Here is a 115,343-nt window from a genome sequence, read left to right on the forward strand (position 1 = left end):
CCCACATGTAGGCGAAGGTCAGGTGCCCCACCACCCGCAGGTAGTCCACGGCCGCAGCGCCGACTTCGTCCGGATTCTGGAAGGCCTTCATGCCGATTTCGGTGGTCAGCTTGGTGACCTTGTCGCCGATGTCGGCCAGCGGGTTGATGAACTCCTGCATTGCTTCGCTGGTGCCTTCTTCCTCGACGAACTCGGCAATCTTCTTGCCGAACTTCTTCAGGACAGCCCCGTTGTTGGCCAGGATCTTGCGGCCCAGCAGGTCCAGCGCCTGGATGGTGTTGGTGCCTTCATAGATCATGTTGATGCGGGCATCCCGCACAAACTGCTCCATGCCCCATTCGTGGATGTAGCCATGGCCGCCAAACACCTGCTGGCAGTGCGAGGTGGCAATCCAGCCGTTGTCGGTGATGAAGGCCTTGATGATGGGCGTCAGCAGCGCGACTTCGTCTTCGCAGGCCTTGCGCTCGTCCGCGTCGTCGCTGGAGAGGGCCTTGTCCAGTTGAAGGGCCACGTAACCGGTCAGCGCACGGCCGCCTTCGGCGTAAGCACGGGCGGTCAGCAGCATCTTGCGCACGTCGGGGTGCACGATGATGGGGTCTGCAGGCTTGTCCGGGGCCTTCGGGCCGGACAGGGCTCGCATCTGGATGCGGTCCTTGGCATAGGCCACAGCGTTCTGGTAAGCCACTTCGGTCAGGCCCAGCGACTGGTTGCCCACGCCCAGGCGAGCGGCATTCATCATCACGAACATGGCCTGCAGGCCCTTGTTGGGCTGGCCCACCAGGGTACCGACGGCGCCGTCCAGCACCATCTGCGCGGTGGCATTGCCGTGGATGCCCATCTTGTGCTCCAGGCCGCCGCAATAGATGGCGTTGCGCTCACCGATGGAGCCATCGGCATTCACCTTGAACTTGGGCACGATGAACAGCGAGATGCCCTTGGAGCCGGCGGGGGCGTCCGGCAGACGGGCCAGCACCAGGTGGATGATGTTCTCGGCCAGGTCGTGCTCACCGGCGGAGATGAAGATCTTCTGGCCGGTGATCTTGTAGGTGCCGTCGGCTTGCGGCTCGGCCTTGGAGCGCAGCAGACCCAGGTCGGTGCCGCAATGCGGTTCGGTCAGGCACATCGTGCCGGTCCACACACCGGAGGTGAGCTTGGGCAGGTAGAGCTTCTTCTGCTCGGGCGTGCCGTGGGCATGCAGTGCCTCATAGGCGCCATGGCTCAGGCCGGGGTACATCGTCCAGGCCTGGTTGGCCGAGTTCAGCATCTCGTAGAACGAGTTGTTGATGACCACCGGCAGGCCCTGGCCGCCGTATTCCGGGTCGCAGGACAGAGCCGGCCAGCCGCCTTCCACATACTGGGCATAGGCTTCCTTGAAACCCTTGGGTGCCTTCACCTCATGGGTGGTCTTGTCCAGCACGCAACCTTCGGCATCACCGGAGAGGTTCAGCGGGGCAATGACTTCGGCCGCGAACTTGCCGCCCTCTTCCAGCACGGCATTGATGGTGTCTTCATCCACCTCGGCATGGGCCGGCAGCAGCTTGAGCTCATCGGCGACGTGCAGCAGCTCGTGCAGCACGAACTGCATGTCGCGCAGGGGCGGGTTGTACTGAGGCATGAAGGACTCCTGATGTCGAGGTGATGTGGGTGGAGGTCGAAGCGGGAAGGCCGCTGTCTGCGGTCAGGCCCGTCGGCGCGCACCAGGCGCATCGACGGTGGCGGGAGGGGCATTGGAGGCAGCACTCTTGGCGGCAGCGGCTGCCTGGGCCGGCTTGGCGGGATCACCAAGCTGCTGCCGCGCCTGCACATCGGCTGCGCGGCCGGCGGGGGTGGCAAAGCTGTCCACGATGCGCGCCAGGCCCACGCTGGCACGCGCCAGCGCACCGGGGCTACGCAGAAAGCGGGCATCGTGGTGCAGGGACAGAATCAAGCCATGCATTTCAAACAGGATCTGGTCGGCATCGGCGTCCGGCACCAGGTGGCCGGCGTCCTGGGCCAGCAGAATGGCCTTGCGCAGCGCGTCGTGCCAGGCCTTGACCATGCTGACCAGCGCATCACGCACCGGGCCGGGCCGGTCATCGAATTCAACGGCGCCACTGATATAGATACAGCCGGAGTCCACTTCGATGGACACCCGGTGGACCCAGCGCTCAAACAAGGCGCGCAGGCGCGGCAGGCCGCGGGGCTCACGGATGGCGGTGAAGAAGACTTCTTCCTCGAACTTGGCGTGATATTCACGCACCACCGCAATCTGCAGTTCTTCCCGGGAGCCGAAGTGGGCAAACACCCCGGACTTGCTCATCTTGGTCACGTCGGCAAGAGCGCCGATGGACAAACCCTCCAGCCCCATGTGGGACGCCAGGCCCAGCGCCGCGTCCAGAATGGTGGCACGGGTCTGCTGGCCCTTTTGCAACGAGCGCGCCCCACGGCGGGGCGGCACGCTGCCGGCGGCTGGCTTCTGGCGGGTGAGTGAGGTGGAGGACACGGTTGCCCAAATAATAAAACGAACGGTCGTTCTATTTTGCAGACTTCCGGGCCACCTGCGCAATCCTTCCCCCCGCTTTTTTAGTGGCGCGGACCTAAAAACCGGCCCGCCGCTTGCCCTTTGGACCCCAAGTCCTCCGTTCGGGGGGCTTCCGCCCGGCTGATCCGGGTTGGCGAATGCTGACATAGACTTGGGCACAAGCACCTCTGCCCCGTTGCCGGGGGGCCCGCCACGGGCCACCGTCCGGACACGATGCAGAGCGTTCTTCACAGGGAGCCAGAAGAATGCCAAAGCCATGGACACCATGGGATGGCCACCCACGTGGCCCTGCAGTTTCGATGGAGTCATCCCGGAGGCCTGCCGTCGGAGCCCCCTTCCCCTGCCCCTTCCCCTTTGCCGCTGGTGGTGGTTGACCGGAGCGCCCCATGGAGGCACGACGGGAGGACAACGAGGCGGTGCTGGTCTGCTGGGTCGGCCCGCGCCTGTGCGCGTGGCCACTGGACGGCGTGCATGAAATCCTGAGGCCCCGGCCGCTACGCACCCTCACAGCCCCGGTGGCGCATGTGCCCGGGCTGGCCCGCATTCGAGGCCGCTGGCTGCCGGTGGTGGACGTCGCAAGCGCCTTGCACATGCCGCCGCAAGCCATCAACCGGCTGGTGGTGGTCCACCACGACGGCCAGACGGCGGCGCTGGGGGTCTCCAGGGTCGCGGGCATCCAGCGGATGCCGCTTGCGGCGATCGAGCGGCTGCCGCTGCTGCTGCAGGATGAGCGGCACGGCGGCGTGGAGGGCGTGGCCACGCTGAATGCGTTGCTGGTGGCGCTGCTGGATCCGGCGCGGCTGATGCCGACCGACCTCGCAGATCGGACAGACCTGACAGGCTTGGTGGACACGGAGGACGCGGAGGACGCGGCCAGCGCAATGGCCCCGACGGATGGGGCGCGGCCGAAGGCCCCCGTCTCCCCTGACAGCTCGCAGGAGGCCTCTGCATGACCGAAGCGGCGGTCCCGGCCCTGCTGGCACGCCTTCGCGGCCTGGTGGCCCGGCATCTCGGCCTGCTCATCGACTCCAGCCAGAACGACCGGCTGCAAGAGACCCTGCGACGCCTCCCCATCAACGAAACACCCGCCGCCTGGCTGGCCCGGCTGGAGCACGACGCCACCCCGGCCGATGTGGACGCGCTGGCGGCGGAACTCACCGTGGGGGAGACCTATTTCTTCCGCCACGCCGAGCAGTTCGACGCCTTGCGGACGACCGTGCTGCCGCAATGGCTGCGCCGCCACCCGTCCGCCCGACGGCTGCGAGCCCTGTGCGCCGGCTGCGCCAGTGGCGAAGAGGCCTACACGCTGGCGGTGACCTTGATGCGATCCGTGCTCGGGCATGCGAATGTGGACTGGGACATCACCGCCTTCGACCTGAATGCCTGCGCCATCCGCCGTGCCATCACCGCGCATTACAACGCATGGAGCCTGCGCGCAACGCCCGCCGCCTGGCGGGAGCTGTGGTTTCGACAGGACGAGGCGGGCTGGACACCCCTGCCGCCGCTGCGCAGCCGCGTGCATTTCCAGCAGCGCCAGATCGCGGCACCAGACCCGACCTTCTGGGCTCCGGAAAGCTTTGACGTCATCTTCTGCCGCAACATGCTGATGTATCTGGACCCGCCTTCGCTGCGACGGGCGGTTCAGCATCTGGCGATGTCGTTGGCGCCCGGCGGCGCACTGTTTCTGGGGCATGCGGAAACCCTGCACAGCCTGACCGACCACCTGGTGCTGCAACAGGGGGCGGGCTGCTTCTTCTATCAGCGCCGCGCGGATGCGGCGGAGGCCGTGCCGTGGCCCTTCCCTGCGGCGGACCGCCGGGTGAGGGTGCCCATGGCAACGCCGTTGGGCGCCATGGTGCCACCGCCGCCATGTGTCAAAACGGGATCGCCGCCCCCATCGGCGTTCCCAGAGCCCGCCGGCTCGCCATGCGCTCCGTTCGAGGCCCCCCAGGAGGCCGACACCCGACCGCAGTCGCCACTCCGCTCCGATCAAACCGCGTTGCTGGAGGAAGCCCTTCATTTGGTCGAAGCCGGCCATCTGGACGAAGGCCTGCGCGCCTGCACCCGCCTGATGGGCCGCCCGCATCCGCCCGCGCTGCAGGCCGAAGCCTTGTTCATCCAGGCCCTGGCCCTGGAAGAACGCGGGGAGCTGCCGGCCGCCGAATGGCACCACCAGCGCGCGGTCGCCAAGGATGCGGGCTTTGCGATGCCCCATCTGCGCCTGGGCCTGCTGGCGCGTCGTCGCGGGGAGCCGGTGGCGGCGCGTCGGGAACTCCGGCGCGCGCTGGAGTTGCTGGATGGAGAGTCCGTCGACCGCATGCGCCGATTCGGCGGCGGTTTTGAACGCGACGCCTTGCGCCATCTCTGCGAAGCTGATCTGGGAGACCACCGATGACACCGTCCTCCGCGACCGCCACCACCCCCCATGCCGCCCTCCAGGACCAGCTGCAGCAGTGGCGCGACGCCTTCGACCGGTCCTTCGACGAACCGCGCGGGCTGGACGTTTGGGGAGACGCCTGGCGTGTGCTGGGCATCCGGATTGCCGGGGAGCCCTTCGCGCTGTTGCTGGACGAACTTTCCGGACTGCTGCCCGCCCAGACCGCCGCCCCGTATCCCGCCGACCTGCCTGCGCTGAAAGGCTTGGTGGGGCACAGAGGCCAGGTGATGCCCTTGTATGACCTGCGCGCGCTCCTGGGCAAGGGCAACAGCTCAGGCACCCGGTGGTGGGCCTTCCTGCGCTGCGCGCCCCTGGCCCTGGGACTGGAGGATTTCGACGGCCAGTGGCGCGTGGGGCCGTCGGACCGACTGCAACACCGCGAGGCCCAGGACGAAACTGGACATTGGACGCTGCGATGCAACGGCGAACTGCGTCCGCTGATTGCATTGGAACCGCTCATTGAGCGCCTGACGGCAAGCCTGGCTGCCCGCAGGGACGCCGAACCGGTGGCTTCACCACTGGCCTGAATCAAGGAGGAGACCGACATGTGGACATTCGGCCGAAAACTGACTCTGGGGTTCACCCTGTCATTTGCCTTGCTGCTGATGATCGGGGTGTTGTCCTACCGGGGCATCACCATCCTGACGGCAACCAGCTACCAGGTCAGCCGCACCCATTGGGTCCAGACCCACATTGAAGACCTGCTCAGCGCCATGAAAGATGCCGAAACCGGGCAGCGCGGTTTCATGCTCACCGGTGACGACAGCTACCTGGAGCCCTACCGGTCCGCGGTGGCGGCACTCCCGCGCGACCTGGCGGAACTGCGCGCGCTGGTGCGTGACAAGCCGACCCAGCAGGCCCGCCTGAATCAGGTGGCCACCCTCGTGGAGGGTCTGATGTCCCTCCACAAAGATCGGATTGAACTGCGTCGGACGGCAGGTGCGGAGACCGTGCTCAAGAAGATCCATACCGGTGAAGGCAAGCGCCTCATGGATGAATTGCGCGCGCTCATCAACCAGATGAAACATGAAGAAGATGAGGAGTTGCGCCTGCGGGCGGCCGATGTCGAGGCGACTGCCAGCGCGGTTCGCAGTGTCATCGTCGGCGGCACGATCGCCGGCCTGCTGCTGGTGCTGGGCGCGGGCTTCGTCCTCAACCGCGCCCTGACAGGCCAGGTGGTCGGTGCCGTGCGCCATGTGCAGCGCTCGGCCGCCGAGCTGCTGGCTGCAGCCACGCAGCAGGTCGCCGGTGCCCGCGAGACCGCCACGTCCATGACCGAAATCTCCACCACGATTTCGGAGCTGCTGGCCACCTCGCGCCAGATTGCCGACAGCGCCCAACGCGTGGTGCAGATTGCCGAGCAGACCGCCAGCTACGCACGTGGCGGCGAGGGCACGCTGCAGGCCGCACGCGACACCATTGCCGCCATGCGCCGGCAGATCGACCAGGTGGTGAACCACATGCTGGACCTGGGCCAGAAATCCCAGCGTATCGGCGTGGTGCTGGACCTGGTCAGCGAGCTGGCGGAGCAGACCAACATCCTGGCCATCAATGCCACCATCGAGGCCACCGTGGCCGGTGATGCCGGCCGACGCTTCGGCGTGGTGGCCGACGAGATCCGCAAGCTGGCGGACCGGATGACCGCCTCCACCAAGGAGATCCGGCTTCAGATCGATGACGTGCGGGGTGCCGTGAACACCACGGTGATGGCCACCGAAGCCGGCTCCAAGGCGGTGGATGCAGGGGCGCGCCAGTTTGACGAGGTGGCGGCCACCTTGGCCCGCATCGCCGGCCAGGTGGTGACCACAACCGAAGCGGCACGTGAAATTGAGCTTTCCACCCAGCAGCAGGCCACGGCCGTGGAACAGCTCAACATCGCGCTGCGCAACACGGCACAGGCCTCGCGCGAGACCGAGACCAGTTCCGGCCAGACCTCGCAGACCGCCACCGAGCTGGCGCAGACCTCGCGCCAGCTGCTGAGCCTGGTGCAGGCCCAGCCCGCCTGAGGCCAAGGCTTCCTTCGGAGACCTGCAGCGTGGCCAAGGACCCCTACCGTTATTTCCGCGTCGAGGCGCGGGATCTGCTCACGCAGATGAGCCAGGCCGTGCTGGCCGCCGAGCAGGCCGCCGCCGCGCAACGCCTGGAATTGCCGGCGAAACTGCTGCGACTGGCCCATACGCTCAAGGGCGCGGCGAGCGTGGTGAGGCTGCCGGAGATTGCCGGGCTGGCGCATGCGATTGAAGACCTGCTGACGCCGCTGCGCGACAGCGCCAGTGCGCCGTCGAAGGACGACCTGGATGCGCTGCTGGTGGTGATCGATGAGGCGTCGCAGGCGGTGGCTGAATTGGCCTCACCGCCTGGACCGCCTGCACCGCCATCAGCGGCAGCACCGGGAGCACCGCCTGCCCCCCATCAGCCGGGGCGGGATCCGGCCGCGCCGCGCCCACCGCCGGCCCGGTGCCTCCTGTGGCGGGCGCGGAGATCCGCACGACGGCGGGCCGCAGCGCCCTCGGCAGCAACGGGAGTGAAGTGGACGACCTGCCCCTGCCGCTGATGGAGATTCCGCAAATCAACGACCAGGAGCTGAACACCCTGAACGACAGCCTGGCCGAAACCCTGGCCCAGGTGAACAGTCTGCAGCAGCTTGCCGGCCAGCTCACCGCCCTGCGCGACGCCCTCCCCCTGTCGCCCGAAGATCTCGGCCTGCGCCTGCTGCGCCTGGAGGAGCAGTTGGAACGCGGCAGCCGTCAGTTGGAGCGGGAACTTCTGCAGGCCCGGGACAACGCGGAACAACTTCGCCTGGCGCCCGCTTCCTTGCTGTTCGGCCCGCTGCAGCGCGCCGCGCGTGATGCGGCCCGCGCGGTCAACAAGCAGGTTCATTTCGAGGGCAGTGGTGGCGATGTCAAGCTGGAAGGCGGCGTCCTGAATGCCGCGCTGGGGGCGCTGGTGCAGATGATCCGTAATGCGGTGGCCCACGGCATCGAGGCGCCGGAGGCTCGGCTGGCGGCCGGCAAGCCGGCGCAGGGCCGCATCGAGCTGCAGGTGCTGCGCGATGGTCACCAGGTGCGTCTGCGCTGTAGCGATGACGGCGCTGGCATCGACATGCCCGCCCTGCGACGCACCGCTGTGGCCCGTGGCGTGCCCGGTGCGGGTCAGTGGGACGAAGCCACCCTGATCGACCATTTGCTTCGCGGCGGCCTCAGCACCGCGCAGCAGGTCAATGCACTGGCCGGGCGAGGCGTGGGCATGGACCTGGTGCGTGACACGGCCGAACGACTGGGCGGCCAATTGACGCTGCAGAGCCGCCCGGGCGCTGGAACCACGGTGGAACTGCGTGTGCCCCTGCAGTTGGGTGCCGTGCGGGCCTTGTATGTGATGGCTGAGGGCCTGGCGGCCTGGGTGCCGCTGGAAGCGGTGGAACAGGTGGTGCAGCGGCCGCTGATCCAGGGCCAGCAACTGGTGTGGGGACAGGACCTGCTGCCGCACGTGCGCTTGTCCGAGCTGCTGGCACCGGAACGCCTGGCCGCCGCCAGCGCGCCCGGTGCGGCACTGCTGCTGCGCTGCGGCAACCGGCGTGGGGCCATTGGCGTGGACAGCGTCGATGGCGTGGCCACCGTCGTCTGGCGGCCACCACCGGCCCTGCTGCCGCCCAGCCCCTTGGTGACCGGGCTGACGCTGGATGCCGGCCAGCAACCGCTGCCGGTGCTGAATCCTGACGGGCTGATCACCGCCGCCGGCCGCGCACGCCCGCCCCTGGTGCCGCCGGAGCGGCGCACCGACACCATCCTGGTCATCGACGATTCGCTCACCACGCGCATGCTGGAACAGAGCATCCTGGAGGCGGCGGGTTACCGCGTCCACATGGCCTCCTCCGCAGAAGATGGGCTGGAGGCCTTGCGGCGCCACGCCTACGCCGTGGTCCTGGTGGATGTGGAAATGCCGCCGGGCATGGACGGATTCCGCTTTGTGGAACGCCTGCGCGCCGATGAAGCGCTGCGCCACATTCCGGCAGTGCTGGTGAGCTCTCGCAGCGCCCCGGAGGACCTGGCCCGCGGGGCGGTCGTGGGTGCCGACGGCTACATCATCAAGGGCGAGTTCTCGCAGAACCGTTTTCTGGACCAGGTGGCGGCGCTGGTGGCGCGCTCCCATCTCAACGCGCAGGTGCACCGAAGCGCCCAGCCCGAAAGGGTCGGGCCATGAGCAGCCCCGTCGATTCGCGCAAGCCCCTGCGAGTGCTGCTGGTGGAGGACTCCCCCACAGTGCTGGCGCATATCCGCGACGTGTTGCTGGATCAGAGTGACATCGAGATCGTCGGGGAGGCGTCCGACGGCCAGCAAGCCGTTGCCTTGTGCACCCAGTTGCGGCCGGAAGTGATTTCGATGGACATGATGCTGCCGGGCATGGATGGCCAAGCCGCCACCGAAGCCATCATGGCGCATTGCCCGACTCCGATCCTGATCGTCTCGTCCTCCACCAACCGGGGTGAACTGCTGCGCACCTATGAAGCGCTGGCCGCCGGCGCGGTGGAGGTGCTGGAGAAACCCAATGGACGGCAGCCGCCCGGTGAATGGGAACAACGTTACCTGCGGCTGCTTCGCCTGGTCGCCCGCATCCGTGTCATCACCCATGTCCGCGCGCAGCATCTCACGCCGACACCGACACCGACGCCGGCCCCCCTGCCCGCCCCTCGCGCCGTGCTGGCCCTGGGCGCCTCCACCGGTGGACCGGGCGCGCTGATGCAGGTGCTGCAGTCGCTGCCACGGCCGGTGCCTTTGCCGGTGCTGATCGTCATGCACATCAACGCGGTGTTCAGCCGCGGTTTTGCCGAATGGCTGGACGGGCAGACGCCTCACCGGGTGCGGTATGCCCAAGAAGGTGAATCGCTGCAGGACATCCCCGGTGACGTCATCCTCGCGCCCCCGGATGTGCATCTGGTGGTCCGCCAGGGACGCCTGGGCTTCAGCCATGCATCGCCCCGCTTCTCCTGCCGGCCTTCGGTGGATGTGCTGTTTGAATCACTCGCCACCGAAGTGGGGCCGGGCGTGGTGGCGGCGCTGCTCACCGGCATGGGCCGGGATGGCGCGGCCGGCCTGCTGGCCATCCGACGCGCGGGTGGCAGCACGATTGCCCAGGACGAGCAGACCTCGATGGTGTACGGGATGCCGCGCGAAGCCGCCCAGCTGGGCGCTGCGGAACGCATCCTGCCACTGAATGAAATCGGCCCCGCCATGAAGTCACTGAGCGGTGTGCCATGGGGAGCAGGACCAACATGACTCAGAACAAGGACAGCGTCTTCATCGTGGAGGACAGCCTGACGGTCCGCATGGACCTGCGGGAAGCGATGGAAGACGCCGGTTTCGCCTGTGTGGAATGCGCCACCCTGGCCCAGGCCCGCGAGGCCCTGGCCCAAGGGGTGCCACGCATCGTGCTGCTGGACACACAGTTGCCCGACGGCGATGGAGACGTCTGGCTGCAGGAACTGCGGGCCACACCGGGGGGCGAGCGCAGCGTGGTGCTGATCCTGTCCAACACGGCCCAGGCCGGGGACCGGCTGCGCGGGCTGGCCTACGGTGCCGACGAGTTCGTGGGCAAGCCCTATGACCGCAGTTATGTGGTGGACCGTGCGCGCGAACTGCTGCGTCAGCGCCAGATGCATCTGCAGGCCAGCCTGCCATCGCCGCAGCAGGCCTCGGTGCTGCTGGTGGATGACAGCGAGACGTTCCGCCAGGCGCTGCGGGAGGCGCTGGAGCCGATCGGCTATGAGGTGCATCTCGCCGTGCAGGGCGAGGATGGCTTGCGTCAGGCGGCGGCCCTGCGTCCCAACGCCATCGTGGTGGACCAGCACATGCCCGGCCTGGATGGCGCCTCGATGATCCGCCGCCTGCGGCTGGACCCGGCCCTGCGCCACACGCCCTGCCTGCTGCTGACGGCCGACGAAGGTCCCGAGGCCGAGTTGCGGGCGCTGGAAGCCGGTGCGGATGCCTTTGCGCGCAAGCACGACGATGCCGACCTGATCCTGGCCCGGCTGGCCGCGATGCTGCGCAGCGCCACCGCCTCGCTGCCGGAACAGGGCGCCAGCCTGCTGGGCCCCAAGCGTCTGCTGCTGGTGGATGACAGCCCCAACGTGCTGGCCGAACTGGGCGCCACGCTGCGGGACGATGGATTTGATGTTGTACCCGCCCACAGCGGTGAACAGGCGCTGGAGCTGTTGACGGTGCAGACGGTGGACGCCGTGCTGCTGGATGTGCAGATGCCGGGCATCGGAGGGCTGGAGACCTGCCGCCGCATCAAGTCCGCGCCCGCGATGCGAGACATCCCGGTGGTGCTGCTGACCGCTTTCGACGGCCGCGACGGGCTGCTGGCCGGGCTGGAAGCCGGAGCCGACGATTACGTCGTCAAGGCCAGCGGCGAACTGGAGCTGCTGAAAGCCCGGGTGCGGGCGCAACTGCGGCGCAAGCAGTTTGAAGACGAGGCGCGACGCATCCATGCTGAACTGCACAACACCGCCATGGAAGCCGCCTCGGCCCGGGCGGCGCGCGAGCTGGCCGACAGCCGCGCGGAGCTGCTCGCCGCCCTGCAGCAGCGCAATGACGCGCTGGAGCAGCTGAATGCGGAGCTCAGCCGCGCCAGCAGTGCCAAGACGGCGTTTCTTTCCACCATGTCGCATGAACTGCGCACCCCGTTGAATGCGGTGATCGGCTTTGCGCAGCTCATCGGTGATGGTGCGGCGGGCCCGGTGAACGAGCGCCAGGCCGAGTTCTGCCAGCACATCCACAACGCCGGCCAGCATCTGCTGTCCCTGGTGAACGACCTGCTGGACATGGCCAAGATCGAAGCCGGGCGGGTGGATCTGGACTATGAGGTGGTGGACCTGGATGAACTGCTGCGCGACGCCATGGCCATCGTGCAGGAGCGGGTGCGGCTGAGCAGCATCGAGCTCAAGCTGTTTGGGGTGGGGGTGGACCAACAGGTGCTGGTGGACCGCCGCCGGCTGCGGCAGATTCTCTACAACCTTCTCTCCAACGCCGCCAAGTTCACGCCCAAGGGCGGGCTGATCCAGCTGGAGGCGCGCCGCGTGAACCGGATGCGGGCCGAGGAATCGCTGCCCGGCTTTGCGGCGGGCCGGCGCTCCGAGCTACCGGCCAGCGAGTTCAAGGAGTTTGTGCAGATCAGCGTGACGGACAACGGCATCGGCATTCCGCCCGAGGGGCTGGAGCGGCTGTTCCAGCCCTTTAACCAGATCAAGAATGTGTTGACGCAGAAGGTGGAAGGCACCGGCCTGGGCCTGGCCACCGTGGCGCGGCTGGTGCAACTGCATGGCGGCGCGGTGGCGGTGACCAGCCAGTTGGACAAGGGGAGTTGCTTCAGTTTCTGGCTGCCCTGGCGGGAGCCGGCGACCGCCGACGCCGTGCTGCATCCAGACCCAGCCAACCGTCCGTTGGCGCTGGTGATCGAGCACAACCTGCAGGCCGCGGCGTTGATCCAGACGCAGCTCAATGGTGCAGGGTTCCGGGTGCAGCATGTCGAATCTGCGGAAGAGGCGCTGGAACTCGCACAGCATCTGCGGCCCGATCTGATCACCCTGGAAGTACAGCTACCGGGCCATCTGGACGGCTGGGAACTGCTGTCCCGACTGAAGAACCTCAACGGCTGGGCCCACATCCCGGTGGTGGTGGTGTCGGTGGATGCCGGGCAGGAGGTGGCTCTGTCGCTGGGGGCGGCTGCTGTGCTGCACAAGCCGGTGAGCCGGGCCGCGCTGATGCAGGAGCTGGAAGTGCTGGGCTTCCGGCCCACAGCCACCCGCAACTTTCTGGTGCTGGCCATCAGCGAAGCAGCAGGCGACCTGCAATCGCTGAGTGCCCATCTCTCGCAACCGGGGTTTTCGGTGCTGCGCGCCACGCGCGGGCAGGAAGGCATCACACTCGCCCGTCGGCATGTGCCCGACCTGATCGTGTTGGACCTGCTGATGGCGGAGGTCGACGGCATCGGCGTGGTGGAAGCCCTGCAGCGCGACCCGCTGACGGCGGCCATTCCGGTGATCGTGGTGGCCGCTTCCCAGCTGACGGCGCGGGACAAGGAGCTGCTGAACCGGCATGTGCAGCGGGCGCAGGCACCGGTGTCCGCCGCGGCCGGGCCTCGGCCCGATGCGGCCACGGCGGCGCCGCAGAAACGATTCATGGATGAAGTGAAGCGGGCCATCAGCCGCACAAACTGGGGCGACCTCGACCCGCTTGCATGAACCAAGGCGCCTGGGGATCTGGTTGGGTTGTGGGACGAGGCCGAGCGAGGCACGGGGCGTGTCACGCAACGGTCATGGGGCGATGGATGGACTGCCCTACTGGGGCGCATGTTTAGGTAGAGAGAGGCAAAACCGGGCACCAGAGCCGATGAAGTGTCAGTTTTGACGCGACTGGCGGTGCGCTGGGCACTTGAGTTGCCCCACCGGAGTGGATTACCCTCCGTGATGGAGGTCATCGACCGTGGATGTTCTGCAATTGGATATCTCGGGCCGCCCTCAGGCCTGGATCTCGACCAAGGAAGCCGCCGTGCTCTACGCCAGCGACGCAGTCGCCTGGACACTGGGCGTGCCTTGCCATGTGCTGCGCGGCGGCTATCAGCGGATTACCGGGCTGCAGTCCCGCATCGAGCTGCACCCCATCATCGCGGTCCGCGGCGCGATTCCCAGCCGCGCCTGGCGACAGGCGCCGGCACTCTCCAATCCCAAGCTCTTCACCCGCGACCGGCATGTCTGCGCGTATTGCGGGCATCGGTTTCATCCGGAGCAGCTGACGCGGGAACACATTCAGCCGGTGTCCCGCAAGGGGAAAGACAGCTGGATGAACTGCATCACGGCCTGCCGCGCCTGCAACGGGCGCAAGGGGAACCGGACGCCGGAAGAGGCGGGGATGTCGCTGATGTACCTGCCGTATGTGCCCAGCTTGCATGAGGACATGATTCTCCGCGGGCGCAGGATCCTGGCGGATCAGATGGAGTTTCTGCTGGCGAGTGTGCCGAAGTCGTCGCGGTTGTATGTGGGGTGAGCGCCGGGTCAGCTCGGCGTGAACCCGAGGCGGGGCCCGGGCCCGAGCTGGGGCCAGAGGCCGCGGTGAGACTGGGTCCAGCGAGCGTGCGGGTGGGTGGGATGCCCGGCCAGTGCGGTGGCCTAGGCGGTGGCCTGGGCTGAGTCTGCCTGGAGCGGCCGTCCGGCTTGCTGAACGGCCCCGGGGCGCGCCGTGTGCCCCTGGAGGGATGTCCGGCCATCCTGGCCGCCATCAAGGTGCACGCCATGAACTGCAACGTCTCCCCTTCTATCTCCCTCTCTGGAAGTTCTCAGCCGTCAAAACCAGAAGATGAAAACGCTGATCCGGTGGGGGATCCGTCGACCAATCAGGAGCCGGAAGACGAGGATGAGGATGGGCCTGTGGATGGAGATTCCAATGCGGGCGCCGAAAGGACAGGGAATGGTGGGAAGGTCCAGAAGGATGTGAAGGCGGACGAGGGCTGGAACGCCAAAGAGGAACCGGGTGTGCCAAGAACACCGCGCAGAGTACGACGCTGTTTGCCTTGAGCAATCTGTGGATGGCGCGGCGCAAATTGCCTGCGGGCATTGCGGTCTTCGCGGTCCTGACCGAAACAAACTTGCTGTCCACCTATCTGCCAGAAAGGATCAAAGCTAGGCAGATTCCCAGGAACTGGAAGTTCCCTGTCGAGCCTGTGACCAACTACATCCATGACCTAGAACTGCTGAGGGACGGTCTCATCGCTGCGCGAGACCAGTTCATCCACATGCGCCAGGGACTTGTCAACAACGCCGGACTCGGAGGTATCCCAGAGGGGGTCGCAATCGTTAAGGCGGTATCCAAACACTACGTCGGAGACGAGTACGCCGCGCGCGCCGATGGTTACGGCGAAGGTAGCGACTACCTGGGTGACATGGGCCACTATCCGGCAAATGCCCCCGATCGGATCGAACAGGCCGTGAACCACTTGATGGCTTTGATAGAGGCGTGGGTGGCCGAGGGGAATCGTCTGCGCGGCAACCTGACCGACTGGCCCCGCTCGGTGCTCCCCCTTCCCTCCTAAGCGTCGCGGCCCACCCAAGCTAGCCTGCAGGGCGATTCCTCGTTCGAAGGTGATCCGATGTTGTCAGACGGTCGCATCAGCGAGGAGGGGCAAGCTCAGCAAGATTGCTGATGACACGCCTCGTTTTGGTTGACCGTCTTCGTTGTCAACGGGCGCGGCGAGGCAGGGCAGATTCGCAGCAGGCGCTGTCGAAGCCGCGCCAGAACGCTGCAACCTGCAGCCACAAAGCAAGCTGATTGAGCGGCTGCCGCCGCTTCTCCAAACAGGGGTCCGCTGGTATGCAGCGCTGTTTCTTGCGCTGTTCCTGGTCTCTGGTGCGATTGTCTGGCCCGTGCTATCGGTGGCTTGGCTATGAAGCCACTCAACACTTTGCTGCAGCGGACACGTTGAACGGCAGCTTTCTGGCATGTCATTCCGGCTAGGCCGATTTCCGCTTCGGGCACGCTGCTGACGCTTGCTTCGCTTGGGCACGCGGCTGCAACGGGGCGACAGCGCCATGCCACCGCTTCGAGCAGCAGACAATCCGGCGCGAGTTGACGGCGAAAGCCGCGGGCTGCAGGTCGGACGACCGCAGCGCCCTCAACACCAGTCGTTGAAGCTGTCAACCGGCCGGGTGCGCCGGCGACTGCTTCATGCCAGGCAGCCTGAACTCGGCGGCCGACCGCCGAAGACGGCAACCGCTGCGGAACCGCCCTCCAGCCCTGATCTCGAACTTCGGCTTTGGGCACTGACCTGCCTCCAAACCGCGGACCGGCAGGCCGTCTTCAGCTTGGTGCCCGCAGCGGTCGCTCGTGTGCTGCGGCTTCGGGTACGCCAAGGCCATCTTTCCGCCGCGTGTTCCGATCGAGACAATGCCGATTCTCGTCCTCGGCGTAGTGCATGCGCGTACCAAGACGGTCGGCCGGGATTCATGTGATCTCACGCCAAATGGGAGTTAACTCGTTGTCGGCGTTCGGGAAACCTGAAATTCCCAACTTCTCTAAGCGTTGACGCTGCAACTCATTTGCAACACAATCAAGGCATGAAGACAGCAATCATCCCGCAGGTGCGCATCGAGCCTCAGCTCCGCGCCGACCTCGACGCCGTCCTGCGCGACGGCGAGACCCTGTCCGAATTCGTCGAATCGACGGTACGCGGCGCGGTGGAGCACCGCCTTGTTCAGCGCGCGTTCGCCTCGCGCGCTGACGAGGCTTGGGCGCGCTTTCAGCGCACCGGCGCCGGCCGGCCGGCTGAAGACGTCATCGCCGACATGCGGACGAGCCTGGAGGTCAGGCGCAAGGAACTTCAAGGCAAGCACCGTCCGGCCGATGCATGACCTACCAGGTCATCTTCGAGACCCAGGCGGATGAAGACCTACTGCGACTGCACGAGCACCTCCTCGAGCGTGCCGAGTACGTCGAAGACCTAGAAATCGCCAATCGCGCCATCGACGCCATCCAGACGGCAGTCCTCGCGTTGGCTGTATCGCCGATGCTATTTCGCAAGCGAAGTGGCGGCGGTCCGCTACGACGCGAGCTCGTCGTTCCGTTCGGGACGACCGGCTACGTCATCGAGTACGAGGTTGCTGGGCCCGACCTGGTCGTCGTGCTGGCCATCCGTCACCAGCGCGAGCAGGACCTTCACTGAGAGAGCCCGGCCGGGAAAGCATCTCCAGGGTCGGCCGGGATTCGTGTGCGTGCCCGCTATGCTCACCGGTCTGAGCCACAGTTGGCGGACCGCTCTGCAGCTGTCGCTGACGGTCGCGGTCGGCGTCCGTACGGCCGCAATGTGTAGAGTCGAGGTGTGGCGCGGTGACTGTAGGTCTGAGCATCGCTGTTGCCGTCCCTTTCGGTTGACGGTGCCCTAAGAGCACTTCTCATAACCCCGTTCTCGCCGCACCTGAAGGCGCGAGCATGTCCGCAGCCTCGGATTGAGGCCGCACAAGCCCGTTTCAGCCATCGAAGCTGGCCGCCAGGCCCCTCATCTCCCGCTTTGCGGGCTCAGCGGGCGCACCTCGCCCTTGGCGGCGCTCAATGCGCCGGCTCATGGGCGGCCAGCCACACCAGCCGCTTGACGTTGTAGGCCACGCACTGGAGCGTGTTCGCCAGTTCATTGCGAGCCAGCGTCGTGGCCCGCACCACCTTGCCACCCAACTGCTGCAGGCCCGCGAACACGTGCTCGCCTCTGGCCCGGATGCGGTTGATGGCCGTGTTGTGTGCATCCAGCCGCTGACGCTTCTGCTGCCCAGGCCGGGCTCTTCTGCCGATGCCGTCTCGCAGTTGCTGCTCTCGCAGCAGGTCCCGGTTGGCCTGGCTGTCATAGCCCCGGTCGGCCAGCACGCGTTTGCCGGTGTTGCTGGGGTCCAGCCCGTCCTTCAAGGTCTGGCCGTCGTCCACATTGGCCGGCGTGACCTTGATCTTGCGGATGAGCTTGTAGCGCGCGTCGCTGTTGGCATGCACCTTGTCGCCGTAGTGGCTCTTGCCGTGCTTCTTCGTCCAGCGGGCGGCGCGGTCGGTGTGGCGCAGCTTCTTGGAGGACCAGCCCTCAGGGGCCTGCCCTTCATTGAGCGCTTCGCGCTCCTCGCTCTTGGTGTGCGTGACCGGCGCCTGCACGATGCTGGCGTCCACGATCTGCCCGCCTCGCGGGATGTAGCCGTGAGCCTGCAGTTGCTGGCTCACGGCCTCGAAGATGGCCCTCCCGCCCAGGCCACCCTGGGCCAGTTGCTGCTTGAAGCGCCACAGCGTGCGTGCGTCCGGGATGTGCAGCTCGCCTGCAAGCCGGCAAAAGTGCTGGAAGCTCATGCGGTCCAGCACCTGGTACTCGCACTCCTCGTCGCTCAAGTTGTACAGCGACTGGATGAACACCAGCCGCACCATGATCTCGGTGGAGTACGGCGGGCGACCACCCTTGCTGCGGTCGGGCCGTGGGCAGGCTGCCTCCACCTGAGCTGCAACTGCTGCGAAGTCCACCAGTTCGTCCATCGCCGCGAGGTTGGCGATGAAGCTGCCCATCTTCTCCTGACGTCGGTCCTGAACGAATAGGTCAGATGAAGCCTGGCGGCGCCAGAAGGCCGAGGGCTTGATGCGGGGTGTGATCATGGCCTGTATGGTGACCGATTCCGGTGTCAGGTGTGAGAGAGGTTTTGAGAAGTGCCCAGAAGGGAGCGTTGGGGGTGAGCGGCAAGGGATACCGTCCCGTCCGGTCGATTCACTGCCGCTGTCGTCAAGTGACATCTTCCAGCGCCACTGCCGCCCGCCATGGTCGCTGACCGCCAGGTCGCTCCAGCCTGGAGGTGCCCTCGCGCAGTCGGATGCGGTGGACACGACCTGGCTTTTGCCCTGGGGGCCCGAGTCGTCGCCCAGTGACCGGCCACTGTGGGCTCAATGTATCCAGACGTATCCAATCCGTGAGGCAGCCCCCAGGGGTTGATGGAGGGGGGCGCGACCGGGCCTTGGCAATTTCGCAGTTGCGCCTCTGAGTCGCAGCCCGCTGAGAGGTGCGCAGGCGACAGGACATCGCCCACTGGGTGCGATGAGAGAACAAGGCCTCGATACGATGCCGATTTGGCGCAGGAGTAGAGTAGAGCGATGGAGTCCCGCTCGGGTCCTGGGCCCGCCAATGGGGGGCTCGGTAAAGTCTTGTTGCCCGGTCAACGGCGCAGCGGCGCCCGGCGTTGGCCCCCTACCGACATGGAGTGTTGAAGATGAAAAAGCTGCTGATTGCCTCTTTGGTGGCAGTGCTGACCGCCTGCCAGACCACCAGCCCCGATGTGATTCAGCGCGGTGATGCGCAGCGCCTGTCCCAGGTGCAGGACGCCACCCTGCTGTCCGTGCGCCCCGTCACGGTGGACGGCAGCCAGAGTGGTGCCGGTGCCGTCACCGGCGGTGTGGTGGGCGCCATTGCCGGCGGCAGCGTCGGCGGCCACCGTGATGGCATGGTGGTGGGCGTGCTGGGCGCCGTCGCCGGTGCCGCGCTGGGCAATGCGGTGGAACGCAGTGCCACGAAGGAAGAAGCGGTTGAGCTGCTGCTGCAGATGCGCAACGGCGAACGTCGGGCCATCGTGCAGGCCAAGGGCAATGAAGCCTGGCAACCCGGCGAGCCGGTGATCCTGGTCACCACGGGCGGCCGCACCCGCGTGATGCGCGCACCGGCCACCACGGGCGCCGCACCGCAGCAGTCCCCGCAGCCCCAATATCAGCAGCCGCAATACAAGCAGTAAACCCGGGTGGACGTGGCGCAACCACGTCCCCACTGCGCTGACCCAAGCCACCGCCCAGCGGTGGCTTTTTCATTTCACGCGCTGCTTTTCCAGCTTGCGGGCCAGGGTTCTGCGGTGCATGCCCAACCGGCGCGCTGTTTCCGAGATGTTGAAGTCGGTGGCGGCCAGGGTTTCGTGGATGCGCTCCCACTCCAGCGTCTTGATCGAGGTGGTGGCACGCTCGGTGACTTCCACCTCGGCATCCCCCTGCGCCCGGGAGAAGGCCGCTTCGATGTCGTCGGTGTTGGCCGGTTTGGCCAGATAGTGACGGGCCCCCAGCTTGATGGCTTCCACCGCCGTCGCAATGCTGGCGTAGCCGGTCAGCACCACGATGACCATCGCGGCATCATGCTCATGCAGCGTCTGCACGCAGGAGAGCCCGGAGCCGCCCGAAGCGAGCTTCAAGTCCACCACCGCATATTCGGGCGTGTCGTCCGGGCCGCGTTCGGACAGCAACTGCTGCACCTGGTCGTGGGTGGACGCCCGCAGCACCGTATATCCCCGCCGTTCGAAGGAACGGGTCAGGGTGCGGGCGAAGGCATCGTCATCCTCAACGATCAGCAGCAGGCGGTCTTCGTCATCAGCCATCATGGGCTGCATTGTCGGCGAGGCCCTGAGGCACCAGTGCGGACAGTGGTAATCGGATCTCGACCTCCGCGCCGCCCCCTTCCTCATTCATGAGGTTTCGGGCCTGCAGATGGCCGCCGAGCGAGCGGATGACATTCAGCGCCAGGAACAGCCCCAGCCCGCCGCCCGGACGCCCCTTGCTGGACTGGTAGGGCTTGCCCAGCCGCTCCAGCATCTCGGGCAGGAAACCAGGGCCGCGGTCACGCACGCACAGCACCAGCTGGTCTTCCTCCGCGAAGGCACGCAGCAGCATCGGCTGGCCGGGCGCGGCCTCCTGGGCGTTGTCCAGGATGTTGTCGATCATCTGCTTCAGGCCCACATCCGAGATGATGTGCAGATCCGGCAGGTCCTGATCCGCCCGGTATTCCAGCCGGCCGGCATGGCGGGTCCGCCGCCAATGCGCGACCAGATCACCCAGGAAGGCATGCAGCGTGGTCAGCGCCGGGGCTTCCCCGCGCATCTCCCCCGCCGACATGAGGATGCCGCTGACGATGGCCTTGCAGCGCTGCAGCTGCACCTGCATTTCTTCGATCTCCTGCCGCAATTCCGGGTCACCGGCGAAAGGCGCCATATGGGCCCAGTCCCCCAGAATCACCGACAGTGTGGACAGCGGCGTGCCCAGTTCATGCGCAGCACCAGACGCCAGCAGGCCCATTCGCACGATGTGTTCTTCTTCCGCCGCCCGCTGCCGCAGGTCGGCCAGGCGCGCATCACGCTGGCGCAGGTTGCCGCTGATGCGATGGATGAAGGTGACCAACAGCGACGCATTGATCGCAAAGCAGATCAGCAGGCCGCCCACATAGTGCGGCGGCAGCGACAGCCCGGCCAGGTCCGGCAGCCGCAACGGCTGATGCCACTGGGTCAGCGCCAGGAAGCAGGCGGCTGTCAGCCAGACCATCGGCCAGATGTAGCGCGCCGGCAGCAGCACGGCGCCCACCGCAATCTGCAGCAGGTAGAGAAACACAAAGGGATTGGTGACGCCGCCGCTGTAGAACAGCTGCCCGCTGAGCACCGCCACATCCACCAGCAGACCGGCAAACAGCTCGGCGTTGCCGACGCTGGGCACCCAGCGGGTGCGGATCCAGCAGGCCAGGTTGAACAGCAGCAGCACCAGCAGCAACGTGAGCATCTCCGCCACCGGCAGATGGATGCCCAGCGTGTAGTGCACCGCCACCACGGTGGCGAACTGGCCGGCCACGGCCAGCCAGCGCAGTTGCACCATCTGCATCAGGTTGGATCGGCCGGCCTGGCTGTCCGGCGCCAGCGCGCCCGACAAGCTGGCCAGGCCCGGCAGGCCGGACAAGCCCATCCAGCGGCTGGACCAGCGGCTGTCCCCAGGCTCCCGGTCAGGACGACGCAGGGGCACGGGGGGCCTTGTCATCCGCATCACCGTCGTCGTCGTCCAGCCGCCCCTCGCGCAAACGGCGGCGCCGCTCGCGCCACAGGTAGATGCTGATGCCCGCCGTCATCGCCGCCATGGCGTACCAGGTCAAGGCATAGGACAGATGGCTGTTGGGAAACTGGACCACGGTGAGCCCGCCGCGGGGCCAGGACTCGGTGGCGGGACTGGGCCGCGTGTCCGCTTCGTCGATGAAATAAGGCGCCAGCGGCCCTTCAAGGGTCTGGGCCCGGCCGATGGCCTCGACATCCCGCGAATACCAGCGTCCCGCCGCCGGATCGTTCTTGCGCAGCAGACTGCCGCCCGGCTCGGTGAGCCGCAGCAGCCCGGTGACCTCGACCTCGCCCTGCGCTTCCGTCGCCGTGCGCGACACCCGGGTCTTGTATTGCGGCGGCACGAAGCCCCGGTTCACCATCACCCAGTTGCCGTCACGGCTGCGCAGCGGCGTGAGCACCCAGTAGCCGGTGCCCAGCACCGTGCTGGCGCCCACCAGCACTTCGCGCGAGTGATCGAATGCGCCGCGCACCACCACGCGGCGGTATTCATCGTCCGCCTTGGAGATGCCCGCCCAGCGGTCCGCCGACGGCGCCAGCACCGGAGGCGCCGACAGCCGCTTCTCGACCCGGGCCATCAGGTCCTGCTTCCAGCCCAGCCGCTGCACCTGCCAGGTCCCCAGCGCGATGAACGCCACAAACAAAAGGGCCGCGCCCAGCTGCAACGCCCAGCGGGCGATGCGGCGGCGCGGCCGTTCTTCCTGAGGCAGGTCAGCCATCAGGGCATGTTGCGCATGTCGTGGACCGGCATCATGTTGCTGTTCAGGTGGAACATGACCCACACCGAGCCAGCCAGCATGATCACCACGATGGCGACGGTGAAGATCAGCGCCAGCATGGACCAGCCGCCTTCCACCTTCGAGTTCATGTGCAGGAAGTAGACCATGTGGACCACGATCTGCACCGCCGCGAAGCCCAGCAGCACCAGCGCCATGGTGCTGGAGGAGGCAATGCCCTTGCCCATCACCAGGGCGAAGGGAATGGCGGTCAGGATGACGGAAAGGATGAACCCGACGACATACCCCTTGACGGTGGCGTGGTAGCCAACGTCGTGGTCATCGTGGTGATCGCCGTGATGATCGTTGTTGTGCTCGCTCATGGCAGCACTCCCATCAGATAAACAAAGGTGAAGACACCGATCCAGACCACGTCCAGGAAGTGCCAGAACATCGACAGGCAGATCAGGCGGCGCTTGTTTTCCTTGGTCAGGCCCAGCTTGGCCACCTGGACCATCAGCACCACCAGCCAGATCGCACCAAAGGTGACGTGCAGGCCGTGGGTGCCCACCAGGGCGAAGAAGGACGACAGGAAAGCGCTGCGCTGCGGGCCGGCCCCTTCATGGATCAGATGCGCGAACTCATACAGTTCCACGCCCAGGAAGCACAGGCCCAGAATGCCGGTGATGGCCAGCCAGCCCAGCACACCGGCCTTCTTGCCCTTGAGCATCGCGATCATCGCGAAGCCGTAGGTGATCGACGACAGCAGCAGGAAGCCGGTGTTGACGGCAACGAGCTTCAGGTCGAAGAGGTCCGCGCCCGACGGGCCGGCCGCATAGCTGCGGCCCAGCACGGCGTAGGTGGCGAAGAGCACCGCGAAGATCAGGCAGTCACTCATCAGGTACAGCCAGAACCCCAGGAGGGTGCCGTGCTGCGGATGGTGATCACCGTTGTCGTAGAACACCGGCGTGCCGGTGTTGTTCGTCATGGTCGTTGCTTGCATGTTGGATTGCTCGCTCGGGTTCAGGCCTGTGCGGCCAGCACCTGGGTGCGGGCTTCTTCCGTGCGGGCCACTTCATCCGCAGGGATGTAGTAGTCGCGCTTGTAGTTGAAGGTGTGGACGATGGCCGTGGCCACCACGGCGAACATGGCAATGCCCGCCACCAGCCACATGTGCCAGATCAGCGCAAAGCCCAGCAGGGTGGACAGCGCGGCGATGATGACACCGGCGCCGGTGTTCTTCGGCATGTGGATCGGCTTGAAGCCGGACACCGGACGCTGGTGGCCGCGGGTCTTCATGTCGAACCAGGCGTCATGGTCGTGCACCACCGGGGTGAAGGCGAAGTTGTACTGCGGCGGGGGCGACGAGGTCGACCACTCCAGCGTACGGCCATTCCACGGGTCACCGGTCACGTCACGCAGCTGGTCGCGCTTGAGGTAGCTCACCACCAGCTGGATCAGGAAGCATCCAATGCCGGCAGCGATCAGCAGCGCACCCAGGGCAGCGACCTGGAACCAGATCTGCAGCGACGGATCGTCGAAGTGGCTCATGCGGCGGGTGACGCCCATCAGGCCCAGCACATACAGCGGCATGAAGGCCACGAAGAAGCCGATCTGCCAGAACCAGAACGAGCACTTGCCCCAGAACGGATCCAGCTTGTAGCCGAAGGCCTTCGGGAACCAGAAGGTGATGCCCGCCAGCAGGCCGAACAGCACGCCGCCGATGATCACGTTGTGGAAGTGGGCGATCAGGAACAGGCTGTTGTGCAGCACGAAGTCGGCCGGCGGAACCGCCAGCAGCACACCGGTCATACCACCGATCACGAAGGTGACCATGAAGCCCACGGTCCAGTACATCGGCACATCGAACTTGATGCGGCCGCGGTACATGGTGAACAGCCAGTTGAAGATCTTCGCACCGGTCGGGATCGAGATGATCATCGTGGTGATGCCGAAGAATGAGTTCACGCTGGCGCCCGAGCCCATGGTGAAGAAGTGGTGCAGCCACACCAGGTACGACAGGATCGTGATCACGACCGTGGCGTAGACCATGGAGGCATAACCGAACAGCTTCTTCTGGCTGAAGGTGGAGGTGATTTCCGAGAAGATGCCAAACGCCGGCAGCACCAGGATGTAGACCTCAGGGTGACCCCAGATCCAGATCAGGTTCACGTACATCATGGCGTTGCCGCCCAGATCGGTCGTGAAGAAGTTGGTGCCGACGTAACGGTCCAGCGACAGCAGCGCCAGGGCGGCCGTCAGGATCGGGAACGAGGCCACGATCAGGATGTTGGAGCACAGGGACGTCCAGGTGAAGACCGGCATCTTCATCATGGTCATGCCCGGCGCGCGCATCTTGATGATGGTGGCGATCAGGTTGATGCCCGAGAGCGTGGTGCCCACACCGGCCACCTGCAGCGACCAGAGGTAGTAATCCACCCCCACGCCCGGACTCGCCAGGATGCCGGACAGCGGCGGATACGCCAGCCAGCCGGTACGTGCGAATTCACCCATGAACAGCGACAGCATCACCAGGACGGCGCCACCGGCGGTCATCCAGAAGCTGAAGTTGTTCAGGAAGGGGAAAGCCACGTCACGGGCGCCGATCTGCAGCGGCACCACGTAGTTCATGAAGCCGGTGATCAGCGGCATCGCCACGAAGAAGATCATGATCACGCCGTGGGCGGTGAAGACCTGGTCGTAGTGGTGCGGCGGCAGGAAACCGACGTTGTCGCCGAAGGACAGGGCCTGCTGGGCGCGCATCATCAATGCGTCGGCAAAGCCGCGCAGCAGCATGACGATGCCCAGCACGATGTACATGATGCCGATGCGCTTGTGGTCGATGCTGGTCACCCAGTCGCGCCAGAAGGGGCCCCACAGCTTGAATTTGGTCATCAGCGCCAGCACGAACAGGCCGCCCAGGGCGACTGCCGCGAAGGTACCGATCAGGATCGGCTCATGGTATGGAATCGCCTCAATGCTGAGGCGTCCGAAGATGAGCTTTTGTAGGTCAATCATCTTGGATCTCGATATAACTTGCGGTCCCGGCGCGGCCCATCAGGCCTGGTGCGCCGGGCGCCGGTCAGTTCTGGCTACGGGTGGAAGACCACTGCGCGGCGTACTGGCCGGCGTTGTCGGGCGTGCAGAGGGCGGCCACGAAAATCCGCTTCTGGTCGTTGCTCCAGGGCTTGCTGGCCAGGCCGTTGATCGCGCCCTTGCCACCGCCACCGGCTGCATCAATGGCCATCATCTGGCCCATGCACATCTTGCTGCCGTCCACACAACGGTTGACGATCGCATCGAACAGGCCCGGGGCCACGGTGGCGAATCGGCGCACAGGCTCCTTCTCGCTGGGCTTTTCCAGGGTCTGGTACAGGTCGCGGGAGAGTTCCACGCCGTCGGCCTTGTTGCGCTCGACCCAGGCACCAAACTCGTCGTTGCTCAGGCCGTGGAACTTGAAGCGCATGTGCGAGAAGCCGTCACCGCTGAAGTTGGCCGAGAAGCCGTCATAGGTGCCCGGCTTGTTGATCACGGCATTCAGCTGGCTCTGCATGCCCGGCATCGCGTAGATCATGCCCGACATGGCCGGCACGTAGAACGCGTTCATCACGGTGGACGAGGTGATCTTGAAGAGGATGGGGCGGTCCACCGGTGCGGCCAGCTCGTTGACGGTGGCAATGCCTTGTTCCGGATAGAGGAACAGCCACTTCCAGTCCAGGGCTACCACTTCCACCACCAGCGGCTGCACACCGGCCGGCACCGGGCGCTGGGCGTCCAGACGCTCCAGCGGACGGTAGGGGTCCAGCTTGTGGGTGCTGATCCAGGTCATGGCGCCCAGCGCGATGATGATCAGCAGCGGCGCGCCCCAGATGATCAGTTCCAGGCGGGTGGAGTGATCCCATTCGGGGGAGTAGGTCGCTTCCTTGTTGGAGGAGCGATAGCGCCAGGCAAACGTCAGCGTGAGGATGATCACCGGGACGATGATCAGCATCATGAGCAACGTGGAAGCCACGATGAGTTGCGCCTGCTGGTTGGCGATGTCACCCGAGGGTTTCATCACGACCATGTTGCAGGCGGTCAGTGGCAGCGCCAACGACAGCAGCCCGAGACGGGCCAGACTTGTTTTTAGTGATGCTTTGAGGTACATGAGATACAGCCAGCAGGCGGTTGACCCTCGCCAAGGCTCGTTTTCACGGGCCTGGGCGCCGGACATCCGGTTGTGGGCAACAGGAACTGGATCAGCCAGGGCCTGAGCCAAGGAAGGAACCAGGAGAAAACGACAGGGGTTTACGACTAACGGGTAAACGACACTTGTCGACAGTTGCACGCCGGGCGCAGATTTTGCCTCATTGACTCAAACCAACTATTGGACATTTTGTCCCAGGTAGGAGACTCATGAATAGCAACACACTTTCTACGGTGGGGCAGCCCCTGCCGCGAGGGACAGGGGTCGCCACACAAGCCGAGCAGGACGCGGTGGCTCCAGGCGATATTGCGGTGGGGGTGGTCATAGGCCGCGCCTCCGAGTATTTCGACTTTTTTGTCTACGGAATCGCCTCCGTTCTGGTGTTTCCGGCCATCTTCTTCCCCCATCTGGAGCGGTTGGAAGGCACGTTGTGGTCGTTTGCGCTGCTGGCGCTGGCCTTTGTGGTGCGGCCCATCGGCACCCTGATCGGGATGTCGCTGCAGCGGCGTTTCGGCCGTGGCGTGAAGCTGACAGTGGCCCTGTTCCTGTTGGGTATATCCACTTGCGTCATCGCGGTCTTGCCGGGCTACAACGCCTGGGGCCCGGCCGCCATCCTGGCGCTGGCGCTGTGCCGCGTTGGGCAGGGGCTGGCCTTGGGGGGCTCCTGGGACGGTCTGCCTTCGCTGCTGGCGATCAATGCGCCGGAAGGCCGCAGGGGCTGGTACGCCATGCTGGGGCAGTTGGGCGCGCCGGTGGGGTTCCTGATCGCGGCTTCGCTGTTTGCGTATCTGTGGGGCAGCCTGAATGTCATTGACTTCCTGAGTTGGGGCTGGCGGTTCCCGTTCTTTGCGGCGTTCGCCCTGAACGTGGTGGCGCTGTTCGCACGCTTGCGGCTGGTGATGACGCATGAGTACGAGAAAAACCTGGAAGAGCATGAGCTGGACCCCTGCGACACGATTGAGCTGTTCCGCGAGCAGGGCTACAACATCTTCATCGGTGCGTTTGCCGCCCTGGCCAGCTATGCGCTGTTCCACCTGGTGACGGTGTTCCCGTTGTCCTGGGTGATCCTGCATTCGGACAATTCCGTCGGGCAGTTCCTGTCGGTGCAGATCATCGGCGCGCTGCTGGCGGGGGCGGCCATGCCGATCTCGGGGCTGATCGCGGACCGGATTGGCCGGCGCAGCACGCTGGGGACCCTGGCCACGGCCATCGGGATCTTCAGCCTGTTTACGCCGCTGCTGCTGGACAGCGGCAGCATGGGCCAGAACATCTTCATTCTGGTGGGCTTTGTGCTGCTGGGGCTGTCTTATGGCCAGTCGGCGGGGGCGGTGACGTCCAATTTCCTGCCGCGCTTCCGGTATACCGGCGCGGCGCTGACGGCGGACTTGGCCTGGCTGTTTGGGGCGGCATTCGCCCCACTGGTGGCGCTGGGGCTGTCCATCCAGTTCGGCCTGTGGGCGGTGACGGCGTATCTGCTGTCCGGCGCCGTGGTCACCCTGGTGGCGCTGCGGACGAATCGGATGTTGCAGATGAAAGATAATTAGGCCCCCGGTTTGGCTGGCCTAAGGCCAGCCAAACACGCCCCCCGAGGGGGCTGGGGCCGCCTTGGGGCGGCCCGGCGGCAGCCCCCTTCGCTCACCAAGAGCCCCGCTTGGACGGCGCTGCGCGCGTCCGGCGCGACTAGATGCCACCTGGAGCGGTGAATGAGGGCTCTGGATCGGGGCTGGGGCCGCCTTGGGGCGGCCCGGCGGCGGCCCCCTTCGCAAACCAAGAGCCCCGCTTGGACGGCGCTGCGCGCGTCCTGCGCGACTAGATGCCACCTGGAGCGGTGAATGAGGGCTCTGGATCGGGGCTGGGGCGCCTTGGGGCGGCCCGGCGGCAGCCCCCCTTCGCAAACCAAGAGCCCCGCTGGGACGGCGCTGCGCGCGTCCTGCGCGACTAGATGCCACCTGGAGCGGTGAATGAGGGCTCTGGGTTGGGGCGGCCCGCTCGCTCGCGACGAGCACCACTTGGGCGGCGCTGCGCGCTCCGAAGCGACTCCGCTTTTCATGCATTTGTTGGCAGAGATTTTGAGTGGAATATCCCCACAACTTAGTTAGCAAGCTAACTATCTACAATGCGGGCCATGAGCACCGCAAAGTCCCCTCGTCCGATGACCCGCAATGCGCGGGAGCTGGCCTTGCTGCAGTTGGGCGCCAGCCTGCCCATCCTGGAACGGGCCTATCGGGCCACCGCCAATCAGGCCATGGCCGGCCTCGGCGTTTCCCAGGCCATGGCCTGGCCCCTGGTGATGATCGGCCGTCAGGGCGATGGCCTGCGCCAAGGAGTGTTGGCCGACCTGGTGGGCATCGAAGGGCCGTCACTGACCCGGACCCTGGACCAGTTGGTCGAAGCAGGTTTTGTGGAACGGCGTGAAGACCCGGAAGACCGCCGCGCCAAAACGCTCTACCTCACGGACGCCGGTAGCGCCGCCTGCGAGCAGATCGAGACCATCCTGCGGGACCTGCGCAATGAGGTCTACGCGGGCGTGACCGATGCCGATATCGAAGCCACGCTGCGGGTGTTCACCGCCCTTCAGCAACGCCTGGGTTGCCCCTCCCCCATCGTGCCGCCGCGTGCCGCCAAACGGATGCCGCAACGTCCATGAAGCCACCTGCCCTGCCCGCCCTCATCCGCTTCAGCCAGGCCGAGTGGCTGTTCTCCATCAAGGCCTTTGCCGCCGCCATGCTGGCCGTCTTCCTGGCCAACTGGGCCGGCCAGCCACGCCCGTTCTGGGCCATGATGACCGCCTATATCGTGGCGCATCCGCTGGCTGGCGCAGTGCGGTCCAAGGCAATGTACCGCTTTGTCGGCACACTGGTGGGGAGCAGCGCAGCCGTGCTGCTGGTGCCACGATTTGCCAATGCGCCAGAACTGCTGAGCCTGGCCCTGGCACTGTGGGTCGGCACCTGCCTGTGCCTGTCACTGCGTGACCGCACTCCGCGCGCCTACGCTTTCATGCTGGCCGGCTATACCGCCGCGCTGATCGGTTTCCCGTCAGTAGACACCCCCCTGAATATGTTCGACTCCGGCGTGGCTCGCGTCGAAGAAATCGCACTGGGCATTCTGTCAGCAACACTGGTGCACAGCCTCGTGCTGCCCAACGGGCTGGCCGCCAGCGTGCTGGGCCTGCTGGACCGCACCCTGGGCGACACCCGCGCCTGGCTATCCGATCTCACCGCGCGGCGTGATGGTGGCGCGGACCGCCGCCGTGTCGCGGGCGACATCACCCAGTTGCGCCTGCTCAGCACCCACATCCCCTTTGACACAAGCCATCTGCGCTGGACCGCCGATGCGGTGCACGACATGCAAGACCAAGTGGCTGCACTGACGCCGCAACTGTCGGCCGTGGAAGACCGGCTGAAAGCCCTGGAGCAAGCGGAGGGCGGTCTCTCTCCCGACATCACCACGCTGCTGGCCCAGGTGGCCGATTGGATCGCCCTGTCGCCCGCCGAAGCACAGACCCGGTGGCCGGACCTGCAGTCGGCGCTGGACCTGTTGGGGCAGGACCCGTTGGGGCAGGACAGCCACCCCAGCGCCGCCAGCGCCGCCAACCCCACGGGCCCCTGGAATCACCTGCTCCGCCTCGCCCTGGCCGAACGCCTGGAGCGTCTGCTGAGCAGCTGGCTGGAATGCGTGCAGCTGCGCGCCGACATCGACCACGGTCTCAGTGGCGCCCCCATGCCCAGCCGCGCCCGCCCGGCGCTCTCCGGCCCGCGGCTGCACATCGACCTCGGCATGGCCGCGCTGTCGGGCGCGGCGGCGGTGGTGGCCATCCTTGTCTGCTGTGCCTTCTGGATCCTGACCGGCTGGCCGATGGGCTCCGCCGCCGCCATGATGGCGGCCATCTTCTGCTGCTTCTTCGCCGGCATGGACGATCCGGTACCAGCCATCAACGGCTTCCTGAAGTGGACCGTGTTGTCGATGCCGGTGAGCGCCTTGTATGTGCTGGTGCTGCTGCCACTGGTGCAGGACATCTGGACGCTGGTGCTGGTGTGCGCCCCCGTCTTCCTGGTGGCCGGCTGCTTTGTCGCCCGGCCCGCCACCATGGGCGCGGCACTGCCCTTTGTGTTGGGTGTGGCCGGCACGCTGGCAATGCATGACACGTCCCAGGCGGACCTGCCCGCGTTCCTGAATTCCATGCTGGGCCAACTGGCCGGTGTGTTTGTCGCCTCCCGCGTGACCCGATTGATGCGGTCGGTGGGGGCGGACTGGAGCGCCCGCCGCATCCAGCGCGCCACCTGGCGAGAGCTGGAAGACCTGGCTCGTTTGCCTCGCTCGGTCAACCGCAGCCAGGCCTACCTGCTGCGCATGCTGGACCGCATCGCCCTGCTGGCCCCTCGTGTCGCCCAGGCGGGTGGCACCGTGCCAGGTGTGCCCACCGACGATGCCTTGCGGGACCTGCGCCTGGGGGCCGACCTCGTCCTGTTGCAGGCGCTGCGCGACCAATGGCCATCGCTGGCCATCAAGCCCTTGCTGACAGGGCTGGCGGATTGGCAGGCCCAGCGCAGCGCCGGGGTGTTTGAAGCGCCTCCTGTGGCGCTGCTGACGTGCATCGATGACGCGCTTCGCCGCCTGCTGGCGGTCTGCCCGGCCGGCACACGCTGGCCGTCGTCGGCGCGGGCCTCGGCAAGTGCCCTGCTGGGCCTTCGCCGCAATCTGTTCCCGGACGCTCCCGCTGCCCACCTCATGGTCGAGCCGCCGCCTGCCGATCGTCCCGCCATCAACCCTCTGGAGGAGGCCCCGGCATGACCGGCGCTGTAGACGTATTCGGGCTCTATCTGCCCTGGCTGATGCCGCTGGCCTTCGCTGCGCTGCTGATGCTGTGGGGCGTTCGCCGCCTGCTGGCGCTGTGTGGCGCCTATCGCTGGATCTGGCATCCGGCGCTGTTCGATATGGCCCTGTACGTGCTGTTGCTGTGGGCCCTGAGCGGCATCTCTCAGCGGGCCGCACCTGCCGTGCTGCATTTCTTCTCGAATTTGAATTGATCTGGATGATTGGTCGTCATGACATCACTGCCCTCCTTCCTTCGTCCCCGTCGCCTGGCGCCGTTTGTGGTCACCGTCCTGGTGGTGGGGGCTGCTGCCTGGGCCGCGATGCGCCTGTGGGACCGTTATGAACTCTCGCCCTGGACCCGTGATGGCCGGGTGCGCGCCAACGTCGTGCAGATTGCGCCGGATGTTTCCGGCCTGGTCACCGCCGTGCCAGTGGGCGACAACCAGACCGTGGCGGCCGGCACGCTGCTGTTCGAAGTGGACCGCGCCCGTTATGAACTGGCCCTGCGGCAGGCCCAGGCCCAGCTGTCCGCACAGAAGGTGGTGCTGGCGCAGGCCCGTCGCGAGTCCGACCGCAATACCGGCCTGGGCAACCTGATCTCCCAGGAAGTGCGCGAGCAGACACGCAGCCGCGCCGAACAGGCACGGGCGGCTGTGGCGCAGGCCGAGGTGGCGGTGGAAGCGGCCCGGCTGAATCTGGAACGGGCACTGGTGCGGGCCCCCTCCTCCGGCACCATCACCAATTTCGACCTGCGCCAGGGCGCTTATGCGTCGGCCGGACATCCGGTGCTGGCGCTGGTGGACGAGCAGTCGCTCTACGTGGAGGGCTACTTCGAGGAAACCAAGCTGGCGCGTATCCATGTGGGCGACCCGGTGCACGTGCTGCCGATGGGTGCAGCCCGTCCGCTGAGTGGGCATGTGGAAAGCTTTGCCGCCGGCATTGCGGACCGCGACCGCAGCACCAGCACCAATCTGCTGCCCAGCGTGAACCCCAGCTTCAACTGGGTGCGTCTGCCGCAGCGAGTACCGGTGCGGGTGAAGCTGGACCCGCTGCCCGCCGGTGAGCGCCTGGTGGCGGGACAAACGGTCACGGTGCAGGTGATGCCCGCTCAGGCTGGGTCTGGTGCGCGCACAGCAACGGCGAATGCTTCGGCAAAGGCAACGGCAACGGCACCCGCTACAGCGGGTACAGCGGGTACAGCGGGTACAGGGGGTACAGGGGGTACAGGGGGTACAGGGGGTACAGGGGGTACAGGGGGTACAGGGGGTACAGGGGGTACAGGGGGTACAGCGGGTACAGGGGGTACAGCGGCTACAGCGGGGACAGCGGCTACGGATAAGGACACCGCCAGGGCGGGGCCGGTCCACACGACGGCACAGGCGGGGCAGAAGTCATGAAGCAACGCCCGTCCGCCCTCGCCCGGCTCGCCACGGGTGCGTCCGTCCTGGCGTTGGCCGCGCTGCTGGCCGCCTGCGCCAGCGCACCCAAAGGCCCCAACTATCAAGTGCCGGCCAATGCCGTCATCCAGAACCCGCATGCCGCCGAGCCCTTCCGCGAGCAGACACGGGCCGCTGCCGAACCCGGGCCTGCGCCCTTTGCAGCAGAGCCGCTACCTCCGCATTGGTGGCGCCTGTTCAACGACAGCCGCCTGGATGCGCTGGTGCAAAAGGCACTGGCCCGCAACACCGATCTCCTTCAGGCGGCCGCCCATCTCGAACAGGTCCAGGCCCTGGAGACGGAAGTGTCCGGCGCGGAGAAGCCCAGCATCAACGTGAATGCGGCGCCCTACTACGGCCACCCGTCCGGCACGTCGATGATCAAGAAGGACTACGTGCCCCCAGACAGCTTCCGTTATTCCGGCAGTGTCGGCGTCTCCTATCAGCTGGACCTGTTTGGACAGATCCGCCGCGCGGTGGAATCTTCCCAGGCCAGCACCGAAGCCGCTGTGGCCGCGCTGGATCTGGTCAAGGTGAATGTGGCCGCCAGTACCACACGGGCCTATGCAGAGGCCTGTGCCACCGGTCAGCGGCTGGAGACCGCGCAGCATTCGGTGGAGCTGCAGCGCCAGGCCCTGGATCTCACCGAACGGCTGCAGCACGCCGGCCGGGTCGGTGAGATGGATGCCGCGCGGGCGCGCAGCCAACTGGAGCAGTTGCAGGCCGCCCTGCCTCCCCTGCTGGCGCAGCGGCAGTCGGCACTTTATCGGCTGGCCACGCTGACCGGCGACCTGCCGGAGCAGTTCCCGCAGGAGTTGGCGCAATGCCATGAGCCGCCCCGCATCACGGGCACCATCCCGGTGGGCGATGGCGCGGCCCTGCTGCGCCGCCGTCCGGACATTCGTCAGGCTGAGCGCGAACTGCATGCCGCCACTGCACATATTGGGATGGCCATCGCAGACCGTTATCCCAAGATCAGCCTGGGCCTGTCCGCCGGCTCCGGGCCCAGCACCTTCTCCCGCTTCGGGCGCTCGGAGTCGCTCAGCTTCAGCCTGGGCCCATTGATTTCCTGGTCCCTGCCCAACAATGGCGTGGCGGATGCTCGCATTGCACAAGCCGAGGCCTCGACCCGGCAAAGTGCCGCGCGCTTTGATGGGGTGGTGCTGAATGCGCTGCGGGAAACCGAGACGGCCCTGAACCAGTACGCCCGGGAACTGGACCGCCGCGCGGCCCTGCAACGCTCCCGCGATGCCGCCGCCGTGGTGGCGGATCAGGCGCGGCGGCTGTACAAGGCCGGCAAGGTGGGTTATCTCGATGCGCTCGATGCCGAGCGGGCCCTGGCGGGCAGCGATGCGACGCTGGCGGCCTCGGAGGCCACCTTGATCGATGAGCAGGTGCAGCTGTTCCTGGCGCTGGGCGGTGGATGGGAAGCGCCCCCACCCACCACCGCAGCGGCGCAGGCCCATTGATCAGGGATAACTGATCGTCAGCTTGTAGGGCACCGTGGCGCTGGAACCCGCGTAGGCCTGCACCTTGATGTAGACCGTCTGCGCGGCGCTGCCATTCTGATAGGTCAGGGACTCCGCACTGGTGCCGCCTTCCGAGCGGGCCAGACCCGCGCCGGTGCTGCTCACCACATAGAGGTCGTAGTCCACGCCCGTCGTGGTGGGGCCGGTCATGTCCACCCGCAGACGCTGATTGGCCGCCAGGGTGAGCTTGAAGTAGTCCTTGTCCGACGCCGTGCTGATGTAGCCGGACATCGACGTGCGGCTGCCCACCACATTGGCCGTCGCAATGGTGCCGTTGGGCTCCACTTCGTCACCCGCATTGACCGCATTGCTGACGTTGAAGCTCACCGCCGCCGAGGTGGTGGTGTTGCCTGCGGCGTCATAGGCCTTGGCCACCAGGTTGTGGCTGCCATTGGCCAGTAGCGTCGAGTTCACGGCCAGGGTGTAGGGGGACGCGGTGACCGTGTCCTTCAACACGCCATCCAGCCAGAACTCCACCTTGCTCACACCCACGTTGTCCGCAGCGGACGCGTTGAAAGTGATGGTGCCGGAGCTGCCCGAGACGGTGGCGCTGACCGTCGGCGGGGTGGTGTCGCCGCCCTGCACGCCCTGGTTGACCCAGATCGGCGCGGACCACAGCACCTTGCCATCGTCCTGCGTGACCTTGGCGTAGTAGAAGTGCTTGCCGGTGGCCGGGGTGATGGTGGCCGTGGCCGTGTTGGCCAGCTGCGTCACCGTGCCATTGCGGCCCGGCACACCTTCCCAGATTTCGGTGGACACGACGGTGCGGCCATTGGGGTTGTAGAAGCCCACGTTCAGGCTGACCGATCCGCTGTTGTCAAAGCGTTCGCCCATGATCTTGCCATTCGCGCTGAAGATCAGCTGCGAGTACTTGTCCATGGTGGCAAACACACGGCGGGCCTTCAGGGCCTCCACCAGGCTGGCCTTGCTCAGCGCCGTGCCGGTGGGGATCAATACGGCCGTCCGGTTGGTGTAGCTGGCCCCCCAGTTGGCGCAGTGGTTGTCCTGGTTGGTGGCCGGTGCCACATGGAAGCCACGCTCCAGCAGCTTCTTCCAGGCCGTTTCGTAGGAGCTGCGGGACGTTTCCGTCTCGGTGGTGTTGGACGAGAACGCCGAGGTGTTCATCACCTCCGACATCACCATCACTTCGTCACCATCGGCGCTGTAGGCCATGTCGGTGCCGTTGATGATGAACTGGCCGGTGTCGTCCGGATGGTTGAACTGGCCGATCAGGCCCTGGGCGCGCATCACGGAATAAAGCGTGGCGTAATCGCTCTTGGCAATGTAGCGGTCACCAAACAGCTCATTGCTGGCGTTGTATTCCCACGAGAACAGCTCATTGCTGTTGAAGATGTTCAGGTGGCCGCCATTGCTGATAACGCCCCATTCCATGCCGTAGAGCGCCAGGAAGCCCGGGTTCGCCGACGTGTAGTCGGCCGCGATGCTCAGGCCACGCTGATAGCGGGCCTTGGCCGCCGTTGCGCTGCCGGCGGTGTTGGTGCTGGACGAGCCGTCGAAGTAGTGGTTGTGGTCGGTGTTGGCAAAGAAGTCCAGGCCCACGTTCTTCGCGTACGGGAATGCGGCGTCCGGACCATACGCGCCGGTCTGCGCCGGCTGCGACGAACTGCAACTGCCGATGGCGCCGCCGCCGTCAGAGTCGTTGGTCTGGCCGTGGAAGCTGCCGTAGTACACGGTGTAAGGCCAGTTGCCGGCGCTCACCGACGCGGCCAGACCCCGCACGCGCTGGTTGGCTTCACCGTTGGCACCCACGGCCAGCGGGCGCAGCGTGCCCATGGCGACGGCGGCGGGTTTGCCGACCGCAAAGTTCCAGCTCTGGGTCACCGGGCCGTGGCCGCTGGTCCCGATGCTGGTGAGGATTTCATTGAACCGGGCCTCGCCGCCCTCGGCCTTCAGCACCGTGCTGGCTGGCGCGCTCACCGCCACCAGGGTGGCGCTGTAGATGCCGCTGGTGGACGTGTCCCCCGGGCCGGACCAGTCCAGCTTGAGAGACTGCACATCGCCGGTGTAGGCCTCCACACCGGCCCAGGTCTTGACCACCGTGCCGGCCGGATTGCGCAGTTCCACGCGCCAGCCCAGCCAGGTGCCCGATGGGGCGCCGACATAGTCCAGGCTCACGGTGAAGCTGCGTGCGCCAGTGCCTTCCGCGCCGGTGAACGGCACATTCAGTGCGGCATCGAACTCGTGGTGATCCGGATATTTGGCGGTGGCGTCGGCCGACAGTGCAGACGCGCGCTCTTCGCTGGCGGATGCAATGGTCACGGTCGTTTCAGCGTTGCGGCCGCCGCCGCAGGCCACCAGGGAGAGCGCCAGCAGGCTCAGGCCGCCGACCTGGGCCGCGCGTGCGGCGTGTTGGGACAAACGATGCAGGAATTCCATGTTGATCTCCTTATTCCGGGCGACGGCGACGTGCCACCAGACCCACAGCCCCCAAGCCCGCCAGCATCAGCGCATAGGAGCCCGGCTCCGGCACGGCGGGTGTGGGCACGTCGGCGACGATTTCGGTGCCGGTGAATCGGACCATGTCGTAGCGGATGGTGCCGCCCGTGCCGTAGGTGCTGGTGGTGCCGGCATAACTGCTGGTGCCGGGCGCAAAGATGCTGACCAGTCGCACCGCAAAGCTTTCGTTGTTGGCCACACCCAGCACCGACGAGAAGTCGAAGCTGATGCCGTTCACGAAGCTGCCCTGGCGGGTCATCTGATACGTTGTGGCCTCCAGCCAGCTTTCGCCATCCACCGTGTAGAGCAATTCGGTCCAGGCCGATGCGGTGGCGCTATTGCGCTGGTCGAAGCTGAACACGATGTTGTCGTAGCCGGTCGTGTCCACGCCGAACTGCACCCCATACACCCCGCTCTGCTTGCCTTGCGCCGCATAGTTGGCGGTGTTGAGCGCCTTGCCGTTGGTGATGTCGTCGCTGCTGCCGGTGGACGAGACGAACTGTGTCGTCAGCGTGGTGCTGCCGCTCAGGAAGGCGATGCTGGCGCCGTTCTGACTCAGGTCGTGTTTGGTGGTGCCTGGGTAGCCGCCATTGGCCGCATCAAAGGCGCCGTTGAAGTCCCATTCGGCCACCGTGGTCTGCGCCTGGACGCCGGTGGCAATGAAGGCGGCCAGTGCCAGCCATGCGGGTTTAAACACCATCTGAATCTCCTACCCTTGACGAATTTGCAGTGAATTCATTTGCGCAAACGTTTCCGGCTCGACGTTTCTACAAAACGAATTCCACTGCAATGAATGTGTGTGAATGGCAAAGCGCCGGTGAAGCGGCCGGAGCGTATGCGGGCTTCATGACAAGACGGTTGCGGGGAAGCCCGAAGTGGGGCATGCCCATCCCCCATGAATGAGGGAAAGGGTTTACACGCGATAAGCACAAACGCGGTGCGCCGCCGCATGCATTGCGCCGACGCAGTGCGGACTGCACCGCGCCGGGCCTCCCTGCACGCACGCCGATGGGCACGGGCAGGCCCATGGCCCTCCGAATACGGACGCACCATTCATCCCTGCCAAGGCAGCGTGTCCACCGCCCTGCCCCTGTGTCATTTCCCGTTCAATCGCTACCCCAACTCTGCGCTGGGGCAGGCGCAGCTCCACCCATGGCAAGAAGGTGGCCGAAGCCAAGGCCATTGCGGCGAAGGGTTGGCACCACCCCAAACAATCGCCATGAGACGCTGGACCGGGATGAGGCGGTGCAGCGGGAGGCCCGCCAGGTGGCCATGGCCAGCGAGTTGCGGGAATGGCTGGCCCCTGTTGAGCCACCGACATCGACGTATCTATTCGTAACCTCACCACACGCCAAGGCCCGGCCCGGCAGGCGCCGCAGCGGCCAGCCATGCCCATGCCACGTGTGGCAAATCTCACATACGGATCGGCACCAATGGCGATAGTCGCCCCACTGGCCGTTTAATCGCACAGATGGGCGGTCATGGGGTGGATCGCCATACCTGCGGTAAATACATTTTGTTATGGTTGCCGCCGGCCTGCGCAAGACAGGTTTTCAGCGCCCATCAAAACATTCCATGGCGCTGATGATGAGGGAGAGAGCGTGGACGCGAAGATTCAACAGCGCAGGCGGGGTCCTGGCGCGGCCGTTGCTGCCGTGCCCACGGCGCTTTCCGTAGCGCCACGGGGAGAAGGGGCATGAGCCTGCTGCCCTTGCCACTGACCCAGTGCGAAGCCCCGAATCTCGATGATGCCCGGTCGCTGCTGCTGATCCACCTCCCACGCTTTGCTGACCGCGACGCCCTGGCCCGTGCGCTGGGGACGGTCGACAGCAGCGAGCTTGTTCCCCGCGTGCTGGCCGCCTGGTTCCTGCGCCAGTACGACAGCCAGCACACCGCCCGAATTGCTGAACAGCTGCTCGGCGACCCGTCCATCGCCCAAGGCGACACGCCCTTGCTCCGCCATGCGCGTGCCCGGCTGCAACTGGCACTGGCCGATGCCTACAACCTGCGTGGCGAGCATGAATCCGCGCTCAGCCTGGCCGATGAAGCACGGGACGGCTTCCAGACGCTCCGCCACCTGGCCGGGCAGTCGGATGCGGACTGGGTGGCCGCCAACATCGTGCACGACCTGGGCGACTCCCGCCTGCGCAACCAGTTCATGCGCAGTGCCGCCACCCTGGCTCAGGAGGCGGAGGATGCGGAACGGATGCAGACCGCCGAAATGGCGCTGGCCTGCTTTGCCGCCTTTGAAGATGCGATCGCGGCGGCAGTGGCCTGGGGCTCTTCGGTGCGGGCCCATGAGGACACCCCCGTCCCGGCACTGCGAGCACTGGCCCAGTTCTTTCTCTTCATCACCGAATGGGCCAAGGGCGCTTGTGATGCCGCGCTGGCCCATGCGTTGCTGTCCATCCAGGCCTCCGAAGAATGCGGACAGATGCGGCGAGCGCTACTGGACAACGCCAACGTCGCCTCGCTCTTGATGGAACTGGGGGACCTGGACGCCGCTGCGGCGCGCCTGCGCTATCGACTGGACATTGCCCGTCACTGCGCCTGGCCGCATCCGCTGGGCTGCACGCTGTCAGTGTTCTCCGAGGTGCTGGTGCGCCAGAACCGCGCCGACGAAGCCCGCGTGTACGCGCAGCAAGCCGTGTCGGTGCTGTCCCGCGTGCCCCGCACCACCCATTTCCTGAATGCGCAACTGGCGCTCGCCGATGCCCAGCTGGAATGCGGGGATGTGGACGCGGCCGAGCGGGGCTTTGTGCTGGTCAACCTGCATGGCCGCCATGTGGAGCTGGTGGAGGACCGCGCCTACGCGTTGTTCGGCCTTGCTCGCGTCGCCCATGCGCGCGGTGATCTGCCACAGGCCCGCTCCTTGCTGGACAAGGCGCTGCATCAGCCCCATCTGGATCCGGACCAGGCCCTGCGTACGCTCATCTGCCTGTCCCGGGTGGCACAGGCCCAGGTGGAGGCGGGGGTGCCGGATGTGGCGGAGGACGAACCGATCACCCTGCTGCAACGGGCCCTGCGCATTTCCAACGATCAACTGGAAGGCGCACAGCGCCATGAACTGTTGCTGGAGCTGGCGGACCGGCTGCAGTCGCGGGGTCGGGAGTCGGAGTCCATCGTGGCCCTGCGCGGCGCGCTGGAGGCGCTGGCTGCGGACAAACGGCGCGCCACCGAGCGGCAGGGCATGGCCATGGAGGCCCGCCATCGCAGCGAGACCGTGCTGGCAGAAGCCCAGCACAACCGTGAACTGGCCCGCAAGGAGGCCGCTCGCGCGCGGGAGCTGCAGGCCACCAACCGGGAACTGAGCCGCGCCGTGGCGGCCCTGGAAGCCGCACAGCGCGAACTGATCGAGCGCCATCACGAGCTGCAGAAGGCCAATGAACGCATTCAGGAACTGAGCCTGACCGATCCGCTGACGGGGCTGCGAAATCGCCGCTTCCTCACCCAGGTGATCGACAAGGCCGTGGCGGAGACCCTGCGGGCCCATGCACGCCCGGCCGCTGTGGCGGAGCACGAGTCCAGCCCGGCCGATGCGCCCGGCCCTGGACGCGATCTCTTGTTCTTCCTGCTGGACGTGGACCACTTCAAGCAGATCAACGACGGTTATGGGCATGCGGTGGGTGACGCCGTGCTGGTGGAAGTGGCGGCGCGCCTGCGCGAGGCCACCCGGGGCGAGGATCTGCTGGTGCGCTGGGGCGGGGAGGAATTCCTGATCGTGGCCCGGCATGCCCGTCGGGAAGAGGCCCCCATCATTGCCGAGCGGCTGCTCGGCAGCCTGCGGGAAGCGCCGATCCGTCTGCCCGGCGGTGCGCTGCTGAGTTGCACGGCCTCCCTGGGCGTGGCGAGTTTCCCGAATGAGCCCGGCCCGGACACAGGCGGGGCCGACGGCAGTTGGGAGCGCGCACTGGAGCGCGCCGACGCGGCCCTGTATGACGCCAAGCGGTTGGGCAGGAACCGCTGGGCGGAATAACCGTCGTTGCGGCGGCCCGGCGGGCACTAGACTCTCCCGTGACACTTCACCAGGAGTCGCCCATGTCCACGCCGTCCACGCCGTCCACGCCGCCACCGCTGCTGCTCCCGCCCCCGTCGTTTGAAGGCGTTCACGAGGTCGTGGCCGAGCCCTTGAAGTTCAAGGCCCGGCTGGCGATTGGTGAAGATGCCTACGTCTCTCTGCGCATGATCAACCGCACCCGCGAGGTCTGGGATGTGCTGGGGGCGGCGGGTGCAGGCGCGGCCGTGGCCAAGTCCGGCATGGTCGCGTCGGTGCTGGGCGCCTCCGCCACACCGCTGGGCTGGGTGGCATTTGCGGCGCTCGCCTCCGGTGGGGCCTGCTACGGGCTTTACCGGCTGCTGGGCAACACCAAGGGCCAGCGGGTCATCGAGATTCCCAAGTACCTCAACACGCCGCTGGACACGCTGGGCCTGGCCCTGTTCGACCTGATCGCCCCGCTGTCGCTGCGGCTGGCGGCGCGGGACGGCACGGTGGCACCTCAGCAACGGGACTTCCTCATCCACCATCTGGTGCGCGACTGGGGCCTGGGGCAGCCCTTTGTGGAGCAGGCCGTCCAGGCGGTGGAACTGCGCCTGGCGGATGCCTCGCTGGAGGCCATGGCCATCGAAGGCGCGGAATTCCTGCGGATGAATCCGGACTGCAACCACCAGGCCATCGTGGACGATCTTGCGGTTTTTTTGCGGTCCATGCTGGAAGCGGCCGGCCCCCTGACCCCGCAGGACACCGAAGCGCTGGAGCGCACGGTGCAGTTGCTGCGCACCACGCCCCCCGGCGAACTGACCAAGGCCTGGACCCAGGCCCTGGCGCTGGCTGGCGGCGCGGCTGGCCAGATGCGCACGGCGGTCTCCGGTGCAGCCAGTTGGACCCAGGAGCGCCTGCCGAGTGCAGAGGCGGTGAAGACCACCACCGGAGAAGCCGTGCAGCAGACGCTGGAGGCTGCTCGCCGAGCCGCCGAATGGACCCAGGAGCGCCTGCCCAGCGCAGACACCGTGCGCCGCTCTGCCACAGAAGCCGCCCAGCAAACCCTTCAGGCCGCACGCAAGGCGGCGGACTGGGCCCAAGAGCGCCTGCCAGATGCAGAACAGGTGCGACTCCAGGGCGGGCAGGTGCTGGACCAGGCCTCCCGAGCAGCGCTTGAAAGCGCCAGAACCGCCGCCCGCGTGGCCGACCGACTGTTGCGAAAGCGCCCACCTTCGGACTCCTGAGCCCCGTCCAGGCCCGTTGGCTGCTGGCTTCTAACCGCTGGCAATAAATAAATCAGAAACGATTCCTTCACCTTGAGGACATGACTTCCTAGAGTGCGGCGCTCCTGGCACGGGGCCCACAAGACCCGGTGCCCCACCGGCGGCACCCGCGTGGCGCTGCCCACCCGCACAAAGAAGGAATGCCCTTGAATCCGACCGTTGCATGTGCGCTCCGCACAAGCGCACTCGCTGCCGCCTTGTCCGCTGCATGGGCGCAGTCCGCCCTGGCACAGGACACCACCACCACGGCCAGCCCTCCGGCCCGCGCTGCCTCCGGCCCCGCCACGAGCTCGACCACCGCCCCGGCGGCTAGCCCGGCCGCTCCGTCCGCTCAGACCGAAGCCCAGGGCGCCAACAACGCCCTGCCGCAGGTGGTCGTCACCGGCTCGCGCATCTCCCGCATCAGCAAGGAGGGTCCCAGCCCGGTGACCGTGCTCAAGGGGGATGACCTGGACCGTCTCGGTTACCGCAATGTCTCCGATGCGCTGAGCAGCCTCACCGAAAACACCGGCTTCACCCAGGGCGAGGACTTCGGCAACACCTTCACCCCGGCGGCCAATGCCATCAGCCTGCGGGGCCTGGGCCCCAACCACACCCTGGTGCTGGTCAATGGCCGACGTGTGGCGGACTACCCCAGCCCCTACAACGGCTCGGTCAACTTCGTGAACATCGCCAACATCCCTTCGGCGCTGATCGACCGCATCGAGGTGCTGAGCGGCGGGGCCTCGGCCGTCTACGGCTCCGATGCCATCGCGGGTGTGGTCAACATCGTGCTGAAGAAGCAGGTGGAAGGCGTTACCGTGAACCTGCGCGCCGGGGCGACCGAACGCGGCGGCGGTGAGAACGCTCGCGCCCAGGTCACCGGCGGTTTCCAGTCCGGCCGGCTGAGCGGCGTCCTGGGTGTGGAATTGAGCGGACGCCAACCCATCTGGAGCCGCCAGCGCGACTTCATGTCCGACACCACCACACAAGGGGCGGCCCCCGGTGTGGTGATCGGCCGGCGCAATGCCAGCACCGGCCGCTATCTGGCCCCGGAGGACGGTTGTGACAGCAGCAGCGGGCTCTTTGAGGGTTCCACCTCGGCCTACACCTCCCGCACCGGTGTGTATTGCGGCAGCGGCCGCACCTCTCCCAGCTTCTGGACCACCCAGACCGGCAACCGCAGCGTGCAGGCGGCCGGTGGCCTGACCTATGCGCTGGAGAACGGCCTGGAGCTGTTTGCCGAAGGCCAGTTCGGCTGGGCCCACACCGAAAACAACACCCGCGGCCCGAGCTGGACCTCGCAGGCGGCCGGGCTGGGCTATTTCCGCAATGCCACCACCGGCCTGCTGGAGACCTGGAGTCGCCGCATCTCGCCGGAGGAAATCGGCGACATCGACCGCTACAACCGCATCTGGCAGGACTCCACCCACAACGTGGTGGTGGGCGTGCGCGGCGACCTGAGCAAGACCTGGACCTTTGAGCTCTCCGCTGCCAGTGCGTATTACCTCAACAAGACCACCACCCCGCGCCTGCTGGCCAGCGTGGAGACCCTCTTCCTCGGGCCGCAACTGGGCACTGAGGCGGACGGCACGCCGATCTTCGCGGCGGACCCTGCACGTCTGTATCGTCCGCTGACCGAAGCGGAGTTCAACAGCGTGCTGGGCAAGAGCAAGGGCCGCAACAACAGCTGGAACCAACAGGTCAGCGCCAGCGCCAGCGGTGAATGGCTGCAACTGCCGGCCGGGCCGCTGCGCGCCGCCGTGGTGGCTGAAGCGGGCACCCAGGGCTTCACCAACATCACCGATCCGCGCCTGGGGACCGGTGTGTTCTACAACACCTCCGAATCGCCCAACATCCGCGGCACACGGGACCGCTTTGCGGTGGGTGCGGAGCTGAATGCGCCCATCACACGCCAGCTCACCGCCACACTGGCCGGGCGGTACGACCGCTACCACTTCGCCGGACGCAACGACGGCAGCACCACCTACAACGCGGGCCTGGAGTTCCGCCCCATCGACACCCTGCTGCTGCGGGCCCAGCAGTCCACCAGCTTCCGTGCGCCGGACATGAACTACGTGTTTGCGGCGCAGACGCGGGGCTACTACTCGTCGTCCACCGACTACTACCGCTGCGCCCAGGCCGGTCAACCACTGGCCCAGTGCGACTACGCGGATGTCTCGCCCGGCTTCAACTTCGTGCGCACCGGCTCGTCGGATCTCAAGTCGGAACGGGGCCGTTCGTGGGGATTGGGCGCAGTGTGGCAGCCCACCAGCAGCTTTGATGCGTCGGTGGACCTGTGGAAGATCCGCATCAATGATCTGGTCACCGACCTCGACGCCAACCAGGTGCTGCGCAACGAGGCGGATTGCCGCACGGGTCAACTCGATCCCCAATCGCCGCTGTGCGTGGACGCCATCAGCCGCGTGACCCGCAACCCGGCCGATGCGCTGGTGCGGCCGGGCGAGGTCACCCTCATCCGCGTCAATCCGATCAATGCGGCCAAGGAATCCACCTGGGGCTTTGACCTGGGCGCGCGCTACAGCTGGACCACGCAGGACTGGGGCCGCTGGACGCTCACCAGCAAATACACGGAGGTGCGGGACTATCGCTATCAGCAATCCGCCGATGACCGCGACTACAACCAGGTGGGCACCACCGACTTCACCGACTGGCGCAACAAGTTCGACGCCAGCCTCACCTGGAAGATCGGCGCCTGGACCCACACGCTGGCGGCGCAGCGCAACAGCAAGATCGTGCGCGAGGATCAGGAAGGCTATCTGCCCGCCTACTGGAACTTCAACGCCAGCACGACGTGGCAGGTGACGCCCAAGACCACGGTCAGCGTGACGGTGAACAACCTGTTCGACAAGATTCGGAAGGACCCCAGCGCCACCTGGCCGTTCTATCCGGTGGGCTACTACTTCCCGTATGGGCGGCAGGGCTGGGTGGAGCTGGAGCACCGGTTCTGAGCCCGCAGCGGGAGTGATCGGGAAGCGGGACGGCGCTGGATGGGCGTCCCGCTATCATGCGCCGAGCTGATCACTGGGAAGCCGTTCTCTGCTGCCCCCACCATGCCCTTCCCCTCCCGCACGCTCCGCCTGACCGTCCTCGCCCAGAACAACGCCGGCATCAAGGACTTCCGGCCCTACGTGCCTTCCATCAATGATGCCGGCGTGGTGGCGTTCCAGGCCACCCTGGAGGATGGCCACACCGCCGTGCTGACCCATGACGGCAGCGGCGTCACCACCGTGGCCACCACGGTGAGCGCCAACAGCCCGGTCCAGTGCTTTTCCAGCCACCCGGACATCAACAGCGCCGGCCAGATCTGCATCTACGCCCACATGACCCGCGGGCACGATGCCGTGGTGATGCTGGAGCCGGACGGCCGCCTGCTGCATACACCGGTGGACGGCCCGCTCACCGGCATCGGGCCGCTGGGGCCCACCATGAATGAATCCGGCGGAGTGGCGTTTCGATTCACTTCTGCGCAGGGCCTGGCCAGCATCGGCGTCTGGCAGGACGGACACTGGCGCAGCACTGCTCAGATCGGCACCCAGGCCGTCCCCCTGACCAGCACCCCGACTGCCAACACCAGCGACGCGGCCACTCGCCCCTCTCAGCCCATCGATGGCGATGCCGGGCCTGACGCTTCCAATGCCGGCGCCAGCAACGTGCGCTTCTCCGCCTTCGACGGCCTTCCCGTGGTGAATGCTGCGGGCGATGTCGCTTTCCGCGCCGACCGGTCCGACGGGCTTCAGGGCGTCTTCCTCGCGCGGGGGGGCCAAACGCCGGTCCCGATCATCACCACCGGCGGTGAGATCAGCGCACTGGCCCGCTTCACGATCCTCAATGACCTTGGCCAGATCGCCTTTGCCGCCACCACGGCGGACGGAGAGCCAGCACTGTTTTTCGGCGATGCCCGCGGGGGATCGGGCACAGCCGGCATCACGCCCCTGCTGGGCGGCCACCGGAGCAGCCGTGACAACAGCGGTCGCAGCGGTGATGGCGGTGACTGCGATGGCGGTGGCTTCGAAAGCTTTCGCGGCATCCTGATCAACAAGCAGGGGCCGGTGGTGTTCTACGGCACACCGCACGGCGGCCAACTGGGCATCTACACCGGGCCCGATCCACGGCGGGACCGTCTGCTGGGGCTGGGCGACCCGCTTCTGGGCGGCACCGTCAGTGACTTCGCACTGAACCCCGTCTCGGTGAACGAGGCCGGCCAGATCACCGTGCGTGTGGCGCTGGAAGATGGACGCCAGTTCATCCTCCGGGGTGACCCAGAGCGCTGAGCCCTCCGGCTCAAGGTCGGCTCAACTGCGGCTCAACTTCGGTTCAAGGTCGGCGCCCCGCGCGGCCCCGTCTGGCACCGCTGTGGCACGATGTCCTACCCGCAACGGACGCGTCCTCTTTTAGCCTCGCGGGATGAATCCAGTTGCGCTCCCCCCCTCCCCGAAGGCCCCCTCCCGCAAGGCCTCCAACATCGAGCCCGGACCCGAGCCCGCGCCTGCACTGCTGCGCAGCTTTTCCGTCATCCACGCCCTGCTGGCGCTGCTGTTCGTCTGCATGGCCTTGCTGCTGCTCTACATCGCCGCCAAAGGCATATGGGAGCTGCTGAGCGCCGACCTCAACGATCACGCAGCGCGCAGGGTGATCGAAGCGATGGGCGTGCTGGCGGCGGCCGTGGTGGCGCTCCAGATTGCCCAGACCATCACCGAGGAAGAGGTCATCCGAAGCGCCCACATCAGCGCGCCGACGCGGGTGCGGCGGTTCCTGTCCCGATTCATGGTGGTGATTGTGGTGGCCCTGGCCATCGAAGGCCTGGTGGCCACCTTCCGTGCCTCCCATGAGGGGGCCACGATGCTGCTGCATGCGGCCGCCATGGTGACGGCCGTGGGCATCCTGCTGGCCGGGTGGGGCCTCTTCATTCGCCTGAATCGTTATGCCGAAGAGCTGGAGCCGGAGGCGATGCAGGATGCAAAGCAGGAGGATCAGAAGCTGGAGTAGAACCACAGCGCGTCGCCACCCAGCACAGCAGGGAACCGGCGCAGACCATGCCGGCGCCCTGCCAGAACGTCCAGGGCAGCGGCGCGTTGAGCAGGGCCGCCGCCAGGGCGGCCGACATCACCGGAATGAAATACGAAGCGCCGGCCAGCACCGTCACATGACCGCGCAGAAGGCCCACATTCCAGGCCGAATAACCAAACGCCATGGCCGACGATGCCAGCACCAGGAACCCGACCGAGCGCAGGTTCACCGCCATGGTGGGCTGTTCGCCCCACAAGAACTTGATCCACAGGGCTGCGGCCGACAGCATGAAGAACAGCGTCACGCCGTTCTGACCCTTGGCAATCCGGGGCGTGACAGTGCAGTAGGCCGCCCACAGCAGCGCCCCGACCAAGGCCAGGCCGTAGGTGAGCGGATGGCCCTGGACGTTGGCCACCATCTGGTGCACATCCAACCCTTGATCACCGCCGAGCACCCGGCACACGCCCAGCACACCGAGCAAAAAGCCAGGCACGATCCAGGCATTGGACCGTTGGCCATTGAACAGGATGGCAGCGGTCATGGTGAAGGTGGGCCAGAGGTAGTTCACCATGCCCACCTCGATGGCCTGGCGCCCCGAACTGGCCAGGCCCAGCGACAGCGAGAGGCACAGCTCATAGGCCACAAACAGCGTCCCGCCCACCCACAGGTAGGCCCGCGGCAACTGGGAGATGCGGGTTGGCCCCAACGTGAACAGCAGGATGACCGATGCCACGGTGTAGATCAGCGCCGCACCGCCAGTGGCCCCGAAGCTTTCACTGACGCTTCGGATCAGCCCCACCGAGGCGCTCCACAGCAGGACGGCGATCAGGCCGATGAAGGTGGCGGTCTTTTTGCTGGGCATGGAGCGGCCGATACGGCGGAGTGAATGCGAGCGGGGTGAATGCGAGCGGGGTGATGGCGAGCGGGGTGATTGCCGGCGGGGTGGACGCAGGACGAGCGCTGCAGTGTAGGGGGGCCGCCGGGAAACGCTGGACTCGCCCTTGTATTTGCTGGATCATCAATCCGGCTGCACTTGGCCAGCAGTAGCTTCGCCATATCTGTGACCCGACTCACGCTTCGAAGCCGTGTCATCGGCCTGACGCTGATTGCTTTCTCCGTGCTGGGGGGAATGCTGGCCTGGCATTTGTATGTGGACGGGCGGGCGCGGGTGCGTGCGTCCGAAGAAAGCCACCTGGTGCGGGTCAGTCTGATGGCCGCCCGCCAGGACATCCTGGTGGAACGCGCCGATGCACTGCTGGACGCACTCATGGCCAGCCCCTTGCCCAGCAGCGGTCCGTCGATAGAGGCCTGCAACAAGCAGCTCGCCGCGCTGCTGGCCAATGAATCCGATTACGACCAGTTCGGCATCACCGACGCGCAGGGCAACCGCCTGTGTTCGGCGGTGGATCCCGGCCGCGCGCTGAACTTTTCGGACCGCGCCTGGTTCCAGAGGGCCTTGACCACCCGGGACATTGCGGTGGGAGACATCACCGTCAGCCGCACCATCGGAAAACCCACGGTCACCCTCAGCAAGTCCCGCCGGGCGGCGGACGGCTCGGTCGTGGCTGTCTACTATGGCGGCCTGAACATGAAATGGCTGACCCGCACCGTCTCGGCGGCCGACCGCCTGCCGGACGAGGTGCTCTCCGTCCTCGACGGCCGCGGCGTGATCGTGGCGCGACACCCGGATGTGGAAGGCTGGACAGGCACGCCGATCCCGGGGAGTGTCCTCTCCGTCATCAACAAAGCCAGCAGCGGCGCGTTTGAGGCCGTCAACCGGGCGGGGCAACGCCGCCTGCTTGCGTCGGTGCCGCTGCTGCGCAGCAGCTCAGGCAGCCACTACCGGCTGCTGCTGGCCGCCCCGATGGAACAGATCGAAGCACCGGCCCGCCGCGAAGCCCTGGCGGCCTTCGGTGTGTTGCTCTCGGTGCTGCTGGCCACCGGAGCAGCCCTGCTGATCGGATTGGAGCGCTGGATGGTCCGTCCGCTGCAGCATCTGGCGGCCGTGGTGCAGCGCCAGCGATCCGGCGAGCGGGGCGCGCGAACCGGCATGCAGCATTCGGGTGACGAGATCGGCAGCCTGGCCCAGGCCATTGATGAATCCTCGGTGAGGATCGAAGAGCGCGAAGTGCGGCTTGAATCCTCCAATCGTGCCCTGCGTGTCCTGTCCGCCGGCAACCGCACCCTGCTGCAGCGACATGACGAAGCCGCCCTGCTGAACCAGATGTGCAAGGCCATCATCGAAGCCGGCAACTTCCGTCTCGCCTGGGTGGGTTATGCCACCGACGGCGGCCAGGTCGAGCTGATGGCCATGTATGCCCTGGAACCGGAGCTGCTGCAAGCCCTGTATGCCACCTGGGATCTGGCCAAGGACGGCACCGGGCCGGTGGGCCGCGCGCTGCGGGACAACGAAGTGCAGGTCTGGACCCGCAGCAGCAGCCACCCGGCGGACAAGATCTGGCGCACCGGCGCCCTGCGCCGTGGATGCCTCGCCACCTTGTCGCTGCCGCTGGCGGTGGATGGCCAGGTGATTGGCGTGCTGAACATCTGTTCCGGGGAAGAACATGTGTTTGACCGCAGCACGCTGGAGGTGCTGCAAGAGGCTTCCCACGATCTGTCGCTGGGCATCAGCGTCGCCCGGGCGGAGGTGCAACGCCGGCACTTTGAGGAACAGCTGCGTCAGCACACCGATGAGCTGGAGCATCTGGTCTCCAAACGCACTGCGGACCTGATCGACGCCCGCGAGACCGCCGAAGTGGCCAATCGGGCGAAAAGCGCCTTCCTGGCCAACATGAGCCATGAAATCCGAACCCCGATGAATGCCATCATCGGCCTCACCCACCTGATGCGTCGGGACAGCGTCGATCTGCTGCAGCAGGAGCGGCTGGCCAAGATCGAGCGTGCGGCCCAACACCTGCTGCAGGTCATCAACGACATCCTCGACCTGTCCAAAATCGAAGCCGGCAAGATGCTGCTGGAGGACATCGAGTTCTCGCGCGATGAACTGCTGGCCAATGTCCTGGACCTGGTGGGCAACGACGCCGCCACCAAGCAGCTGGAGCTGGTGCTGGACACCGACCATCTGCCCGAGCACATGCGGGGCGATCCCAAACGCCTGGCGCAGGCGCTGATCAACCTGCTGGCCAATGCGGTGAAGTTCACCGAACACGGCTGGGTGCGCCTCAAGGGTCATCTGCTTCAGGAACAGGGCGACCGGCTGCAACTTCGCTTTGAAGTGACGGATTCCGGCATCGGCATTGCACCGGAGCGGCAAGGGGCCCTGTTCAGCGCCTTTGAACAGGCGGATGTGTCCACCACACGCCGCTATGGGGGCACCGGCCTGGGCCTGGCGCTGACCCGACGCATTACCGAGCTGATGGAGGGCAGCGTCGGCCTGGAAAGCCAGCCGGGACGGGGCAGCACCTTCTGGTTCACCGTCTGGACCGGCCGCGCGGACCGGTCCGACCTGCAGCGGATGCGCGGACGCCTGGAAGGCCGCCATGCGCTCGTGGTGGACGACCTGCCCGAGGCGCTGGACGCCATCGGCGATGCGCTCAAGGTGCTGGGCATGACGGTGGATGCCCACCTCTCCGGCCCCAGCGTCGTCAGCCATGCCGGCGTGGATGTGGATGCGGGCCGGGCAGCCGATGTGCTGATCGTGGATTGGCGCATGGTGCCGTGGGATGGACTGGTCACGCTCACGCGGCTGAGCGAGGTGCTGGGCCCCCACCTGCCGCCCAGCATCCTGGTCACCGCCTACGATGGGGACGCCATCCGGGATCAGGCACTGCAGGTCGGCTTCGGCGCCGTCCTGTCCAAGCCGGTCACGCCCACCCTGCTGTTCGACACCATCGGCCGGCTGCTGGCACCAGCGCCCGACGCTTTACAGCGACCGCCGCATCCTTTGCCCATGGGGGATCTTCCGGAGAACACCCCCTCGGTGGCAGCTTCGGTCGCTGCCGAAGCCGTCACTGCTGCCGCTGCCACATCGTCCTCCCGTCCCGCCGCCGGGCCGGCCACCGGCGATACCGCCGATACCGCCGATACCGGTGCGTCCGCCCCCTCTGCTGCACAGCCATACGCGGCACGGCCCGCCCCTGCCGAAGCGGGCACCTCGCTGCACCTGCCGGAAGACGATGCCCTCCAGGTCCTGCGCAGCCGCCACACCGGACGACGCATCCTGCTCGCCGAGGACAACCCGATCAATCAGGAGGTGGCCCAGGAGCTGCTCACCTCGGCCGGGCTTCAGGTGGATGTCGTCAGCGACGGCGCCAGTGCCGTGGACCGAGCCCGACAGGTCGACTTCGACCTGATCCTGATGGATGTCCAGATGCCCATCATGGATGGGCTGACTGCCACACGACAGATCCGCGCGGCCGGTGGCACCGGCGTGCCGATCATTGCCATGACGGCCAACGCCTTTGGTGAAGAACGACAGGCCTGCCTGGATGCCGGCATGAATGACCATATCGCCAAGCCGGTGGACCCGCAGCGGCTCTACGAGGTGCTGCAACGCCAGCTGAGCGCAGCCGCAGCCGCAGCCGCAGCCGCAGCGGCACGAGCCGTGGCCACTGCCACGCCGCCCACAGGCGCCTCTGGCCCCTCCACCTCGTCCGCCACCGAAGAGATTCCTCCCATTCCCGGCGTGGATGTACCCACAGCCCTGCAGGGAGTGGGGGGCCATCGGGATGTTCTGGAACGCGTCTTGCACCGGTTTGCCGCCACTTATGCCCATGGCGTGCCGGATCTGGCCGACGCCTCCGAACTTCAGCGCCAGGAGCGCTGGCGCATGGCCGCCCATTCGCTGCGGGGCTCCTGCGCCGCCATTGGCGCCAGTGAACTGGCGCGTCGCCTACAGGAATTCGAAGTTGCACTCAAGCAGCCCGGTGGAGACGCCACTGACTTTCAGGACACCGCCCTGTCGCTGAATGAAGCCGTGCAAAAGTTGTCGAATGACATCGCAAAAGTGCTGAATCCCGGTAGGGAATAGCGACAAAAACAGAAATCAGGATCAGGATACGCATCCAACAGATCAGGATCCGCCCCGGCATCGGCGTTTAAACGCCGTGCCCTGCAAGGTTCAATGGCTCAGGGGACTGAAGACGACGGCCGCCATCCCCTCCGGAACTTCTCCGGCGCTTTGCCGTCGATGACAGGGAGAATGACATGCAGGTATTGAAGGATCGGTCCATTGCGACCCGGATGCGCCTTGGTTTTGCGTTGTTGATCGTGATGAGCATGGCGGTGGCTGGATTCGGCCGCGTGGCGCTCAAGCAAGTGGGCGAGGAGATGAATGAGCTCACCACCAAGCATCTGGTGATCGTGACACTCCTCACCAATTTGAAGGATAACGTCAACACCACGGCGCGCGTGGCCCGCAACATCGCCATGCTCACCGATCCAGCCGCCAAGCAGCGCGAAAAGGCCTTGATTGACGCCAATCGAAGCTCCACGCAGGATTTGCTCAAGCAATTGCAGGCGCAATTGGCGGAACAGGCGGGCAGCGAAGTGCTGGAACGCGTCACCGCCACCCGGGAAGCCTATGTCAAGGCCATCAATCCGGCCATCAAGCTGGGCATGGAAGGCAACAATGAAGCCGCCCGTGACCTGCTGGTGGGGGAAGTGAGCCAGACACAAGGGGCGTATTTCGGCGCCCTGGATGAATTGATTGACATACAGCGTTCCGCCATGGAAAAGGCCCGCGCCAATGCGGACCAGACCATCGAACGCGCCGCATGGTCGATGATCGCGCTGCTGTCGCTCTCTGCGGTGCTGGGGGGCAGCATTGCGGGATGGATGGCCCGCAGTGTCACCCGGCCATTACTGGCCGCCATGCACATCACCCAACGCATTGCCAAGGGCGACTTGAGCAGCCACATCCAGGCGGAGTCCCGGGATGAGGTGGGTCAGTTGATGCTCTCGCTGCAGCAAATGCAGGACGCCCTGCGCCGGCTGGTAGGGGTGGTGCGCAGCAGCAGTGACTCGGTGGCCACCGGGGCCGGCCAGATTGCCGTGGGCAACGGAGATCTCTCCCAGCGCACCGAACGCCAGGCCACCAGCCTGCAGCAGACCGCCGCTTCGATGGAGCAGCTCTCCGGCACCGTGACTCACAGTGCCGAAACCGCCCGAGAAGCCACGGACTTTGCCAGCGCGGCCAACCGGGCGGCCGAGCGCGGCGCAGAAGTCATGGGCAATGTGATTCACACCATGACAAATATCAACCAGGCCAGCCAGCGAATTAGCGACATTGTGACTGTCATCGACGGCATTGCATTCCAGACCAACATTCTGGCCTTGAATGCTGCTGTGGAGGCAGCACGCGCTGGTGAAGCCGGCCGCGGTTTTGCAGTCGTCGCCAGTGAAGTCCGCAGTCTGGCGCAACGCTCAGCCACAGCCGCGCGAGAAATCAAGCAATTGATCACCAGTAATGTGGAAACGGTGGAAGCGGGGTCCCGCCTGGTGGACAGCGCCGGCACCAGCATGCAGGAGATTCGGGACCAGGTGGCACGGGTGGTGGGGCTGATCAGCGAGTTGGGACAGACATCCCAGGCACAGAGCCGGGACATCATCCAGATCAACAGCTCGGTGGCGCAACTCGACGAGACGACACAACAGAACGCTGCATTGGTCGAGGAATCGGCCGCTGCGGCGGACAGTCTCAGCCAGCAGGCAAGATTGCTGGTGGATGCGGTGAGCGCATTCAAGCTGGACGCGGAACCGGCTTGATGTGTGGAACGCCTTGTGAACGTCCATGAAAGTCTATGAACGCGCTCTGAACAACTTCTGAACGACTTCTGAATGCCTGTTGGACTCGTTCTGGACGCTATGGATGCTTGGGACGCTTTGGACGCTTTGGACGCTTTCCGGGCGTTCAAATGAGCCCGCAGGCCTACCAGCGCCATCAGTCACCAGCAGGCGCCATTCAGCGTCACACCCGTCAGCATTTAACGTTAGCATGAGCACCAGTGGGCGGGGCATTCCGAGTCCATGAAATCGGAAGTCTCCGTCCCACACGAGGGTGCCGTCGGGGGGGGCTATGGCGAAACAGAGGTCTCTGTTGCTGGTGGACGATGACGCAGCCACGCTGCGCGTCTTGAGCAAGGTCCTGGGCACGTATCCCGACCAGCGACTGGCGATTTCCGGTGAACAGGCGCTGTCACTGGCCCACACCCGCTGCCCGGACCTGATGCTGATCGACATGGAAATGCCGGGCATGTCCGGCACCCAGTTGTGTTCGCTGGTCAAGAATGATTCCTTGCTGGCCCATGTGCCAGTGCTCTTTGTCACCAGTGACGAGTCGGAAGCCACCCGCCTGGAAGCCCTGCAATTGGGCGCCGCCGATTTCGTCACCAAGCCCATCGTTGCGGAGCAACTGCAGGCGCGTGTAGCCGCCGTGCTACGGACCGTGGCGGAGGTGGAACGCGCCAAGGCCGAGGCCACTCACGCCGCGATGCATGAACCGGAGGTGCTGCGTGCCGGGCCCGCCCGCCTGCTGGTGGTGGGCAGCGACCCGCAGGAGGTGGCGGCCCTGCATGAGACGCTGGAAGGCATCGGAGAGGTCCGCACCGCCGATCCGCGCGACCTGGTCATGATCATGGTGCTGGTGCGCTCCTGGCGTCCGGACCTCGTGCTGGTGGACAGCTCACCGACCGGCAAGGACGAACAGGGTTTCGACCTGTGCCGCCTGCTCAAGGCAGCCCCCGGCCTGAACCACGTCCCCATCGTGTTCGTGAGCCGCCAGGCCGACAGCTTCGACGAATCACGCGCCCTGGCCCTGGGCGCCGCCGACATCATCGCCCGCCCGTTCTCCAGCGCGGTACTCAAGGCGCGGGTGCGCAACCTGCTGGAGCTGAAACGACGCACCGACATCGAACTGGCCATGGCGGCTTCCCAGGGCCAGCGGCTGCAGGCCGACCGGCTGGCCGCTGTGGTGGAAGGGGCCTCGGACGGCATCATCACCATCAATGCGGCCGGCGACATTGCGCTGATGAACGCGGCCGCCGGTCGCCTGCTGGACATGGATCCGCTGACCGCCACGGGCCGGCCGGCCAGCGATGTGCTGACCGAGCGCCTGCATGGTCTGGACCTGACGCTGCCGACGTCCGGGCAGCGGGTGCTGATCACCCGTCCAGATCTCACCCGGATCCCTGCCGAGGTCTCCATCTCCACGGTGGGCGACGGCAGCCTGAGGCTGACCACGCTGATGTGCCGCGACCTGACCGACCGGGAGCGTCTGACCGCCGAATCCAGCGCCCGCACTGCGGCCGAGGCGGCCAACAAGACCAAGGCGCTGATGATTTCCTACGTGGCCCATGAGATTGGGAACCCGCTCAATTGCATTCTGGGCTTCGCCCAATTGTTGGCCAGTGATCGGTCATCGCCGCTGACACCGGGGCAGGCGCAGCGGGTGGCGATGATCGAAGCCGGATGCACCCAGCTCTCCACGCTGATGAACGACCTGAGCGCGCTGGGGCATTTCGAACTGGGCCAGCTCTCGGTGCAGCGTGGCCCGGTCGATGTGAAGGGCACGCTCGACAGCGCTCTGCAGACCACCGCCGGACTGGCCGAGCAGATGGGCATCAGCCTGACCCACGACGATCAGATGCCGCCCGGTCTGCTGGCCCTGGGCGATGGCAACCGGCTCCGCCAGTGCCTGGTCAATCTGCTGAGCAACGGCATCAAATACAACAAACGCAGAGGACGGGTGTCCGTCACGCTCAGGGTCCTCAACGATCACCTGGAAATCTCGATCGCCGACACCGGCATCGGCATGACCGAGGAACAGATCTCCCACTTGTTCGAGCCCTTCAACCGCTTGGGGCTGCAGGGCAGCCACCTGCCTGGCACCGGGCTGGGCCTGGTGGTGACCCGCCAACTGATCGATGCGATGGGCGGCCGCCTGATCGTGACCAGCACCCCCAACGAAGGCAGCTGCTTCACGCTGGAGCTGCAACTGTCCGAGGCAGTCCAGCCGCTCTGACACCATGCCCAAGGCCCTCTGGAAAGACCGGAAGTCTCTGGCGGCCCGAGATGCCCTGCGGGCGCTGCTCGTGGGCATCGGCCTGGCAGCGACGGCCTTGGTGTGGCAGTACCGCGAGAACCAGGACACCATCGCCAGCCGCAGCCATGCGCTCGCCCAGGAGGTGGCCCAACAGGTGAAACTCCGCATGCGCACCTATGAATACGGCTTGCGCGGCGCTCGGGGTGCCATCGTTGCGGCCGGGACGCATCGAATCACCCGCGAAGACTTCCGGCGATATGCGCTCACCCGCGACATCAACAAGGAATTTCAGGGCGCTCGGGGATTTGGCTTCATCCGCCGTGTGCAACGCAGCCAGCTCAACGACTTCGCCCTCAGCGCACGGCGGGACGGCGCGCCTGCTTTTGAAGTGCGACAGCTGAGCCCCAACGCGGGCGAGCTGTTTGTCATCCAGTACATCGAGCCGCAGGAATACAACGCGGCCGCCGTGGGTCTGGACATCGCCTCTGAAGAGCGGCGGCGCCAGGCGGCCATGCAGTCCATGGCCGAAGCCCGGGCCATCCTCACCCGCCCCATCACACTGGTGCAGGCGTTGGGCAAGCGGCGGCAGTCGTTCCTGCTGCTGCTGCCCATCTACAGCACCGACCAGCCGCCGCTCACGTTGGAAGAGCGCATTCGGGCCACCGTGGGCTGGTCCTATGCGCCCATCAGCGTGGACGATGTCCTGAGCAATCTGGACAGCCGGCCGGAGTTTTACGACCTGGCACTGCGCGATCTGGATGACGTGCTGGCCGAGGAAGATTCCGACCCATTTTTTTCGACCCGGGCAGACGGCAAGGGCCTCACCGGCAAACCCGCCGCTCGCCTGATGCTGGATGTCTACGGTCGCCGCTGGCAGGCGGAAATCGAGCCCACCGCCGCCTTTGTGAATTCGCTGGGCCTGCGCTCCCTGGCCGAGGTGACCCTGGAGTCAACGCTGGGCATCTTGCTGATCACCGCCATCGCCTGGTTCTACGGACAGGCGCGCATGCGGCAGAGGGAGTTGCGCGCCGAGCAGGCCCGCCGCGCTGCGATGGTGGAGGCCTCAGCGGATGCACTGATCGGCGTCTCACTGGACGGCCACGTCACCTCCTGGAACCCGGCCGCCACCGGCATGTTCGGCTACACCTTGCAGGAAGCCGTTGGCCAGCCGCTGGACGCGCTGATTGTGCCGCCCTCGCGGGAAGCCGACACGGCGGCCATCCTCACCCACCTGAAGGAAGCGCGCCCGGTGCCGACCTACGACACCGTTCGCCGCGACCGGGCGGGCCGCGAGTTTGATGTCGCCATTTCCATGACCCCGCTGCGCAACGATGCTGGCGTCGTGGCAGGCATGTTGAAAACAGTGCGTGACATCAGCGATACCAAGGAAGCCGAACGCCAGCTCCAGCGCCTGACACGGCAGCTGGAAGACAAGGTCAGCGAACGCACGGCCAGCCTGCAGGCCGCGCAGCGCGACTTGCGCAATATCCTGGATGCCCTGCCCTCAATGGTGGGCTATTGGGACCGGAACCTGCGCAACCGCTTTGCCAATCGGGCATACCGCAACTGGTTCGACCTGCGCGCCGAGGACATGGTCGGCAAGACCATGTCCGAATTGCTCGGATCCCTCTACCAGCTCAACCGCGGCCATGTCGAAGCCGCCCTGCGCGGGGAACCCCAAACCTTCGAACGCAGCATCCCCCGCCCCGACGGAACGGGCGTGCGCCATTCCCTGGCGCACTATCTGCCGGATGTGGTGGATGGAGAAGTCCAGGGGTTCTATGTCCTGGTGCACGACATCACCGAGCTGCGGGAAAGCCGCTTGCACGCTGCGGCCAGCCATGCACGGCTGACGCTGGCCACCGGTGCAGCGGGCATCGGCGTGTGGGAATACGACCTGGTTGATGGCTCTTCCACCTGGGATGAGCGCATGTACCGCCTCTACCACCTGGACCCTGCCCTCGGGCTGCAAGGGGGTGCCTTCTGGCGCAACAGCATCCATCCCGAGGACATCGACCGTCTGGAGGCCGGGCTGCAGGACTGCCTGCATGGTCGCCAGGACTTCAACATGGAGTTCCGCATCCGCTGGCCGGAAGGACAGGTGCGCTACATCCGTGCCGTCGCCCGGGTAGAGCCCAGTGCGGAGGGAGCATCACGGCGCATGATCGGTGTGAACTGGGATGTCACCGACCAGAAGCGGGCGGAGCTGGAGCTGATGGAGGCCACCTCGCTGCTGCGCACGGTGCTGGAATCTGCGTCCGAGGTGTCCATCGTCGCCACCGACCGCGATTTCATCATCCGTGTGTTCAATTCCGGCGCCGAAAAGCTGCTGGGCTACCAGGCCGCAGAAATCATCGGCCTGGCCACGCCCGGCCTACTGCATGTGCCCGCGGAAATCAAGGCCCGTGCCCGTGAACTGGGCCTGGCGCAAGGGCGCCGTATCGGCGGCGAACAATACTTCCGCGAGCCGGGTGCCCACGGCATTGCGCAGGTCTGGACCTATCGGCGCAAGGACGGCGCCCAGGTGCCGGTGTCCTTGGTCATCACCGCCATGCACGACAAGAACGGGGAGCTGCTTGGCTACCTGGGCATCGCCCACGACATCAGTGAACAGCAACGCCATGAACGCGCCCTGCTGGAGGCCAAGACGGCGGCCGAGCAGGCCAGCCGCGCCAAGAGCCAGTTCCTGGCCAACATGAGCCATGAAATCCGCACGCCGATGAATGCACTGATCGGCCTCGGCTTCCTGCTGGAGCAGACCCGGCTGAACGGGCAGCAGCAGGAGCTGCTGACCAAGATGGTCCGCGCCAGCCAGCATCTGCTGGGCATCATCAACGATGTGCTGGACCTCTCCAAGATCGAAGCCGGTGAGTTGGGGATTTCGACCCAGCCCTTTGCGCTGGCCGAGCTGGTGGACTACCTCGTCGACGTGATGAAGGTGCAGGCCCAGCAAAAAGGCATCTTGCTGATGCAGCATGTCCCGGAGCCCTTGCCAGCGCTGGTGATCGGCGATTCCCTGCGCGTCAATCAGATCCTGACCAACCTGCTGGGCAACGCCATCAAGTTCACCGATGCCGGCCATGTGCGGCTCTCCACCCTGCTGCTGCCCGCACCCGAAGGGCAGGTTCGAATTCGCTTCGAAGTGGAGGACACCGGCATTGGCGTGGCCCCCGAGGCAGCGAGCGTGCTGTTCCAGCCATTTGCGCAGGGCGACAACTCCATCACCCGCCGCTTCGGCGGGACCGGCCTGGGGCTGTCCATCGTCAAGCAACTGGCGGAGCTGATGGGCGGCCTGGTGGGCTTCTCCAGCCAAACGGGCCAGGGCAGCCGCTTTTGGGTGGAGCTGCCGTTTGAACTGGCCGATGAAGCACTGATCACCGCGCCAGTCCTTCCCAGCACCACCGCACGGGATGCGCTGGCCGGCATTTCGGTACTGGTGGTGGACGACAGCGAAATCAATCTGGAAGTGGCCAAGCGCATCCTCGAATCCTGCGGGGCCTCGGTTGCACTGGCCACCGATGGGCGTGAAGCGGTGGACTACCTGCGCCAGCATGCGCAGCAGTGCCACCTGGTGTTGATGGACATCCACATGCCGGTGCTGGACGGCATGGCCGCCACCCGCATGATCCGGCAGGACCTGGGGCTGGAGGCCCTGCCCATCGTGGCGCTCACCGCTGGCGCCCTGGCCAGCCAGCGGCAGGAGGCCCGCTTTGCAGGCATGAACGACTTCATCGTCAAACCCTTCCAGCCCGGGGAAGTCATCGACTGCATCTGCCGACATGTGAAGCGGGTGCGAAGTGCCACGCCGACCAGCGATGCCGATGCCGCCGAGGCACTGGACCCGATGGGGGATTGGCCGACGATCACCGGCATCGACACCGCCGATGTGCGGCAGCGCCTGGACGGCGACCACACCTTGTTCCTCTCGCTGCTGGGCATGCTGCTGAAGGACAACCCGTCCGTGCCTCTGCCCAGCATGGCGGGTGAGGGCATGCCCGCCCTGGCCGCCCGTCTGCACAAACTGCGCGGCAGTGCCGGCAATGTCGGTGCGGTGGCGATTGCGGCCACGGCAACGCTCGCAGAGACCGCCTGCCGCCACGGCGACCTGCAGACCACCCTGGGCCATGTGATCCGGCTGAACGAGCAACTGGCCGCCCTGAAGGCTGCTGCCGCGCCCTGGCTGGCGGATGACGCCAGCCCCACCGTGACATCGGTGGACGCCTCACCGGATGTGCCCACGCTACTGCGGCTGCTGCGCGACCAGCAGTCCGAGGCGCTGGCCATGTTCGACCACCTGTCGCAGACGCTGCGCCAGCAACTGGGGCAGGAACGTTATGACCAGGCGCGCGAGCGGGTCGATGAACTGCGTCTGGCCGACGCTGGCGAGCTGCTGAGTGGATGGCTGACGACCTCTGCCAGCAGTTCGCCCGCTGCCTCGGACTGAACACCCGGCGGACCATCGGAGGGGGCTTTTGGCCGACGGATGAAGGGATGGCGCTATCCCGTGAGGAAATGGCGGGGATGTTGGACTTCGTTCCACCGCATCCGTCCGAATCGAGGCATACACTGGGCGACAGAAGTCCCTTCGGGAGAGTCCCATGGATACGGATGCCCAGCCGCCCGTTGTCCTCTTTGTGGATGATGAACCCTCCATCCTGAGCGCCTTGCGCCGACTGGTGCGGCCGCAGGGATATCGGGTCCTTCTGGCGTCCGGTGGCGCCGAAGGCCTGGCGCTTCTGGCCCAGGAGCCGGTGGATGTGGTGGTCTCCGACATGCGCATGCCGGAGATGGATGGCGCCGCCTTCCTGGAGAAGGTCCATCAGTCGTTTCCCCAGGTCGGCCGTATCCTGCTGACCGGCTATGCCGACATCCAGACGACAGTGGCGGCGGTCAATCTCGGCCAGATCCAACGCTACATCGCCAAGCCGTGGGATGACCGCGAACTGCTGGGCGCCATCGAGGATTCCATCTCGCGGCGCCGGCTGGCACTGCAGAATCAGGCGCTGCTGGCCCTGACCGCGCGCCAGAACGAAGAGCTGGCGGCCCTGAACGAAGATCTCACCAAACGGGTGCGGGCACGCACACAGGAACTGGAGCAGGTCAATGCAATGCTGGAGCGCTCCTTCAGCGAGGCCCAGGAGAATTTCCTGTTGTCCATCCAGGTGTTCTCCGGCCTGATGGAATTGCGCGAAGGAGGCCTGGTCGGCTATTCACGCCAGGTGGCCGACCTGGCACGGCGATCGGCCCGGCATCTGGGCCTGTCCCAGCGCCAGCAGGAGGACCTGCATATCGCGGGCTTGCTGCATGAGATTGGCAAGATCGGCCTTCCGGACAGTCTGCTGCACAAGCCGGTCTCGGTGATGAATGCGGACGATCTGGCGCGCTACCGCCGCCATCCGCTCAATGGCGAAGCCGCGCTGCTGCCGCTGGCCGAGCTGCAGCACGTGGCTCGACTGGTGCGCTGGCAACATGAGCGCATTGACGGCCACGGGTTCCCCGATGGGCTCTCCGCCGAAGCGCTGCCCTTGGACGCTCAGGTCCTGAGCGCCGTGAGCGACTATTGCTCCGCCCTCAGCGGCCGTCTCGCAGAGCAGCGCTACTCACCCGCGCAGGCGGTGCAGTTGATCCGCGGTGGGGCCGGCACCCGCTATGAGCATGATGTGGTGGAGGCGCTGCAGAAGGCGTTGGCCGAAGCACCGCAGGATCAAGCACATGAACGGCACCTGGGCGCGCATGAGATTCAGCCCGGCATGGTGCTGTCGCGGGACCTGATCACCCCCAAGGGCACCTTGCTGCTGGCCGCAGGCCACGTGTTTGATGCGCGGATGGTCCGCCAGATCAGGGAGTTTGCCAACCGGGAGGGCGCGAAGCTGACGTTCTCCGTCCGGATCGACGAGGAGGCTGCCAAGGCCAGCGCACCCGTTGGTCCCGAGACTTCCACGCCGCAGGCGGCGTGACAGGAGCCCTGTATGGATGAGCGCGTTCTGATCGTGGATGACGAGCCCGGAATTCTTCATGCGCTGAACCGGCTGCTCCGTCATGGCCTGACGACAGCGTCCGGCGGCCGGTATGTGGTGGATGAATGTGCCCATGGCGCCGCAGCCTTGGAACGAGCCCGGCGCCATGTGTATGTGTTGGCCATCTCAGACTACCGGATGCCGGAGATGAATGGGGTGGAATTCCTCACGGCCCTGAAAGACCTGCAACCCGACTGCCAGCGCATGATCGTCTCCGGGTATACGGACATGAACGCCCTGGTGCGGGCCGTGAATGACGCCGGGATCGTGCGCTTCGTTGGCAAGCCCTGGGTGGACCTGGATCTGCTGTGTGTCGTCCGCCAGGTGCTGCAGATGCGCCACCTGATGATGGAGAACCAGCGCCTGGCCGACCAGGTGCGGGTGCAGCAGGGGCGGCTGACGGCGCAGGAGGCCGAGTTGAAGCGGCTGGAACTGCTGGAGCCCGGCCTCACCCAGGTCACCTGGGCGGACGACGGCTCCTTCATTCTGGAAGACCCCAGCGAAGTCAGACAATGAACACCCTTCTGTTCGCTGATGACGCCGGCACCGATGACGTCGCGGGTGCGCCTGAAGCGGCCGCCGGTGGCTCCGTCTGGCCGGATGCGCTGCCGGCCGCGCTCTATGCCGCCTGGGAAGCCGTGACCACGCCGGTGCTGGTGCATGACGACACCCGCGTGGTCTATGCCAACGGCGCGGGCCTGCGGCTGCTGGGTTATTCAGATGTCCAGCTGGCGACCATGCGTTTTGATGGTTGGGCCACGCCGGAGCACCAGCCGCTGCTGCGCGACTACGCCCACGCGGCGTTGGGCCAAACCGATCAACTGGCGCCCGCCATGGAAATCGAGGCCTTGACCGGCAGCGGTGTGGTGCGGGTGCTGGAATTGACGGCACGGTCATTTGTGCACGAATCGCGCCCCTTCAACGTGATGACGCTGCAGGACTTGAGCGACATGCGCTTTGTGCAGACCAGCCTGCTGAATGTGGGGCGGGTGCTGCACCAGATCATCGAGAACAGTCCGGTGGCCAGCTTCGTCCTGGATGCGGAGCACCGCGTCACCCACTGGAATGCGGCCTGCGCCAAACTGACGGGGCGGGACGGCACGGACATGCTCGGCAGCGACGAAGCCTGGACCGCGTTCTATCAGGAACGCCGCCCGCTTCTGTCGGACATGATCATCCATAGCGCCTCGCATGAGGATTACGAGCGGGCCTACGGCGGTGCCTGCCGGCGCTCAGCCATTGTTGACAACGCCTACGAGGTGGAGTCTTACTTCCCCGACATGCAGGACGGCGGTCGCTGGCTCTTCTTCACTGCAGCACCGCTGCTTGACGCACAGGGCAAGGTGGTGGGTGCCATCGAAACCCTGCAGGATGTGACCCAGCGCCGTCGTTCGGATGAAGAGCTGCGCCGGCATCGCGCCGAGTTGGAAGACCTGGTGGCGGAGCGCACGGCCGAGCTGCTGCTGACCCACCATGAACTGGAGGCCTTTCTGGAGAATGCCTCGGTGGGCATCATCACCACCCAGGGGGCCCGCATTCAGCGAGGCAACCGCAAATTTGCCGAGATGTTTGAACTGGGTGATGAGCTGGCCGGCGGGCAACCCACGCGACGTTTTTTCCCGAACGAGGAATCGCTGCGTTCGCTGCTGGCGGTGGCGGGGCCCGTGCTGAAGCGCGGAGATTCCCTGCGCCATGAAATGGAGCTGGTGTCGCTCAAGGGCAAGCGGCTGTGGGTGCAGTTGATTGCCTACGTGGCCAATCCACAGGCGGAGACCACCCACACCTGGTGGTTGCTCCAGGACCGCACGGAAGAGCGCCGTGTACAGATGGCGCTGGAAGAGAACTTCGAGCGCATCAAGTCCACCAACACCCGGCTGGAAGAGGCCCAGAACCAGCTGCTGCAGGCGGAGAAGATGGCCTCCATCGGCCAGCTCGCTGCCGGTGTGGCGCACGAGATCAACAATCCCATCGGCTTTGTGAGCTCCAACCTGCACACGCTGCGCGGTTATGTGGAGCCGGTGTTTGCGCTGCTGGATGAATTGCGCCAGCTGCCGCCCCAGAGCCTGCCCGACCCCGCCGCGCGCGACCTGAAAGACCTGGACAAGCGCATCGACCTGGACTTTGTGAAAGAGGACCTGCCGCAACTGCTGGACGAAAGCGAGGACGGCCTGATCCGCGTGAAGAAAATCGTGCAGGATCTGAAAGACTTCTCTCGTGTGGACCATGCGGAGTGGCAGGACGCCAATCTCAACGCGGGTCTGGATTCCACCCTCAATGTGGTGATGAACGAGGTGAAGTACAAAGCCGAGGTCAAGCGAGACTATGAGGATTTGCCTCCTGTGCGCTGCATTGCAGCCCAGTTGAATCAGGTGTTCATGAACCTGATCGTGAATGCCGCCCATGCGATTCCGCAGCGGGGGGAAATCCGCTTGCGCACTGCCGTGGAAGGCGAATGGGTGCGGATCGAGGTGGAGGACACCGGCAGCGGGATGACGGAAGACGTGCGCCGCCGCATTTTCGAGCCCTTCTTCACCACCAAGCCGGTCGGCAAAGGCACCGGCCTGGGCTTGTCCCTGTCTTACTCCATCATCCAGAAGCATGCGGGCCGCGTTGAAGTGGAAAGCACCCCGGGCGTGGGGACCACCTTCAAGGTCTGGATTCCGATCCGGCCGCCGAGCGGCGCGGGGGAGGTGGCGGCGGTGCAGGCCACGCCGGCTTCTGCGGCACTGGCGTGGGCGGCTGGACGGGCGTGAGCGGCGATGAGGGGCGCGACCGGCCATGGCGGGCGGTGGCGGGCGGTGGCGGGCGGTGACGGGCGGTGACGGGCGTAATGGCATCGAATCCTGCACCCGGGATGTGAGCGCCATGCGCCCTACTGGGCGCCAGATGGATGGCCCGCATGGGTATCCATGCCGATTCATGAATCGGTTTCATGAGCCCATTCAAGGTACGCCGTCTAGTCAGAAGGCGGCCCAGCGCGTAGGGTGCGGGACCGCCGTTCACTGCCTCCTGGCCCACCATGACGACACTCAAGATCAACGACCAGCCGCTCAGCACGAGCGTGCCGGACGAAACCCCGCTGCTGTGGGTGCTACGCGATGAGTTCCGGCTCACCGGCACCAAATTCGGATGCGGCATGGCGCTGTGTGGTGCCTGCACCGTTCACATCAACGGCCAGGCCACACGCGCCTGCCTGACGCCGGTGGGGTCCACCGTCGGCCAGACGGTGCACACCATCGAGCACATGGACAACGACAAGGTCGGCCGCGTGGTGCAGCAGGCCTGGGTGGACCTGAATGTGGCGCAATGCGGCTACTGCCAGGCCGGCCAGATCATGAGCGCGGTGGCGCTCCTGAAGGAGCGCCCCAAACCGACGGACCGCCAGATCGACGACGCCATGAGCGGCAACATCTGCCGCTGCGGTACCTACCCGCGCATCCGCGCGGCCATCCAGCTGGCCTCGCGCCGTCTTGCAGGAGAGAAGGCATGACGACCTTCGACAAGGATCTGGCCGACACCGGCCTGCGCCGCCGCCAACTGCTGCAACTGTCCGCCACCCCCTTTTTACTGGGCATCGGCCTGGACGCCGGGGCGCAAGCCGCCGCCCCGCAGAAATTCGGCGCGGACTCCATGCCGGGCGGCACGGTGGACCAGCCGTCGGTCTTTGTGAGCATTGCAGCCGACGGCACCGTGACCCTCATCGCCCACCGCGCTGAAATGGGCACCGGCGTTCGCACCAGCCTGCCGATGGTGGTGGCCGACGAGATGGAAGCCCGCTGGGACCGCGTCACCGTGGTCCAGGCCCCGGCGGATGAAGCCCGTTATGGCAACCAGAATGTAGACGGCTCCCGTAGCGTGCGCCACTTCTTTGCGCCCATGCGCCGCGTGGGCGCCGCCGCCCGCCAGATGCTGGAAGCGGCGGCTGCCGCCCAGTGGGCGGTACCGGTGAGCGAAGTGAAGGCCGTGCAGCATGAAGTGCTGCATGTGCCCAGCGGCCGTCGGCTCGGTTTTGGTGAACTGGCCGCAACGGCAGCACAGCAGCCGGTGCCCGTCAGCGAGCAGCTGAAGCTCAAGCGCCCGCAGGATTGGCGCTACATCGGCAAGGGCAAGACGACCGGCATCGATCAGGCCGCCATTGCCCGTGGGCAGGCCCAGTACGGCATGGATGCGGTCCTGCCCGGCATGGTCTTCGCGGTGGTGGCGCGCCCGCCGGTGGTGGGGGGACGGCTCAAGAGCGCCGATACGGAAGCGGCCCTCAAGGTACCGGGTGTCCTCAAGGTGGTGGAGATTCCGGGGTTCCAGGGGGCGCCGATGTTCCAGCCGCTGGGGGGTCTGGCCGTGGTGGCCCGGAACACCTGGGCCGCCACCCAAGGGCGCGCCGCATTGAATCCGCAATGGGACGACGGCCCCAACGGCAGTTATGACTCCGTGGCGTTCCGCCGCTTGCAGGAGAAGGCCGTGCAATCCCCGGGCACGGTCTATCGCAACAATGGCGATGCCGTGCAGGTGCTGGCGGCGGCACCGGCCACACGCCGCTTCAGTGCCGACTACTTCGTGCCCCACCTCGCCCATGCCACCATGGAGCCCCCCGTGGCGACGGCGCTGGTGAACACCACGGGCTGCGAAATCTGGACCTCGGTGCAAAACCCGCAGGCCGCGCTGGATGGCGTGGCGGGCGCACTCAAGCTGAAGCCGCAACAGGTGAAGGTGAACGTGCTGCTGCTGGGCGGTGGTTTCGGCCGCAAGTCCAAGCCGGACTATGTGACCGAAGCGGCGCTGGTGGCGCAGGCCATGGCCGGGACGCCGGTCAAACTGGTCTGGACTCGCGAGGACGACATCCATCACGGCTATTACCACGCGGTCTCGCTGGACCATCTGGAAGCCGCTGTCCAAGCGAACGGCCTGACGGAAGCCTGGCTGCATCGCACTGCGGCACCCACCATCACGTCGCTGTTTGCGCCGGGTGCCAAAGCGGCAGCACCGTTTGAAACCGGCATGTCCGCCACCAACATGCCCTTTGCGGTGCCGAATGTGCGCATCGAACGGGCCGAGGTGCCCGCCCATGCCCGCATCGGCTGGTTCCGCTCGGTGGCCAACATTCCGCATGTGTTTGCCACGCAGAGCTTTGTGAATGAGCTGGCCCATGCGGCGAAGCAGGATCCCCTGCAGTACGCCCTGGCACTGCTGGGGCCGGATCGCAAGATCGATCCCACCACGCTGAACGACAGCTTCAACTACAGCGAATCGCCGCTCGACTATCCGATCGACATTGCCCGTATGCGGGCGGTCATCCAGGCCGCTGCCCGGGGGGCACGCTGGGGCCGCAAGCTGCCCAAGGGCCATGGGCTGGGGCTGGCCTTTGCCTACAGCTTTGTCACCTACACCGCAACCGTGGTGGAAGTGGCCGTGGACGCCAAGGGCGAGCTGACGGTGGTGTCGGTGGACATGGCGCTGGACTGCGGCCCGCAGGTCAATCCGGAACGCATCCGTGCGCAGATGGAGGGGGGTGCCATCATGGGCCTCTCATTGGCGATGACCGGTGAGATCACCTTTGAGAAGGGCCGGGTGCAGCAGAGCAACTATCACGACTATGAAGTGCTCCGCCACGCCCAGGCCCCCAAGATCATCCGCACCCACCTGGTGGGTGGTGATCCCAGCCTGCCGCCCGGCGGCGTGGGTGAGCCGCCGGTGCCCCCGGTGGCGCCAGCGCTGACCAATGCCATCTTCGCGGCCACCGGCAAGCGCATCCGCTCGCTGCCGCTGCGCGATCAGTTGAGCCGCCAGCCGGCTTGATCCGGCAGACCGGGCGGCTGTGGTTTCGGGCCGCTGCAGTTAAGGACCGCTAACTCCGATACCGCAGCGCGTCCACCACCACGGTCATCGCCCGGGACGATGCACGTCGGCTGGGATAGTAGGCGTGCAGGCCCGGAAAGGTGGGGCACCAGTGCTCCATCACGCTCACCAGTGTCCCGTTGTCCACATGGTGCTGCACCAGTTCCAGCGGCACAAAAGCGAGTCCGGCGCCGCCGAGGGCGGCGTTGATCATCTGGTAGACGCCGTTGAAGACGCATCGGCCCTCCACCCGCGCCTGGAGATCCCGCTGGCCATCACTCAGTTCCCAGGCGTAGATGCCACCGCTGGAGGTGAGCCGCAGCGTGATGCAGTCATGCGTCAGCAGGTCCTGCGGGGTACGCGGGACCTCGCGGCCCTGGAAATAGTCTGGACGGGCGACGATGCACATGCGGATGTCCGGACTGATGCGCACGGCCACCATGTCCTTCTCCACCTGGTCACCGTGGCGCACCCCGATGTCAAAGCGGTCCGCCACGATGTCTGCCAGCCCATAGTCCACGATCAACTCGACCTTCAGGTCCGGGTACTGCGGCAGGATGGGGGAGAGACGCGGCCAGATGTAGTGGTCGATGGCGAAATCGATGGCGGTGATGCGGATGGTTCCCGCCGGTTTGTCACGCAGCTCACCGACGGCCCGCATCTCTTGCTCAATTTCCTCAAAACGCGGGCCGACCGTGCTGATCAAGCGCTCACCCGCTTCGGTAGGCGCGACGCTGCGGGTGGTGCGCGTGAGCAGCCGCACGCCCATGCGCGTCTCCAGGCTCTTCATGGCATGGCTCAGCGCGGATTGGGAAATGCCCAGCTTGGCCGCAGCACGGGTGAAGCTCCGCTCGCGGGCGACGGCAATCAGGTAGAGCAGATCTTGGAGGTTCTCGCGCATCAGCGATGAATGGGGCTCATGGGGACGGCTCGATTCTTTCATGGCCGAGGGCGGACCGAACAGGCGGCACGCGACTCAGGTCAGCGACGAATCCATCCGAGGCAGGCAGTGTCAATCTTGGCGCCTGCGCGGACCGTGAGCGTCGGCAGTCGCTCCGTGCTGCCGTCCACAGGCCAGTAGCGCAGATCCTGGCTGCCTTCTTCGGTCTTCACCTTCAAGAGGATTTCCTTTGAAGTGTCCCCGCCGTAGATGGACCAACCCTGCAGAGTCATGCCGTCCCGAAGTCCTGCCCGATAGGCGGGACCGTCCACCACCACACCGGTCGCCTGGCGCGTGGGTGACGACATGGACTTCACGTCGAATCCCGGCACCCAGCGCGGCACCGCATCCCAACCAAGCGTGAAACAAGGCCCGGCGAGACCTTCCTCCAGATCGAAGCTGCGCCCCTCGTCGATGACGGTGAGCACCTGTTGGCGGGGCCCTGGCCCCAATCGCTCCGAGAGGGCTGCCAGCACCCGCTCGCGCGCGGGTCGCGCCTGGGTGGCTTCCGCCTGGCTCAGGATCAGGCTTCGCAACACACCGTCCAACCCGGCAGCGTCCTTCAATCGCAATTCGCGGTCCCACGCCATGGCCAGCAGTTCACCGCGGGCATACATCTGCCTGCCGGTGTCGCGGTCGCTGAAAAAGCGGGGCGCAATCTTGTCTGCGGGTGCTTGGCGCGCCGGTGACCGCCAATAGGTGCGCAGCATGCGGGTGAGTTGCGCCGCGTAACGGTCCAGGGTCCACAGGCCATCGGCCAGCAGGAGGCGATGGGCGTAGTAATCGGTGAACCCCTCGGACAGCCAATAGTGACGCGCCACCTGCTCGGCCCCGCCCGTCTCCGGTCCGCCCAGCCGATGGGGCAGCCATTGGTGCAGGTTTTCATGGCCGATCAGGAATTCGAAGCTTTCGCTGTTGGGTCCGAAGTCCTTGCCCACATGGAGCACAGCCGCCTGGCGGACGAGGGTGCCGCCATAGTTGGCCACACTGTTGTTGGGGGTGCGAACCACCGTCTGCTGGGGGGATTGGGCCTCGCCCCAGAACCGTCGGTGCGTTTCCAGGAGTCCACTGACGCGGTCGGCGAAGCTTGAGTCATCCAGCCCCAGACGGCCTCGGCTGGCGGTGATGACCGGGCCACCGGCCACCGTCCGTGGCACCACGCGCCATCCTGGGCCGCCCGCATAAAAGGCATGGCGCAGGACCGCGTGGGAGCCTGTCAGTGTCGCTGCCGCCTGGGCTTGCGTGGTGCCATTGAAATAGCTTCCCAGCAGCGGTCCGGATCGATCCGCAGGCTGGACCAAGGTGACACACATCCGGCCGCTGCGGGTGTCATCCCAAGCCTCCACACTGGGAAAGACGCCATATCCGAAGAACTGGAACCAGTTGTTGCCTATCTGTGTCCGGTACAAATCGTCCTGCTGTTGCACCTTCTCGTCGTCGGGAGCTGGCAAGGCGGCACGGACCTGATAGCTGACACGGACGCTTCCCTCAGGGGCGTGCTCCACCTTCCATCGATAGGGCTCGGGTGTGCCCTCCACCTTGACGCCACGACCTTGTTCTGTTGATGGCGTCAGGAACGCGCTGAAGTCCTTGACACCCGCCCACTCCGGCTGCATGCGCAACCAGCTTTCGCGTTTTCCCTCTGCGGGAAATGTCACCACCACATCCAGACGCCGAGGGCTGCTGTCGTATTGCGGGGTCACGCGGTAATGAATGTCGCATTGATCGTCGGCGAAGGCGGACGACGTGACAAAGGGCAGGATGAGCAGCGGGAGGATGAATCGCAGCATCTCTGAGATGCTAGGGGCAGTCTGGTGCAAGGGATAGGCGGGGCAACCCCAAGCCAGGATGGCGATGAATGGCCCCAACACTGCAACGTTGATTGGCGAGCAATTCAGGAAGCCAAGACCCTTCTGGATCGCACCACCAATGAATGAATTGTGAAATTGACCGGGTACTCTCTTAGTGAAATCGTGAATATGAAAAGTCGATCAACTCGATTGATGGACTGGTGATGGACTCATAGACTGCATATCGCTGAATCTCCATTCAGCCTCTTCGCGCACCGGCCGCAGATGTTCGGGCCCGAGGAGACCCTAAGGAGGAAGACATTGAAAGAGTTCATCATCACTGCAGCGCCGGTGGGCGCTGTACCACGACACGTTCGTCCATCCGAGCCCAAATTCATTCCAGACGTCATCATTGAATCGCTGACGTCCGCAGACAGCCGTCAGTCCATCATCGACGCTTTAACAAGCGGGGGCTGGGAGCGTATTGGATCCGGCGGCATCGGTATAGGACAAGCGGCATTCGTCGGCGACGACCTCCTGCGCGCGGCTGGGCCGCATGACGCCATTCGAAAGGAACTCCTGGAGCAGGGCTGGTCCAGAGTCAAAGGAGGGTTTCAGCTCTTTGGACAACGATCTGCCGAACCAGGCCATCCCGGGCCGATCAGACTGCCGCCTCAGTTGCTCAGCGCCGCCTCGACCCCAGGAACACGTTCGATCGTACTGAGCCTGACGGCGCAAGGATGGTCCGCAAGCGACACCGATGGACTCGTCTGGACACAAGGAAGCCCGGAGTCCTACCTGCCACCGGACCTTGTTGCTCACCTCGTGGCGGCTGGTCCGGACCTCCTTCAAGCCTGGCTGGATGCGGGCTGGCAGCGCCTGGGCCCTGGCTACTGGCGAAACACGCTCGCGGCCTCGCCCTATTTGCCGGTGGAGCCATCGGACATTGTGCAGAGCTGCGTGGAGGCTGTCAGAGAGGGGGCGGCCATTCTGCACCTGCATACCCGCGACCGAAGCGCCACAGAACTTCGTCTTCCAGGCTTTGGCGCCAGCATTTCGGTGAGTTCACAGCGCAATCACATTGATGAAGCGCAGTACGACGAGATCATTCCCCGACTTCACGATCTCGTCCCTCATGCCATCCTGAACGTTTCAACCAGCGTTCGTGGGGGAGGATCCGCGTCCTCCAGCCCATCCCGTCGATCCCACTTGAAACCTTACGGGCCGCGATCGACGTATCCGGACATGTCTTCCCTGAGCCCCGGCGCTGTGGTGTTTCAGGCGGGAGGCGGCTACGACAACCTGCCCGAATTCCTGCAGGCACAGTTGCAGCACGGGCGAGACACGGGTGTTCGCCCCGAAGTGGAAGTCTTCAACGGCAGCATTCTTGAAGCGGCCACTGGCCCCTATCGGGATGTTCTTGTTGCCGCTGGCGTTCCCACCTTGTTCATGTTGGTCGCGGGTGTGGATCAACATGGTGTGACAGCGCAGGGCGAGCTGTATGACGATTCCCTGATTCCTGTGAAGGAACGCAAGGAGGCGGTGCGCCTGCTGGCGAATGGTGACCCGGCGTCCATTGAAGAAGCCGGCCACCTCCTTTCGGAGCGTCTCCGCCCCGTTGTCGCGCGCATTCGAGGAGCCTTCTCCTCCGCCAAGATCTCGATCCTCCTGCCCGGCGCCCTGCAGGCGGTGCTGGTGCCAGTGGCGATTGCGCTGGACCTGGACGGCATCCGGGTTGGTCTTGAAGATGGGCTGAATGTCGAGGACAGTCGCGTACCCGGCGGTGTGCGACGCGCCACCACGGCGGAGCAAGTCCGTCAGCTCAGGTGCGCGATTGAACGGGCGGGGGCACGTGTGCTGTCGCCAGAAGAAGCGCGTGAGCAACTGAACATGGTGCAGCCAGACATCGCCCTGTGGCGTGCGGTGGTCCAGCGCCTCGCGCCCTTGGCACCAGCGGGTGATGGCAGGTTTCGCGCCCCCGCCCAGCAGGTCATCGATGTGCTTGCAGATCTGCGTGGCGCTTACCTCGTGCGGGAGGAGAAGCTGGCGCAGGCGTTCGCCGCAGCAAGCGCCCGTGTTGCTCTGGACACGGACCCCCACGGGGCAAGGCGACTCGCCGACCAGGCCACCCTGCTGATCCGTGAACATGGCCTGTATGCCCGGCTTTTCATTGAAGAACGCGACCGATACCCAGCGGAGGGTGCTCGCGCCTTTGAAGACGTCTACCGCCTTCAGGCCCTGAACTTCGCACGCGAGGTCCTGATTGATCACAAGCTGCCGAATCAGCACTGGACTCAGGCTTTGAAGGCCCTGGCGCACGAACGCGGACTGCATGACGAGGCCTACCTCATCAAGGAAGATCAGTTCAAGGGAGCGTCGCTGCGCTTCCTGGAATACCTGACCCACCTCTCCAGCAGGTACAACGCCGATCGCACGGTGGTGATCAACACGCAGATTCGACAAGAGGCCGGGTATAGCGAGACCATGGCGCTTCTATTTGGCGCCATCAACCAGATGGCGGTCGCTCTGCGCCACCGGAGTGAGGCCGATCCCAAGCAGGCCGGGCTGTCCATCCATCAATGGGCGGATGGCGGCGAAATCAGGGACATGGATGCCGCTACGGCGCTGACGGCCATTGAACGAGGGGCTTGGGTGGTGCTGCCCAGCACACCCACCACCCACTATTCGGGAGGCCTCAGGCTGTCGCACGGGCTCACGTCGACATTTGGCGCTTTCCTGAGAGACAAGGTGTACGGCCCAGGCACTGCGCCAGACGTCATTGGCATCACCCATACCGGGCAGGAGGAAGATGGACAGCCTCTGATTGAGTCGGCCATGCTCAACAACCGCTTCGCGTTGAACACCGCCCACCATGAACACGTCCTCTCGGTCGCAGCCCGATTGATCTATGAGCAATTGATGCTTCCCCGGCTCGTTGAGCAGCCGGACCTGCTGGATCGATGGCCCTCCGGGTTGGTCCGGCGTGATGAAGACGGGCATCCGTTGAATCAGGATGGAACCCTCGCCTCCCGGCTGAGCTTTCAGGCACTGGAGGCCCTGCGCAACGTCAGGTTCCTGGCACACAGTTCAGGCATCGCCACCATTCAGCAGATCGACACCGGCATGCGGCGCGACCTCCCGAAATTGGGTTACTCCGCCGTGGAGCAGGAGGAGATCTTTGGACGCGCCGTGGTGATCTCATTGGCTTCGGCATGTGATGTTCAACTCGGCGTATCCGGCACCGGCACGGTAGACATCACCGCGTACAACGACATCCGAAGTGTCGGCGGAACCACAACACCCGACTATGTGGCGATTCCGCCTTCTCTCCGCCAAACGCTGGCGCAACTGATGGCGACGCAGGTGCCTGCAACCTACCGGTATGGCGATTCGCACTGGTCGCTGCAGCGCGGGCCGAAACGGAAGCTTCTCTTGCGCCGCCTGCATGTCCTGCTGCGGGAGGACCCGGTCCGGCTTCATGACGGTCACTCCATTCGACGCTACCTTGAGGGCGCGCCGGATGAGGTTCTGGCGCTGCTGACTGAACTGGCAGCCGCGCACCCCACGGCCAGGCTGGATCTATTGATTCGGCATCACATCGGCAGGCTCGGATCCGCTGTCTGAGCGCCCCTTCCTGAATTGTCGACACAGGAGGTGTCATGCAGAGCATTGCCGTGATTGGTGCCGGGTGCAGCGGCACCCTGGTGGTCCAGCAACTCATCCGTCGACTGGACCCGGGTCGACGTGTGAAGATCCTTTGGTTCGGGGATGAGGAGCGCTTTGGTCCGGGTCTCCCTTACGGGGCCAGGACCAATGACGAGGCATTTCTTTTGAACATGAAGTCCACCTTGCTGGGTGTGGAGAAAGACGGCCCTCTGAGCTTCGACCCCTGGTTGCTCCGCTGCGGTGACGCGCCAGCGCACCAGGGGCCCGGTGCTCCCTCAGAAAGATATGTTCCACGGCTCAAGATGGGTGACTATCTCGCCGAGATAGCGGCGGAACTGCAGGCCGCATGCCGACGGTCTGGCCATGAGCTTTTGACGATCAGCGCGTCGGTATCGCGGGTGCGACGCCAGGGCCAAGGATTCAGGGTGGAAGCCACCGTGTCCGGTCGGCCTCAGCAATGGATGGCCGACAAGATCGTGCTCGCGCTGGGGCATCCCAGAAAGGCGACGCCATTCGACGCCCCCGGTCGTTACTTCGCCAATCCGTATCACGACCTTGCCGCTCTGAAAGCGGCTGTTCAGCCGGGCGATCGCATCGGCATTCTGGGGACCAAACTGACTGGCGTGGATATGGCGCTCCTGATGGATCGATTGGGGGCGGGGCACATTGCGATGTATTCCAACTCCGGGCGGCTTCCTCTGGTCAGGGGTTTCATTCCGACGGAGGACGATGCACCTGGGCTGGACCGCCCTCCTCACCTGCGCTCCCTGCGGGACTTTCTGGCCTGGTTCCGGCGCGCGCGCGCATGGGAGCACGACTACGTGGGACTCTTCTCGGAAGGCGATCCCATCAAGCGCCTTGAATTGGAGCTGGCAGCCGCACAAGGTGCGCGACCGTGGCAAATGCTGCTCGATAGCACCAAACACTGGATTGATGCCTTCTGGTCCGACCTGCACGACACACAGAAGCGGAAGTTCCTGCGGAAGTACCAAGGGATGTGGATGAGCTATCGGCACCCCATGCCCAGGGAGAATGCTATGCGACTCCTCGCCCTGCTCAAGAGCGGTCGCCTGACCGTTCACCGTGGCTATAAATCGACCACGCCTAACAAAACGACGGGCGTGGAGGGGTTCCGGATTCATTTGTCCCAAGGCGACCTGGACGTGGATCGGGTCATTGACGCGACGGGCCATGCGGGAAACCTCGCTCGCCTGGACTGCCCGCTGCTCGAAAGCCTCATTGATGAGGGGTTCGTTCGTCAACACCCGGCAGGAGGGTTGAGCATCCAGCCCCACACCATGGAGCTCACCGGTCAGCGCGATTTGTATGCGCTGGGCCCGCTGACCCAGGGCCCGCTGTTTTACGTTTCCGCGATCGAGCGTCTTGCGTCCCATGCCGATACGATTGCCGTCCAATTGCTGGCAGAACCCGAGTCGCCCCCCATTCACAGGGCTGGGCTCCCGGCGCTGGCATGAGCAGGGGCTTCATGCAGGCCGCGTGGCATGTTCGGTTTGGTAGTGCGGTTTCGTGATGCGGTTTAACTGCCGCGTCCTCAAAGAAGAGAAGGTATGGATCAACTCACCGTTGTTGTGATTGGCGCCATCTGCGCCGGTTTTGTTCAAGGGCTGTCGGGCTTTGCATTCGGCCTCACCGCCATGTCGTTCTGGGCATGGTCGCTGGATCCAAAGACTGCGGCCACGCTGGCGGTCTTCGGCGCGCTGACAGGTCAGCTCATTGCCGCCGTGACCGTGCGCCGCGGATTCGACTGGAAGCGCCTGGCCCCGTTTCTGATGGGTGGGCTGGTCGGCATCCCGATTGGCGTGGCGATCCTGCCGGCGATCAATATCCAGGTCTTTAAAGCCATCCTCGGCGGTTTTCTGGTGATCTGGTGCCCAGCGATGCTGCTGGCGCAGCGGCTGCCCCGGATCACCCATGGCGGACGCCTCGCTGATGCAGTGATTGGCGGTATTGGGGGGGTGATGGGCGGGTTGGGCGGCTTCACGGGCACGGTGCCCACCCTCTGGTGCACGCTGCGTGGACTCCCAAAAGACGAGCAGCGCTCCATCATCCAGAATTTCAATTTGTCGGCGCTCCTGGTGACCATGGCGGTCTACCTGTCCCAGGGCCTCGTGACACGTGAGGTGGTGCCGCTGTTTGCCATCGTTGCGCCTGCGATGGTGGTGCCGACGCTGCTGGGAAACAAGCTCTATATCGGGATCTCCGAGGCGCGCTTTCGCCAGCTGGTGCTGGCCTTGCTGACCTGCTCAGGCGTGGCGTTGCTGGTGTCGTCGATTCCTGTATTGGTGCGGTAGTGGGCGCCACAGGTCAGCATGTGGCCCGCAGGCCATTGATCCTCCATTGATCCTGCAAGCCACCGCTTTTCATGGCCCGCTGAGCCGCGGAGAACCTGCTGGGGGCTGAACCGTGAACAGGCGCACTCAAGCGACGCAACAGAGTGTGTCCTTTGTATTCAAACGGCAGGGAAACGCCCGTGAAACGCCTTGCTCAGGCATCATCCGGGCAACTTCCGTGCCTGAGCCCAATTCCGGGACCCACAGACGTCGCGCGGAGCCTCTTTATCCCGACCGCTCGCGGCGTAGTCATGAACACCGACCCTCTTCTTACCGACCCTGCAACCCGCTCACGACGAGCGGGTCGCAAGCGCTCGCCCAGGAAGACGGAAGCGGTCGCCCCACACCGGGCCAGACTGCTGCCCGTTGGTGCGCAGCCCGTTCTGGCGGCCAGCCTGGTGGTGGAAGTGTCGGGCCGCGGCCATGGTGACCAGCCCGCCACGGGCTGGGTCATGCTCCGGTTCTCTCTGGCCCGCTGCCTGGTGCTGACCGGCGCACTGGAAGGCGATGCGCGCGAGGTGGCCCTGCGTTCCGGCGTCAAGCAGGTCAGCGCCTCGCTGACGCGCCGCGTCCGCTGGGTCCTGCGGCGCTTGAATGGCGGCCTGCTGACCCTCACGGCCCTGTCGGTCCGTGGCGGGCACCCCCTGTATCGCTCGCTCCCCATGCCCGAGGACCGCTTCAAGGCCATGATGCGCCCCGGTTGCGTGTCGTCTGGCCCCTTGGAGCAGGTCATCAACGAGAGCGTCTTTTATGGGCGCTCGCCCGCCGAGTTGCACGCCCTCTTCCAGCGCGACATGACTCGGCGCTCGGCGCCGGTGTCGCGCGAGATGCCTCCGGCCATTGGTCGACGGGTCTCCGCCGTTCGCAACAGCCGGCCCATGACGGTCCGCGCATCCGCGTCACGGGGGCAGCGCCCGCTGCGCGCCCGCGAGCTGCGGCGCTCGGCCATTTCCCTGTCCGTCTGCGCCGCTATTGCCACCACGGCGCCGGTGCATTACGCCTCCGCAGCCGCGTACGCCAGCACCGTCACTCGCAGCGGCCCGACCGACGGCGTCTTTGCCCCCAGCACAGACGCTGAGGGCCGGCTGGTTTACACGCTGCAGCGGAGCGACAAGCTCTTCTCCTCGTCGGGCCCTTGGCCCAAGCTTCCCGGCGTGACGCTCAACGGTGCCACCCTGCCGGTCATTCCGCATGCGGCCAGCCAATCCGGCGCGCTGCAGAACGATCGTGGCCGCATAGGGCTCAACGGCCAGGAGACCCGGTCCAACAGGGCCAGCCATTGGGCCATGACGGATACCGACGGTCAGACGCCAGCGGAATCAGGCGCTTCGGAAGGGTTGTCGCCAGATTCACTCGTGTTGTCGGGCTCACCGGCCACAGCCGCTGCGGACGCCTCGCCTGCCGAGGTCGTACTGACCGCCGGCGAAGCCCTGGACGCCATGCGCAATCTCGTGTTGAGAACCTCCAATTGGACGGCGGGCAACGTCTCGAACTCGGCCAGTCGCACCGATGAAGCAGCCCGCCATGTCTGGGCCACGCCGATGGCCAGCCACGACCGGACCCACACCAGTGGTGGCCGTCAATACCGTCAGAACGTCACGGCGGTCAATGTGGGCGGAGACTGGCAGGTCGGACAAGTGGGCAACGGGACCGTCCGTGCTGGCGTCAGCCTGACGCAGGGCCATGTGGAAGACGCCTATGCGCGCGGGAATGGCATGGCGAATCTGACGTCGGTGAACGGACATGTCAGCGTCAGGACGAAGACGGGCGCCTATCTCGCCGGCAGCGTCGGCGCTGCCTCGGTGCGCGCCGTCTACGACGCCTCCAGCCTGGAGCAGAGCGTCAGCAGCGGCAAGTTCCGCATGAGTGCCGCGACCGCCAGCCTGGAAGGCGGGAAGCCGTTTGAACTGGCGCGGGGACTGACACTGGAACCTTCCGCCTCGGTGGTGGGCGCGGTGCTGTTCAAGGACAGCGACGTCACGACAGCGGGGGTTCTGATCGAGACCCGCCGCACGTCGTTTGGCCAGGCCAAGGCCGGCCTGACGCTGCGGCACATGGGCACGAATGACACGCTGACCCATCAGGTGTATGTACGCGCCTCGGCATTAAAGGGCTTCGGAACGAATCCCTCGGTGCATGCCAGCAAGGACGGCGACGTGATAGGTACCCAGGCGGTGGTGGGGCGGCACGCCGGCCACGAAGAGGCGCTAGGCGCCTCCATCGGCTTGGGCCGTCGCAAGGCACTGGCCCTCAGCCTGGAAGCCGGCCATCAAAAGATCAGCGGCTCCACCTCCGGGTGGTCCGGAATGGTGAACGTGTCCTTCCGTTGGTAGGGAAAGAGCGGCTCTTTCAGCCCTCGTGGCAGGCGTCGTGTCAGCCACTGTCATCGCCCGCCCCAACGTCGGCTCTACAGCCTCGGCCGACCATCGCCAACCGCAGCGACCCAAGCCATTGATACCGAGGCATTAACGCCCCGCATTCAATGCAGAGTCGTCCGTCTTTCGAAGCCGTTCGAATGGATGGGCTTGCTGCCTGAGTGGATCAGCTTTCTACCTGAGGCCGTGGCGACCACCTCAAGACTGCCCGGCCACGCAAATCGATTAACAGCGATTCAATTGCACGTCAACTGAAACTGTTTACATATTTGCAGTCATTGTGCGATCACCATAATCGATCGTTCAGGGAAGGAAGCAGCACCAGACGTAGTGCACGCTCGCTCGGCAACAACGCCGGGGACCACCGCCACGACGCTACACAACAGCATCGTGGCACACGGTGCATTGACTGCACCTCCCGTTTTCGTGACGTGATCGTCCTCGCAGAGGCTGCTCAGGCAGCCCGGGCATTTGCCCCTATGCCGAGCGCAGGACGAACCCCCTCGTTTCCGACAGTGTGCACAACGGTTGTGACGATTCGATGACGGTTTCCTTTCAAGACCAGCCAGATCAAAAAATTGCCGTGGTGGCCATGTCTGGCCGATTTCCGGAGGCCGACTCGGTTGACGCGCTTTGGGAGCTTCTCAAGTCCGGTCATGAAGCCGGTCAGGAGTTCTCGGTCGACCAGCTCGAAGCTGTCGGCTTCCCCAGAGCCGTGGCCGAACGCGCGGACTTCGTGCGGCGCCGTCCCCTCCTGAACCACTTCGACCAGTTTGATGCCGGCTTCTTTGGCTTCACCCCGCTGGAGGCCGAGGCGCTGGACCCTCAATTGCGCCTGCTTTTGCAATCCGGCTATCACGCGCTGGAAGAGGCGGGGGGCCTGGGTCGCGTCCAGCGACTGCGCACCGGGACGTTTGTGGGGCTGCGACAAAGCCGCTATCTCGATGAGCATCTGATGGCCAGCCCTCGGCACGGCAACGCGCTGGGTTATGACTACATGCAGATGATCAACCGCAAGGATTCAGCTGCCACCTTACTGTCCTACAAGCTGGATCTCGGCGGCCCTGCGATCAGCGTCAATACGGCCTGCTCCACCTCACTGCTCGCCGTCCATTTGGCTTGCGGCCAGCTCTTGTCCTATGAGTGCGACCTCGCACTGGCGGGAGGCGCGGCCATTGCGGCTTTTGGCCCCGACGGCATCCCTTACGTGCCGGGTGGCATCTTGTCCAAGGACGGCAGGTGCCGTCCATTCAGTGCAGATGCGGACGGCACCATTGACGGTTCTGCTGTGGCCATCGTTGCTCTGAAACGATATGAAGACGCCCTGCGGGACGGCAATCGCATTCATGCCGTGATCCTGGCCAGCGCTGCCAATAATGACGGTGCCGACAAAGTGGGCTACACCGCCCCCAGCGTTGGCGGCCAGGCGCGGGTCATTACCGAAGCCCTGGGCCTCTCCGGTATTTCACCGGACACCATCGGCTACCTCGAAGCGCACGGCACTGGCACCCGCCTGGGCGACCCCATCGAAATCCGCGCACTCACGCAGGTCTATCGCAACCATACCGAGCGGCGTGCCTATTGCCACCTCGGGTCCATCAAGGCGAATGTCGGTCACCTCGGCGCGGCCGCCGGTGTGACGGGTCTCATCAAGGCCGCCCTGGTGGTCCGCGAGGGTGTGATCCCCCCGCTGGTGAATTTCACGAAGGCCAACCCTGCATTGAATCTCGACAGCTCGCCTTTCGTGATTCCAACCGAAGCGACCCTCTGGCCGCCACAGGGCACCCCGCGCCGAGCGGCGGTCAGCAGCTTCGGCATTGGTGGCACCAACGTGCATGCCATCCTGGAAGCAGGCCCCGCCCCCACTCCTGCAGCTCCGGCATCCGCACTGTCGGGCACCATCGAACTCTGCCTGCTGTCGGCCAGGAGCCGCGAAGCGGTCCAGGCCAATGCCGAATCCGTGGCCGCACATTTGAAGGGGACATCGTCCACTCGCCTGGACGATCTCGCCGTGACGCTCGCCGAGAGCCGCAGCCACATGCCTTGGCGTCGCTTCGACGTGGTGGACAGTGTGGATGCGCTGTCCGATCGATGGGCCCACGCCGCCCCGCTGCTGTGCGAGCCGCCGCGCACAAGGCGCAGACTGGCCTTCCTGTTTCCCGGGCAAGGCTCGCAGCACGGGGCCATGGCCATGGGTCTGTACGCCCGTTGGCAACCCTTCCGAAAGAACTTCGACGAGATCTCGGCGCTGATATCGCGCCATGCCGGCATTGACCTGGCAGCGATGATCCGCACCAACGACGATGCCGCCCTCAGGCAGACAGCGGTGGCACAGCCCGCCCTGTTCGCGGTCAGCGTGGCCCTGGCGCGTACCTGGCAGGCGCTCGGTGTGACGCCGGATGTGTTGCTGGGTCACAGCGTGGGTGAAATCGCTGCCGGCTGCGTGGCGGGCATCTTCTCCCTGGAGGACGCAGCCCGCCTCGTCTGCGCACGTGGCCGTCTGATGCAGGCGGCGGCCCCCGGCACCATGCTGGCTGTCAGCCTGGACGCCACCGCCCTGGCCCGACATCTCTCCGGAGACGGCGATTTCACCCACATCGAGACGGCGGTCGTCAACGGTCGCACAGCGTGTGTCGCGGCCGGGCCAGCGGCCGAGGTGGAGCGGCTGCAACAGCATCTCTCCCGCGCAGGCGTGCACACCCGAGCCCTGCACACCTCACATGCCTTCCACACCCAAGCGATGGACGCGGCTGCCCAGGCCCTGGCCGAAGTCGCTCGCGCGATTGACCTGCAGCCCTGCCGCATCCCGGTCATCTCCAGCGTCACGGGAACGGTATTGACCGATGAGCAGGCCTGCTCGCCGCTCTACTGGGCACAAGCCGTTCGCCAGCCTGTCAATTTTCTGGGCGGTCTCGAGGCGCTTCAGGCCCAGGGCATCGACCTTTCACTGGAAGTCGGCCCCGGAAATACCTTGTCTTCGCTGGTCCGCCAGGATGGCTGGCCTTGGCATGCGGTCACTTCGCTTCCCCATCCGTCGATGGCGGCGAAAGAACCCTCCGGACACGCCGACGTCCGCACCTTTCTGCGAGCTGCCGGTGAGCTCTGGGCCCACGCCATACCCATTGATACCGACGTCTTGATGTCACGCCGTGAGGGCTATCGCCAAGCGCACCTGCCGGGGTATGCCTTCGACAGGCATCGGCACTGGGTCGAGGCCGGTCGTCCGGCTGGCGCCGGAACGGCAGCGGCGTCCGAGTCGCATCAGGCCCAGACGCCCTGGCGACGGGCCCTGCTCAGCCCGATCACGCTTACCACAGTGACGCCACCCGCTGGCTCGGTGCATCTGCACTGGAATGGCACGCCCACGGCGGACATGACCGCGATCCCCAACGTCGAGGGGGTGGCCGATGCACAGCTGGCCGACTGGGTGGCTCACCATACCGACCAGCCCGTCGAGGCAGCCGTATTGGCCCCCCCGGCGCCCTCCGAACCGCCAGGCGTGCCCCACCTGTGGGCGGACTTCGACTGCCCCGCCAATCGCCAGGCGTTATCCCGGATCGTGGGCAAAGCGGGTCTGCCGCGCAAGCTCCTCCTGCTCGACGGCAAGCCGTTCACCCTCCTGCTGGACCGCGTCCCCCACCTTGGTGGAGCCCCACGCCTGCGCGTGAGTCAGGTCGCGGGAATTCCCCCGCAATGGTGGCCAGCCGACGAAGGCGCACCGCTCGCGCCCGAGACCCCAACCCCAGGATCGACACCATTGAACCTGGTCAGGCTCTTCGGCCCTGCCTCGATGGTCGCCACCACCCTGCAAGGACTGATACCCAACGACGCTGCCTGGCTGCTGCTGGACGAGCCCGATCTACCGCCGGTGGAGCGACTGCAACGGCTCAGCACCGCACGCAGCGCCCTGGCCGCAGCCGGCATCACGCAGACGACCTGGCTTGTGCTCCAAGGGGATGGCCTCACCCTCACGTCGGAAGCGCTGGCCCGCCTGCTGGCCACCTGTGCGGCCCCGCTCGATGGGAGCACCTACGTGGCTGCCATGTCGATGTTGGCCTCCGCCGACTCGTCTTGCCCACGCACCGAAGACCTATCCAAGGACCTCAAGATGAATGAAGCCTCCGTGACCGGGACTGAACTGGAAGACACCAAGAGCGACGTCAGCTCGACGATTCGTTCAATCTGGGCCCGCGTACTGGGCAAGTCCGACATCGGCCTGGACGACAACTTCTTCGAGCTCGGTGGCAATTCGCTCTGGGCCCTCCAGATCGTGAGTCAGGTCAACACCGAGTTCGGCTGCGACCTCCACCTGTCTGAACTCCTGAACTCGGCCACCGTGAACACGTTGTCCGCGCTGGTCGAACAACGCCTGCTGGGCACGGTGGATGACGCGGAGCTGCAGGCCTTGTTGAGTGAATTGGGCGATGTGTCGGAGGAAGACGTCCGCCGCATGTTGGCCGACATGGCGGCTGCCCCGGCAGACGGCAGCGCCGACGTCCCGGTTCGCGGCGAGCACGCCGACACCGCAGCAACGCTCAAGGCCTGATCGACACCATCCGTTCGGCCCACGCCGGGAGATCACCCAGATGCCAGAACTGAAGCGCCAATTGGCTGCGCTCACCCCTGACCAGCGAGCCAAGCTCAAGGCCCGCCTGGCCGGAGAAGCCGCGCCCCCCAAGGTCGCACCAAGCGCCTCCGAATCCGTGGTGCCCAATGGGCGGCCCATCGATTTCACCCTGTTCTTCTTCTCCGCCAATGGCGCCAGCCAATCGTTGGGCAAGTATGAGCTTCTGCTGCGCTGTGCCGAATTCGGCGACACCCACGGCTTCAAAGCCATTTGGACACCGGAGCGCCACTTCTCGCAGTTTGGCGGCCTCTATCCCAACCCGGCGGTGTTGGGAGCAGCATTGGCCGCACGGACGTCACAGCTGGAGATCCGCGCAGGCAGTGTGGTGCTGCCGTTGCACAACCCACTGGCGGTGGCGGAGGACTGGGCCGTCGTCGACAACCTGTCCGGCGGGCGTGTCGGCCTCGCCTTTGCCACGGGCTGGCACAAGACGGACTTCGTCCTGAGGCCGGAAGCATTCGCCACGCGGCGCGAGTCCATGGCCGCGAGCATCGAGCTGCTGCAAAAGCTGTGGCGTGGTGAGCAGGTGAGCATGCCAGGTGTCGACGGCGAACCGACCGCTATCGTCACCTTTCCCCGCCCCACGCAACCCGCATTGAAATTCTGGCTCACCTGCAAGAGCGAAGAGGGTTGGGCCGCTGCGGGTCGCATGGGCGCGAATGTGCTGGCCATGATGGGAGCCTCAAAAACGGCGCTGGCGCAATGCATCGCCACCTACCGCCGGGCACGCGCGGAGGTGGGTCTGCCCGCCGACAGCGGCACGGTGAGCGTGATGCTGCACACCTACATCGACAACGATGCAACGCGCGCCAAGGCCAAGACACGTGAGCCGCTGCAGTCCTACCTCGAGGACTACATCCAGCAATACCGGACGCTGGCGGACCCGGCCATTCAGCAGCAGGTCCTGAGCCACAAGAACGACTTCCTTGATTTCGCCTTCGAGCGCTATTTCGAACAGGCCTCGCTGCTGGGTCCGCAGAGCAAGTGCCAGGGCCTCCTCAACGAACTCGGCGATATGGGTGTGAATGAAATCGCCTGCCTGATCGACTTCGGCATTGATGACAACGACGTCATCGCGAGCCTCGCCCTTCTGGCCGACATGGCGAACGAGCGTCGCCGCGCCCACGCCCCATCACCCGCCCACCACGCCTCTTTTCCGGAACCCGCATGACGACGCCCAACGCCCCCAGCACTCCAAGCGCCCTCACCCAGATCGACCGCCTGGCGCCGCATGCCCGCGAATTGCTGCTCGCCAAGCTGAGTGAGCGTGCCCGAGGCGCATCTCAGCGCCAGATCGAACTCGTGCGCCGCCCCGCAGACTGGCTCTCCCTCGACAAACGGCCGCTGCTGAGCCTCTTTGCTGCGGCCGAGGAAGCCCCCGTGGACGCCGTCTCCATTACGTGCATGAGCGACCGTGTGGTCGGCAATGGTTACTCCCTCACCGACATCACACATGGGGTATGCGGCGATATGCCCTTGCTCACCAATGTGCGGGACCTGTCGATTGGCCGCATCGCCACGCTGACGCTGCCGCGCACCTACAGCCAGATCTATACCCAGCGCGGTGACATCGTTCGGCTGGTTCAGCAAAGCCTCCACATGGCAGCGGTACTGGGGGCCAAGGCGGTGTCGCTCACCGGCCTCATTCCTTCCGCCACGGACTATGGTCGCGCCGTGACCCATGGTCCCCAACTCCCCCAGATGACCACCGGCCACGCCACCACCATTTCCTCGGTGGTGCTCGCGTTGCAGCGCCTGCTGCGTGAAACCGGGCGGCGACTCGCAGACGAAGACCTCAGCTTCATCGGCCTGGGCTCCATCGGCGGTTCGACCTTGCGCCTCATGCTGGCCACGATGGAACACCCCAAAAGCCTGACGCTGTGTGATGTGTATGCCAAGCGCGCCGATGTCGACCAGCTGATGCAGGAGATCCGCAACACCTACGGTTTTGAGGGCCAACTTCGCTTTGTGGTGTCTCAACGGGTATGCCCGGACGAGGTCTACACCGCCAGTGTGGTGGTGGGCGCCACCAACGCGCCCAATGTGCTGGACGTGGCCAAGCTGCGGCCGGGCACGCTCATCGTCGATGACTCCGACCCGCATTGTTTCGACGCGGAGGCAGCCATCCAGCGTTTTGAGCAGGCGGGCGACATTCTCTTCACCGAGGGCGGCGCATTGCGCGCACCGGACGTGATCCGGCACCGCATCTACCTGCCCGAGCAATTCGAGTGGGCGCTGCAATACCCCGTCGATGATGACAATGCCCACCACATCACCGGCTGCATCTTCTCCAGCCTGCTGACGGCCCGCTACGGCTACCCCGCCACGCTGGGTTATGTCGACCAGGAGGACGCCCAGGTGCACCTGTCAGGGCTGGTGAAGTATGGCTACACCGCCGCCAACCTGCATTGCGGCACTTACCGGCTGGCGCCGGAGCGCATCGCTGCCTTCCGCAGGACCCACGGACGGACCGACACCGAGGCGGTCGAACTTCGCTTTGACGACGCGCTGTTGAAGCGCCGCATTTCCGCTCCCGCGTAACCCCGACGCCTGACGAGCCCCTGTTGACCTTGCCGCCACGCTCCGCGCAACACGATGGCGTTGGCGGCAAGAACGCCTCATCAACCACCGCCGCCGCATGACGCTCCCGCTCGATTCGCTGCCCAACTTCTATGCCGTGCTGCGTCACTGGGCCGCCCTTCGCCCGCAGCAGGTGGCTTTCCACTTCATGCCCGACGGCGAGGGCATTCAGGAGGTGCTGACCTTCGGCGAGTTGGATCGGCGCGCCCGTGCCATCGCCGCCCGTCTTCAGGCCCGGGAGTGGAGCCAGGCGCCCCTGCTGCTGCAATACCGTCCGGGGCTGAACTTCATCGTGGCCTTCTTTGCCTGCCTCTATGCCGGCGCAATCGCGGTGCCGGCTTATCCGCCCACCAACAACCGGTCGAAGTCCAGCCGCCTGCGGGCATTGGTTCAAAGCTGTGGGGCACGGGCCGTCCTCACCGACGGCGACACGCTGCCCGACCTGAACACCGCCGACCTCACCCTGGGCCTGCCCCTCCTGCGCACCGACACCGAGGACGCCACAGAAGGCGCCACAGAAGGCACCACAGAAGGCGCCACATGGACCGACCCCGGCGCGGGCAGCGAGGACATTGCCTTCCTGCAGTATTCCTCCGGTTCCACGGGTGACCCCAAGGGCGTGATCATCACCCACGGCAATCTGCTGCACAACCAGCGGTCCATCCGTGAGGCCATGGGGAACGGCGATCACACCATCTTCGCAAGCTGGCTCCCGCTCTTCCATGACATGGGCCTGGTGGGCAATGTCATGCAGCCGCTGTACCTGGGCATCCCCTGCTACCTGATGCCACCCATGGCGTTCATGCAGCAGCCTCGGCGCTGGCTGGAAGTGATCTCCCGGTATCGCGTCACATGCACCGGTGGCCCCAATTTCGCATTTGATCTGTGTGTGGATCGCATTCCAGAACACGAACGCGCAGGCTTGGATCTATCGAGCTGGGCGGTGGCCTACAACGGCTCAGAGCCGGTTCGACCGGAAACGCTGCGTCGATTTTCCGAGGCCTATCGTCCCCATGGACTGGATGGCGGCGCGCTCTACCCCTGCTACGGTCTGGCCGAGGGGTCCCTCCTGGTGAGCGGTCCTGAGGCGGGTCGCGGGCCATCGTTGTTGACCGTCGACAGCGCAGCACTCGAAGAAGGTCGGATCGAGCCGTCCGGAACGCCATCGCCAGCATCGGTCCGGCAGCTCACCAGTTGCGGAAAGATCTGGGGTGGGCAGACGGTGAAGGTGATCGACCCCGTCCGACGGACCGTGTGCCCGCCGGGTCAGGTGGGTGAAATCTGGCTGCAGGGACCAAGCATCACCCGGGGCTACTGGAAACGCCCCGATGCTGACGCGGCGCTCATCGTCCCCCGCGAAGACCAGCCGGGCGAAGGGGCCTACTGCCGTACAGGCGACCTCGGTGCGTTTGTGAACGATGAGCTCTACATCACCGGGCGCCTCAAGGAAGTTCTGATCGTGCGCGGGCGCAATCACTACCCGCAGGACATCGAGCAGTCGGTACAAGCCGCATGGCCGGGCTTCGTGCGCGGAGGTGGCGCCGCCTTCCTCGACGAGGACCGTCTGGTGCTGGTCCAGGAAATCGGGCGCACCTATCTGCGTCAGTTCGATGCCGACGCAGCCACCCGCATCGCCCGCGAGGTGCTCGCCGAACAACACGGTCTCACGCTGGCAGCCCTGGTGCCCATCAAGCCCGCCACGCTGGCCAAGACATCCAGCGGCAAGATCCGCCGGCAGGCCATGCGCGAAAGCTACCGCGATGGGAGCCTTATCCGCGTGGATGCACCTTCACCCTCAGCCGCAGCCGCAGCCGCAGCCGCAGCCGAGCCCATGGTGGACGCCGATCAGCCGCTTCCCACGCCCTTCCCACAGCTTTGCGACGTCCTGGCCACGATGGGCGTACACGCCGAAGGGCTGGCACCGGAGACGACGCTCTGGCAGCTTGGCCTGGACTCGCTCCAGATCGTGGATCTGCACATCCGGCTGGGGCATCTGCCGGGACAAACGCCGTCGCTGGACACCCTGTTCAGCGGCATCACGTTGATGGACCTGGCGGCCAGCCTTGGGGACCGCCCTGCCGCCCCACCCCTCCGCCCCCTGGCGCCCGCGTCGGCCCCAGCCACGCACGACGGGGAGCTGCCGCTGGTGACGCCCTACCAGGCGGCCATCTGGCTGAGGCAACAGCAGCAGCCCGCTGAACCGTTCTACAACCTGTCGGTGGCGCTGGAATTCGACGCGCCCATGGCCCCGGACGACATCGACCGCGCTGTTGCCCACCTGGTGTCGCAGCACCGCCATCTCCGGCAGCGGCTGGTGGTGGGTGGCGACGGCATCCTGACCTGGCAGGACTGTGCGGCGCCAGTGCCACGTCGCGTGTCGGCGGAGGGTTGGAGCGAGCCCCGCCTGGATGCCCTGCTCCGTGAAATCCGGGCCACCCCATTTGCGTTGGAAGCAGAAGCGCCGGTGCGCGCGTGTGTGATTGGCCAGGGACGGAGCACCTGGCTCGTCCTTTGCATCCATCACATCGCCACCGACTTCACCGGCGCCAGCCATCTGGTGGCCGAGTTGCTGCACACGCTGGCAGCTCCGGCGCGGCGGGTGCCCGGGCAAGATCTGGGTCGGACAGCGGCCGGCCTATTGAATCGGCTGGCCGCCCCGGGCGAAGACCTGCCTGCGGACTGGCTGGCCAGCCTCGCCGCCGCGCCCGCAGACATCGATCTGGGGCTGGGAGCGCCGCGGTCCGCAGATGCCGGCCCCGGGGCGCTTGCGCAGTGCTACGCCCATCTGGACGCGGGACTGTTCCGAGCCTGCCGACAACTGGCCCCCCAGGCGGGCGGCACGCTCAACGTGTTTCTCGCCTCGGCATTCGCGGCACTCCTGCACCGCTACAGCGGGCAGTCCTCGTTCTGCCTGGGCATGCCGTTCTCGGTGCGTCCGCCGGCCCTGGCGGACTGGCCGGGCAGTGCGGTCAACATGGTGCCCATCGCGTTCGAGTTCGCCGCGCAGCAGAGCCTGACGGCGCTGGTGGCGCAGACCACCCGCGCCGTCGTGCAGGGGCTCAGGTACCGTCATGTGCCCCTCACCATCGTGGCCGACCGGGTACGGCGTCTCCAGCCGGACCGCACACGCATCTTTGATGCGGTCTTCATTTGCCAGTCCGACAGCCCCGCGAACGGCGGCTTGCCGGCCACCCTGCTCGCCGGCTGCGACGATTGGCACCCGCTGCCAGAAAGGCCCGAACTCCGGGTGCGCTCGCGCCGCGTCCCTTCCACCGCCGGTCAGGCGCTCCTCACGCTGCTGGTGTTCCCCGATGAAGAAGGGGGCGCCCGCCTGTCGCTTGAGTACGACCGGGCGCGCATTCCGCAGGCGTTTGCCCAACGGATCCTGGGTCACTATGAGGGCCTGCTCCGGGCCGCTGTACGGCAACCCGATCAGCCTCTGCACGCATGGGACTACCTGCCCGCGACGGAATTGGATCAGCAGTGGCTGCAATGGAATGCGACGGGGTGGGACTCCGTCCCGCCAGAAGCATCCACATCCTCGCTCGTTCAGATGTTCCTGCAGCAGGCACATCGGAGGCCCACGCATACGGCGGTTGCCGATGCCCAGGGCGCCCAACTCAGCTATGCCGAGTTGCACCGGTTTGCGCAAGGCATACGCCACCTGTTGGAGCAACGCGAAGTGAAGCCCGGGGACTGCGTTGGCATTGCATTGCCTCGCAACCACCGGCTGCCCGCCGCCATCCTGGGTGTGCTGATGTGCGGCGCGGCCTATGTGCCGCTCGACCTGGACTACCCGCCGGAGCGTTTGCGCCACATCCTGAAGACCAGCGGAGCTGGCGTGGTGGTAACCGTGGCCGGACACGCCGGTGAGTTCCAGTCAAGCGGAGCCCGTTGCCTGCTGCTGGATGGCCTCACGGCGGATGCGTTGGCCCCCGTGCCGTCTGCAGGCCCGGCACCGGCCGGAGGGGCCGGTTTCCCCCATGCCGGGGACCTGGCCTATGTGCTGTTCACCTCCGGGTCGACCGGCCAGCCCAAGGGCGTTCAGGTGACCCATGGCAACGTACTGGCCTTGCTGGACTGGGCACGCCAGTGCTTCACTGAAGCGGAACGTGACCGCGTGCTGGCGTCCACCTCCGTTTGCTTTGACCTCTCGGTGTTCGAGCTCTTCGTGCCCTTGTGCCTGGGAACGACCTGCGTGATCACACCGCGAGTGCTGGACCTGATCGAACAGCCCAGCCTCGGCATCACCATGATCAACACCGTGCCGTCGGCGATTGAAGCCCTGCTGGCGTCGGGTTCGGTGCCCGCCACGGTGTCCACGGCGCTGGTGGCGGGTGAGCCCTTCCGGCAGGCGCTGGTGGATCGGCTCTACCGCGACAGCGGCGTGCGCCGCGTCCTGGACCTGTACGGCCCGACCGAGGACACCGTGTACTCCACGTTCGCCGAGCGCCGCCCCGCAGGCCGGGAATCGATCGGGCGCGCACTGCCCGGCACCCGCGTCTACCTGTTGGACGCTGCGCAACAGCCGGTGCCCATCGGCTTGCCTGGCGAGCTGTACCTGGCGGGCAAGGGAATGAGCATGGGTTACAAGGGCCGCGACGACCTGACAGACGCAGCCTTTGCACTGCCCGCCGCTCTGACACACCTGGAGACCCGCGCCTACCGCACCGGTGACATCGTCCGCCTGGCGGAGGACGGGGAGATTCTCTACATCGGGCGGCGTGACCATCAGATCAAACTGCGGGGCTACCGCATCGAATTGCAGGAAATCGACGCCTGCCTGGCGGGCAGTGGCCTGGTGCGAGAGGCCGTGGCCGATGTCGTCAGCACCCCGGCGGGCCAGCTCGTCCTGGTGGCACATGTGGCGTGGCCCGACGGCGTTGACGCGCCCAGCGCCAGCCAAGCACTGAATGCCCAGCTCGCGCGCCATCTGCCGCATTACATGCGCCCGCAGCACCTGCTGGTGCTGGGAGCACTGCCTCGCACGCTGAACGGCAAGATCGACCGCCGAGCGCTTCCGCGCGTGCTGACGGAGCCACTGGCACAACACCAGGAAGCTCCCCTGGAGCCGGGCCTCATGGTCGAGCTCGCCGCTGTCTGGGCTGAGGTGCTGGGCACGGCCCCCACCAGCAGGCATGCGAATTTCATCGAGCTGGGCGGCAATTCGCTCAGCGCGGTCCAGCTACGGGTGGCCCTGCAGCGACGCTGGTCGCTCGACGTGCCACTCGCTGTCCTGCTGACCCTGCCCGTGCTGAACGAACAGGCCATGGTCTTGGCCGAACTGCGTGGGTCGGCGACAGCCGAAGCCGCCCGCAACGCCGTCCTGTCTGACAACGACGGTGCCGAACTGGAGGAAATCGACCTGTGAAGATCGACCTGCTTGCCTTGATTCGCCGCCTTCGGGCCGAGGGTGTGAAGCTCAGCGCGACGGATGGCCAGCTCAGGCTGACCGCGCCAAAGGGTCGGTTGGACGCCGACACCATCCAGACCCTGCGGGACCACAAGGCCGATGTCCTGGCCTGGCTGGAGGTGCTGGACCACCAGGGCGCCCAGCGTCTTCCCCACTTCCCCACGCCGGCCGGCGCCGTTCCTGCCACCACTGGGCAAGTCGGCATGTGGCTGCTGTCCGGTCGAGGCCTCGGCGATGCCTACCATGTCGCTGCCGGTCTTCAGCTGGAGGGCGAACTGGATGTGGCCGCGCTGCAGCGGGCCTGGTCGTCCGTGGTGCAACGCCATGCGGGCTTGCGCACACGGTTGGTGGAGCGAGACGGTTTCATCTGGCAGGAAGTGGATGAGCAAGGGGTGGCACTGCCCCCGGCCGACGCAATGGCAGGAGAGGACCACCTGACGGACGAACAGCTCCTGCAGCGGCATGCCACCCCGAACTTCGCTCTGGACCGGGAGGTTCCGGTACGTGTGCGGCTGCTGCGGCGCCGACCACAACAACATCTGCTGATGTTGTGCTTTCACCATGCATCGATCGACGGTTGGAGCCTGCGGCAACTACTCGCCGAACTTGCCCAGGCTTATGCGCTTGCACGTCACGACGAGGCGATTTCATGGGCCGCCCCATCGCGTACGCTGGCAGACCTGGCGCTGTGGCAACAGCAGCGCGGCAAAGACACTGCAGAGGCAACAAGCCTTGCCTACTGGCTCGAGCAACTGGGCACGCTGGAATCTCCGCTACGCCTGAGTGACCCGAGCCGCCCCGAAGCGGGCCTGCGTGCGGGGCACCAGCTGCTGGAGCTTCCCCCTGACGTGGTTCAAGGCCTGCACCGGCTCGCGTCGTCCAGCGGCATCACGCTGCACCACTGGTTGCTGGCCTGCTTCAAATTGCTGCTGGCCAAGTACGGCGGCGCTCGTGAAGTGGCGCTGCTGGTGCCCGTGGCCCAGCGCGAGATGCCCGGCACCGAGGACCTGGTGGGCATGCTCGCCAACACGGTCCCCAGCGTGAGCCGCATTCACAGTGAGCAGACGCTGAGAGAGCTCGCCACCAGCGAATCCCAAGCTACGCGACGTGGCCTGCCGCACCATGCCGTACCCTTCGAGCGTGTGATGCGGGAGGCACGCGCGCAAGGCATCGATGTGCCGGCCCAGGTCATGTTCGGCCTGCAGGCCGTATCGGAAGAGGACATTGCGCTGGGTGCCGTGCGCGCCACCCTGGTTCGCCACCGCCCTGAGACCGCCAAGTTCGAACTCACTCTGACGATCGAACAGCGGCAGGACCGGCTGACCTGTCTGATGGAGTATCGACAGGCGACGTTCGAAGCCTGGGAAGTGGACGCGCTTCTTGCGGCCTATGCGCATGTATTGACACAGGCGCTGCTGTCGCCCGACCAGCCACTGAGCCTCTTCGCCTTGCTGCCCCCAAGGACCGACCCTTATGTCCCTGCCGCAGAAGGCCAGCCGCACACCCTCCAGCAGATCGCAGCCCAGGTGGCGCGTACACCAACCGCCATCGCGCTCGCACAAGGTCATCGCCATCTCAGCTACGCGGAGATGTGGCGCCGGGTCGAACACGCTGCAGCGCAACTGACCCATGCGGGTGTGCAGCCGGGTGACCATGTGGGGGTGCTGCTGCCCCCGGGCCCGGCCATCGCGATTGGTGCGCTGGCAGCGCTGGCGGTCGGCGCGGCCTATGCGCCCCTGGACATTCACCAACCGCAAGAGCGGACCGCACACATGGTGTCGGATGCCGGCTTGAAGGTGGTCTTCGTGGCGCCGGACTTTCCGCCCCCCGACACCATCCCCGGCCCTGCCGTCTGGTTGCCCCTGAGCATCGAGAGTCAACTGCCCTGCGCCACCGACGCCAGTTGGGCCCCTCGCGACACCGACCCGCTCGCGGCCGCCTATCTGATCTTTACCTCGGGGTCCACCGGCCTGCCCAAGGCTGCCCGTGTGCATCAACGCGGTCTCAACCAATTGCTGCATTGGTACCGCGAGGCCGCAGTGGACAGCCACACGACGGCCTTGATCATCAGCAACCCAAGCTTCGACCTCACGCAGAAGAACATGCTGGCGCCACTCACCGTGGGCGCCCGAGTCGCCTGGCCGGATGCAGCGCGCTTCGAGCCGCATGCCATTGCGGACGCCATGCGGACCTGGCGGGACACCCTGGTGAATTGCACCCCCACCGCGTTCCAGGCCCTGCTGGCGTCCGCCGAGGACGAAGGCTATGCCGCCCTGTCCAGCCTGCGCACCGTGGTGCTGGGTGGCGAGCCCATTGCACTCGACCCGTTACGGCGCTGGCAGCGGGCACGTCCCGCTGGCGCCCCGATTCGCGTCATCAACAGCTATGGACCCACGGAATGCGCCGACGTGGTGGCCTGGGAGACGCTCGCGGCCGATCTGGAGGCCGCCACCTCACCGGTCGCCCTGGGGCATGCCGTACCAGGTTGCCGTCTTGATGTGCTGGACCTCGACGGCCAGCCCTTGCCCGACGGTGCCGTGGGGCAACTGTGGATCGATGGCGACTGTGTGGGCCTGGGTTATCTGAACCGCGACGACCTGACTCAGCGCGTCTTTCAGCCCGGCGGCGTGGGCATCTCCGGGCGACGCTATGCAAGCGGGGATCTGGTGCGGCGCCTGCCCGACGGCCGCCTGCACTACCTGGGCCGGCGCGACCAGCAGGTCAAGTTCCACGGCCACCGGATCGAGTTGGGAGAAATCGAATCGGCCCTGCTGGCCCTGCCCCTCATCGTGCAGGCGGCCGTGGCACTGCGTCACGATGCCCGGGGCCAGGCGCTGCTCGTCGCGTTTTATGCCCTGCGAGAAGGTAGCGCTGTCTTGCCGGAAGCGGACATTCGTCGTGCGCTGGCCCGCACGCTGGCGCCCTACCAGTTGCCCAGCCGGTACGTCTGCCTGCCGCAACTGCCGCTCACCCGCAGCGGAAAAATCGACCGGCAGGCCTTGCCCGCATCCCTGCCCGAGCTGCCGCCCGCCTCGCCGGGGAGCGGTCGTCTCCCCTCGGCCCCGCTCAGTGCCTTGGAGCAGCCACTGGCCGAACTCTGGCAGTCCCTTCTGGGCTGCCCCAGCCTCCCGGGTCCCGAGGACAACTTCTTCGATCTGGGCGGCCATTCGCTGCTGGCCCTCCAGATGATGGCTCAGGCCCGGCGCACCCTGGGCGTGGATTGGTCGGTTCAACAGGTGTTCGATACACCTACGCTGGCCGCGCTGGCGGCGCTTGCAGCGCAGGACCAGCGCCCGGGTGCTGCGATCACGGACACCCACAAAATCGTTCCGGTGCTGCATGAAGGTCCGATCCCGCTGTCGCTGGCGCAACGACGTCTGTGGTTCCTGGATCAGCTGGACGAGGGCAATGCGGCCTATCACATTGCTGGCGCCTTGCGGTTGACCGGCGATTTGCAGGTCGACGCGCTGGAACGCGCGCTGCATGCGGTCGTGGCGCGGCATGCGACCCTCCGCACCCGCTTTGAAGCAGCGGGCGCACCCGGGGTGGTGCAGCGGGTCCTCCCGGCGGAAGCCTCCGGCATCGCGCTGGAATGGGTCGACCTTCGCCATCTGGGCGAGGGCACACCGGAGCAGGAGTCCGCGTGGCGGCTTCAGGCGGACGAACTGTCGACCCGTCCCTTCGACCTGACGCACGGTGCCCCTCTGTACGCACGACTGCTGGCCCTCGGCCCGCACACGCAGATGTTGCTGGTCAGCATGCATCACATCGTGTCGGACGGCTGGTCGATCGGCGTGTTGATGCGCGAACTCGGTGAGTTCTATGGTGCGTTCACGCGCCAATCAACGGTGGCCCCTGAGGCGCTGCCGGCGCTGCCGTCGCTACCGCCGCTGCCCATCCAATATTCCGATTACGCCCACTGGCAACACCAAGCTGCCCAGCTGGCGCAGGCCGAACAGCAGCTCGCCTATTGGCGCCTGCAGCTGGCCGACTTGCCCGAGGTGCATCAGCTGCCCACCGACTTCCCACGGCCAGCGAAGCAGCGCTATGTGGGTGCGCTGCACCGAAGCCATTGGGATGCGGCACTGACGGATCGCCTGCGCCAGCATTGCCGCAGCCGTGGAGCGACGCTCTTCATGGGGCTTCACGCCGCATTCAGTGCTCTGCTGTCGCGTTTTAGCGGCGAGACCGACATCGTGCTGGGGACACCCGTCGCCAACCGCGAACAGGTGGAAGTGGCCGGACTGATCGGCTGCTTTGTGAACACCCTGGTGCTGCGCGCCGACCTGTCGGCCCGGCCCAGCTTCGACACCCTGCTGGATCAGTGCCGGCAAACGGGCTTGCAGGCGCTGGCTCATCAGCAGTTGCCTTTTGACCGGTTGGTCGAGGCCTTGCAGCCCCCGCGTTCGCTCAGCCACACGCCGCTGTTCCAGGTGATGCTGTCGCTACAACCCGGAACGGACAGTGATCTGAAGCTGCCGGGCCTGGCGGTTCAACCCGTGGCGCTCGCCCGGAGGCAGGCGCAGTTTGATCTGACGCTGGACGTGACCGACGGCGCCGACGGGCTGCGACTCGTCTGGGAGTACAGCACGGATCTGTGGGAAGCCGCTTCAGTGGCCCGAATGGCTCAGGCCCTGGAGCGGCTGGTGATCCACATGCTCAGTGAGGTCACGCGCCCGATTGACCAACTGCCCCTGCTGGATGCCTCCGCCCAGCAGCAGATGCTCCAACTGGGCTGCGGCGAGACCTTGCAGGTGCCGGACACCTGCTTGCACACGCTGTTTGACGCAGAGGCTGCCGCCCGCCCCACCGCCCCCGCCGTCATCGACAGCGAAGGCAGCATGGACTACGCCACCCTGGCGCAACGCTCCCACCGCCTGGCGCATCAGCTGCTGGCCGCTGGCGTGAAGCCGGGGGAGCGAGTGGGCATTTTTCTGCCGCGTCAGAGCGCGCTGATGGTCAGCCTGCTGGCGGTCTGGAAAGTCGGCGCCGTGTCCCTGCCGCTGTCTCCCGACCACCCGGAGGAAAGGCTTCGACAGATCACGGACGACGCCGACGTTCGTCACGTCATCACCCTCGACAGCCAGCGACCGATGCTGACCTGGCTGCCATCGGCGCCCAGTGTGAACGTGCTGTGGATGGATGCCGCCCTGCCGGGCTCCACAGCGGACATCAGCGCCCCGCTGCCCCAGGTCCAGCCGGAACAGGCGGCCCACCAGATCTACCCGGCTGATTCGGCCGGTGTTCTCAAGGGTGTTGTGATCAGCCACCGCAACGCGGTCGCCCACCTGACTGCAGCCCGGGCGGTCTATGCCCCGCCCCCGGCAGCTCGGGTGCTGCAATTCGCGGATATCAGCTCCGACGGATTGATCGAGGAAGTCTGCCTTTCGGTGCTCAGCGGCGGCAGCCTGCACCTGCGGGCTGCCCCCCAAATGCCCACGCCGGACGCCTTCTGGAGACACGTGGCTTCCGAGGCCGTGCAGGTGGTCTCGCTGCCCACGGCTTATTGGCATGGCCTGTGCGATGCACTCACCGAAGCCGAGGCGGCCACGGCCGCCCGACACCTCACCACCTGCCTGGTGCGCGGGGAGTCCATGCGCACCGATGCCTGGCAGCGCTGGCGGACCTTTGTGTCCACTGGGGTGGCGCTGTTCCATACATATGGCGTTGCCGAAACAACGATCGCCGCCATGGCCGACCGGCTTGACGATGCAGCCTGCGCCCCGACCCTGGGCCGCCCCTTGCCTGGCTATCGCTGCCAGGTGCTGGACGAGGCTGGGCAGCCGGTTCCCTTGGGCGTACGGGGAGAGCTCTATATCGCCGGGCCTGCGGTGTCGCCGGGCTATTGGCGACGGGACAGCCTGACCCAGCAGCACTTCGTGGCCGCGCCGTTCGAGGCGCCCGCAGGCAGCCGCTGCTACCGCACAGGTGATCGGGTGAGCTGGCGGGCCGACGGCCGGCTGCGCTTTCACGGCCGTGCCGACCAGCAAGTCAAGCTGCGGGGCTTCCGCGTCGAGCTGGGTGAGATCGAATCGGCCCTGCGCTCGCTGGACGAGGTGCATGACGCCTGCGTACAAGCCTTGGCTCATCCGGACGGCAACCAGCGCCTCGCCGCCTACGTGGTGATGGACGGCTCCGGCACGGAGACCGCCACGGTGCAGAGAAAACTGGCCGCCTTGTTGCCGCATTACATGCTGCCCGGTGCCTGGATGCGGCTGGATGCACTCCCCCGCACACCGAACGGTGAGGTGGACCGCATGGCCCTGCCAGAACCGGCGTTCGCCGTCGCCGACCCAGCCGCTGGGCCAGTGCTGCCGACCACTCAACACGAGCGCCAGATCGCAGCCCTCTGGGACTCCCTGCTGTCACCGGGTCGGCCGATTTCCGCCCACGACAACTTCTTCTCGCTCGGCGGACATTCGCTGCTGGCACTGGAACTGGTGCGATCTCTGCGCCAGCAATTGAATTGCCATGTACCCGTAGACCTGATCTTTCGGCACCCGACCTTGGCGGCGCTGGCCCAGGCCGTGGCCGAGCAGTCCACGACAGGCACGGGCGCGTCCGTCTCGCTTGCCCCGCCTCGCCTCGCGGAGACGGACCCAGTCCCGCTCACGCCGATGCAGCGGCGCCAGTGGTTTCTGTTCCGGCTGGAGGGACCCAGTGCAGCCTACAACATGGCCTGCGCCTACCGCCTGCACGGGCACCTGGATGAAGCGGCCTTGCAAGGCGCGATCCGGGACGTCACCCAGCAGCACTGGATTCTGCGTAGCCGGCTGGTCCAGCATGAGGGGCATGACCTGCCGGTGCTGATGACCGCGCCCGCCGACGAAGTGCCCATCCGCTCCACCGCCTGCACCGCCGCCGAGGCATCGGCCCGCATGGCGGAGTTCCTCGGCCACCGCTACGACCTGTCCACCGAGTTGCTGTCCCGCTTCGAATGCCTGAGCGTGGACAACGGCCGTCACTACCTGCTTGCCAACATTCACCATATCGGCTGCGACGGGCTCTCGCTACGCACGCTGCTGCGCGACATCGCTCTGGCTTATGAGTGCCGCGTCCATCAACGCGCGCCTTGGCAGCCCGCACGCGCCGTCCAGTTCGCGGAATTGGCCTCCTGGCAGCGTCGGCTTCGCGATGACGAACACCAGCGGCAGGCGCTGACTGAGCTCACGGCTCACCTGCGTGGCGCCCCCAACGTCTCCACCTTGCCCTTGGACTGGCCCCGGGAGGGCGCGCGCCGCGCGGACACTGTCCGCACCGCCCAGCGGCTCAGCTTCGATTGGGATGCCTCACTGAGCCACGGCATCCACCGCCTGGCCAGCCGGCAGGGCACCACGCCGTTTCATGTACTGCTGGCCAGTTGGGCCTGGGTGCTGTCGCGGCTGAGCCGCCTGGACGACATCGTGATCGGTGTCCCCATGGCCTGCCGAGACCTTCCGGGCAGTGACGACGTGATTGGCCCTCTGCTCAATACCCTGGCGGTCCGCGTGGACTGTAGCGAGGTCACCGACTTCAACGCACTGTTGGCGCGCACCACCGATGCATTGGCCTTTGCACGCGACCGACGCGAGGTGCCATTGGAAGATCTGGTCGACGCGCTCAACCCGCCGCGCAGCATCGACCTGTCGCCCCTGTTCCAGGTGCAGTTCGTGCTCGACCCCATCGGGGGCGAGGTGCTGAAGCTCGGGGAGCTTGAGGCCCACCCTCTCAGCCCGGAGGACAGCGGCGTCCACCCTGGCGCCAAGTACGACATCAACATCCATGTGCTGGATGGTGCTGAGCGACTGCAGGGCTACATCGACTACCGCCCGTCCCTCTACCACGCAGCCTCGATGGGCGCCGCCCTTGACGCCTGGAAGCAATTGCTGGCCCGTGTCGCCGCCCAGCCCGATGCCCCTCTGCGCACGTTTGGCCTGGTGAACGCAGAAGGCGCCCGCGCCCTGGCGTCCCAGGTCGGCCGCACCGACTCCAGCCTGCCACTCGACCTTCCGGTGCACCGCCTGTTTGAACGGCAGGTCGACCGGACCCCGGACGCCCCGGCGGTGGACGGCGGGGAGACGGTGCTCACGTATCGGGAGCTTGACCAGCGCGCCAACCAACTGGCGCACCGGCTGGTCGAGTCGGGCGTGAAGATCGGCGAACGGGTGGCCGTGGCGCAAGGCCGTGGCGTATCCCGCACGATCACGCTGCTGGCGATTCTGAAAGCCGGTGCCGCCTATGTGCCGGTGGATCCCGACTGGCCCCTCTCACGCCGGGCCATGGTGTTGGACAGCGTGAACTGCCGATTCATGGTGGTGGCTGCCGACCAGGACGCCGCAATGGAAGCCTCGGGCCCGCACAGCGCCGCCTTGCGGCGAATTGCTCCCCACGGGGTCGCTGATGAGACTCGCCCGGCGGCCCGCCTGGACCATGAGGTGCCGGCGAGTGGCCCCTGCTACCAGATGTTCACGTCGGGATCGACCGGCACACCCAAGGGCGTCATCATCCCTCACGCGGGCGTGACGCATGACTTGCTGTTTCTCATCCGGAAGCTTGGCCTCGGCCCGGGTCACCGCGTACTTCAGCTCACCGCCTTCAGTTTTGATCCGTCGGTGCGTGACCTGTTCGCGACGCTGGGTTGCGGCGCCTGCGCGGTCCTGGTGGATGACCACTCGGCGCGCCACCCGGCTCGCATCCTGGAACGACTGCACCACGGCCGTGTCAGTCATGTGCTGTCGATGGTGCCGACGCTGCTTCGTGCCTTGCTCACCGAGGCCGAAAGCGGCGAGCCTGCGACGCCCCTCGGCCCCCTGCTTCAGGTGCTCATGTTGAACGGTGAGCGGCTGCGCGGCGATGACTGCAGCCGAGCCCGTTGCCTGTTGGGTCCGGCGCTGCGACTGATCAATCAATATGGCCCGACCGAGGCCACGATGACCAGCGCCACCCATGAGGTGGAGGCGCGCGACCTGCACACCCTCACCGTGCCGCTGGGGCAGCCCAATCCGAACACGTCGCTGTGGGTGATGGACTCGGACGGTCACCCCTTGCCTGCGGGCGCGATCGGTGAGATCTGGATCACCGGGCCCGGCCTGGCAGCAGGTTATGAGGGCCTGCCCGATCAGACCAACGCCGTCTTTGTTCAGGCCCAACTGCCGCATGAGCAGGCACCGACGCGCTTCTATCGGACTGGTGACCTGGGGCGGTGGCGAAGCGATGGTGTCCTGGAGTTCCACGGTCGTATCGACTTCCAGATCAAACTGCGAGGCTTGCGCATCGAGCTGGGTGAGATCGACAGTTGCCTGGGCCAGCAAGCGGGCATCGGCCATTGCGCCACCGCGCTGCATGAAGACGAGAACGGTCTGCAATGGCTGTGCGCGTTTTATATGGTTCGTGGCACGCCGCCCGATGTCGAAACCCTGAAGAAGGCGATGGCCCAGCGACTGCCCGCTGCCATGGTGCCGGCTCTGTTCGTTTTACAGGACTCGCTGCCGCTGACGGCAACCGGCAAGGTGGACCGGCGGCGCCTGCCCGACGTGGCACCGTATATCGCCCGTCTGGCGCAAGCCGCCGAGGAATCGCTCGACGACGTCGAGCAGCAGGTGGCGGCGACCTGGTCCACCCTGCTTCAACTCCGCAGGGCGCCCAGCCGTCATGCCAACTTCTTCGAACTGGGCGCCAACTCCCTGCTGATGGTGCAGGCGCGCGACCGGCTGGCCGCACGGTTTGGCAGTCACCTGGATGTGGTGGATCTGTTTGAGCATCCGACCATTGCCGCGCTAGCCGCCCATCTGCGCGCGAACTCAGGAGACACCCGCGCGGCAACGGCTGTCAGCCCAAGCGCGCCACCGGTGCCGATGGACAGGCAGCTCGGACAGCGCCGGGCCCACCTGCAGCAACGGGCCGCCCGTCATGCCGCCGCACAAGCGGATCGGCTGGATATCAAGGAACCATCATGAGCCTGACGAACATACTCCCTTCCGCTTCGGAAGCCCCGACTGCGACAGTGACGGCGACAGAGACTGCGACCGCTGCCACCACCGGCACCCGGCTGGAGCGCGGACTCCAGGTGCTGGGCCGGATTGAACTGGACCTGGGCAACCCGCACGGTTTGCTGCACGGCATGCGCGTCCATGCACCTCGTTTCAAGCAACACACCATCGAGCACTTTGGTGACCGCTTCGCTGACGACCAGCGCCTGGAGGTTCGCACCAAGTTGCTGGTGGCCCTGGCGCTGTCGGCCACGCAGCCCGGACATGACGATTTGCTGGAGTTCCATATCGGCGCCGCCCTGAAAGCGGGATGGGACCGGGAGCAGATCATCGAAACATTCGAACTGGTCGGCGCCTATGCAGGTCAGCCCGCTGCCCTGCGCGCTGTGAAAGTGGCGATTGCCACCTTTGAGAAGGTGGATGCATGAGTAACGTTGCAGTCGCCGATGCCTCACCCGGCATGCGTTCCTTGATCCGCCCCATGGGCTCCTTCCATCCAGTGGATGGGGACGGATGGCTGGTCAACGACACACGCGCAGACCATGTGCCCGTCGCCCTGCGCGACAGGCTGATCGACTTTTTTGATGACTGCTTCGGAGCGGCCCTGGTGGCGGTGTATGTCAGGGGTTCGGTGGCGCGTGGAACGGCCGTGGCGGGTGTGTCCGATCTCGACGCATTCGCCGTCGTGGCGGACGGCACGGAGCCCGTCTGCCCGCACCTTCCAAGCGATACGCTGGCGCAGTTCCAGGCGTCCGCACCCGGCCTGATCGACTTCGAGCTGAATGTCTGCCGCCGCGATGATGTGGTGCGGAACTATTTCAGCACCTGGGCCTTCCTGGTGAAGACGCAGTCCGCCCGCATTCACGGCGAAGATCTGGCCGCCGGGCTGCAGCCCTACCGGGTGGGTCCTCATCTGATGGCAGAGGCCATGTACCTTCCGCTTCGCATGCGCGACTATGCGGCACGTATTGCCTCGGACAACAGCCCTGCGCAGGCCACGGCCACCTGCCAATGGATGATGAAGGCGGTGGTGCGAGCCGCGTTTGACCTCACCATGGATCGGGCCGGGCTTTACACGCGGGACCTCTACCCCTGCTGGCAGACCTTCTCCCAGTTCTACCCCACCCGGGCGGACGACTGCGAGCGCGCCTTGCGCTGGGCCATCGCCCCCGACCACAACACCACCGCCCATCGCGCCCTCGTGGACGACTTCGCCACCTGGATTGGCCAGGAAGGTGTGCGCCTCGTGCAGGCGCACGGCATCGACCTGTCGAGGTATGAACTGTGAACAGCTTGTTGCGCAGCACCGCATTCACGCGGTTATGGTTGGCCATCTTCGTCAGCACCACCGGCAACTTCCTGCTGATGCTGTCGTTATCGGTCTATGTCTATCGCCAGACCGGCGACAACTTTGCAGCCGCCGGGGTGTTTGCCACCCAGTGGCTGGCCACCGTCGCTTCGGCGCCGTTGAGTGGATGGCTCGGTGGCCGATTCGATACGTCCCGGCTCGCGGCAGCGTGTGAGCTCACCGGGGGGGTGGTGTCCGTGCTGGTGGGTCTGTTCGTCCACGCCTTGCCGGCGGTCTATCTGTTGTTGCTGGTTCGCGGATTGGCCGAAAGCATCGGCAAATCGGCTCGCGTCCTGGCCATGCGGGACCACGTGGAGGACGACCACATCGAACGTGCCGCCTCCATGATCGGCACAGCCACCTTCATCGGCATCTCGGTGGGGTCGCTGGTCGGTGCGGTACTGATCCATCACCTGGCGCTGTTGCACATCGCGCTGCTGGACGCCGCCAGCTTCCTGCTGTCCGCCGGCCTTTATCTCTCCCTGGGCCGCGCGCCTGCACGCACCACAGCGGCTGCTCGACCCGCCTTCAACGCGGTGCTGCGCGACGGCTGGCGGGCCGTGCGTGCCGACCCGCTGCTGGGGCGACAGGTGGCCTACATGATTGTCTCCACGGCCTTTTTCCAAGGCTTCCACAACATCGCACGCACCCTCCTCCCCATCACGCGGCTGGACATGGGGGAACGCGGCGTCATGTTGCTCCAGGCGCTGGCCAGCGTGTCCTTCTTCCTGGGGGCCGTGATCGTCACCCTCCTGATGCAGAAGCGGCAAATCGCGGGCCGCGTTGAACCTTGGGGCATCAGTGCAGCGGCCGCTGCACTGATGCTGCTGTCGATCCTGGCCTCGCAACCGGCCTGGAGCCTGCTCGCTTATGCAGTGTTCCTCATGCTGTCTGAAGTGACGTATGTGTTCTGCCAGAAAAACATCGTGACCCACTGCCCCCGTGAACAGCTCGGCCTGGTCTCCCCGCTGGCGCTCTCGGCCGCCACCTTGGGACTGGTGGTGGTGATCTATGCCGGTGGCTGGCTCTCGGACCAGGTGGGCCTGGTGACCACCGCCGTGGTCGTCGCACTTGCCACGGCCGGCTGCCTGGTGGCCATCGAACTTCGCTCGCCCCGGCCTTTCCGCCTGTTTGCGCCCCTTCCCTGAATCAAGCACGCCACATCATGGACAGAAGACTTCGCCTCGATCTCACCGATTCATTGACCTACTGGGTCAAACCCGGCCCGGATATGGAGCGTGATTTCCTGGATCTGCTGAGCCGCGCCCGTATCGGTGGCGACAAGCCGCCGTACGTGCTCGGCGACAGCCCCATCGTGGGCTTCACCGAGGTTCCGCTGGCGCTCTCCGCCAAGCTCTTGTCCGGCGCCAAGGACTTCGGCATCAACTACGCCCCGGTGGGCCTTCTGTTTGAGCGCCGATGGGTGTACGAACACGGGGGCCGCCCCGTCATCTACCAGCGCGCCGAGGAGGCGGCCCTTTTGCCTGCGGCTCTGCTGTACCGGCATGTGACGCTGGACTTCGACCAGCAGATCGACTTCACCTGGAAGCGCGAATGGCGCATTCCCACATCCGCGCTCGACCTGCAACAGGCGCCCTGCCGGCCGGTCCTGCCGACGGCCGCCTGGCTGGATCGCGCCCGGGAGGCGCTGGTCCATGAGCCTGCGGCGCTGGCGCTGCTGGACCGAACCGTGGTCCTTGAACACTTTCTCTGATGCCATCGGAAGCCATCAACGCATGAACATGTTGTCCCAGAATGTCGACCTCCAGCAGCGCCGCGCCGCGTTGGTGGTGGCGCCTCCCATCGAACATGCCATTGCCCAGCGCACCAGCCTTGCCGACGCCCTGGCTCATGCTGCGCGCGTCCGTGGCGACGGGCGTCTGACCTGCATCGACAGCAGCGGCCGGGAACGTCATTGGACTTATCGCACCCTGTATGAGGCGGCAAGCCGTGCCGCCGCAGGCCTGATCCGGCAGGGTGTGACGCCTGGCAGCCACGTCGTTCTGCGCCTGGCCGACCCGTACGAATGGGTGCTGGCGCTGTGGGCGTGTTTCCTGGCGCGGGCGGTGGCGATTCCCACCTACGCGCTGGAGCCCCTGCCGGCGGACGCCTCTGGCGGTCAGCGGCTCGCGGGCGCCCTGCAGGTGCTGGCTCCGACGGCGCTGCTGGTCTCCACGGCCGAACAGACACGCGCCACAGCGCTTAAAGATGAGCATGGCTGGCCGCAACTGCTGGTGCTCACCCCCGATGCGCTGTTGGCGGAGGATGGCGCCGACGGCGTGTCCACAGCGGTGGCGTCGCAGGCCACGCCCCCCGACCCTGACCGATTGGCGGTGATCTTCCCCACTTCCGGATCGAGCGGCACACCCAAACCCGCCACACAGACCGAATCGGCGTTGTTGGGCATGTGTGCCGGCAGCGCGCAGATGAATGCCTTCAATGAACGTGACGTGTTCATGAACTGGATGCCGATGGACCATGTGGGCGCCGTCGTGTTCCTGTGCGTGCTTCCGGTTTGCGTGGCCGCAGACCAGGTGCTGGTTGCCTACCCGTACGTCCGGGCGGACCTCTTCCGCTGGTTGGATCTGATGGCACGCTGGCGCACCAGCGTGGGCTGGGTGCCCAACCATGTCTTCAACCAGGTGGCCAAACGGCTGGAGCACGAGGCCCCGCGCGCCTGGGACCTCTCGGCGCTGCGCTTCCTCGTCAACGCCGGCGAAAGTATCAGCCCCGGCTTCGTGCGACAGTTTGCCGAACAGTTGCAGGGGTGTGGTCTGCGCGCTGATGCAGTGCGGCCGGCCTTCGGCATGTCGGAGACCTGTTCCGGTATCACCTGGGCGCAGGGGCTCCAGGTTGCGGGCGACCGATTCGTGGACCTGGGAGCGCCCATCCCGGGCGCGGCCATGCGGGTGGTCGGTCCGGACAATGAGGTGCTCGCCGAAGGCGAGGTGGGACGCTTGCACCTCCGTGGCCCATCGGTCACGCGCAGCTATTTCCGTCTGGTCCGGGATGACGTCTTCCTGCCGGACGGTTGGTTCGACACCGGCGACAGCGCCTTCATCAGGGACGGACATCTCTATCTCACCGATCGAGAGGGAGACGCGGTGGCCGGCCTGCCCATCCATGGCTATGAGCTCGAAGAGGCCATCGAGCGTCTGGAGGGTGTGCTGGGTGGCCACACTGCGGTGTGCGATGGCAAGGGGGAAGAGGGGCCGGTGGTGGTGGTGTTTTACTGCGCCGACCCGGACCATCCCAACCCTGAGTTAACGGCGCACATCGACGCGACGCTGCGGCGCCTCGCCCCGGAGACCCCCATCATCGCCACCGCTGTGGCCCCCCACCAATTGCCGCGCACGTCGATTGGCAAGATTCAGCGCAAAGTGCTGCGGCGCCAGGTCGAACGCGTGGCGCAGCAGGCAGCGCAGAGGCGGACTTGAGGGACATGCTGAACGCGCAACGCTTTGATGTGCATCGCCCGGGTCTGCTGGTTCATGGTTTCGGCTTCGCAGGGGCAGGCGCGGGCGCTCTGAAACCGCTGCTCGCGCATTTGCCGATCGGCCTGGGCCTGGCGGAGTTCGTCATGCCGGGACGCGGCCGGCGTGTGCGCGAAACGCCGGTGACCCAGCTGGATCGCCTCTGCCAGCAGGCCAGCGAGGCGTTGGCGGAAACCGATCAACCGCTGATCTTGCTGGGTTACAGCCTGGGTGCCCTGCTGGCCTTCGAAACCGCCCATCTGCTTCAGTCCGCGGGACGCCCGCCGGCTGCGCTGGTGGTGTGTGCGCTCAACGCGCCGCAGCATCTTGCCGCCGGTGGGGAGGTCCATCGACTGCCATTGCCGGCATTACGTGATCATCTGGCGGCCCTTGGCGGCACACCCGACGTGGTGTTGCGCGACCTTGATGTACTGGCCTGCTTTGCCCCGGGGATCCGCGCCGACTACGAGCTGATCGAGACCTACCGATATGTCCCTCGGGAGCGCTTGCGCTGCCCCATCGTGACACTGGCAGGCACTCGTGATGCGCTCACCGGCATGGACGAGGTGCATGCCTGGTCCGCCCTGACCACGCAGCACTGCACGACGCTGTGGGTCGATGACACTCACTTCTTCCTCGACCGCCACACCGACCGTTGGCACCGTGCTTTTCAAATGGCCGCCAGTGCGGCGAATGCATCCACCCTGTTCCACACGACTTGACCCGTTTGAGAAATCCGAATGACGATTCAATTGATTGAGACCTACCCCGACACCTCGGACGCCATCAGCCTGATCGATGAGCTCTCGCAGCGGTTGAAGTCCATCACTGGCAGCAGCGGCGCCAAAAATTTCACCGCAGAGAGTGTGCAGGAGCGGGGCATCTTCGTGGTGGCCTATCGGGACGGCCAGGCCTGCGGCTGCGGGGCCATCCGGTTGCTGGATGCAGCCGGCCGGCCGGATGTCTGCGAGGTCAAACGCATGTACAGCCGTGTGGCGGGTGCCGGCATCGGCAGTGCCATCCTGAAGCACCTGGAACAACGCGCCGTGGCGCTGGATTACCGTGAAGCCTGGCTGGAGACCCGTCGGGTGAACACCGTGGCGGTGGAGTTTTACAAGCACCACGGCTATGTGGAACGTGAGAACTTCGGTGTTTATGTGGGCCGCCCGGAAGCTGTGTGCTTTGAACGGAGGCTGGCATGACGGTCCGGGTCCGGCGCGCGCGGCTCACGTGGGTCGCCAACGCTTGTTTGACTCTGTGCCCCCTGGGGGCGATGGCGCAACAAGCGCCCGCCGCCGCTGCATCGGCACCGAAGACGGTGCTGGAGGCGGTCACGGTGAACGGCACCAAAGAGGCCGACGACCGCCGTGACGCCACTGCCGCAAAGACGGTCATCAGCCGCGAGACCATTACCCGTTATGGCGATACCAACCTTGCCGATGTTCTGCGGCGAGTCCCCGGCATCACGGTCACGAAGTCACGCGGCGACGGATCGTCCATACGGATGCGAGGGCTGGGCGAGGGCTACACGCAGCTCATGATCAATGGGGAGCCAGCACTGCCCGGCGTGACACTGGATTCCATCTCGCCCGACCTCATCGAACGCATCGAGGTGATCCGGACGGCCACTGCGGACCAGAGTACCCAGGCCATTGCCGGCACCATCAATGTGATCCTGCGGCGCAGTGCCAAGCGGCGGGACCACGGCATGAAGGTCGGGCTGAGCACCAAGGAAGGGCTGGTGTCGGGTCAGGCCAGCACCGAATACGGCGAGCAGAACGACGCAGGGAGTTGGTCGCTCGCGGCGAATGTGGGGGTGAACCGTGACCGCTGGTCGAGCACCACCGAACAGATCGGGCGAGATGCTGCCGACACCCTCCTCTACAGGCGCATGACCAACACCGACGACACGCTGACCAAGAGCACCGCTGGCCTCACCGCCAACTCATTGTGGAAATGGGGAGAGGGTGATTCGGTCAATCTCAACGGTTTTGTGCAGGCCCAGCACTCCCGCCTGCAGGAGACCGAAGTCCGATACGCCACATTCGGCACCCCTTCGGAATTTGCGGGAGACAGTCTTCATTTGCCCAGCCACTCCTTGCTGGCACGGCTGACGGGTGCTCTCAAGTTGAATTGGGACGACGCAGGGCAGTTGGATCAGCGGGTGACAACGGCCCTGACGGACGTGGACGCCGATGGATTGCGTGCCTTCTACGAAGACCCGGCTCAGCACATTGTCGACCGGCGGGTGGTGGGTCATCTGAAGGACACCACGGGGACCTGGACCGGCAAGTACAGCAAGGCCTTCCGGGAGAACCAGGTCATTGACGCGGGCTGGGATGGGCAACTGACCCAGCGTAATGAACAGCGCACGCAGACGGAGACCAGCCCGGTGGGGCATGCCACGCAGAGCTTTGATCAGCGTTATGAGGCCCGGGTGACTCGCCTGGCTTTATATGTGCAAGATGAAATCTCCCTGGGCAAGGGACTGGCGCTCTATGGCGGCATGCGATGGGAGGGCCTGCACACCAAGGTGACGGGCAACGACGACACGGACATCGCGCAGCGGTCCAGCGTGTTCAGCCCGACCATGCAGTTGCTGTGGAAGATTCCGGACAGCAAATCTGACCAACTCCGTCTGTCGCTGGGCCGCACGTACCGCGCGCCGGCCACCAAGGATCTCATTCCACGCCGGTGGCAGACGGCCGACAACTCACCCACCACGTCTGACTTTCAGGGCAATCCCGCGCTTCGACCTGAACTGGCATGGGCGCTTGATCTGGGGTATGAGCACTACTTGTCTGGCGGCGGCCTGCTCAGCGTGAACGTCTACACCAAGCGTATTCAAGGCGTGATCCTCCAGCAGCTGTTTCAGGCGGCAGACGGCCATTGGGTGACCTCGCCTTACAACGGTGGAGATGCAAGCGCCAGTGGCGTTGAGTTCGAAGGCAAGGCCAAGCTGAAAGATTTGCTGGGGAACGCGCCGGATGCGGATGTGCGCTTGAGCGTGGGACGTAATTGGTCCCGGGTGGACAGCCTGCCGGGGCCAGGCAACCGGCTGAGCCAGCAGGCGCCGTTGACCGTCAGCACGGGCGTTGACTACCGACCGACGACCGACTTCACGGTGGGCCTGGGCTACACGTACAGCCAGGGGGCCTACACCCAAAGCTCTCTGACGCGCTCGACGACGACGCACGATAGCCACAGTGCGGATCTGTACGGACTGTGGAAGGTGGCGAAAGATCTGCAGGTGCATGCCAGCGTCAGCGTGACCCCGGGCCCGGATGACGGCTTGCGGGATGGCTACGCCGATGCCAATGGCAGCGTGCAGCAGGTGGTGCGCTCTGCAAGGCAATGGACGGCCAAGATTCAGGTGCAGAAGACGTTTTGACGCACGGACTTTCAGTTTCACCACCGCCCGCAGTGCAGTGGTGGAAGTGATGTACCGAAGCCATCGGCACCTGCCGGTCACGGGCTGGGCCATGCCCCCACGGTGGGGGCCTGCGTCCGCCCCGGAGCAGTTCCCGCCGGCCCTGATCAACAACACGTAGCGCCCGTCTCCGAGCCGATCTTCAACTCAGACCCACGGTCTTTCGGCCGCCAGGTCAGTGCATGACGCGCGGGCTATGCGGGCTATGCAGGCTATGCGGACGCCGCAGACTCGGCGGACGCGGCAGCGGGGGCCAGGCGCCAGGCCGGGGACCAGCCCAGTTCGCGTTTGGCCTTTTCGCTGCTGACATCCGGGTTGTCTTCGGTGATGTTGAAGATGCCACCCGGCGACTTCTGCAGCGCCAGCAACGCTGCGTAGGCGGCGGCTTCCACATGCAGCGGGCTCGCGCCGGTCGGTTTTTCGCTGCCAGTTCCGGGGCCGTAGATATGGCCGTAGCGCAGCACCGTGCCATGCAGGGAAGCTTCGCCCAGCACCTGGCGCTCCAGCGCCGCCACGCCTCGCACGCTGGTGCGACGGGGCCCTTCGGCCAACAGGTCCAGGGGCTGGCTCTCGAGATAGGGCTTGGCCCCTGGCTGATAGGCCCAGGCGATGCTTTGCGCAACGAGGCGCGTGGCACCACTGGCCAGCGCCGCAGCGACCAGATGACGCGTACCTTCTTCACGGATGCGGGCGTTGGCGACCACGGCCTGTGCCATCAAGCTGGGATCCAGCCCGCGCGGCAGGTCGGTCAGTTGGTGGACGACCGCCCACGGCTGGATGCCCACAAGCGCGTCCTTCAGCGCCTTGGCGTCGTAGACATCAAGCAGCACGGGGGTGGCCCCCAGCGCCTCGAGTGCCTGCGCGTGCTCGGGGCGGCGGGTGCCGCCGTAGACGCAATAGCCCGCCCCGAGCAGCAGCGGAACAAGGGATTTGCCGATTGCGCCGCTGGCGCCGGCGACAAAGACCTTCTGCGACATGGGATCTCCTGTTGGACTTGGATGGGTGAGCCATGGACGATGGGTCGGTAGACGGTCCAGCCGCCTTGGGCCGACACACGTCCGCCACGTGCGCGAACTCTACGCCTCACTGTCATTGCCCTGAAGAGACAAGAAGCGCAAAGCGGACCAGGACATGTGGGCCCGGGCCCATCGCGACTCATGTCCTGGTCGATCCGCGCAATCTTGGCCCTTCAGCGCACCACGTGCTGCCGCTTGCAAGTCCGCCCCGTGGGCGGCCTAGGACAATTCGTCCAATGCTGCGGTGAGGCATTGCAGCGGCACGCCTCCTACAATGCCCCCATGCTCGCCAACAGGGTCACTGTCACGCGCTTTGCGTGGATCGTCTCATTGACGATTCTGCTGGGCGCATGGCTGCCCGGCTTTGTTCATGTCTGGACAAGCGCGACCGGGAGCGAGTGGTCGGAGATCTGCTCCGCGAACGGCACCGTCAGGGTGAAGCTGCCGACGGCGTCCGAGGACCAGACCGGCAAGAGCCCGGTGTCCAAGACGGCCTCTTCGATGGACTGCCCATGCTGCTCCATCCATCACGGCACGCCGTCCCTGCCCCCCTCCGAACTGCTGTGGACCGTGCGCACCACGCTGCAATTCGAGTGGCCTTCGCTCTTCCTGCAGGCACCGTATCTGCTATTGCCCTGGGCGCCCTCCCTGGCGCGGGGTCCCCCGCTGTTGACCTGAACGCGTCACCGCGACGCGCTCGTTCAGTGCTGCTCACCTGAGGGGCTTGGCCCGCTTCGGGCTGATCACGCCACGACCGACCTCCTGCTTCGTTCTGCCCTCCGCTCTGTGGGCGCCCCCACAGGCCGCCCCATGCGCGACCCGATACGGTACGCCGAGCGCGATGCAGGTTCGAGGCCTTCACCCGCCCCATGAAAAGGCGGTGGCAGATATGCCGCTGCGCGTCCTTCGATGACCCATAAGCCTTCAACCCTGAAGCTTGCTCCCCTGTCGCTCACGCCGACAGATCGTGATGAAACCGGCGCTGTCTACCTTCAGGACCAGGCCACCTACGGCCCCATTCCTCTGACCGGATCCCTGCGCTACACGCTGTCGCTATCCGTGGTGAACGTAACCGGAAGACAAGGTTTTGAGACCTATCAGTACTTTGCATTCCCAGTGGTCATGCCGACGCCGCTGCGGTTGGGCTATGTGACTTTGTCTCCGCGCCTGTAAGAGCAACGCCAATCAACAGGATGGAATCATGACCCCTATCAACCTCAATCGCCGCACGGTGGTGACAGCCTCAGCACTGCTGATCAGCGGGCTTACCGGCTGCGAAGCCAGCGAGCCGCCCTTTCACGGCACCAGCCTCAAGGGCGCCCAATATGGACAGGACTTCAAGCTGCGGGACCCGCAAGGCCGCGAACGGCAGCTCGCCGACTTCCGCGGCAAGGTGGTGCTGCTGTTCTTCGGATTCACTCAATGCCCGGATGTCTGCCCCACGGCCTTGAGCCGCGCTGCTGCCGTCCGGCAACTGCTAGGCAAAGATGCAGACCTGTTGCAGGTCTTGTTTGTCACGCTGGATCCGGAGCGCGATACACCGCAGGTGCTGACCCAATACACAACTGCGTTTGATCCGTCCTTCCTGGGCCTGTGGTCCGATGAAGCCGGTACCGCTGCGGCCGCCAAGAACTTCAAGGTGTTCTTCCACAAGGTGTCGACGGGCTCCAGCTACACCCTGGATCACTCCACCATCAGCTACCTGTTCGACCCCAAGGGGCGTCTTCGTGTGGCGGTCGCCCATGGCATGAGTGCGGCGGATCTGGCTGCCGATGTGCGCATGCTGATGGTGCCGTGATTGCGATTGTTTTCCCATCCGCGGCGCTGCCATGCCGCAATTTCTTAAGGAGACTTTGATGCACAAGCTTCGAATCCATTGGCTCGCACCTGTTGTCGCTGCGCTGATGACCGTGTCGGTCCAGGCCCAGGCCCAGGTCGCCGTCAAGGACCCATGGGTCCGCGCGACAGTACCCAATCAAAAGGCCACCGGTGCCTTCATGCAGTTGACGTCCCCCAGCGGCACACGGCTCGTTGCAGTCAAGACCCCACTGACTCCAAAGGCCGAAGTGCATGAAATGCTCATGGAAGACAACATCATGCGGATGCGGCAAGTGGCCGGCATCGATTTGCCGGCAGGCAAGGTGGTGGAGCTCAAATCCGGCGGCTACCACCTGATGCTGCTGGACCTGCCCTCCCAGGTGAAGGCCGGCGATTCGGTGCCCCTGACGCTGATCTTCGAGGACAAGAGCGGGCGCCGGCAGACCCAGGACGTCATCGCTCCGGTGCGCGAGATCAACACCATGTTGGCGCCCAAGGACGAACACAGCGGTCATCAGCATTGATGGGCCACTGGCCCGGCTGAAGGCGGGCCAGGCTCAACGGATGGCCCGGCTGAAGGCGGGCCAGGCTCAACGGACGGCCCGGCTGAAGGCGGTCCAGGCTCAACCGACGGCCCGCCGGGAGGCGGGCCAGGCTTGCCTGCCCCATGGCGATCACCCGCTACCGGGGCGACAGAGGCTTCCCCCCGCAGGCAGCCAGGCGAGCCGCCCTTGCCGGGCGGCGATCCCCCCACGCTCAGACAGGGGAGTCCCCGTCCTCCCCTGTCTGGAGCTGTCCGGACGCAGCCTTTTGCTTCTTGAGGGTTTCTTCCTCCATCAGCTCAAACCAGATCCCATTCAGGACCGCAAAACCGGCCGCCAGCGGCAGGCCGAGAATCCAAGCAAAGTACCACATTGAAGTTCCTTTCGCGGGTCGGTCGCGTTCAGTAGGCGTGGTCGCCATGGGTGATGTCGTGCGGGCTGACCTTGCCCCACATCACTCGGTAGACCCAGGTGGTGTAGGCCAGAATCACCGGCAGGAAGATCACCGTGCACACCAGCATGATGAACAGCGTCATATGGCTGGACGATGCATCCCAGACCATCAATGAAGAGCGCGGATCGATCGAGGACGGCACGATGAAGGGGAACATGGACGCCCCCACGCTCAGCACAATCCCGGCAATCGACAGCCCGCTGAACACCAGCGTCAGGCCTTCCCATCGGGCCCGCAGGCCCACCACGGCCAGCACGGCGCCGACGAATCCGAAGGCTGGCGCCAACAGCGTCCAAGGGTGTTGCGCATAGTTGCTGAACCAGCCCTGCGCGATGTCCTTGATCACGACCTTTGCCAACGGGTTGGAAGGGGCATCGGCCATTCGCAAGGTGATCGACTGATAGCCACCAATGCGCCACCACAGCCAAAGCCCCGCGATGCCGTACAGGACAACGGTGAATGCGGCAGCAACACTGGCGTAACGACGCGCCCGGTCCGCCACCGTGCCCTGGGTCTTGAGCGCCAGCCATGCGCCGCCGTGCATCACCAGCATGGAGACGGACACCAGGCCGCACAGCAATGCGAACGGGTTGAGCAGTCCGAAGAAGCTGCCTGCGTAGATCATTCGCAGATCGTCATTGAAGCGGAAGGGCACCCCTTGAATCACGTTGCCCAGCGCCACGCCGAAGATCAATGCCGGCACGAAACCGCCCACAAACAGCGCCCAGTCCCAGGTGTTTCTCCATCGCGGGCTTTCGCGCTTGCTTCTGTACTTGAATCCCACCGGCCTCAGGATCAGCGCCAACAGCACGGCGAACATGGCCAGATAAAAGCCGGAGAAGGACATGGCATAGATGTGCGGCCACGCCGCGAAGATGGCGCCACCGCCCAGCACCAGCCAGACCTGGTTGCCCTCCCAGACCGGACCGACCGTGTTGATCACCACGCGCCGCTCCAGATCATCACGGGCCACGAAGGGCAACAGCGTGCCCACGCCCAGGTCGAATCCGTCCGTCACGGCAAATCCCACCAGCAGCACGCCGAGCAGCAGCCACCAGATCACGCGCAGAACGTCGTACTCGAGAAGTGTGTGAAGAATCATGCTGCGTCTCCGCTGGCTTCAAAGGTGGTGGGTTGTGAGAGGCTCGGGGGCACCTTGCCCACCAGCGGCGCGGCGGCGCCATGCGAGCGCTGCCCTTCCTCGACCGGCCCTTTCCGGATCGCCTTGATCATCAGCTTCATCTCCACCACGATCAGCCCCGTGTACAGGCCAGCAAACGCCAGCAAGGTCGCCAGGACAGTGCCCGCTCCCAGTTCGGAGACCGCAACGACCGTGGGCAACACCCCCTCCACCGCCCACGGCTGGCGACCCAGTTCGGCAACGATCCAACCGCACTCCGCAGCGATCCACGGCAGCGGAATCGCCCACACGGCCAGCTTGAGCAGTCGGGGATGTCGCGTCAGGCGCCGCTTGGCCGACAGCCAGACAAAGGTGGCGGTCAGCACAATGAAGAACATCCCCAGCCCGACCATCACCCGGAAGGACCAGTACAGCGGGGCCACCTGAGGCACGGTGTCCCAAGCGGCTTGAGCGATCTGCGCCTCGCTGGCATCACGGGGATCGTCCACGTAGCGCTTGAGCAGCAGCGCATAACCCAGCTTGTTGCTGTGCTCGTTGAACTGCGCCAGCACGGCAGGTGGCACCTGCGTGGCGGCGCCGGCAGCACGGATCTTTTGCAAGGCGTCATAGGCCAGCAGGCCTTCCCGGATCCGAAGCTGCGACAACTGCGTCAGCGCTTGAATTCCCGGGATTTCCTTGTCCAGCGAACGGGTGCCAATCAGCCCCATGACCCACGGAATTTCCACAGCAAAGTGCGTCTTGCGAGCTTCCTGGTCGGGGAATCCGAAGGCAGTGAATGGGGCCGGTGCGGCAT

General features: G+C 65.8%; 73 protein-coding genes and 1 pseudogene (2 of these 74 running past the window's edge). 55 read left to right on the forward strand and 19 right to left on the reverse strand.

Annotated features, from left to right (window positions below; all coding sequences use genetic code 11):
- Both OU995_RS26520 and OU995_RS26525 read right to left on the reverse strand, forming a co-directional pair.
- Nucleotides 1-1,615, reverse strand: the 5' portion of a protein-coding gene (locus OU995_RS26520) for an acyl-CoA dehydrogenase C-terminal domain-containing protein (protein ID WP_267833153.1). It extends 176 nt beyond the left edge of the window; only the first 1,615 of its 1,791 coding nucleotides appear in the window; its start codon is at nt 1,613-1,615; its stop codon lies off the left edge, out of view.
- Between the two features lie 63 nt (nt 1,616-1,678).
- On the reverse strand, nt 1,679-2,482 hold the full coding sequence (locus OU995_RS26525) for a TetR/AcrR family transcriptional regulator (protein WP_420714775.1): 804 nt from the start codon (nt 2,480-2,482) through the stop codon (nt 1,679-1,681).
- A gap of 425 nt (nt 2,483-2,907) precedes the next feature.
- On the opposite strand from OU995_RS26525, the gene OU995_RS26530 reads away from it, so the two are divergent.
- The 13 genes from OU995_RS26530 (at nt 2,908) to OU995_RS26590 (ending at nt 16,667) form a co-directional block, all read left to right on the forward strand.
- The gene (locus tag OU995_RS26530) at nt 2,908-3,474 is read left to right on the forward strand and encodes a chemotaxis protein CheW (RefSeq protein WP_267833154.1); all 567 of its coding nucleotides are present in this window, start codon (nt 2,908-2,910) and stop codon (nt 3,472-3,474) included.
- Nucleotides 3,471-4,916 (forward strand): CheR family methyltransferase, encoded by a 1,446-nt coding sequence (locus OU995_RS26535; RefSeq protein ID WP_267833155.1) that lies wholly within the window; start codon nt 3,471-3,473, stop codon nt 4,914-4,916. Before OU995_RS26530 ends, OU995_RS26535 begins: the two co-directional genes overlap by 4 nt.
- The gene (locus OU995_RS26540; protein WP_267833156.1) at nt 4,913-5,485 is read left to right on the forward strand and encodes a chemotaxis protein CheW; all 573 of its coding nucleotides are present in this window, start codon (nt 4,913-4,915) and stop codon (nt 5,483-5,485) included. The genes OU995_RS26535 and OU995_RS26540 overlap by 4 nt, the downstream gene beginning before the upstream one ends.
- A gap of 18 nt (nt 5,486-5,503) precedes the next feature.
- Nucleotides 5,504-6,964, forward strand: a complete 1,461-nt coding sequence (locus OU995_RS26545; protein ID WP_267833157.1) for a CHASE3 domain-containing protein — start codon at nt 5,504-5,506, stop codon at nt 6,962-6,964.
- Nucleotides 6,965-6,993: 29 nt separating this feature from the next.
- Complete coding sequence (locus OU995_RS26550) at nt 6,994-7,512, forward strand: Hpt domain-containing protein (RefSeq protein WP_267833158.1); 519 nt, start codon at nt 6,994-6,996, stop codon at nt 7,510-7,512.
- Nucleotides 7,488-9,158 (forward strand): response regulator, encoded by a 1,671-nt coding sequence (locus tag OU995_RS26555; protein WP_267833159.1) that lies wholly within the window; start codon nt 7,488-7,490, stop codon nt 9,156-9,158. Before OU995_RS26550 ends, OU995_RS26555 begins: the two co-directional genes overlap by 25 nt.
- Nucleotides 9,155-10,231: a chemotaxis-specific protein-glutamate methyltransferase CheB gene (cheB, locus tag OU995_RS26560; RefSeq protein ID WP_267833160.1), complete on the forward strand. Its 1,077-nt coding sequence runs from the start codon at nt 9,155-9,157 to the stop codon at nt 10,229-10,231. Before OU995_RS26555 ends, cheB begins: the two co-directional genes overlap by 4 nt.
- Entirely contained in the window at nt 10,228-13,197 is a 2,970-nt protein-coding gene (locus OU995_RS26565; protein ID WP_267833161.1) for a response regulator, read from the forward strand. The genes cheB and OU995_RS26565 overlap by 4 nt, the downstream gene beginning before the upstream one ends.
- 241 nt (nt 13,198-13,438) lie before the next feature.
- Nucleotides 13,439-13,999: an HNH endonuclease gene (locus tag OU995_RS26570; protein ID WP_267833162.1), complete on the forward strand. Its 561-nt coding sequence runs from the start codon at nt 13,439-13,441 to the stop codon at nt 13,997-13,999.
- Between the two features lie 245 nt (nt 14,000-14,244).
- The gene (locus OU995_RS26575) at nt 14,245-14,526 is read left to right on the forward strand and encodes a hypothetical protein (protein ID WP_267833163.1); all 282 of its coding nucleotides are present in this window, start codon (nt 14,245-14,247) and stop codon (nt 14,524-14,526) included.
- A complete protein-coding gene (locus OU995_RS26580) occupies nt 14,523-15,041 on the forward strand; it encodes a hypothetical protein (protein ID WP_267833164.1) in 519 nt (172 codons plus the stop codon). Before OU995_RS26575 ends, OU995_RS26580 begins: the two co-directional genes overlap by 4 nt.
- A 1,021-nt stretch (nt 15,042-16,062) precedes the next feature.
- Nucleotides 16,063-16,356, forward strand: a complete 294-nt coding sequence (locus OU995_RS26585; protein ID WP_267833165.1) for a YlcI/YnfO family protein — start codon at nt 16,063-16,065, stop codon at nt 16,354-16,356.
- Nucleotides 16,353-16,667 (forward strand): type II toxin-antitoxin system RelE/ParE family toxin, encoded by a 315-nt coding sequence (locus tag OU995_RS26590; protein ID WP_267833166.1) that lies wholly within the window; start codon nt 16,353-16,355, stop codon nt 16,665-16,667. The genes OU995_RS26585 and OU995_RS26590 overlap by 4 nt, the downstream gene beginning before the upstream one ends.
- Nucleotides 16,668-17,050: 383 nt before the next feature.
- Here the strand turns inward: OU995_RS26590 and OU995_RS26595 are convergent, their stop codons facing one another.
- Nucleotides 17,051-18,118, reverse strand: a complete 1,068-nt coding sequence (locus OU995_RS26595; protein WP_267833167.1) for an IS5 family transposase — start codon at nt 18,116-18,118, stop codon at nt 17,051-17,053.
- Between the two features lie 605 nt (nt 18,119-18,723).
- Here OU995_RS26595 and OU995_RS26600 point away from each other — a divergent pair.
- On the forward strand, nt 18,724-19,239 hold the full coding sequence (locus tag OU995_RS26600) for a hypothetical protein (protein ID WP_267833168.1): 516 nt from the start codon (nt 18,724-18,726) through the stop codon (nt 19,237-19,239).
- A 69-nt stretch (nt 19,240-19,308) separates the two neighbouring features.
- On the opposite strand, the gene OU995_RS26605 is transcribed toward OU995_RS26600, so the two are convergent.
- From OU995_RS26605 to cyoA, 7 genes are all read right to left on the reverse strand, one after another.
- Nucleotides 19,309-19,866, reverse strand: a complete 558-nt coding sequence (locus tag OU995_RS26605) for a response regulator transcription factor (RefSeq protein WP_267836395.1) — start codon at nt 19,864-19,866, stop codon at nt 19,309-19,311.
- A complete protein-coding gene (locus tag OU995_RS26610) occupies nt 19,859-21,271 on the reverse strand; it encodes an ATP-binding protein (protein ID WP_267833169.1) in 1,413 nt (470 codons plus the stop codon). Before OU995_RS26610 ends, OU995_RS26605 begins: the two co-directional genes overlap by 8 nt.
- The gene (locus OU995_RS26615; protein WP_267833170.1) at nt 21,252-22,076 is read right to left on the reverse strand and encodes an SURF1 family protein; all 825 of its coding nucleotides are present in this window, start codon (nt 22,074-22,076) and stop codon (nt 21,252-21,254) included. Before OU995_RS26615 ends, OU995_RS26610 begins: the two co-directional genes overlap by 20 nt.
- Nucleotides 22,076-22,456 (reverse strand): cytochrome o ubiquinol oxidase subunit IV, encoded by a 381-nt coding sequence (gene cyoD, locus OU995_RS26620; RefSeq protein WP_267833171.1) that lies wholly within the window; start codon nt 22,454-22,456, stop codon nt 22,076-22,078. Before cyoD ends, OU995_RS26615 begins: the two co-directional genes overlap by 1 nt.
- Nucleotides 22,453-23,061, reverse strand: coding sequence for a cytochrome o ubiquinol oxidase subunit III (cyoC, locus tag OU995_RS26625; protein ID WP_267833172.1), 609 nt, complete (start codon nt 23,059-23,061; stop codon nt 22,453-22,455). The genes cyoD and cyoC overlap by 4 nt, the downstream gene beginning before the upstream one ends.
- A gap of 35 nt (nt 23,062-23,096) precedes the next feature.
- On the reverse strand, nt 23,097-25,091 hold the full coding sequence (gene cyoB / locus OU995_RS26630) for a cytochrome o ubiquinol oxidase subunit I (RefSeq protein WP_267833173.1): 1,995 nt from the start codon (nt 25,089-25,091) through the stop codon (nt 23,097-23,099).
- Nucleotides 25,092-25,155: 64 nt separating this feature from the next.
- Nucleotides 25,156-26,220, reverse strand: a complete 1,065-nt coding sequence (gene cyoA, locus OU995_RS26635) for a ubiquinol oxidase subunit II (RefSeq protein WP_267833174.1) — start codon at nt 26,218-26,220, stop codon at nt 25,156-25,158.
- 248 nt (nt 26,221-26,468) lie between these two features.
- Between cyoA and OU995_RS26640 the strand changes: the two genes are divergently transcribed.
- From OU995_RS26640 to OU995_RS26665, 6 genes and pseudogenes are all read left to right on the forward strand, one after another.
- The gene (locus OU995_RS26640; RefSeq protein ID WP_267833175.1) at nt 26,469-27,803 is read left to right on the forward strand and encodes an MFS transporter; all 1,335 of its coding nucleotides are present in this window, start codon (nt 26,469-26,471) and stop codon (nt 27,801-27,803) included.
- 581 nt (nt 27,804-28,384) lie between these two features.
- Nucleotides 28,385-28,906 carry a MarR family winged helix-turn-helix transcriptional regulator gene (locus tag OU995_RS26645; protein WP_267833176.1) on the forward strand — a complete coding sequence of 174 codons (522 nt, stop codon included), beginning with the start codon at nt 28,385-28,387 and terminating at the stop codon, nt 28,904-28,906.
- On the forward strand, nt 28,903-31,050 hold the full coding sequence (locus OU995_RS26650) for an FUSC family protein (RefSeq protein WP_267833177.1): 2,148 nt from the start codon (nt 28,903-28,905) through the stop codon (nt 31,048-31,050). The genes OU995_RS26645 and OU995_RS26650 overlap by 4 nt, the downstream gene beginning before the upstream one ends.
- A complete protein-coding gene (locus OU995_RS26655) occupies nt 31,047-31,286 on the forward strand; it encodes a DUF1656 domain-containing protein (protein ID WP_267833178.1) in 240 nt (79 codons plus the stop codon). The genes OU995_RS26650 and OU995_RS26655 overlap by 4 nt, the downstream gene beginning before the upstream one ends.
- Nucleotides 31,287-31,304: 18 nt before the next feature.
- Nucleotides 31,305-32,210: pseudogene (locus OU995_RS26660) on the forward strand (efflux RND transporter periplasmic adaptor subunit); the annotation flags it as partial.
- A gap of 257 nt (nt 32,211-32,467) precedes the next feature.
- Nucleotides 32,468-33,979 carry an efflux transporter outer membrane subunit gene (locus OU995_RS26665; RefSeq protein WP_267833179.1) on the forward strand — a complete coding sequence of 504 codons (1,512 nt, stop codon included), beginning with the start codon at nt 32,468-32,470 and terminating at the stop codon, nt 33,977-33,979.
- Here OU995_RS26665 and OU995_RS26670 read toward each other — a convergent pair whose 3' ends face one another.
- Nucleotides 33,980-36,436 carry a CehA/McbA family metallohydrolase gene (locus tag OU995_RS26670; RefSeq protein WP_267833180.1) on the reverse strand — a complete coding sequence of 819 codons (2,457 nt, stop codon included), beginning with the start codon at nt 36,434-36,436 and terminating at the stop codon, nt 33,980-33,982.
- A 10-nt stretch (nt 36,437-36,446) separates the two neighbouring features.
- A complete protein-coding gene (locus tag OU995_RS26675; RefSeq protein WP_267833181.1) occupies nt 36,447-37,196 on the reverse strand; it encodes a PEP-CTERM sorting domain-containing protein in 750 nt (249 codons plus the stop codon).
- 996 nt (nt 37,197-38,192) lie between these two features.
- On the opposite strand from OU995_RS26675, the gene OU995_RS26680 reads away from it, so the two are divergent.
- The 5 genes from OU995_RS26680 to OU995_RS26700 all read left to right on the forward strand — a co-directional run bounded on the left by OU995_RS26680 (nt 38,193) and on the right by OU995_RS26700 (nt 46,747).
- Nucleotides 38,193-40,472 carry a GGDEF domain-containing protein gene (locus OU995_RS26680; protein WP_267833182.1) on the forward strand — a complete coding sequence of 760 codons (2,280 nt, stop codon included), beginning with the start codon at nt 38,193-38,195 and terminating at the stop codon, nt 40,470-40,472.
- Between the two features lie 62 nt (nt 40,473-40,534).
- Nucleotides 40,535-41,719, forward strand: coding sequence for a hypothetical protein (locus OU995_RS26685; protein WP_267833183.1), 1,185 nt, complete (start codon nt 40,535-40,537; stop codon nt 41,717-41,719).
- 185 nt (nt 41,720-41,904) lie between these two features.
- Nucleotides 41,905-44,709, forward strand: a complete 2,805-nt coding sequence (locus OU995_RS26690; protein ID WP_267833184.1) for a TonB-dependent receptor plug domain-containing protein — start codon at nt 41,905-41,907, stop codon at nt 44,707-44,709.
- 102 nt (nt 44,710-44,811) lie between these two features.
- The gene (locus OU995_RS26695; RefSeq protein WP_267833185.1) at nt 44,812-46,032 is read left to right on the forward strand and encodes a choice-of-anchor tandem repeat NxxGxxAF-containing protein; all 1,221 of its coding nucleotides are present in this window, start codon (nt 44,812-44,814) and stop codon (nt 46,030-46,032) included.
- Nucleotides 46,033-46,306: 274 nt separating this feature from the next.
- The gene (locus tag OU995_RS26700) at nt 46,307-46,747 is read left to right on the forward strand and encodes a hypothetical protein (RefSeq protein WP_267836396.1); all 441 of its coding nucleotides are present in this window, start codon (nt 46,307-46,309) and stop codon (nt 46,745-46,747) included.
- On the opposite strand, the gene yddG is transcribed toward OU995_RS26700, so the two are convergent.
- The gene (yddG, locus tag OU995_RS26705) at nt 46,665-47,630 is read right to left on the reverse strand and encodes an aromatic amino acid DMT transporter YddG (protein WP_267833186.1); all 966 of its coding nucleotides are present in this window, start codon (nt 47,628-47,630) and stop codon (nt 46,665-46,667) included. The two genes, OU995_RS26700 and yddG, sit on opposite strands and share 83 nt — an antisense overlap.
- Before the next feature lie 198 nt (nt 47,631-47,828).
- On the opposite strand from yddG, the gene OU995_RS26710 reads away from it, so the two are divergent.
- From OU995_RS26710 to OU995_RS26750, 9 genes are all read left to right on the forward strand, one after another.
- On the forward strand, nt 47,829-51,758 hold the full coding sequence (locus OU995_RS26710; RefSeq protein ID WP_267833187.1) for a response regulator: 3,930 nt from the start codon (nt 47,829-47,831) through the stop codon (nt 51,756-51,758).
- Between the two features lie 176 nt (nt 51,759-51,934).
- The gene (locus tag OU995_RS26715) at nt 51,935-53,494 is read left to right on the forward strand and encodes a methyl-accepting chemotaxis protein (protein ID WP_267833188.1); all 1,560 of its coding nucleotides are present in this window, start codon (nt 51,935-51,937) and stop codon (nt 53,492-53,494) included.
- 310 nt (nt 53,495-53,804) lie between these two features.
- Nucleotides 53,805-55,748 (forward strand): response regulator, encoded by a 1,944-nt coding sequence (locus OU995_RS26720; protein ID WP_267833189.1) that lies wholly within the window; start codon nt 53,805-53,807, stop codon nt 55,746-55,748.
- 4 nt (nt 55,749-55,752) lie between these two features.
- Nucleotides 55,753-60,213, forward strand: a complete 4,461-nt coding sequence (locus OU995_RS26725; RefSeq protein ID WP_267833190.1) for a PAS domain S-box protein — start codon at nt 55,753-55,755, stop codon at nt 60,211-60,213.
- A gap of 154 nt (nt 60,214-60,367) precedes the next feature.
- On the forward strand, nt 60,368-61,726 hold the full coding sequence (locus OU995_RS26730) for an HD domain-containing phosphohydrolase (protein WP_267833191.1): 1,359 nt from the start codon (nt 60,368-60,370) through the stop codon (nt 61,724-61,726).
- Between the two features lie 12 nt (nt 61,727-61,738).
- Nucleotides 61,739-62,302 carry a response regulator gene (locus OU995_RS26735; RefSeq protein ID WP_267833192.1) on the forward strand — a complete coding sequence of 188 codons (564 nt, stop codon included), beginning with the start codon at nt 61,739-61,741 and terminating at the stop codon, nt 62,300-62,302.
- Nucleotides 62,299-64,539 carry an ATP-binding protein gene (locus OU995_RS26740; RefSeq protein ID WP_267833193.1) on the forward strand — a complete coding sequence of 747 codons (2,241 nt, stop codon included), beginning with the start codon at nt 62,299-62,301 and terminating at the stop codon, nt 64,537-64,539. The genes OU995_RS26735 and OU995_RS26740 overlap by 4 nt, the downstream gene beginning before the upstream one ends.
- A 266-nt stretch (nt 64,540-64,805) precedes the next feature.
- Entirely contained in the window at nt 64,806-65,276 is a 471-nt protein-coding gene (locus tag OU995_RS26745; protein ID WP_267833194.1) for a (2Fe-2S)-binding protein, read from the forward strand.
- Nucleotides 65,273-67,579 carry a xanthine dehydrogenase family protein molybdopterin-binding subunit gene (locus tag OU995_RS26750; RefSeq protein ID WP_267833195.1) on the forward strand — a complete coding sequence of 769 codons (2,307 nt, stop codon included), beginning with the start codon at nt 65,273-65,275 and terminating at the stop codon, nt 67,577-67,579. The genes OU995_RS26745 and OU995_RS26750 overlap by 4 nt, the downstream gene beginning before the upstream one ends.
- A 49-nt stretch (nt 67,580-67,628) precedes the next feature.
- On the opposite strand, the gene OU995_RS26755 is transcribed toward OU995_RS26750, so the two are convergent.
- Nucleotides 67,629-68,522, reverse strand: coding sequence for a LysR family transcriptional regulator (locus OU995_RS26755; RefSeq protein ID WP_267836397.1), 894 nt, complete (start codon nt 68,520-68,522; stop codon nt 67,629-67,631).
- Nucleotides 68,523-68,599: 77 nt separating this feature from the next.
- Nucleotides 68,600-70,348, reverse strand: a complete 1,749-nt coding sequence (locus tag OU995_RS26760) for a hypothetical protein (protein WP_267833196.1) — start codon at nt 70,346-70,348, stop codon at nt 68,600-68,602.
- Between the two features lie 321 nt (nt 70,349-70,669).
- Between OU995_RS26760 and OU995_RS26765 the strand changes: the two genes are divergently transcribed.
- The 17 genes from OU995_RS26765 to OU995_RS26845 all read left to right on the forward strand — a co-directional run bounded on the left by OU995_RS26765 (nt 70,670) and on the right by OU995_RS26845 (nt 109,540).
- On the forward strand, nt 70,670-73,972 hold the full coding sequence (locus tag OU995_RS26765; protein ID WP_267833197.1) for a 3-keto-5-aminohexanoate cleavage protein: 3,303 nt from the start codon (nt 70,670-70,672) through the stop codon (nt 73,970-73,972).
- Nucleotides 73,973-74,007: 35 nt separating this feature from the next.
- The gene (locus tag OU995_RS26770) at nt 74,008-75,489 is read left to right on the forward strand and encodes an FAD/NAD(P)-binding protein (protein ID WP_267833198.1); all 1,482 of its coding nucleotides are present in this window, start codon (nt 74,008-74,010) and stop codon (nt 75,487-75,489) included.
- A 93-nt stretch (nt 75,490-75,582) separates the two neighbouring features.
- Complete coding sequence (locus OU995_RS26775) at nt 75,583-76,326, forward strand: sulfite exporter TauE/SafE family protein (protein WP_267833199.1); 744 nt, start codon at nt 75,583-75,585, stop codon at nt 76,324-76,326.
- 290 nt (nt 76,327-76,616) lie between these two features.
- Complete coding sequence (locus OU995_RS26780; RefSeq protein WP_267833200.1) at nt 76,617-78,698, forward strand: autotransporter outer membrane beta-barrel domain-containing protein; 2,082 nt, start codon at nt 76,617-76,619, stop codon at nt 78,696-78,698.
- Between the two features lie 583 nt (nt 78,699-79,281).
- Nucleotides 79,282-83,286: a type I polyketide synthase gene (locus OU995_RS26785; protein WP_267833201.1), complete on the forward strand. Its 4,005-nt coding sequence runs from the start codon at nt 79,282-79,284 to the stop codon at nt 83,284-83,286.
- Between the two features lie 40 nt (nt 83,287-83,326).
- The gene (locus OU995_RS26790) at nt 83,327-84,538 is read left to right on the forward strand and encodes a MupA/Atu3671 family FMN-dependent luciferase-like monooxygenase (protein WP_267833202.1); all 1,212 of its coding nucleotides are present in this window, start codon (nt 83,327-83,329) and stop codon (nt 84,536-84,538) included.
- Nucleotides 84,535-85,908 carry an amino acid adenylation protein gene (locus OU995_RS26795; protein WP_267833203.1) on the forward strand — a complete coding sequence of 458 codons (1,374 nt, stop codon included), beginning with the start codon at nt 84,535-84,537 and terminating at the stop codon, nt 85,906-85,908. The genes OU995_RS26790 and OU995_RS26795 overlap by 4 nt, the downstream gene beginning before the upstream one ends.
- Before the next feature lie 97 nt (nt 85,909-86,005).
- Complete coding sequence (locus tag OU995_RS26800) at nt 86,006-91,318, forward strand: non-ribosomal peptide synthetase (protein ID WP_267833204.1); 5,313 nt, start codon at nt 86,006-86,008, stop codon at nt 91,316-91,318.
- Nucleotides 91,315-101,295 (forward strand): non-ribosomal peptide synthetase, encoded by a 9,981-nt coding sequence (locus OU995_RS26805; protein WP_267833205.1) that lies wholly within the window; start codon nt 91,315-91,317, stop codon nt 101,293-101,295. The genes OU995_RS26800 and OU995_RS26805 overlap by 4 nt, the downstream gene beginning before the upstream one ends.
- Nucleotides 101,292-101,756, forward strand: a complete 465-nt coding sequence (locus OU995_RS26810; RefSeq protein WP_267833206.1) for a carboxymuconolactone decarboxylase family protein — start codon at nt 101,292-101,294, stop codon at nt 101,754-101,756. Before OU995_RS26805 ends, OU995_RS26810 begins: the two co-directional genes overlap by 4 nt.
- A complete protein-coding gene (locus tag OU995_RS26815; protein ID WP_267833207.1) occupies nt 101,753-102,616 on the forward strand; it encodes a hypothetical protein in 864 nt (287 codons plus the stop codon). Before OU995_RS26810 ends, OU995_RS26815 begins: the two co-directional genes overlap by 4 nt.
- Complete coding sequence (locus tag OU995_RS26820; protein WP_267833208.1) at nt 102,613-103,824, forward strand: MFS transporter; 1,212 nt, start codon at nt 102,613-102,615, stop codon at nt 103,822-103,824. The genes OU995_RS26815 and OU995_RS26820 overlap by 4 nt, the downstream gene beginning before the upstream one ends.
- 17 nt (nt 103,825-103,841) lie before the next feature.
- The gene (locus tag OU995_RS26825) at nt 103,842-104,390 is read left to right on the forward strand and encodes a hypothetical protein (protein WP_267833209.1); all 549 of its coding nucleotides are present in this window, start codon (nt 103,842-103,844) and stop codon (nt 104,388-104,390) included.
- A 22-nt stretch (nt 104,391-104,412) separates the two neighbouring features.
- Entirely contained in the window at nt 104,413-106,113 is a 1,701-nt protein-coding gene (locus tag OU995_RS26830) for an AMP-binding protein (protein ID WP_267833210.1), read from the forward strand.
- Between the two features lie 5 nt (nt 106,114-106,118).
- Nucleotides 106,119-106,871 carry a thioesterase II family protein gene (locus OU995_RS26835; protein ID WP_267833211.1) on the forward strand — a complete coding sequence of 251 codons (753 nt, stop codon included), beginning with the start codon at nt 106,119-106,121 and terminating at the stop codon, nt 106,869-106,871.
- Between the two features lie 18 nt (nt 106,872-106,889).
- Nucleotides 106,890-107,351, forward strand: coding sequence for a GNAT family N-acetyltransferase (locus tag OU995_RS26840; protein ID WP_267833212.1), 462 nt, complete (start codon nt 106,890-106,892; stop codon nt 107,349-107,351).
- Between the two features lie 47 nt (nt 107,352-107,398).
- Nucleotides 107,399-109,540, forward strand: coding sequence for a TonB-dependent receptor plug domain-containing protein (locus tag OU995_RS26845; protein ID WP_267833213.1), 2,142 nt, complete (start codon nt 107,399-107,401; stop codon nt 109,538-109,540).
- A 251-nt stretch (nt 109,541-109,791) separates the two neighbouring features.
- On the opposite strand, the gene OU995_RS26850 is transcribed toward OU995_RS26845, so the two are convergent.
- Nucleotides 109,792-110,556: an NAD-dependent epimerase/dehydratase family protein gene (locus OU995_RS26850; protein ID WP_267833214.1), complete on the reverse strand. Its 765-nt coding sequence runs from the start codon at nt 110,554-110,556 to the stop codon at nt 109,792-109,794.
- A gap of 321 nt (nt 110,557-110,877) precedes the next feature.
- Between OU995_RS26850 and OU995_RS26855 the strand changes: the two genes are divergently transcribed.
- The 4 genes from OU995_RS26855 (at nt 110,878) to OU995_RS26870 (ending at nt 112,937) form a co-directional block, all read left to right on the forward strand.
- Nucleotides 110,878-111,273, forward strand: a complete 396-nt coding sequence (locus tag OU995_RS26855; RefSeq protein ID WP_267833215.1) for a DUF2946 domain-containing protein — start codon at nt 110,878-110,880, stop codon at nt 111,271-111,273.
- 231 nt (nt 111,274-111,504) lie between these two features.
- Nucleotides 111,505-111,768: a hypothetical protein gene (locus OU995_RS26860; protein WP_267833216.1), complete on the forward strand. Its 264-nt coding sequence runs from the start codon at nt 111,505-111,507 to the stop codon at nt 111,766-111,768.
- Nucleotides 111,769-111,796: 28 nt separating this feature from the next.
- Entirely contained in the window at nt 111,797-112,393 is a 597-nt protein-coding gene (locus OU995_RS26865) for an SCO family protein (RefSeq protein WP_267833217.1), read from the forward strand.
- Between the two features lie 58 nt (nt 112,394-112,451).
- Nucleotides 112,452-112,937, forward strand: coding sequence for a copper chaperone PCu(A)C (locus tag OU995_RS26870; protein WP_267833218.1), 486 nt, complete (start codon nt 112,452-112,454; stop codon nt 112,935-112,937).
- 232 nt (nt 112,938-113,169) lie between these two features.
- Here OU995_RS26870 and cydX read toward each other — a convergent pair whose 3' ends face one another.
- The 3 genes in view from cydX to OU995_RS26885 are tightly spaced (at most 28 nt apart) and all read right to left on the reverse strand, a layout consistent with a single transcriptional unit that may run on beyond the window.
- Nucleotides 113,170-113,328, reverse strand: a complete 159-nt coding sequence (cydX, locus tag OU995_RS26875; RefSeq protein ID WP_267833219.1) for a cytochrome bd-I oxidase subunit CydX — start codon at nt 113,326-113,328, stop codon at nt 113,170-113,172.
- A gap of 28 nt (nt 113,329-113,356) precedes the next feature.
- Complete coding sequence (gene cydB / locus OU995_RS26880; protein ID WP_267833220.1) at nt 113,357-114,511, reverse strand: cytochrome d ubiquinol oxidase subunit II; 1,155 nt, start codon at nt 114,509-114,511, stop codon at nt 113,357-113,359.
- Nucleotides 114,508-115,343, reverse strand: the 3' portion of a protein-coding gene (locus OU995_RS26885; protein WP_267833221.1) for a cytochrome ubiquinol oxidase subunit I. 790 nt of this gene lie beyond the right edge of the window; the window shows 836 of its 1,626 coding nt (coding positions 791-1,626); its start codon lies beyond the right edge, outside the window; it ends in the stop codon at nt 114,508-114,510. The genes cydB and OU995_RS26885 overlap by 4 nt, the downstream gene beginning before the upstream one ends.

It is taken from the genome of Roseateles sp. SL47, from assembly GCF_026625885.1.
In the GTDB taxonomy this organism is placed as follows: domain Bacteria; phylum Pseudomonadota; class Gammaproteobacteria; order Burkholderiales; family Burkholderiaceae_C; genus Roseateles.

Coding starts and splice junctions, on each gene's coding strand:
- OU995_RS26530 (WP_267833154.1), top strand. CDS start 2,908: ATGGAGGCACGACGGGAGGACAACGAGGCGGTGCTGGTCTGCTGGGTC.
- OU995_RS26535 (WP_267833155.1), top strand. CDS start 3,471: ATGACCGAAGCGGCGGTCCCGGCCCTGCTGGCACGCCTTCGCGGCCTG.
- OU995_RS26540 (WP_267833156.1), top strand. CDS start 4,913: ATGACACCGTCCTCCGCGACCGCCACCACCCCCCATGCCGCCCTCCAG.
- OU995_RS26545 (WP_267833157.1), top strand. CDS start 5,504: ATGTGGACATTCGGCCGAAAACTGACTCTGGGGTTCACCCTGTCATTT.
- cheB (WP_267833160.1), top strand. CDS start 9,155: ATGAGCAGCCCCGTCGATTCGCGCAAGCCCCTGCGAGTGCTGCTGGTG.
- OU995_RS26565 (WP_267833161.1), top strand. CDS start 10,228: ATGACTCAGAACAAGGACAGCGTCTTCATCGTGGAGGACAGCCTGACG.
- OU995_RS26575 (WP_267833163.1), top strand. CDS start 14,245: ATGAACTGCAACGTCTCCCCTTCTATCTCCCTCTCTGGAAGTTCTCAG.
- OU995_RS26585 (WP_267833165.1), top strand. CDS start 16,063: ATGAAGACAGCAATCATCCCGCAGGTGCGCATCGAGCCTCAGCTCCGC.
- OU995_RS26590 (WP_267833166.1), top strand. CDS start 16,353: ATGACCTACCAGGTCATCTTCGAGACCCAGGCGGATGAAGACCTACTG.
- OU995_RS26595 (WP_267833167.1), bottom strand. CDS start 18,118: ATGATCACACCCCGCATCAAGCCCTCGGCCTTCTGGCGCCGCCAGGCT.
- OU995_RS26600 (WP_267833168.1), top strand. CDS start 18,724: ATGAAAAAGCTGCTGATTGCCTCTTTGGTGGCAGTGCTGACCGCCTGC.
- OU995_RS26605 (WP_267836395.1), bottom strand. CDS start 19,866: ATGGCTGATGACGAAGACCGCCTGCTGCTGATCGTTGAGGATGACGAT.
- OU995_RS26615 (WP_267833170.1), bottom strand. CDS start 22,076: ATGGCTGACCTGCCTCAGGAAGAACGGCCGCGCCGCCGCATCGCCCGC.
- cyoD (WP_267833171.1), bottom strand. CDS start 22,456: ATGAGCGAGCACAACAACGATCATCACGGCGATCACCACGATGACCAC.
- cyoC (WP_267833172.1), bottom strand. CDS start 23,061: ATGACGAACAACACCGGCACGCCGGTGTTCTACGACAACGGTGATCAC.
- cyoB (WP_267833173.1), bottom strand. CDS start 25,091: ATGATTGACCTACAAAAGCTCATCTTCGGACGCCTCAGCATTGAGGCG.
- cyoA (WP_267833174.1), bottom strand. CDS start 26,220: ATGTACCTCAAAGCATCACTAAAAACAAGTCTGGCCCGTCTCGGGCTG.
- OU995_RS26640 (WP_267833175.1), top strand. CDS start 26,469: ATGAATAGCAACACACTTTCTACGGTGGGGCAGCCCCTGCCGCGAGGG.
- OU995_RS26645 (WP_267833176.1), top strand. CDS start 28,385: ATGAGCACCGCAAAGTCCCCTCGTCCGATGACCCGCAATGCGCGGGAG.
- OU995_RS26650 (WP_267833177.1), top strand. CDS start 28,903: ATGAAGCCACCTGCCCTGCCCGCCCTCATCCGCTTCAGCCAGGCCGAG.
- OU995_RS26655 (WP_267833178.1), top strand. CDS start 31,047: ATGACCGGCGCTGTAGACGTATTCGGGCTCTATCTGCCCTGGCTGATG.
- OU995_RS26665 (WP_267833179.1), top strand. CDS start 32,468: ATGAAGCAACGCCCGTCCGCCCTCGCCCGGCTCGCCACGGGTGCGTCC.
- OU995_RS26670 (WP_267833180.1), bottom strand. CDS start 36,436: ATGGAATTCCTGCATCGTTTGTCCCAACACGCCGCACGCGCGGCCCAG.
- OU995_RS26675 (WP_267833181.1), bottom strand. CDS start 37,196: ATGGTGTTTAAACCCGCATGGCTGGCACTGGCCGCCTTCATTGCCACC.
- OU995_RS26680 (WP_267833182.1), top strand. CDS start 38,193: ATGAGCCTGCTGCCCTTGCCACTGACCCAGTGCGAAGCCCCGAATCTC.
- OU995_RS26685 (WP_267833183.1), top strand. CDS start 40,535: ATGTCCACGCCGTCCACGCCGTCCACGCCGCCACCGCTGCTGCTCCCG.
- OU995_RS26695 (WP_267833185.1), top strand. CDS start 44,812: ATGCCCTTCCCCTCCCGCACGCTCCGCCTGACCGTCCTCGCCCAGAAC.
- OU995_RS26700 (WP_267836396.1), top strand. CDS start 46,307: ATGGCCTTGCTGCTGCTCTACATCGCCGCCAAAGGCATATGGGAGCTG.
- yddG (WP_267833186.1), bottom strand. CDS start 47,630: ATGCCCAGCAAAAAGACCGCCACCTTCATCGGCCTGATCGCCGTCCTG.
- OU995_RS26715 (WP_267833188.1), top strand. CDS start 51,935: ATGCAGGTATTGAAGGATCGGTCCATTGCGACCCGGATGCGCCTTGGT.
- OU995_RS26720 (WP_267833189.1), top strand. CDS start 53,805: ATGGCGAAACAGAGGTCTCTGTTGCTGGTGGACGATGACGCAGCCACG.
- OU995_RS26725 (WP_267833190.1), top strand. CDS start 55,753: ATGCCCAAGGCCCTCTGGAAAGACCGGAAGTCTCTGGCGGCCCGAGAT.
- OU995_RS26730 (WP_267833191.1), top strand. CDS start 60,368: ATGGATACGGATGCCCAGCCGCCCGTTGTCCTCTTTGTGGATGATGAA.
- OU995_RS26735 (WP_267833192.1), top strand. CDS start 61,739: ATGGATGAGCGCGTTCTGATCGTGGATGACGAGCCCGGAATTCTTCAT.
- OU995_RS26740 (WP_267833193.1), top strand. CDS start 62,299: ATGAACACCCTTCTGTTCGCTGATGACGCCGGCACCGATGACGTCGCG.
- OU995_RS26745 (WP_267833194.1), top strand. CDS start 64,806: ATGACGACACTCAAGATCAACGACCAGCCGCTCAGCACGAGCGTGCCG.
- OU995_RS26750 (WP_267833195.1), top strand. CDS start 65,273: ATGACGACCTTCGACAAGGATCTGGCCGACACCGGCCTGCGCCGCCGC.
- OU995_RS26760 (WP_267833196.1), bottom strand. CDS start 70,348: ATGCTGCGATTCATCCTCCCGCTGCTCATCCTGCCCTTTGTCACGTCG.
- OU995_RS26770 (WP_267833198.1), top strand. CDS start 74,008: ATGCAGAGCATTGCCGTGATTGGTGCCGGGTGCAGCGGCACCCTGGTG.
- OU995_RS26775 (WP_267833199.1), top strand. CDS start 75,583: ATGGATCAACTCACCGTTGTTGTGATTGGCGCCATCTGCGCCGGTTTT.
- OU995_RS26780 (WP_267833200.1), top strand. CDS start 76,617: ATGAACACCGACCCTCTTCTTACCGACCCTGCAACCCGCTCACGACGA.
- OU995_RS26785 (WP_267833201.1), top strand. CDS start 79,282: ATGACGGTTTCCTTTCAAGACCAGCCAGATCAAAAAATTGCCGTGGTG.
- OU995_RS26790 (WP_267833202.1), top strand. CDS start 83,327: ATGCCAGAACTGAAGCGCCAATTGGCTGCGCTCACCCCTGACCAGCGA.
- OU995_RS26795 (WP_267833203.1), top strand. CDS start 84,535: ATGACGACGCCCAACGCCCCCAGCACTCCAAGCGCCCTCACCCAGATC.
- OU995_RS26800 (WP_267833204.1), top strand. CDS start 86,006: ATGACGCTCCCGCTCGATTCGCTGCCCAACTTCTATGCCGTGCTGCGT.
- OU995_RS26810 (WP_267833206.1), top strand. CDS start 101,292: ATGAGCCTGACGAACATACTCCCTTCCGCTTCGGAAGCCCCGACTGCG.
- OU995_RS26815 (WP_267833207.1), top strand. CDS start 101,753: ATGAGTAACGTTGCAGTCGCCGATGCCTCACCCGGCATGCGTTCCTTG.
- OU995_RS26825 (WP_267833209.1), top strand. CDS start 103,842: ATGGACAGAAGACTTCGCCTCGATCTCACCGATTCATTGACCTACTGG.
- OU995_RS26830 (WP_267833210.1), top strand. CDS start 104,413: ATGAACATGTTGTCCCAGAATGTCGACCTCCAGCAGCGCCGCGCCGCG.
- OU995_RS26835 (WP_267833211.1), top strand. CDS start 106,119: ATGCTGAACGCGCAACGCTTTGATGTGCATCGCCCGGGTCTGCTGGTT.
- OU995_RS26840 (WP_267833212.1), top strand. CDS start 106,890: ATGACGATTCAATTGATTGAGACCTACCCCGACACCTCGGACGCCATC.
- OU995_RS26850 (WP_267833214.1), bottom strand. CDS start 110,556: ATGTCGCAGAAGGTCTTTGTCGCCGGCGCCAGCGGCGCAATCGGCAAA.
- OU995_RS26855 (WP_267833215.1), top strand. CDS start 110,878: ATGCTCGCCAACAGGGTCACTGTCACGCGCTTTGCGTGGATCGTCTCA.
- OU995_RS26860 (WP_267833216.1), top strand. CDS start 111,505: ATGACCCATAAGCCTTCAACCCTGAAGCTTGCTCCCCTGTCGCTCACG.
- OU995_RS26865 (WP_267833217.1), top strand. CDS start 111,797: ATGACCCCTATCAACCTCAATCGCCGCACGGTGGTGACAGCCTCAGCA.
- OU995_RS26870 (WP_267833218.1), top strand. CDS start 112,452: ATGCACAAGCTTCGAATCCATTGGCTCGCACCTGTTGTCGCTGCGCTG.
- cydX (WP_267833219.1), bottom strand. CDS start 113,328: ATGTGGTACTTTGCTTGGATTCTCGGCCTGCCGCTGGCGGCCGGTTTT.
- cydB (WP_267833220.1), bottom strand. CDS start 114,511: ATGATTCTTCACACACTTCTCGAGTACGACGTTCTGCGCGTGATCTGG.